The sequence below is a fragment of the Mycobacterium sp. NGS51 genome (assembly GCF_059812525.1).
In genome coordinates this window covers 1-113,570 of record NZ_JCALCV010000003.1, presented here as the reverse complement: position 1 = coordinate 113,570, position 113,570 = coordinate 1, and the positions used below count along the sequence as shown (strand labels likewise).

Annotated in this window: 103 protein-coding genes, 2 tRNA genes and 3 pseudogenes (1 of these 108 running past the window's edge); 62 read left to right on the top strand and 46 right to left on the bottom strand. The window is 64.7% G+C overall.

What is annotated here, in order from left to right; genetic code table 11:
• The 11 genes and pseudogenes from AC5Y5W_RS04915 to AC5Y5W_RS04865 all read left to right on the top strand — a co-directional run.
• Window positions 1-245: the final stretch of a hypothetical protein gene (locus tag AC5Y5W_RS04915; protein ID WP_500008954.1), read on the top strand. It extends 526 nt beyond the left edge of the window; only the last 245 of its 771 coding nucleotides appear in the window; the start codon falls outside the window, past its left edge; its stop codon occupies window positions 243-245.
• Entirely contained in the window at window positions 245-1,429 is a 1,185-nt protein-coding gene (locus AC5Y5W_RS04910; protein WP_500008953.1) for a polyprenyl synthetase family protein, read from the top strand. Before AC5Y5W_RS04915 ends, AC5Y5W_RS04910 begins: the two co-directional genes overlap by 1 nt.
• On the top strand, window positions 1,426-1,884 hold the full coding sequence (locus AC5Y5W_RS04905) for a hypothetical protein (RefSeq protein ID WP_500008952.1): 459 nt from the start codon (window positions 1,426-1,428) through the stop codon (window positions 1,882-1,884). The genes AC5Y5W_RS04910 and AC5Y5W_RS04905 overlap by 4 nt, the downstream gene beginning before the upstream one ends.
• Entirely contained in the window at window positions 1,881-2,150 is a 270-nt protein-coding gene (locus tag AC5Y5W_RS04900; protein WP_500008951.1) for a hypothetical protein, read from the top strand. Before AC5Y5W_RS04905 ends, AC5Y5W_RS04900 begins: the two co-directional genes overlap by 4 nt.
• Window positions 2,147-3,169, top strand: a complete 1,023-nt coding sequence (locus AC5Y5W_RS04895; protein WP_500008949.1) for a hypothetical protein — start codon at window positions 2,147-2,149, stop codon at window positions 3,167-3,169. Before AC5Y5W_RS04900 ends, AC5Y5W_RS04895 begins: the two co-directional genes overlap by 4 nt.
• Entirely contained in the window at window positions 3,162-3,566 is a 405-nt protein-coding gene (locus tag AC5Y5W_RS04890; RefSeq protein ID WP_500008948.1) for an SCP-2 sterol transfer family protein, read from the top strand. Before AC5Y5W_RS04895 ends, AC5Y5W_RS04890 begins: the two co-directional genes overlap by 8 nt.
• A pseudogene (locus tag AC5Y5W_RS04885) lies at window positions 3,563-6,567 on the top strand (FAD-dependent oxidoreductase). Before AC5Y5W_RS04890 ends, AC5Y5W_RS04885 begins: the two are co-directional and overlap by 4 nt.
• Before the next feature lie 26 nt (window positions 6,568-6,593).
• On the top strand, window positions 6,594-8,057 hold the full coding sequence (locus AC5Y5W_RS04880) for a biotin carboxylase (RefSeq protein WP_500008947.1): 1,464 nt from the start codon (window positions 6,594-6,596) through the stop codon (window positions 8,055-8,057).
• Between the two features lie 163 nt (window positions 8,058-8,220).
• Window positions 8,221-9,303, top strand: a complete 1,083-nt coding sequence (locus tag AC5Y5W_RS04875; protein WP_500008946.1) for a hypothetical protein — start codon at window positions 8,221-8,223, stop codon at window positions 9,301-9,303.
• A 39-nt stretch (window positions 9,304-9,342) separates the two neighbouring features.
• Window positions 9,343-9,999 (top strand): hypothetical protein, encoded by a 657-nt coding sequence (locus AC5Y5W_RS04870; protein WP_500008945.1) that lies wholly within the window; start codon window positions 9,343-9,345, stop codon window positions 9,997-9,999.
• Window positions 9,996-10,601, top strand: a complete 606-nt coding sequence (locus AC5Y5W_RS04865) for an RES family NAD+ phosphorylase (RefSeq protein ID WP_500008944.1) — start codon at window positions 9,996-9,998, stop codon at window positions 10,599-10,601. Before AC5Y5W_RS04870 ends, AC5Y5W_RS04865 begins: the two co-directional genes overlap by 4 nt.
• Before the next feature lie 29 nt (window positions 10,602-10,630).
• On the opposite strand, the gene AC5Y5W_RS04860 is transcribed toward AC5Y5W_RS04865, so the two are convergent.
• The 4 genes from AC5Y5W_RS04860 to AC5Y5W_RS04845 form a co-directional block, all read right to left on the bottom strand.
• Window positions 10,631-11,410: an RsiV family protein gene (locus AC5Y5W_RS04860; RefSeq protein WP_500008943.1), complete on the bottom strand. Its 780-nt coding sequence runs from the start codon at window positions 11,408-11,410 to the stop codon at window positions 10,631-10,633.
• Between the two features lie 210 nt (window positions 11,411-11,620).
• The gene (locus AC5Y5W_RS04855; RefSeq protein WP_500022155.1) at window positions 11,621-11,863 is read right to left on the bottom strand and encodes a DUF732 domain-containing protein; all 243 of its coding nucleotides are present in this window, start codon (window positions 11,861-11,863) and stop codon (window positions 11,621-11,623) included.
• A gap of 85 nt (window positions 11,864-11,948) precedes the next feature.
• Entirely contained in the window at window positions 11,949-12,560 is a 612-nt protein-coding gene (locus AC5Y5W_RS04850; RefSeq protein WP_500009096.1) for a nitroreductase family protein, read from the bottom strand.
• A 44-nt stretch (window positions 12,561-12,604) separates the two neighbouring features.
• On the bottom strand, window positions 12,605-13,690 hold the full coding sequence (locus tag AC5Y5W_RS04845) for an NAD(P)H-dependent amine dehydrogenase family protein (RefSeq protein ID WP_500009095.1): 1,086 nt from the start codon (window positions 13,688-13,690) through the stop codon (window positions 12,605-12,607).
• A 126-nt stretch (window positions 13,691-13,816) separates the two neighbouring features.
• Between AC5Y5W_RS04845 and AC5Y5W_RS04840 the strand changes: the two genes are divergently transcribed.
• Window positions 13,817-14,725: an enoyl-CoA hydratase gene (locus AC5Y5W_RS04840; protein WP_500008942.1), complete on the top strand. Its 909-nt coding sequence runs from the start codon at window positions 13,817-13,819 to the stop codon at window positions 14,723-14,725.
• Between the two features lie 7 nt (window positions 14,726-14,732).
• On the opposite strand, the gene AC5Y5W_RS04835 is transcribed toward AC5Y5W_RS04840, so the two are convergent.
• The gene (locus AC5Y5W_RS04835; RefSeq protein ID WP_500008941.1) at window positions 14,733-15,752 is read right to left on the bottom strand and encodes an acyl-CoA dehydrogenase family protein; all 1,020 of its coding nucleotides are present in this window, start codon (window positions 15,750-15,752) and stop codon (window positions 14,733-14,735) included.
• A gap of 103 nt (window positions 15,753-15,855) precedes the next feature.
• Between AC5Y5W_RS04835 and AC5Y5W_RS04830 the strand changes: the two genes are divergently transcribed.
• Window positions 15,856-17,016 (top strand): acyl-CoA dehydrogenase family protein, encoded by a 1,161-nt coding sequence (locus AC5Y5W_RS04830; protein WP_500008940.1) that lies wholly within the window; start codon window positions 15,856-15,858, stop codon window positions 17,014-17,016.
• Here the strand turns inward: AC5Y5W_RS04830 and AC5Y5W_RS04825 are convergent.
• Window positions 17,005-17,799: a TetR/AcrR family transcriptional regulator gene (locus AC5Y5W_RS04825; RefSeq protein WP_500009094.1), complete on the bottom strand. Its 795-nt coding sequence runs from the start codon at window positions 17,797-17,799 to the stop codon at window positions 17,005-17,007. The two genes, AC5Y5W_RS04830 and AC5Y5W_RS04825, sit on opposite strands and share 12 nt — an antisense overlap.
• Window positions 17,800-17,989: 190 nt before the next feature.
• On the opposite strand from AC5Y5W_RS04825, the gene AC5Y5W_RS04820 reads away from it, so the two are divergent.
• Window positions 17,990-19,177, top strand: a complete 1,188-nt coding sequence (locus tag AC5Y5W_RS04820; protein WP_500008939.1) for an amidohydrolase family protein — start codon at window positions 17,990-17,992, stop codon at window positions 19,175-19,177.
• Between the two features lie 18 nt (window positions 19,178-19,195).
• Here AC5Y5W_RS04820 and AC5Y5W_RS04815 read toward each other — a convergent pair whose 3' ends face one another.
• From AC5Y5W_RS04815 to AC5Y5W_RS04800, 4 genes are read right to left on the bottom strand one after another with little or no spacing between them, the layout of a single operon-like run.
• On the bottom strand, window positions 19,196-20,020 hold the full coding sequence (locus AC5Y5W_RS04815) for an enoyl-CoA hydratase/isomerase family protein (RefSeq protein ID WP_500008938.1): 825 nt from the start codon (window positions 20,018-20,020) through the stop codon (window positions 19,196-19,198).
• Complete coding sequence (locus tag AC5Y5W_RS04810) at window positions 20,017-21,108, bottom strand: hydroxyacid dehydrogenase (protein WP_500008937.1); 1,092 nt, start codon at window positions 21,106-21,108, stop codon at window positions 20,017-20,019. Before AC5Y5W_RS04810 ends, AC5Y5W_RS04815 begins: the two co-directional genes overlap by 4 nt.
• Window positions 21,105-22,220 carry a TauD/TfdA family dioxygenase gene (locus AC5Y5W_RS04805; protein ID WP_500008935.1) on the bottom strand — a complete coding sequence of 372 codons (1,116 nt, stop codon included), beginning with the start codon at window positions 22,218-22,220 and terminating at the stop codon, window positions 21,105-21,107. The genes AC5Y5W_RS04810 and AC5Y5W_RS04805 overlap by 4 nt, the downstream gene beginning before the upstream one ends.
• Before the next feature lie 41 nt (window positions 22,221-22,261).
• Entirely contained in the window at window positions 22,262-23,002 is a 741-nt protein-coding gene (locus tag AC5Y5W_RS04800; RefSeq protein ID WP_500009093.1) for an HpcH/HpaI aldolase family protein, read from the bottom strand.
• A 136-nt stretch (window positions 23,003-23,138) separates the two neighbouring features.
• Here AC5Y5W_RS04800 and AC5Y5W_RS04795 point away from each other — a divergent pair, with 136 nt between their 5' ends.
• The 3 genes from AC5Y5W_RS04795 to AC5Y5W_RS04785 are packed head-to-tail and all read left to right on the top strand — an operon-like array spanning window position 23,139 to window position 26,022.
• Window positions 23,139-24,284 carry an acetyl-CoA acetyltransferase gene (locus AC5Y5W_RS04795; RefSeq protein ID WP_500008934.1) on the top strand — a complete coding sequence of 382 codons (1,146 nt, stop codon included), beginning with the start codon at window positions 23,139-23,141 and terminating at the stop codon, window positions 24,282-24,284.
• Window positions 24,284-24,712 (top strand): Zn-ribbon domain-containing OB-fold protein, encoded by a 429-nt coding sequence (locus tag AC5Y5W_RS04790; protein WP_500008933.1) that lies wholly within the window; start codon window positions 24,284-24,286, stop codon window positions 24,710-24,712. Before AC5Y5W_RS04795 ends, AC5Y5W_RS04790 begins: the two co-directional genes overlap by 1 nt.
• A 2-nt stretch (window positions 24,713-24,714) precedes the next feature.
• Window positions 24,715-26,022: an amidohydrolase family protein gene (locus AC5Y5W_RS04785; RefSeq protein ID WP_500008932.1), complete on the top strand. Its 1,308-nt coding sequence runs from the start codon at window positions 24,715-24,717 to the stop codon at window positions 26,020-26,022.
• A 3-nt stretch (window positions 26,023-26,025) separates the two neighbouring features.
• Here the strand turns inward: AC5Y5W_RS04785 and AC5Y5W_RS04780 are convergent, their stop codons facing one another.
• On the bottom strand, window positions 26,026-27,594 hold the full coding sequence (locus AC5Y5W_RS04780) for a class I adenylate-forming enzyme family protein (RefSeq protein WP_500008931.1): 1,569 nt from the start codon (window positions 27,592-27,594) through the stop codon (window positions 26,026-26,028).
• A gap of 56 nt (window positions 27,595-27,650) precedes the next feature.
• Here AC5Y5W_RS04780 and AC5Y5W_RS04775 point away from each other — a divergent pair, with 56 nt between their 5' ends.
• Window positions 27,651-28,517 (top strand): SDR family NAD(P)-dependent oxidoreductase, encoded by an 867-nt coding sequence (locus tag AC5Y5W_RS04775; RefSeq protein ID WP_500008930.1) that lies wholly within the window; start codon window positions 27,651-27,653, stop codon window positions 28,515-28,517.
• A gap of 3 nt (window positions 28,518-28,520) precedes the next feature.
• On the opposite strand, the gene AC5Y5W_RS04770 is transcribed toward AC5Y5W_RS04775, so the two are convergent.
• On the bottom strand, window positions 28,521-29,345 hold the full coding sequence (locus AC5Y5W_RS04770) for an enoyl-CoA hydratase/isomerase family protein (protein ID WP_500008929.1): 825 nt from the start codon (window positions 29,343-29,345) through the stop codon (window positions 28,521-28,523).
• Between the two features lie 92 nt (window positions 29,346-29,437).
• Between AC5Y5W_RS04770 and AC5Y5W_RS04765 the strand changes: the two genes are divergently transcribed.
• From AC5Y5W_RS04765 to AC5Y5W_RS04735, 7 genes are all read left to right on the top strand, one after another.
• A complete protein-coding gene (locus AC5Y5W_RS04765; protein ID WP_500008928.1) occupies window positions 29,438-30,697 on the top strand; it encodes a hotdog family protein in 1,260 nt (419 codons plus the stop codon).
• Between the two features lie 8 nt (window positions 30,698-30,705).
• On the top strand, window positions 30,706-31,512 hold the full coding sequence (locus tag AC5Y5W_RS04760) for an enoyl-CoA hydratase/isomerase family protein (protein ID WP_500008927.1): 807 nt from the start codon (window positions 30,706-30,708) through the stop codon (window positions 31,510-31,512).
• Between the two features lie 6 nt (window positions 31,513-31,518).
• A complete protein-coding gene (locus AC5Y5W_RS04755; RefSeq protein ID WP_500008926.1) occupies window positions 31,519-32,766 on the top strand; it encodes an acyl-CoA dehydrogenase family protein in 1,248 nt (415 codons plus the stop codon).
• On the top strand, window positions 32,763-33,575 hold the full coding sequence (locus AC5Y5W_RS04750) for an enoyl-CoA hydratase/isomerase family protein (protein ID WP_500009092.1): 813 nt from the start codon (window positions 32,763-32,765) through the stop codon (window positions 33,573-33,575). The genes AC5Y5W_RS04755 and AC5Y5W_RS04750 overlap by 4 nt, the downstream gene beginning before the upstream one ends.
• The gene (locus AC5Y5W_RS04745) at window positions 33,572-34,372 is read left to right on the top strand and encodes an enoyl-CoA hydratase/isomerase family protein (RefSeq protein ID WP_500008925.1); all 801 of its coding nucleotides are present in this window, start codon (window positions 33,572-33,574) and stop codon (window positions 34,370-34,372) included. Before AC5Y5W_RS04750 ends, AC5Y5W_RS04745 begins: the two co-directional genes overlap by 4 nt.
• Window positions 34,369-35,820: a class I adenylate-forming enzyme family protein gene (locus AC5Y5W_RS04740; protein WP_500008924.1), complete on the top strand. Its 1,452-nt coding sequence runs from the start codon at window positions 34,369-34,371 to the stop codon at window positions 35,818-35,820. Before AC5Y5W_RS04745 ends, AC5Y5W_RS04740 begins: the two co-directional genes overlap by 4 nt.
• Window positions 35,821-35,924: 104 nt before the next feature.
• Complete coding sequence (locus AC5Y5W_RS04735; RefSeq protein WP_500009091.1) at window positions 35,925-37,058, top strand: amidohydrolase family protein; 1,134 nt, start codon at window positions 35,925-35,927, stop codon at window positions 37,056-37,058.
• A 40-nt stretch (window positions 37,059-37,098) separates the two neighbouring features.
• On the opposite strand, the gene AC5Y5W_RS04730 is transcribed toward AC5Y5W_RS04735, so the two are convergent.
• The 5 genes from AC5Y5W_RS04730 to AC5Y5W_RS04710 are packed head-to-tail and all read right to left on the bottom strand — an operon-like array spanning window position 37,099 to window position 40,487.
• Window positions 37,099-37,251, bottom strand: coding sequence for a hypothetical protein (locus AC5Y5W_RS04730; protein ID WP_500008923.1), 153 nt, complete (start codon window positions 37,249-37,251; stop codon window positions 37,099-37,101).
• Window positions 37,251-38,207, bottom strand: coding sequence for an LLM class flavin-dependent oxidoreductase (locus AC5Y5W_RS04725; RefSeq protein WP_500008922.1), 957 nt, complete (start codon window positions 38,205-38,207; stop codon window positions 37,251-37,253). Before AC5Y5W_RS04725 ends, AC5Y5W_RS04730 begins: the two co-directional genes overlap by 1 nt.
• Before the next feature lie 8 nt (window positions 38,208-38,215).
• The gene (locus AC5Y5W_RS04720) at window positions 38,216-39,049 is read right to left on the bottom strand and encodes an SDR family NAD(P)-dependent oxidoreductase (RefSeq protein ID WP_500008921.1); all 834 of its coding nucleotides are present in this window, start codon (window positions 39,047-39,049) and stop codon (window positions 38,216-38,218) included.
• The gene (locus AC5Y5W_RS04715) at window positions 39,046-39,447 is read right to left on the bottom strand and encodes a nuclear transport factor 2 family protein (RefSeq protein ID WP_500008920.1); all 402 of its coding nucleotides are present in this window, start codon (window positions 39,445-39,447) and stop codon (window positions 39,046-39,048) included. Before AC5Y5W_RS04715 ends, AC5Y5W_RS04720 begins: the two co-directional genes overlap by 4 nt.
• Window positions 39,444-40,487 carry a zinc-binding dehydrogenase gene (locus AC5Y5W_RS04710; RefSeq protein ID WP_500008919.1) on the bottom strand — a complete coding sequence of 348 codons (1,044 nt, stop codon included), beginning with the start codon at window positions 40,485-40,487 and terminating at the stop codon, window positions 39,444-39,446. The genes AC5Y5W_RS04715 and AC5Y5W_RS04710 overlap by 4 nt, the downstream gene beginning before the upstream one ends.
• A gap of 91 nt (window positions 40,488-40,578) precedes the next feature.
• Between AC5Y5W_RS04710 and AC5Y5W_RS04705 the strand changes: the two genes are divergently transcribed.
• On the top strand, window positions 40,579-41,445 hold the full coding sequence (locus AC5Y5W_RS04705) for a helix-turn-helix domain-containing protein (RefSeq protein WP_500008918.1): 867 nt from the start codon (window positions 40,579-40,581) through the stop codon (window positions 41,443-41,445).
• Here AC5Y5W_RS04705 and AC5Y5W_RS04700 read toward each other — a convergent pair.
• From AC5Y5W_RS04700 to AC5Y5W_RS04685, 4 genes are read right to left on the bottom strand one after another with little or no spacing between them, the layout of a single operon-like run.
• A complete protein-coding gene (locus AC5Y5W_RS04700; protein WP_500008917.1) occupies window positions 41,435-42,973 on the bottom strand; it encodes a class I adenylate-forming enzyme family protein in 1,539 nt (512 codons plus the stop codon). The two genes, AC5Y5W_RS04705 and AC5Y5W_RS04700, sit on opposite strands and share 11 nt — an antisense overlap.
• The gene (locus tag AC5Y5W_RS04695; RefSeq protein ID WP_500008916.1) at window positions 42,973-44,172 is read right to left on the bottom strand and encodes an acyl-CoA dehydrogenase family protein; all 1,200 of its coding nucleotides are present in this window, start codon (window positions 44,170-44,172) and stop codon (window positions 42,973-42,975) included. Before AC5Y5W_RS04695 ends, AC5Y5W_RS04700 begins: the two co-directional genes overlap by 1 nt.
• On the bottom strand, window positions 44,169-45,134 hold the full coding sequence (locus tag AC5Y5W_RS04690; RefSeq protein ID WP_500008915.1) for an acyl-CoA dehydrogenase family protein: 966 nt from the start codon (window positions 45,132-45,134) through the stop codon (window positions 44,169-44,171). The genes AC5Y5W_RS04695 and AC5Y5W_RS04690 overlap by 4 nt, the downstream gene beginning before the upstream one ends.
• 7 nt (window positions 45,135-45,141) lie before the next feature.
• The gene (locus AC5Y5W_RS04685) at window positions 45,142-46,338 is read right to left on the bottom strand and encodes an amidohydrolase family protein (protein WP_500008914.1); all 1,197 of its coding nucleotides are present in this window, start codon (window positions 46,336-46,338) and stop codon (window positions 45,142-45,144) included.
• A 116-nt stretch (window positions 46,339-46,454) separates the two neighbouring features.
• Here AC5Y5W_RS04685 and AC5Y5W_RS04680 point away from each other — a divergent pair, with 116 nt between their 5' ends.
• Entirely contained in the window at window positions 46,455-47,549 is a 1,095-nt protein-coding gene (locus AC5Y5W_RS04680; protein ID WP_500022154.1) for an acyl-CoA dehydrogenase family protein, read from the top strand.
• A 12-nt stretch (window positions 47,550-47,561) separates the two neighbouring features.
• Window positions 47,562-48,461: a TIGR03619 family F420-dependent LLM class oxidoreductase gene (locus tag AC5Y5W_RS04675; RefSeq protein WP_500008912.1), complete on the top strand. Its 900-nt coding sequence runs from the start codon at window positions 47,562-47,564 to the stop codon at window positions 48,459-48,461.
• Here AC5Y5W_RS04675 and AC5Y5W_RS04670 read toward each other — a convergent pair.
• On the bottom strand, window positions 48,451-48,888 hold the full coding sequence (locus tag AC5Y5W_RS04670) for a nuclear transport factor 2 family protein (RefSeq protein WP_500008911.1): 438 nt from the start codon (window positions 48,886-48,888) through the stop codon (window positions 48,451-48,453). The two genes, AC5Y5W_RS04675 and AC5Y5W_RS04670, sit on opposite strands and share 11 nt — an antisense overlap.
• A 62-nt stretch (window positions 48,889-48,950) precedes the next feature.
• On the opposite strand from AC5Y5W_RS04670, the gene AC5Y5W_RS04665 reads away from it, so the two are divergent.
• The 3 genes from AC5Y5W_RS04665 (at window position 48,951) to AC5Y5W_RS04655 (ending at window position 51,339) form a co-directional block, all read left to right on the top strand.
• Window positions 48,951-49,598: a cysteine hydrolase family protein gene (locus tag AC5Y5W_RS04665; RefSeq protein WP_500008910.1), complete on the top strand. Its 648-nt coding sequence runs from the start codon at window positions 48,951-48,953 to the stop codon at window positions 49,596-49,598.
• An 80-nt stretch (window positions 49,599-49,678) separates the two neighbouring features.
• Window positions 49,679-50,872: an amidohydrolase family protein gene (locus tag AC5Y5W_RS04660; RefSeq protein WP_500008909.1), complete on the top strand. Its 1,194-nt coding sequence runs from the start codon at window positions 49,679-49,681 to the stop codon at window positions 50,870-50,872.
• Window positions 50,869-51,339, top strand: a complete 471-nt coding sequence (locus AC5Y5W_RS04655) for a MaoC family dehydratase (protein WP_500008908.1) — start codon at window positions 50,869-50,871, stop codon at window positions 51,337-51,339. Before AC5Y5W_RS04660 ends, AC5Y5W_RS04655 begins: the two co-directional genes overlap by 4 nt.
• Before the next feature lie 2 nt (window positions 51,340-51,341).
• Here the strand turns inward: AC5Y5W_RS04655 and AC5Y5W_RS04650 are convergent, their stop codons facing one another.
• Both AC5Y5W_RS04650 and AC5Y5W_RS04645 read right to left on the bottom strand, forming a co-directional pair.
• Window positions 51,342-53,705, bottom strand: a complete 2,364-nt coding sequence (locus AC5Y5W_RS04650; protein WP_500008907.1) for a CaiB/BaiF CoA transferase family protein — start codon at window positions 53,703-53,705, stop codon at window positions 51,342-51,344.
• Entirely contained in the window at window positions 53,702-55,159 is a 1,458-nt protein-coding gene (locus AC5Y5W_RS04645; protein ID WP_500008905.1) for an aldehyde dehydrogenase family protein, read from the bottom strand. Before AC5Y5W_RS04645 ends, AC5Y5W_RS04650 begins: the two co-directional genes overlap by 4 nt.
• Window positions 55,160-55,439: 280 nt before the next feature.
• Between AC5Y5W_RS04645 and AC5Y5W_RS04640 the strand changes: the two genes are divergently transcribed.
• The 9 genes from AC5Y5W_RS04640 to AC5Y5W_RS04600 all read left to right on the top strand — a co-directional run bounded on the left by AC5Y5W_RS04640 (window position 55,440) and on the right by AC5Y5W_RS04600 (window position 62,763).
• On the top strand, window positions 55,440-56,612 hold the full coding sequence (locus tag AC5Y5W_RS04640; RefSeq protein ID WP_500009090.1) for a cytochrome P450: 1,173 nt from the start codon (window positions 55,440-55,442) through the stop codon (window positions 56,610-56,612).
• Window positions 56,612-57,793 (top strand): acyl-CoA dehydrogenase family protein, encoded by a 1,182-nt coding sequence (locus AC5Y5W_RS04635; protein ID WP_500008903.1) that lies wholly within the window; start codon window positions 56,612-56,614, stop codon window positions 57,791-57,793. Before AC5Y5W_RS04640 ends, AC5Y5W_RS04635 begins: the two co-directional genes overlap by 1 nt.
• 16 nt (window positions 57,794-57,809) lie before the next feature.
• Complete coding sequence (locus tag AC5Y5W_RS04630) at window positions 57,810-58,361, top strand: FAS1-like dehydratase domain-containing protein (RefSeq protein WP_500008902.1); 552 nt, start codon at window positions 57,810-57,812, stop codon at window positions 58,359-58,361.
• Window positions 58,361-58,774, top strand: a complete 414-nt coding sequence (locus AC5Y5W_RS04625; protein ID WP_500008901.1) for a Zn-ribbon domain-containing OB-fold protein — start codon at window positions 58,361-58,363, stop codon at window positions 58,772-58,774. Before AC5Y5W_RS04630 ends, AC5Y5W_RS04625 begins: the two co-directional genes overlap by 1 nt.
• Before the next feature lie 18 nt (window positions 58,775-58,792).
• A complete protein-coding gene (locus AC5Y5W_RS04620) occupies window positions 58,793-59,905 on the top strand; it encodes an acyl-CoA dehydrogenase family protein (RefSeq protein WP_500008900.1) in 1,113 nt (370 codons plus the stop codon).
• Complete coding sequence (locus AC5Y5W_RS04615) at window positions 59,902-60,354, top strand: MaoC family dehydratase (RefSeq protein WP_500008899.1); 453 nt, start codon at window positions 59,902-59,904, stop codon at window positions 60,352-60,354. Before AC5Y5W_RS04620 ends, AC5Y5W_RS04615 begins: the two co-directional genes overlap by 4 nt.
• Window positions 60,351-61,520, top strand: coding sequence for a lipid-transfer protein (locus AC5Y5W_RS04610; RefSeq protein WP_500008898.1), 1,170 nt, complete (start codon window positions 60,351-60,353; stop codon window positions 61,518-61,520). Before AC5Y5W_RS04615 ends, AC5Y5W_RS04610 begins: the two co-directional genes overlap by 4 nt.
• Before the next feature lie 46 nt (window positions 61,521-61,566).
• The gene (locus tag AC5Y5W_RS04605) at window positions 61,567-62,169 is read left to right on the top strand and encodes a TetR/AcrR family transcriptional regulator (RefSeq protein ID WP_065015909.1); all 603 of its coding nucleotides are present in this window, start codon (window positions 61,567-61,569) and stop codon (window positions 62,167-62,169) included.
• Window positions 62,170-62,289: 120 nt separating this feature from the next.
• Window positions 62,290-62,763, top strand: a complete 474-nt coding sequence (locus tag AC5Y5W_RS04600; protein WP_500008897.1) for a hypothetical protein — start codon at window positions 62,290-62,292, stop codon at window positions 62,761-62,763.
• Between the two features lie 19 nt (window positions 62,764-62,782).
• Here AC5Y5W_RS04600 and AC5Y5W_RS04595 read toward each other — a convergent pair whose 3' ends face one another.
• Window positions 62,783-63,787 (bottom strand): cytochrome P450, encoded by a 1,005-nt coding sequence (locus tag AC5Y5W_RS04595; protein WP_500008896.1) that lies wholly within the window; start codon window positions 63,785-63,787, stop codon window positions 62,783-62,785.
• Window positions 63,788-63,990: 203 nt separating this feature from the next.
• A complete protein-coding gene (locus tag AC5Y5W_RS04590; protein ID WP_500009089.1) occupies window positions 63,991-65,211 on the bottom strand; it encodes a CaiB/BaiF CoA transferase family protein in 1,221 nt (406 codons plus the stop codon).
• A gap of 291 nt (window positions 65,212-65,502) precedes the next feature.
• Between AC5Y5W_RS04590 and AC5Y5W_RS04585 the strand changes: the two genes are divergently transcribed.
• The 4 genes from AC5Y5W_RS04585 (at window position 65,503) to AC5Y5W_RS04570 (ending at window position 70,119) form a co-directional block, all read left to right on the top strand.
• Window positions 65,503-67,116 carry a class I adenylate-forming enzyme family protein gene (locus AC5Y5W_RS04585; RefSeq protein ID WP_500008895.1) on the top strand — a complete coding sequence of 538 codons (1,614 nt, stop codon included), beginning with the start codon at window positions 65,503-65,505 and terminating at the stop codon, window positions 67,114-67,116.
• Between the two features lie 107 nt (window positions 67,117-67,223).
• The gene (locus AC5Y5W_RS04580) at window positions 67,224-68,000 is read left to right on the top strand and encodes an SDR family oxidoreductase (RefSeq protein ID WP_500008894.1); all 777 of its coding nucleotides are present in this window, start codon (window positions 67,224-67,226) and stop codon (window positions 67,998-68,000) included.
• A gap of 225 nt (window positions 68,001-68,225) precedes the next feature.
• Window positions 68,226-69,014 carry an SDR family NAD(P)-dependent oxidoreductase gene (locus tag AC5Y5W_RS04575; RefSeq protein ID WP_500008893.1) on the top strand — a complete coding sequence of 263 codons (789 nt, stop codon included), beginning with the start codon at window positions 68,226-68,228 and terminating at the stop codon, window positions 69,012-69,014.
• Between the two features lie 25 nt (window positions 69,015-69,039).
• Window positions 69,040-70,119, top strand: a complete 1,080-nt coding sequence (locus AC5Y5W_RS04570; RefSeq protein WP_500008891.1) for an NAD(P)H-dependent amine dehydrogenase family protein — start codon at window positions 69,040-69,042, stop codon at window positions 70,117-70,119.
• Here AC5Y5W_RS04570 and AC5Y5W_RS04565 read toward each other — a convergent pair.
• Window positions 70,116-70,295 (bottom strand): SDR family oxidoreductase, encoded by a 180-nt coding sequence (locus tag AC5Y5W_RS04565; protein ID WP_500009088.1) that lies wholly within the window; start codon window positions 70,293-70,295, stop codon window positions 70,116-70,118. The genes AC5Y5W_RS04570 and AC5Y5W_RS04565 overlap by 4 nt on opposite strands.
• On the opposite strand from AC5Y5W_RS04565, the gene AC5Y5W_RS04560 reads away from it, so the two are divergent.
• The gene (locus AC5Y5W_RS04560; RefSeq protein WP_500008890.1) at window positions 70,272-70,451 is read left to right on the top strand and encodes an SDR family oxidoreductase; all 180 of its coding nucleotides are present in this window, start codon (window positions 70,272-70,274) and stop codon (window positions 70,449-70,451) included. The genes AC5Y5W_RS04565 and AC5Y5W_RS04560 overlap by 24 nt on opposite strands.
• Here the strand turns inward: AC5Y5W_RS04560 and AC5Y5W_RS04555 are convergent.
• The 3 genes from AC5Y5W_RS04555 to AC5Y5W_RS04545 all read right to left on the bottom strand — a co-directional run bounded on the left by AC5Y5W_RS04555 (window position 70,448) and on the right by AC5Y5W_RS04545 (window position 73,825).
• Window positions 70,448-71,365 carry a dihydrodipicolinate reductase gene (locus AC5Y5W_RS04555; RefSeq protein WP_500009086.1) on the bottom strand — a complete coding sequence of 306 codons (918 nt, stop codon included), beginning with the start codon at window positions 71,363-71,365 and terminating at the stop codon, window positions 70,448-70,450. The two genes, AC5Y5W_RS04560 and AC5Y5W_RS04555, sit on opposite strands and share 4 nt — an antisense overlap.
• A 187-nt stretch (window positions 71,366-71,552) precedes the next feature.
• Window positions 71,553-72,629 (bottom strand): hypothetical protein, encoded by a 1,077-nt coding sequence (locus AC5Y5W_RS04550; protein WP_500008889.1) that lies wholly within the window; start codon window positions 72,627-72,629, stop codon window positions 71,553-71,555.
• Window positions 72,626-73,825, bottom strand: a complete 1,200-nt coding sequence (locus AC5Y5W_RS04545; RefSeq protein ID WP_500008888.1) for a cytochrome P450 — start codon at window positions 73,823-73,825, stop codon at window positions 72,626-72,628. The genes AC5Y5W_RS04550 and AC5Y5W_RS04545 overlap by 4 nt, the downstream gene beginning before the upstream one ends.
• A gap of 171 nt (window positions 73,826-73,996) precedes the next feature.
• On the opposite strand from AC5Y5W_RS04545, the gene AC5Y5W_RS04540 reads away from it, so the two are divergent.
• Window positions 73,997-75,031: an NAD(P)H-dependent amine dehydrogenase family protein gene (locus AC5Y5W_RS04540; protein WP_500009085.1), complete on the top strand. Its 1,035-nt coding sequence runs from the start codon at window positions 73,997-73,999 to the stop codon at window positions 75,029-75,031.
• Here AC5Y5W_RS04540 and AC5Y5W_RS04535 read toward each other — a convergent pair.
• Window positions 75,028-76,071: an NAD(P)H-dependent amine dehydrogenase family protein gene (locus AC5Y5W_RS04535; RefSeq protein WP_500008887.1), complete on the bottom strand. Its 1,044-nt coding sequence runs from the start codon at window positions 76,069-76,071 to the stop codon at window positions 75,028-75,030. The two genes, AC5Y5W_RS04540 and AC5Y5W_RS04535, sit on opposite strands and share 4 nt — an antisense overlap.
• 12 nt (window positions 76,072-76,083) lie before the next feature.
• Window positions 76,084-77,322, bottom strand: coding sequence for a cytochrome P450 (locus AC5Y5W_RS04530; RefSeq protein WP_500008886.1), 1,239 nt, complete (start codon window positions 77,320-77,322; stop codon window positions 76,084-76,086).
• Window positions 77,323-77,460: 138 nt separating this feature from the next.
• Here AC5Y5W_RS04530 and AC5Y5W_RS04525 point away from each other — a divergent pair, with 138 nt between their 5' ends.
• Complete coding sequence (locus AC5Y5W_RS04525) at window positions 77,461-78,537, top strand: NAD(P)H-dependent amine dehydrogenase family protein (RefSeq protein ID WP_500009084.1); 1,077 nt, start codon at window positions 77,461-77,463, stop codon at window positions 78,535-78,537.
• On the opposite strand, the gene AC5Y5W_RS04520 is transcribed toward AC5Y5W_RS04525, so the two are convergent.
• A complete protein-coding gene (locus AC5Y5W_RS04520) occupies window positions 78,508-79,653 on the bottom strand; it encodes an ABC transporter substrate-binding protein (RefSeq protein ID WP_500008885.1) in 1,146 nt (381 codons plus the stop codon). The genes AC5Y5W_RS04525 and AC5Y5W_RS04520 overlap by 30 nt on opposite strands.
• A gap of 39 nt (window positions 79,654-79,692) precedes the next feature.
• Here AC5Y5W_RS04520 and AC5Y5W_RS04515 point away from each other — a divergent pair, with 39 nt between their 5' ends.
• From AC5Y5W_RS04515 to AC5Y5W_RS04505, 3 genes are all read left to right on the top strand, one after another.
• Window positions 79,693-80,325: a TetR/AcrR family transcriptional regulator gene (locus AC5Y5W_RS04515; protein WP_500008884.1), complete on the top strand. Its 633-nt coding sequence runs from the start codon at window positions 79,693-79,695 to the stop codon at window positions 80,323-80,325.
• 117 nt (window positions 80,326-80,442) lie between these two features.
• Window positions 80,443-81,231: an SDR family oxidoreductase gene (locus tag AC5Y5W_RS04510; protein WP_500008883.1), complete on the top strand. Its 789-nt coding sequence runs from the start codon at window positions 80,443-80,445 to the stop codon at window positions 81,229-81,231.
• Window positions 81,232-81,255: 24 nt separating this feature from the next.
• Complete coding sequence (locus tag AC5Y5W_RS04505) at window positions 81,256-82,419, top strand: NDMA-dependent alcohol dehydrogenase (protein ID WP_500022153.1); 1,164 nt, start codon at window positions 81,256-81,258, stop codon at window positions 82,417-82,419.
• On the opposite strand, the gene AC5Y5W_RS04500 is transcribed toward AC5Y5W_RS04505, so the two are convergent.
• Entirely contained in the window at window positions 82,403-82,885 is a 483-nt protein-coding gene (locus tag AC5Y5W_RS04500; protein ID WP_500008881.1) for a hypothetical protein, read from the bottom strand. The genes AC5Y5W_RS04505 and AC5Y5W_RS04500 overlap by 17 nt on opposite strands.
• A gap of 199 nt (window positions 82,886-83,084) precedes the next feature.
• Window positions 83,085-83,279, bottom strand: a pseudogene (locus tag AC5Y5W_RS04495) (hypothetical protein); the annotation flags it as partial.
• Between AC5Y5W_RS04495 and AC5Y5W_RS04490 the strand changes: the two are divergent.
• Window positions 83,256-83,525: pseudogene (locus AC5Y5W_RS04490) on the top strand (site-specific integrase); the annotation flags it as partial. The pseudogenes AC5Y5W_RS04495 and AC5Y5W_RS04490 sit on opposite strands and share 24 nt — an antisense overlap.
• Window positions 83,526-83,631: 106 nt before the next feature.
• On the opposite strand, the gene AC5Y5W_RS04485 reads toward AC5Y5W_RS04490, so the two are convergent.
• Window positions 83,632-83,705 (bottom strand) — tRNA-Ile (locus tag AC5Y5W_RS04485).
• 34 nt (window positions 83,706-83,739) lie between these two features.
• Window positions 83,740-84,576 (bottom strand): carboxymuconolactone decarboxylase family protein, encoded by an 837-nt coding sequence (locus AC5Y5W_RS04480; RefSeq protein ID WP_500008879.1) that lies wholly within the window; start codon window positions 84,574-84,576, stop codon window positions 83,740-83,742.
• A 69-nt stretch (window positions 84,577-84,645) separates the two neighbouring features.
• On the opposite strand from AC5Y5W_RS04480, the gene AC5Y5W_RS04475 reads away from it, so the two are divergent.
• Window positions 84,646-85,530 carry an alpha/beta fold hydrolase gene (locus AC5Y5W_RS04475; RefSeq protein WP_500008878.1) on the top strand — a complete coding sequence of 295 codons (885 nt, stop codon included), beginning with the start codon at window positions 84,646-84,648 and terminating at the stop codon, window positions 85,528-85,530.
• A gap of 2 nt (window positions 85,531-85,532) precedes the next feature.
• On the opposite strand, the gene htpG is transcribed toward AC5Y5W_RS04475, so the two are convergent.
• Entirely contained in the window at window positions 85,533-87,464 is a 1,932-nt protein-coding gene (htpG, locus tag AC5Y5W_RS04470; protein WP_500008877.1) for a molecular chaperone HtpG, read from the bottom strand.
• Between the two features lie 172 nt (window positions 87,465-87,636).
• Here htpG and AC5Y5W_RS04465 point away from each other — a divergent pair, with 172 nt between their 5' ends.
• Complete coding sequence (locus AC5Y5W_RS04465) at window positions 87,637-87,966, top strand: hypothetical protein (RefSeq protein WP_500008876.1); 330 nt, start codon at window positions 87,637-87,639, stop codon at window positions 87,964-87,966.
• An 8-nt stretch (window positions 87,967-87,974) separates the two neighbouring features.
• Here AC5Y5W_RS04465 and AC5Y5W_RS04460 read toward each other — a convergent pair whose 3' ends face one another.
• A complete protein-coding gene (locus AC5Y5W_RS04460) occupies window positions 87,975-89,336 on the bottom strand; it encodes a metallopeptidase TldD-related protein (RefSeq protein ID WP_500008874.1) in 1,362 nt (453 codons plus the stop codon).
• Window positions 89,333-90,850: a TldD/PmbA family protein gene (locus AC5Y5W_RS04455; RefSeq protein ID WP_500008873.1), complete on the bottom strand. Its 1,518-nt coding sequence runs from the start codon at window positions 90,848-90,850 to the stop codon at window positions 89,333-89,335. Before AC5Y5W_RS04455 ends, AC5Y5W_RS04460 begins: the two co-directional genes overlap by 4 nt.
• Before the next feature lie 33 nt (window positions 90,851-90,883).
• On the opposite strand from AC5Y5W_RS04455, the gene AC5Y5W_RS04450 reads away from it, so the two are divergent.
• From AC5Y5W_RS04450 to AC5Y5W_RS04440, 3 genes are all read left to right on the top strand, one after another.
• A complete protein-coding gene (locus AC5Y5W_RS04450) occupies window positions 90,884-91,768 on the top strand; it encodes a carbohydrate ABC transporter permease (RefSeq protein WP_500008872.1) in 885 nt (294 codons plus the stop codon).
• Window positions 91,755-92,570, top strand: coding sequence for a carbohydrate ABC transporter permease (locus tag AC5Y5W_RS04445; protein ID WP_500008871.1), 816 nt, complete (start codon window positions 91,755-91,757; stop codon window positions 92,568-92,570). Before AC5Y5W_RS04450 ends, AC5Y5W_RS04445 begins: the two co-directional genes overlap by 14 nt.
• A gap of 64 nt (window positions 92,571-92,634) precedes the next feature.
• Window positions 92,635-93,954, top strand: coding sequence for an ABC transporter substrate-binding protein (locus tag AC5Y5W_RS04440; RefSeq protein ID WP_500008870.1), 1,320 nt, complete (start codon window positions 92,635-92,637; stop codon window positions 93,952-93,954).
• A gap of 2 nt (window positions 93,955-93,956) precedes the next feature.
• Here AC5Y5W_RS04440 and AC5Y5W_RS04435 read toward each other — a convergent pair whose 3' ends face one another.
• Entirely contained in the window at window positions 93,957-94,799 is an 843-nt protein-coding gene (locus AC5Y5W_RS04435; protein ID WP_500008869.1) for a CbiQ family ECF transporter T component, read from the bottom strand.
• The gene (locus tag AC5Y5W_RS04430; protein WP_500008868.1) at window positions 94,796-96,832 is read right to left on the bottom strand and encodes a DUF2232 domain-containing protein; all 2,037 of its coding nucleotides are present in this window, start codon (window positions 96,830-96,832) and stop codon (window positions 94,796-94,798) included. The genes AC5Y5W_RS04435 and AC5Y5W_RS04430 overlap by 4 nt, the downstream gene beginning before the upstream one ends.
• Before the next feature lie 113 nt (window positions 96,833-96,945).
• Between AC5Y5W_RS04430 and AC5Y5W_RS04425 the strand changes: the two genes are divergently transcribed.
• The 4 genes from AC5Y5W_RS04425 to AC5Y5W_RS04410 all read left to right on the top strand — a co-directional run bounded on the left by AC5Y5W_RS04425 (window position 96,946) and on the right by AC5Y5W_RS04410 (window position 106,666).
• A complete protein-coding gene (locus AC5Y5W_RS04425; protein ID WP_500008867.1) occupies window positions 96,946-97,443 on the top strand; it encodes a MarR family winged helix-turn-helix transcriptional regulator in 498 nt (165 codons plus the stop codon).
• Window positions 97,444-97,550: 107 nt separating this feature from the next.
• A complete protein-coding gene (locus AC5Y5W_RS04420; RefSeq protein ID WP_500008865.1) occupies window positions 97,551-100,145 on the top strand; it encodes an ATP-binding cassette domain-containing protein in 2,595 nt (864 codons plus the stop codon).
• On the top strand, window positions 100,142-102,070 hold the full coding sequence (locus AC5Y5W_RS04415; RefSeq protein WP_500008864.1) for an acyl-CoA dehydrogenase family protein: 1,929 nt from the start codon (window positions 100,142-100,144) through the stop codon (window positions 102,068-102,070). Before AC5Y5W_RS04420 ends, AC5Y5W_RS04415 begins: the two co-directional genes overlap by 4 nt.
• A 381-nt stretch (window positions 102,071-102,451) precedes the next feature.
• Entirely contained in the window at window positions 102,452-106,666 is a 4,215-nt protein-coding gene (locus AC5Y5W_RS04410; protein WP_500008863.1) for a bifunctional nitrate reductase/sulfite reductase flavoprotein subunit alpha, read from the top strand.
• Between the two features lie 136 nt (window positions 106,667-106,802).
• On the opposite strand, the gene AC5Y5W_RS04405 is transcribed toward AC5Y5W_RS04410, so the two are convergent.
• A tRNA-Asn gene (locus AC5Y5W_RS04405) sits at window positions 106,803-106,878 on the bottom strand.
• A gap of 148 nt (window positions 106,879-107,026) precedes the next feature.
• Here AC5Y5W_RS04405 and AC5Y5W_RS04400 point away from each other — a divergent pair.
• The gene (locus AC5Y5W_RS04400) at window positions 107,027-107,275 is read left to right on the top strand and encodes a hypothetical protein (protein WP_500009083.1); all 249 of its coding nucleotides are present in this window, start codon (window positions 107,027-107,029) and stop codon (window positions 107,273-107,275) included.
• Between the two features lie 60 nt (window positions 107,276-107,335).
• Here the strand turns inward: AC5Y5W_RS04400 and dnaG are convergent, their stop codons facing one another.
• Both dnaG and AC5Y5W_RS04390 read right to left on the bottom strand, forming a co-directional pair.
• Window positions 107,336-109,228 (bottom strand): DNA primase, encoded by a 1,893-nt coding sequence (dnaG, locus tag AC5Y5W_RS04395; protein ID WP_500008862.1) that lies wholly within the window; start codon window positions 109,226-109,228, stop codon window positions 107,336-107,338.
• A gap of 26 nt (window positions 109,229-109,254) precedes the next feature.
• Complete coding sequence (locus AC5Y5W_RS04390) at window positions 109,255-110,502, bottom strand: deoxyguanosinetriphosphate triphosphohydrolase (RefSeq protein ID WP_500008861.1); 1,248 nt, start codon at window positions 110,500-110,502, stop codon at window positions 109,255-109,257.
• A gap of 49 nt (window positions 110,503-110,551) precedes the next feature.
• Between AC5Y5W_RS04390 and AC5Y5W_RS04385 the strand changes: the two genes are divergently transcribed.
• A complete protein-coding gene (locus AC5Y5W_RS04385) occupies window positions 110,552-112,534 on the top strand; it encodes a TPM domain-containing protein (RefSeq protein WP_500008860.1) in 1,983 nt (660 codons plus the stop codon).
• A gap of 68 nt (window positions 112,535-112,602) precedes the next feature.
• Here the strand turns inward: AC5Y5W_RS04385 and AC5Y5W_RS04380 are convergent, their stop codons facing one another.
• Window positions 112,603-113,490, bottom strand: coding sequence for a type IV toxin-antitoxin system AbiEi family antitoxin (locus AC5Y5W_RS04380; protein WP_500009082.1), 888 nt, complete (start codon window positions 113,488-113,490; stop codon window positions 112,603-112,605).
• Window positions 113,491-113,570: the final 80 nt, after the last annotated feature.

Here is a 113,570-nt window from a genome sequence, read left to right as displayed (position 1 = left end):
ACACGCTCGAGAACCCGAAGGCCAAGGCGGTGGGATACCTGCTCGGCCGGCGCCAGCGGATCGCGCCCGCAGGCGCGGCGGAGGCCTCCGCGGGTGAGGAAGCGCTGGACCTCGCCGTCAGCGTTCCGCCCAGCCTCGAGGTCGTCGGCGACACACCCAACAACATGGTCCAACTCAGAGTCCGCCTCAGCTATGTGTTACGGGTCAAGGATCCGAGCGGATACGCCGTCGTCCTCAATCCGTAATGACCTCGACCTTGCCTCAGGCGCGCTCACTCCCCGTGGCGCCGGGCGCTCTCGAGGAGTATCTCGCCATGTGCAAGGACGCCTGCGACGGCGAGATCGACCGGCTGTACGGTCCGGGCGAGTGGGAGTCGAAGGGGCTTTACGAGCTGATCCTCGACTACCCGATGCGCGGCGGGAAAGCGCTGCGGCCCGCACTGAGCATCGCGACGTGCCTCGGCCTCGGCGGCCACCTCGAAGCGATACTGCCGACCGCCGCGACGCTCGAGCTCTACCACAACGCGTTTCTCATCCATGACGACATCGAAGACGAATCATGGTGGCGGCGTGGCAAACCCACGCTGCATGTCGACCATGGCGTGCCGATCGCCGTCAATGTCGGCGATGCCATGCTGTCGCTGTCGCTGCAGCCGCTGCTCGACAACGTCGAGCGCGTGGGGCTTGGGCCCGCGTTGCGCATCCTGCGGGCCGTCGCCACGATGACCCGCCTGACCGTCGACGGCCAGGCGCTCGAGCTCGAGTGGGTGCGGTCCAACGCCTGGCGGCTCGACGACGCCGACTACTTGAAGATGGTGGAGCTCAAGACCAGCTGGTACTCGTTCATCACGCCGCTGCAGGCGGGCGCGATCGCGGCCGGCGCCGAGCCAGCGCGGTTGGCGCCGTTGGAATCCCTCGGGCGGCATCTCGGAGCGGCATTCCAAATCACCGACGACCTGCTGAACCTGCGCGCGGATCCCGAGGAGTACGGCAAGGAAATCGGCGGCGACCTGTGGGAGGGCAAGCGGACGCTGATGCTGTTGCACGCCTTGCGGTGTGCAGAGGGGGCCGAGCGTGATCGGGCCGTGCAGATTCTGTCCCGGCGCCGCCCGAGCGCCAACGGCGAGTTGGGCCTGACCGAATTGCTGGATCGACTGACCGCGCGCGGCGAGTTGTCGCAGTCCGGGCGGGCCGAGATCGAGGCTCGACTGCAGGGCCACCACCCCTCGGAGCCCAAGAGCCTCAACGACATTCGCTGGCTCTACGAACTGATGCACCGCGTCGGCTCGCTCCAGCACGCCCGCGACGTCGCCTCCTGGCATGCCCGGGAGGCGGCCAAAGTGCTGGCAAGTCTGGACTGGTTCCCGCGCAGCCGGCACCGCGACGTGCTTTGCGATCTGGTGGACTACGTGCACGGGCGAACCCGATGAACCCCGAAGCCCTGCTCGCCATGCTGGCCGAGTTCGAGCGGATCCGCGAGCTCACTCTCAACCTGATCGAGCGGCAAACGCCGGGATTGCACCCGGTCCCGCCCGACGAGGCCGGCGACGCGGAGCGCAGCGTGTTCGACCTTTTGCTTGGCACGCGCCGTGCGGTCCTGGGCAACCCCGCGGCCGCCCGGAGGCTGCACGACCTGCTCGTCGCCGAGGGCCGTCGTTACGCGAACACCCCCCGTGGGGCGCGGCTGCGCGACGGACTGGTCGCCTCGGAAGCGGTGGAGAACCTCCGACGCGTGTGGGAGATGGTGAGCCTCAACGTTCTCGACGGTCCCGCCGCACCCAACGCCGGCCCCGACGCCTGGGCCGAACTGTTGGCCGACGTCGTCGTCGGCGGTGGCTTCGATGACGCCGTCCTGGATCGTCTCCGGCCCGAGGGTTTCGTATGACACTGACCGATCCCCGCGAAGCGCTCGCCGACCAGGCCGATTTCATCGGCTATCTGCTTGGCCTCGCCGGGCTGGCCCGGGTGGTTCACACCCTGGCCGCCGACGGGGACCGCCGCGCCGCCAGTCCCCGCGACCCGGACGACTTCGTGCACGCCCTCCTCGGGCTTGCCAGCATCGGCGCGGCGATCGAGCGACTCGCCAATACCGCTGCGGCACAGCTTAGCCCGCCGCCCTTGGTCACGACGACGCTGCGGTGGCTGCGATGAGCGCCGTGCTCGCACGCAGCGACTTCCTCCGCGCCCCGGTGCTGGCCACCGCCCGGCCCACGGCTTTCAAGGAATGGCACCACTTCGTGGTCCACGGGCGGGGCATGCGACTCCTGATCAACTTCAACCTGACCAGCGAGGCGTGCGGCACCGGCCCGGCCCGGCTGGTGCCGCGGGTCATCGTGATCGCGCACGACGGCAAATGGACCGGCGCCGTCGAGCGGTTCGACGACCGCGCCCTCAACGTCTCGGCCGATCTGGGCGAGCTGACCATCGGCAACAGCCGGATGACCGTCTTGCCCGACGGCTACCGCGTGGCAGTAGACCTGCCCGACAAGGGCATTCGGGGCAAGTTGCACTTCACCTCGGCGAGCCGGCCGTTTGTGGTTCGCAACGAACCGGCGGGCGATGGCCGGATCAGCTGGCTCTTCGTACCGAGGCTGCGGGCCGACGGATGGCTATGCCTCGGCGGCCGCCAGCACCGCATGGAAAACGACCTCGCCTATCACGACCACAACTGGGGCCGGTTCTGGTGGGGCGAGGATTTCGGCTGGACGTGGGGCACTATTTTGCCCAGCGGACAGCGGGACCCGTGGTCGATGGTTTTCGTGCAGATAACCGACCGGAGCCGGCTGCGCTGTCTATCCCAGTCGCTCTACGTGTGGCGCCACGACGAACCTGCGGCCATCTTCCGGCACGCTGCGGTCACGACACATTCAGCTGGCCCGCTCGGCCGCGCGGCGGACTGCACGTTGCCGCCCCCGATGCGCCTGCTGCTGGACGGCGAGGTGCCGGGGGTGCCACAGCGGATCGAGATCACCGCGACGCGGGCGGGCGACCGGGTGCAGGCCGAGTTCCGTTCGCAGTCCTATGCCCGGCTGGCGCAGCCGAGTGAGGTGAGTCTCGACCGATCGACGGTGCTCTGTGAAACCAATGGGACCGCCCGGGCGAGCGGGACGATCAACGGCGAGAATCTCGACTTCGTCGGCACAGGCATATTCGAGTTCCTCTATGGCTGAACGGGTTTCGTCGCTGCTGCGGCGCTCGGTCGAGCATCTCGAGAACGAGGTGCCCGACAGTTACCGCTTGCTGGTTGCCGAGCTCGGCCCGATGGTGGTCGAGCTGAACGTCGACGGCGAGGTCTTTTCGCTGCGCGGCGGGGACCGGCTTCAGGTATCGGACGGCGCGGCAGGCATGGCCGGCGTCCGGATCGTCACCTCGCGGGGCACCATCCTCGACCTGCTCGATGCGGGAGTGGGTCTTGGCGAGGCGGTGGAGGCGGGCATGGTGAGCGTGCTGGGTGCGCTCGACGACGTCCAGCGTGCGCACGACTCGTTGCTGGCGTATGTCCACGCCGCGGTCCGGGCGCCCTCACAGCCCGGCTTGTTGTCCGAGCTGCGGGCGGGGCCGCCATGAGCGAATGCGTATGCACACCGGCGTCCTGCGTACGGCGTCCCACGGTGGCGGTCCTCGGCGCCGGGATCGCCGGCCTCACCGCCGCCCACGAACTCGCGGAGCGCGGCTTCGTCGTCACGGTCTACGAGCCGCGACGCGATGAGCGCAACGGCCTGGGATCCAAGCCGACCGAGACGACGTACCCTCCCGTCAAGCTCGGGGGCCTTGCCGCGTCGCAATATTCGACAGTGGGCACGCAGGACGGAAGCCAAGCCGAGCTGCGTCCGTTCCCGGGCCGGCGGGGCCAGCCACGTCCCCCGGGGCGGGCGGTCGCCGGCGAACACGGCTTCCGCTTCTTTCCCGCGTACTACCTACACATCTGGGACATGTTCCAGCGCATCCCGGTCTACGAGCTCACTCACGCGGACGGCTGGACGCCGACCTCGCGCACCATCTATGACAACGTCCGGCGGGTGATCACCCAGGGCGTCACGGTCGACGGCAAGCCGTCCCTTGTCTTTCCCCGCGAACTTCCGCGCAGCGGCGCCGAATTTGTCGGAATCCTCGGCCAACTCGCGACGGTGGGCATGACCGCCGGCGACGTCACAACCTTCCAGAGCCGGATGCTGCGCTACCTCGTCACCAGTCCGCTGCGCCGGGCGCGGGAACTGCAAAACGTGTCCGCCTACGACTTCTTCGTCGGACACGACAGCAAGACCGGAACCAACCAATTCTCGTACACGCCAACGTGCGACGCGCTGCTGCGCCAAATGCCAAGGGTGCTGGCCGCATTCGACTCGCGCTGGGGCGATGCGCGCACCAACCTCAGCACTTATCTGCAGCTGTACCTGAACATGGACCGCACCGACAACAAGGCCGACGGAGTGCTCAACGGTCCCACCACCGAGGCGTGGTTCGACCACTGGTACCGCCACCTCGTCGCGCTCGGCGTCAGCTTCGTCCACAACGCCGCGACCCGTCTCGACCCGCCCGCCTTCGACGCCACTCAGCCACCCCACCTCAGGCCGCGGGTGCAGATCACGTTCGCCGACGGTACGCGGACAACACCGGACTACACGATCGTCGCCGTCGACGCCCCGGCCGCCGAATACATCACCACCGCGCTGCGCGCGGGCGGAACCGGCGGCACCGTGGTCGGGCTGGACGGTTTCACCACCTTCGCTCCCCCGCCCGACGGACCGCTGCAGCCCGCGTCGACGCGGCCGCGACAACGCCGAAATCCCTACGCCATGGACGCATTGGGCCGGGTACCCTGGGATCGGTTCCAAACGCTGTGCGGCATCCAGTACTACTTCGACACGGAATTCCAACTGCTGCGCGGGCACATGCTCTACGCCGACACCGACTGGGCGCTGTCGTCGATCAACCAGCAGGGCTTGTGGGAAAAGCAACCGATTCTGGACCGCGACGGCCACGTCTCGGTGCTGTCGGTCGACATCGGGAATTTCAATGCCCCGTCCCGGCACCTGGGCAAGACGGCCCGCGACTGCACGCCCGACGAGATCGCCGCGGAGGTGTGGCGCCAAATCGTTGCCGCGCTGACGGGAAACGTCGAGGCCCTTGGCGAGGAGGTGATGCCGTGGCCCGCGTGGTACGCGCTCGACCGCGGCCTGGTGATGGCCGTCGGTCCGGGTCAGGGCCAGGGCCCCGCCGTTCAGAATGAGACGCCGTATCTCGTTCCGATCGTCGGGGACTGGACCAACCGGCCCAGCAGCGACCCGTGGAACCCGCACGGAACGTCGTGGAGCAGCGCGCCGCCCGAGGACTGGTGGCTCGAAGACCTCCAGCAGCGCAACGTCTGGCAGGCCCGCCATGGCGGCTATCAGGTGCACAACAATTCGGTTGTGTTCGCAGGCACCTGGAACAAAACGTTCACCCGGCTGACTTCGATGGAGGCGGCGTGCGAGTCGGGACGGCATGCCGTCAACGCCATCCTCGACCACTACGTCTGGGTCGAGTCGGGCGGTGTCGATCGCCGGGAGAAGACCACGCTGCGCTGGGAATTTCCCTTCGGCTTCCTCGATCAGGGTCTGTCGAGCCCGATTCGGCTGCCGACACCGGCCGGTGACTATTGCTACATCTTCGACATCGAAAACCGCGAGCCCGCCGACACCCGGGCCCTGCGCACGCTGGACTCGAAATTTTGCCAAGAGTCACTGCCCCATCCGCTGGACATCCTGGCCGGATGGAGTGCCCCCCTGTTCCCTGTCCCCCCGCTCGCTGGAGGTTAAAAATGTTCACGCCGACAAGCGATTACACCCAGCAGCTGTTCGCCTATCTGCAGGCGTGGCGGCAACTGCTGGAGCAATGGACCCCGGGCATGACGGCCGCGCCGTCATTCCCCACCGCGCCGCTCATGATGCCGGTGGTGCCGTTCATGCCACCACCAACCGCCGCCCCCGTCGTGCCGGTGCCTCCTGCACCGGCCGACTACGCGCAGCAACTGTTCAGCTATCTTGCGGCGTGGCGGCAGTACCTCGAACAGATGACGGGGGCGACACCGGTATCGCCGCAGGCGCCGGAAGCGCAGCCGACCGCCGAGTCCGCCGACGGCGGTGGCACGGCCCAGAACGTGCGCCCGCCGAACGTGCCGATTCCACCCGCGGACGACACCGGCAGCAAGAGCGCCCCAACCGCCACCGCCCGCAAGGAAACGAACCCGACATGGCCGCCGCCGCTGTTGGATCTAGGCCCCGGCAGCGAAATTGGGAGTCAAATCGTCAGCATCGACGTGCCGGGGGCCGCCTCCGGCCCCTTCGACCGCGGACCGGAGGCGCCCCAGGTGCTGAGCCCGCCGGAATACGACTTCGGGTATCAATTCGAGGGCCCGCGCCGGAGGACTGGCGCCGGCCCGGCCGCCGCATCGGTCGTGCCCGTGCACGTGACGCCGGAGCCGGCCACCCACCTCAATATCACGGGCACGCCATTTCGCAGCGTAATCGAGCGTGCACAGTCGGCTTCAGCAAGAACTGGCGAAGTCCGTGAAACACCCTCGCCCTGAACGATGAGCAGGGGCACACTTGCGGAATGGAGGTACATGAGCCGCGGCGCCAGCTGCACGGCATCTCGGACGTCCGCGCGTTCTTTCACACCAACACCGTCCCCCTGTATTTCATCTCGCCAACCCCGTTCAACCTCCTCGGCATCGACCGCTGGATACGAAAATTCTTCTACCTCACGTACTTTGACTCGTTCGAGGGCGAACATCCCCGCGTGTTCGTACCCCGGCGGCGCAACCGCATGGATTTCGATTCCATGGAGGACGTCTGCAACTACCTGTTGCGTGATCCCGAGACACTCGACTTCATCGCGCACAGAGGAGCCGGCGGCAAAGCCTGCTTTGTGATGCTTGACGAGGGCACCCACGCCCTCGCACACGAGGTGGGACTCGAGGTCATGCAGCCGTCGGCGGAGTTGCGTCATCGGCTGGGCTCCAAGATCGTCATGACACGGCTGGCCCAGAAGGCGGGTGTGGCCAGCGTGCCTCACGTCATCGGGCGGGCTGGCACCTACGACGAACTGCTGGCGCTCGCGCAGGGTGCGGGGTTGGGCGACAACCTCGTCGTCCAAGCCGCGTATGGCGACGCCGGCACCACCACGTTCTTTCTGCGCGGTCAGCGCGACTGGGACCGTCACGCCGCCGTCCTGGTCGGGCAGGAACTCAAAGTGATGAAGCGCATCCGCAATGTCGAGGTGTGCCTCGAGGGCGCCGTGACTCGCCACGGCACCGTGGTCGGCCCCGCGATGACGAGCCTCGTCGGTTACTCGGAGCTGACCCCGTACAAGGGCGGCTGGTGCGGCAACGACGTCTGGCGCGGGGCGCTGACGCCGGAACAGACGCACACCGCGCGAGACATGGTGCGAAAGTTGGGCAACCGCCTGCATCGCGAGGGGTACCGCGGCTACTTCGAGGTGGACCTGTTGCGCGACCTCGACTCCAACGAGCTCTACCTCGGCGAGGTAAACCCGCGCCTGAGCGGAGTCAGCCCGATGACGAACTTGACCACCGAGGCCTACGCCGACATGCCGCTGTTCCTCTTCCACCTGCTTGAGTACATGGACGTCGACTACGAAGTCGACGTCGACGAGATCAACGCGCGCTGGGAACGGGGCTACGGCGGGGACGACGTCTGGGGTCAGCTGATGATCTGGGAGACCTCGCCGCATGTCGAGCTGTTGACCGCGACCCCACGCACCGGTGTGTGGCGCCTCCACGACGACGGACGCGTCTCCTTCGCGCGCAGCGCCAATGACTGGGCTTCGCTGACCGACGAGTCCGAGGCCTTCTATATGCGGATCGCGGCACCGGGCGACGTGCGCTGCAAGGGCGCCGAACTCGGCGTGCTGGTCACCCGAGGACACCTGCAGACCAAGGACTACAAGCTCACCGAGCGCTGCCGGCGCTGGGTCGAGGGCATCAAAGCGCAGTTCCAGTCGACACGCCTGACACCGGGTGAGCCGATCGTCTCGCGGCTCGTCGCGCGGGCGTGAGCAGTGGCTGATCGAGGGTCAACCGGCGCCTGACAGCCCAGAGCCAGGCACCCGACGATTGTGCCCCGCGACTTTGTGCTGAAAAACACACGTTTTGGTTGACCGTCGTGACGTCGGTCACAGTACGCTTTGTATGCCAACGTCTCCGCGAAGGAAGGCGATCGTGCGGTCTTCGAGAATGGTCATTGGCCAGGCTGATCGGTATCAGTGGGCCGGGGTGGTGTTCGGGGTACCGCTGGCGATGGTCGGCCTGGGCGGGGTGGCCACACACCCGTCCCTGTTCGTGCCGCTGCTGTTGCTGGCCGGCGTGGCGTTAGTCGTGGTTTATTACTTCGTGGACCAGCAGAGAGTGGCTGCGCAAACGGCGCCGCTCGCGGCCGGTACCCAGAAGCGCAACCGCCAATGGAGCGCTGACCGAGCGAAGGTGCAGGTCCAGCCGATGCCGCCACGGCCCGAGTTAAAGCCGCCGCGTCCGGATTTGGACGCTGAGACCCGCGCGCTGGCAGAGGCCGCCACCGCCCAAGCACAAGCCGCCCAAGCCGAAGCGGTGGCCGCCGAGGCACAAGCGCGGGCAGAAACCGCCAAAGCCCAAGCCCTGGCCGCTGCGGCCGAAGCGCTGGCAGCCGAAGCCGAAGCCCTGGCCGCCCAGGCGCGGGCGCAAGCCGAAGCCGCCGAGGCCCAAGCCCTGGCGGCCGAACCCGAAGCGCTGGCCGCCGAGGCCCGGGCACAAGCCGAAGCCGCCGAGGCCCAAGCCCTGGCCGAGGAGGCACGGGCACGAGCGCAGGCGCGAGCAGAAGCCGCCGAAGCCGAAGCCCAAGCCGCCCAGGCGCGAGCGCAAGCAGAAACCGCCGAAGCCCAAGCCTTGGCGGCCCAGGCGCGGGCACAGGCAGAAGCTGCGGAAGCACAATCTCTCGCTGCCCACGCACGAAAGCAGGCAGAAGCCGCCGAAGCTCAAGCGCTGGCCGCCGAGGCCCGGGCACGAGCAGAAGCTGCCGAAGCGCAAGCCCTTGTCGCCGAGGCCCGGGCGCGAGCGCAGGCACGAGCAGAAGCCGCCGAAGCCGAGGCCTTAGCCGCCCAGGCGCGAGCGCAGGCAGAAGCCGCGGAAGCCGAAGCTCGGGCTGCCGAGGTGTGGGCAGAGGCAGAAGCGTCCGAAGCACAAGCTCTGGCCGACGAGGCGAGGGTGCGGGCAATCCAGCTACGGCTTGAGGCGGAAGCCAAGACCAACCGGCGCCCCGAGGTCAACTAACTGCGGACTAGTGGCGTAGATTTGTCGTAGAATGACGACATGAGTACGACAAGCGCTGTTGACTTGTCCGACCTGCTGCGCGAGGTAAATGAAGCGACTGCGCTGTTCCAGCGGTCCGCCACGGTGCCCGACCGGGTGGGCGCGGTGCTCGACGACTTCGCCGCAGCGCTGGGCGCCGCGGCCTTCTCGCGGTCCGGGGCAGATCCGCACCAGGTGGAAGCCTTGTCGCAGGCGGCGCTGCATGCGCAAAAGGGACTGTGTCACGACAACGACAACGAGAGGCGTCGCGACGTCCGGGTGGCGTTCGAACAATTCCGGCAGACGCTGCGCGACATCGTCGAAAACCAGCCCTACGGCGAGGAGTCGCCAGTCCGCGACATCCTCGCGCGCACCGTCGAGACACTGGCTACCCCGCAACAGACGGTGGCCGAGCTGCTCGGGGTGTCGGTCCGTCAACTCCAACGCTGGCTGGCCGATCAGGGAGCCGACCCGGCAGGAAAGGAGGCCGCACGGGTCCGGGTGGTCGGGCAGCTTGTCAACCAACTGCGCCACGCGTTCACTGGCCCCGGCGTGATCGCCTGGTTCACTCGGGCGCATCCGGCCCTTGACCGGCCTCCGATCGAACTGCTCGATGATCCGCTGGCCTACCCGCAGCTGATCAGCGTCGCCGCCGCGGCCCGTGCCCAAACGGCATGAGGTTCACGGTTTTTCGGCACGCCGCATACGACATGCCCTGGCGGGCACTGCCCAGTCCCGGGCAAGGACGCTTTCATCGACCGGGGCGAGACATCGTGCAGTATTTGAGCCTTCACCCCCTTGGCCCGGCGGCCGAAATGCTGCGCCACAATCTGGGACCCGCTGGGGATCCCGATGACGTCTTGTTGAACCTGTGGACCGCGACAGTCGACGTCGATGACGACGACGTGACCCGGATCGACTTCGATGACTGCGCGGCATATGGCATCACCGCTGACGAGCTCGTCGGTGATGACTACCGAGCGACCCAGGCCCTCGCCGTGGCGGTGCAGGCAACCGGCGCAACCGCCATGGTCGCGCCGTCGGCGGCGCTGCCGGGCACGCACAACCTGGTGTTGTTCGGGGTTCGTTTCCTGCATCCTTATTTGTGGGCGCCGCTGACGGATGACGACATTCCCACTGGCGACCTCACCGACGGGGCGCGCCCGCCCGCCGAGGTGGCTACCCATGTCCGGTGGCGAGGGACCGCGCACAAGGCGGCCGAGCAGTGGAAGGCTACCGGTGCCTATGACCTGTTCGACGATCCCATCGCCACTCGTTGACTCGCAGGAGGAGCGGTGAACGTCCCGCCCTATGCGATCATCGGGTCGATCGCCGATCGCGGCACAAGCACCTGCAACGGCCCGGCTGAGTCGGGCAACAGCACGCCCTGGTCGAAGAAGAAGTACACCCCGTCGTTGACTACCGCGAAATTCTGGTAGTTGGCCGGGTCGTACAGCGCGGCCGGTGCGATCGGCAACGGCGGTGGTGGCGGCGGCTCGGCCGCTGCCGGCTGTCCCGGTTGCGCCGGCGGCGCGACAGGCGGTGGTGGTGCCAGCTGCTTCTGCAGTTCAGTCTGGACGATCGGCGCGACGGTCTTCAGCGGATCGTCTACCCGCCACAACGGCGTATTTTGTTTGTCGTCCGGCGCGGCCGTCCAGGTGATCTCCTTGCGGTAGCCCCGATCCCAGTTGAACGCCTTGTATTTCGTCTGCGGCTGCGCGCCGCCGACGTTTTGGTACACCTTGAACACGACGGTCTGCGTGCCGCGCGGGGGGAGCGCCGAGCTGTATTCCGTCGGCTTGATGGTCAGTTCGGACGGTGTATCGCGGGGCGCGCCCGACTTGGCCGCGGTGAGGAATCCGTCGCGCGTCTTCGAGATGTAGTCGGCGATCGGCTGCTGGTCGGGGTAGTCCAGCGGGATGCTGATGTTGACGCTGTACCCGGGATCGGAGAGCTGGATCTCACACGTGCTGCCCGTATTGCCGCCCTTGAGGTCCGCGCAGTAGTCCTTCGGGGCAGCCGCGGCAGTGCTGGAAGATCCGAAGATGGTGATTGCCGTGACGAGCACGGGCACGCTGAAGAAGCGCATGTGTTGAATCCCTCCAAGCAGATGCGGCACCCCGCTCCGGACGTGATTAGCGTCCAGTATTCCTGTGAAGCGGGGCGGGCGGGGCTCGAACCCGCGACCAACGGATTATCGGTTCCAATCCGGATTAACCATCGATAAGACCGGTCGTTTGCTGGTTACGTCAAATCGTACGGCGGCTCACACCACGACGCGTCCACCGTCTTGGCCGGCTCAATCGATAGGCGGCTGGTAACGCGCGGCTGAGTTCCGCAACTGCCAGATTTGGGCAGGACACAGTAGATTAACTGCATACGAAATCAAGTAATTAGTCGCAAACTCGTCGTTTGGCGCGACATCACCTTTGACATCGCCCATCACCTGGGCGTAATTGTTGCCCCCGCTAACCTTGTCGCAGATGCCGTAGCCATAGCTGAGGGCGTCGATACCATTCGGAAAGTTGTAGTGCCGACGCATTGCAAACCACCGGAATCCGCCGCGAAAACACTCTGAACTGCATTTTCCATGAGCACTGCGGCCGTATCCCGGCTACCAGGCTCGATCACGCCGTCGTCGTCTTCCAGGATCGATCCCAACGATCGGTCGCCGCCACCTCATTAAGCGGCTTGCGCCGCACCGAATGGTGCCCGCCGCTAGGCCAGCCCACCGTCAGCAGAGTCGCGATCTTCCAGTCGTCAGGAATTCCGACCATGGATCGCACTTGGTCCTCGCAGGACCCGTGCCACAGGGTGATCGCCGCGCCGAGCCCCTGTGCCCGCGCGGCAAGCAGAAAGTTCTGCACCGCGGGAAAAATCGAACCCCCCTGCTGTAGTTCGGTGGTTCCTCGCTGCGGCTGGACACAGAACAGCACCAGGACAGGCGCCTCACCGCCGACGCTCATGTGCTCGGCCATCGCCCGGAGCACGCGCGATTTGGGGTCGTCAGCTTCGCTGTCGGGCATCGAAATCGAATAAAACTCAGTCATCACGTCCCATGTCTTGTGGGCCGCAGCTGTGATCACGTCGCGCAAGCTCTGCGATCTGAGCACGAGGAACTTCCATGGCTGCTGATTGCCTCCGGACGGAGCCCAGCTGGCCGCACGCAGACAGGTATCGATGGCCTCGTCGGAGACGGGTTCGTCGCGATAGCGGCGCACGGCCGACGCAGTCCGCATGACCTCCCACAAATCTGACGAGGTCGACAGCGGGGCTCGGCTGCTCATACCGGCATCGTGCGCGCGAGCACGCCTTGCCACGTACCGCCGCGGACTGGGCCGGTGACAAGCGGCAGATCCAAAGTCGACAACAGGCCCGGCGGTGCTGCGATGACCGCCGGAATGGCATTGAGTTCCCGCATCACCGTCGCATACGTCAGACCCCGCATATTGCTTCCCCGCCCGTGCATTTCGACGTCGACCGTGTACGTGGGCAGACCGTCGACAACGACGCGGTAGCCACCGTGCGGCGACGGATGTCGCGGCCAATCCGGCGCTGACCCTTCGCCCATGCGGGTGATGTGCTCCAGCACCACCCGCTCCTCACCGTCGACGATTCCTGCCAGCTTGAACCGCATCCCGCCCATGGTCCCTGGTTCGACCCACCCCGACGCCACCTCGTAACGCTCTGTCGCCAACCACTTTTCGATACTTGTATCGACGCGGTCGAGGGGCAAACCAAGGCCGTCGGCTACCAAATGCACCGTCGGCGCCCACAACGCGGCCAGGCGCGCAGTATCGAACAACGGCGCCGGATGGTCTGGCGGGTGTCCGAAGCCCATGAAGTCGAACATGATGTCGGGTTGGTTGATCGGGCCATAATCGAGTATCTCGAGCATGGTGATGGTGTCGACACGGCTGCTGAATCCGGTCATGGTCAACGCGATGACATCATTGGCCCATCCGGGATCCACTCCACTGTTGAAGAAGCTGGTGCCGCCCTCCTGGCATGCCGCGGAAATGAGATCGACGGTCTGCTTGTCCGCGGCGGGCGGATAGCACATCGGGACCAGCGAGGTGCAGACGACGTTTTTCCCTGCGCGAAGGCAGCGGGCGATGTCCTGGGCCGCTTCGTGATACCGGTAGTCGCCCGAGGCGAAGTAGGCGACCACGTCGGCGTCGAGAGACAGTGCGGCATCAACGTGGCGGGTCGCGACGACACCCGTCGCGGGCATCCCGCACAGCTCGCCCGCATCCTTGCCATCCTTGGCCTCGGCATGCACGACGACACCCACGAGGTCCAACCCGGGATGCGCGATCAGCGCGCGTAATGCGCCGACCCCGACTTGCCCCGGACCCCAGAGAATCACCCGCGGCTTACGCTGACAGTCCGTCATGTGCGCCCCTTCCCGGTTGACCCCGTCCGACCTGTGAGAACATACCTTCTCGGTTATTGATAACACCATTGCCGCATCGGAAGAACCCTGGAGGAGACAATGAGCGATTACCAGTTCTTGAAGTGGGAGACGTTCGACGACGGCCAGATCGTCCGAATCTCATTGAACCGTCCGGAGCAACGCAACGCGCAAAACCGCGGCATGTTGGTCGAACTCGACGAGGCCTTCGCCCGCGCCGAGGCCGACGACAACGTCCGCGTCGTCATCCTCGCCGGTAAGGGGCCGATGTTCTCTTCTGGCCATGACATCGGCTCCAAGCAGGCCCGCGCTGAGTTCACCCCTGGACCGGGTCAGCACCCGACAGCTGCCATTAACGGCGGGACCCGGCAGGGTGCGGAGAAGATCATGCTGCAGGAGTGGCACTACTTCTTCCAGAACAACCTGCGCTGGCGAAACCTGCGCAAGATCACGATCGCGCAGGTCCACGGAGACGTGTTCTCCGCGGGCCTCATGCTGATCTGGGCATGCGACTTGATCGTGGGAAGTGAAGAGGTGCGCTTCGCCGACGTCGTCGGTACCCGGCTCGGTATGTGCGGCATGGAGTACTTCGGCCACCCGTGGGAGTTCGGCCCCCGTCGCACCAAGGAACTGATGCTGACCGGCGACGCGATCGGCATCGAGGAGGCATACCGACTCGGCATGGTCAGCAAGATCTTCAAAAGAGAGGAGCTATCCGATCGCACACTCGAGATGGCCCGGCGCATCGCCACGGTGCCGACGATGGCGGCGATACTCATCAAGGAGTCGGTCAACCAATCCGTGGACAACATGGGCTTCTATAACGCCCTGCAGTCTTGCTTCACCCTGCACCAACTGAACCACTCACACTGGGTCGGCGTACGCGACGACAAGCGTGCCACTGCCGGCGAGGAGCAAGGAGTTCCGGATTGGCGAACCGCCCCCCCGATAGCGCTGTCGGTCAAAGACCAAGTGCGAGCCGACGCGTGACAGCCGCTCAGTTCGCCACGACGCCGTAACGGGCATCCGCGACCCGGTCGAGGGCCACAGCCGACTGCCCGTACACCATGGCCCAGCCGCGGACCCGGCGATAGTACAGCTGGATGTCACCTTCCATGCCGAACCCGTAGCCGCCATGGATGTGCAGACTGCGCTGTGTCGCGTCGCGCGCGGTCTCGTATGCGAACGCGAATGCCATAGCCGCCAATTCGGTGACGCGCTCCGGCTCGTCGGCGAACGCGCACGCCGCCTCGAACGCCAGCAACAGCGCGCCGTCGGCCGCAGTGGCACTGTCCACCAACGGATGTGACACCGCCTGAAAAGATCCGATCGGGGCCCCAAAGGCTTGCCGCTGCTTGGCGTACGCGACACCCAACTCGACGGCTCTCTTCGCCGCGCCCGAGAGCGCCGCAGAGGTCAGGGCGAGCCACAGATCCAATGCATCGGAGAACATCCGCCGTGCGTCGTCCCCCTGAGCAAGAACCACCGCGTCGTCCTCGACAGCGACATCGGCCAGCGGAAGTGATCCGTGATTCCGCACGAGTCGACGGTTGCCGCCGAGCGGCACCGCGATGAGGCGCTCGTCGACAAGAGCCACCACCGCGTCCGCGACGGCCCCGCCCGGTACGAGCCCGAGCACGCGTCCGCATGCGACGCGCGGCGCGAAGCTGACCAGCTTGTCACCCGACATGGCCTCAGTCAGCAGTCCCGCCCCGGTATCACCAGATTGGGCAAGCAGCCTGGCTGCAACTTGGGCCTCGATCACGGGGGCCGATGCGACCGCGCGGCCGTACTGTTCGGCGATCAAGGCCAGTTCGAGCTCAGAGGCACCCCAGCCGCCTGCGGCCTCACCGACGGCCATCTCCACCGCACCGGTCTCCAGCAGTGCCTTCCACAACCTGGGGTCGAAACCCAGTGGTTCCGCTGCCCGGACACGCTGCGACGTCGACTCGCGCGCATACATCGCGGCGAACGAGTCGACGAGCTGGCGCTGTTCGGCGGTAAGACTCAAGTCCACACTCGGGCCCCATCACATGCGGATATGGCTACTCTCACAAATGAGAGTAACATTATCGCGCGTACCGCCCCGGCCCCGTTGTGAGACAGATTGGTTCTGATCCATGCACTTTCAGCTCGACGCCAACACCGAGGCCTACCGCGACGGAGTGCGCAGCTACCTCGGGAAGGTGATGACGCCCGAGTCCGAGGAGCGGATCTACCGCAGCGGCGTTTCCCACGACGACGATTTCGCCAAGGGGCTGGTCGACGAAGGCTATTTCGCCCCAAGCTGGCCGACCGAATTCGGCGGCCAGAACCGCGATGCATGGGACGAGCAGGTCCTGCGAGAGGAACTCATGCGGGCGGAAGCACCCATGTACCTGTCGGAGACCACTCGAATGGTGGCGTCGATCATCCGCGCCGTTGGCACGCCGGAGATGAAGGACCGCATTCTCGGTGGCGCGATGAAGGGCGATATCACGATTGCACTGGGGTTCACCGAACCCGAATGCGGCTCGGACGTCGCCGCGGCGACCACGAAGGCCGTGCGCGAGGGCGACGGATGGGTCATCAACGGCTCCAAGATGTTTACCACAAATGGTCACATCGCCGACTACGTGTTCCTGCTGGCACGCACGAATCCTGACAAGCCCAAGCACAAGGGACTCACGATGTTCCTCGTCCCACTCGACTCTGAGGGCTTCGAAGCCCAGGCGGTATGGACGCTCTCGGGCGAACGCACGAACATCACGTTCTATAGCGACGTCCGCGTGTCAGACGAGTGGCGCCTCGGCGATGTCGACGCCGGCTGGCAGGTGATGGGGCTGTCGCTGCAGGACGAGCACGCATCCGGGTGGGGGCCGCATATTTCTCGGCTGCTGCAGCACGTCGAGCAGTGGGCGGCGAACACTCAAGCCGACGACGGGTCGCCGCAGCTCTGCAAGACCGACGTGCGGCGGCGAATCGCCAGGGTGGCAATGGAAGACGAGGTTTCGAGGCTTCTCCTTCGTCGTTGCGTCTGGATGACCGAGACCGGCCAGAACCCGATAGCCGAAGGACCGATGTCCAAGGTGTTCAGCACCGAGGCACTCGTGCGCGCCAGCCAGGACGTCATGGAACTGGTAGGGCCAGACGCGGCGCGGAGCTACTTCGAGCCGACGGCCCCAGAGCAAGGCCGCTTCGAATACCTCATGCGGTTCGCGTTGGGCACCACAATCTATGCGGGCACAAGCGAAGTTCAGCGCTCCATCATCGCGCAGCGCGGGTTGGGGCTACCCCGTTAGCTTTCGAGGCTTGCGAGCCGTTGTTCGCTTCGCCGCAGACTTGGCGGTCATGGCTTTCGGCTTGGCCGAACCTGCCGGGGGTGTCAGGGCTTGTTTGCACCAGGCCCATAACTGATCCTCGGCAAGTTCTGCGCCCTTGACCCCCAGGTGGAACACTCCGATTTGGGCAAGTGCGATGAGTGTCGAGTTCAGCAGGGTGGTCAACTGCGCTGGCGTCAAGTCTTTTCGGATCAACCCTGCACGCGAGCACGCGGTGAGGATCTTCGTCAGCAGCTTCTGGTGCGGCTCCCAGATCTTTGCGAAGTCGGCGGGCCGCTCAATCTCCAAGCTCAAGTTGTAGATCGTCATCACCCGGCCGCCAATCGCCTCGGATGACTCGGCTCGCGAGAGAAATCCGCGACAGAACGCCTCGAGTTGTTCCATTGGACCATCCGCCATTGCCACCTCATGGCGGATCGCTTCGATGAACTGACTCGTCGCGTTCTCGTAAAGCGCAAGCAGGAGCTCTTCCTTGCCCGCGAAGTGCTGATAGAACGCGCGCAGGCTCAGGTTCGACCGATCGATCAGAGTCTGGATGGTGAAGTCGGCGCGCCCCGACTCTTCCACCAACTCCAGGGCGGCGGCAAGGAATCTCGAGCTGCGTGCCAGCGCACGGGCTCGGGCGGCCGAAAGGCGCCGCTCGATCGTTCGCTCCTGCCAGCTCGTCGGCATCTCGTCGAGGTCGGTGTCGACGACCTCCAGGCTGGCTTCGGTGTCCTGCGCGGGGCGCTTCTTAGCAGTCATGATTGCTTGAGAATACGCGTTGCCAGGCGAATCCGCCCAGCTCCCTACACAGGTATGTTGATCCACTTGCCTGACGCCGCCCGACGCAAAGCGGCGGTGCGCCCATGCGGTACTCTGGAAACGGTTATTCTCGTCTAGGGGAAATTCGCGTTTCGTAGGTGAAGCGAGAAGCCCTCGAAGGAGTGCAGCGTTGAGCACAGACATCCGAATTGTCTCGCCGGACGACCATTTGGTAGAGCCTGCCGATCTGTGGACCAGCCGGCTGCCTGAGCGTTATCTCGACATCGGACCACGGATCGTTCGTACCCGCGGGCGGATGGATCCGTCTGTGACTTCCGATGTCGCGTTCGTCGAAGACGACGAGGGTCGCGACGCCGACATCTGGCATTACGAAGATGCAGTCATCCCGATCCCGCTGATCAGTGCGGCGGCCGGCTATGAACTCGACGAGCTCACCACCGACCCGATCACCTACGACGAGATGCGTCCGGGTTGCTTTCGCCCGGCAGACCGGCTCGCCGATATGGACATCGCCGGCATCGAGGCTTCGGCATGTTTTCCCAACACACTCGTCCGCTTCTGCGGCCAACGCTTCCTGTACGCCAAGGACAAGGAGCTTGCCAAGCTCTGCGTTGAGGCCTACAACGACTTCCAAATAGATGAGTGGGGCGGCAGCTCGTACGGCCGGCTGATCCCGCTTGGCATCATCCCGCTCTGGGACGTCGAGCTCGCCGCGAAGGAGGTCGACAGGGTGGCCGCGCGTGGCATGCATGCGGTGTGCTTCTCCGAACTACCCGCACGTCTCGATCTGCCGTCCATTCACACCGACTACTGGGATCCGTTCTTCGCCGCGTGCGAGCGAAACCAGGTCGGCATCATGCTGCACATCGGGTCGAGCTCGTCGCTCACCAAATCCTCTCCCGACTCTCCGCATGTCGTCACCAGTGCGCTGATGGCGGTCAACTGCACCATCGCGATGGTGGACTGGCTGTTCTCCGGCAAGCTCAAGCAATTCCCGAACCTCAAGCTCGCGTTCGCCGAGGCGCAAGCGGGCTGGATCCCCTACTACCTGCAACGCGTCGACGAGGTTTGGGAAGACCGGCGGGCATGGGGCGGGATCCACCCGCTGCTGACAGAGCCACCGAGTACTCAAGTGCCTGGCCGCGTGTGGTTCTCCACGTTCGGCGATCCTGTCGCTTTCCGCATCCTCGACCTAGTCGGTGAGGACCAGCTCATGTTCGAGACCGACTACCCACACAACGACACCAACTGGCCGCACAGCATCGAGGTGGCCAATAAGGCGACGGAGGGTCTGAACGAGGAAACTAAACGAAAAGTTCTGTCCACCAACGCCAAGACGTTCTTTGGCATGGCCTAGCGCTCCGGAGGTGCTGCGCTACAGTGCCTTCCAGTTCGGCTGACGCTTCTCAAGGAAAGCACGTGGTCCCTCGATAGCGTCCTTCGTCAGGGCCACTTTCATGCGGTAGTTCTCGGCGAGCAGTTCGGCTTCGTAGATGGGCAGCGTCAGCCCTTTGCGCACCGCCATGCGCGAACCCCTTACCGCCAGCGGCGCATTCGAGTTCACGATCTCAGCGATCTCCCACGCCCGATCCATGAGCGCGTCATGGGCTACCACTTCGGTGAAGACTCCCAAGTCGTATGCACGCTGCGCGTCGAGTTGCTCGTGCTTGCCCATCAAGATCAGCCGCATCGCCACGGGTAGCGGCAGGATCCGTGCGAGCCTGACCCCTTCGCGCCCGGAGCTTACGCCGATGCTGACATGAGGATCCATCAATGTCGCGCGCTCGGACGCGATGGTGATGTCGGCGGTGGTAACCAAGTCCATCCCGGCACCACAGGCGATGCCGTTCACCGCACAGATGATCGGCTTGGTCATCTGAAGCCAGGGCGGCGTCGCCTCCTGCGGCGCGTCCCACTGCCGCATCGAGCTGAGGATGGGCTCCCCCTGGTTGTCGATCCCCGCCGCGTTCTCCATGTCGTGGTCCGCAGCCTTGTTGACGTCGGCCCCGACACAGAGCGCGCGCCCAGTGCCGGTGATGATGACCGTCCAGATATCTTGGCAACGCTCAATTTCGGCATACACCCCGGCGAGCTCTGCGATCATCTCGTCGTTGATGGCGTTGAGGACCTCAGGTCGGTTCAGCGTCACGCACGCGGTGTGACCCCGCACCTCGAATTCGATGGTGTCGTAATCCGTCACCTGCTGGGGCTCTCTTTCTCCAAAGCCGTTGCGGCGCTGGGTCGAAATCCGAAGATCTCGTTGAATTTCGCACAGTAGCGCGGCCACGCATCGGGATTCAGCAGCCTGGGCGGCAAGCGGCCTTCGAAGATCGCCTGCCATTGGGTCGCGGTGGCGATGGCAATGTCGCGGGCGGCTTCCACGGTGATGCCTGCGACGTGGGGAGTGGCGACGACGTTGTCGAGGCATAGCAACGGATTGTCGTGCCGCGGCGGCTCTTCGTGGAAGACATCGAGGCCCGCCCCTGCAATGCCGCCGGTGACCACGGCGTCGTACAGCGCGGCTTCATCGTGAACGGCGCCGCGGGCGGTGGTGATGAAGAACGCCGACGGCTTCATTGCGGCGAACTGCGCGGAATCGAACAAGCCATGTGTCTCGGTCGTGAGTGGGCACGTAACCTGAACGAAATCGGAACGCTCGACCAGCTCGTCGAGTTGGACCAAGGTCACTCCGCGCTGGGCAGCGCTCGCTTCGTCGACATACGGATCGTGAGCCAAGATCTCCATCCCGAACGGCGCGCACAACTCCACCAGGCGCCTGCCGATGGCGCCGAGACCGACCACGCCGAGCGTCTTTCCGAGCAGCTGACTTCCCCGCAAGCCCAGGCGGTCGCCGAGCGGCCCGCTGCGTAGGGCACGGTCGGCGACGGTGATCCTTTTGGCAAGATCGAGCATAAAGCCCAGCGCGTGTTCGGCGACGGCCTCTGCGCCCGGACCGGAGTTGTTGCACACCGCGATCCCGGCCCGTGTGCACGCCTCGACATCGATAACGTCATACCCGGCGCCGGCCGAACAGACAGCCAGCAGCTGCTCGCAGCGTTGGACCAGGGCAGGCCCCACCAACCACTGTTCGCCGTCGGGGAAGGACGCCACATCGGTGCGCGTGGCGACCTGGTATCCATGGGCGGATTCCATCAGCGCCCAACCATCTTCAGCCGGAGCCGTCAGGTCGAGTTTGATGACGTCGATATCGGCCGCCTCAAGAATCTGCCCGGCGACGGGGTCGGTCCATCGCTCGTAGACGAGCTTGGGAGTTGGGCCCTCGCTCATTGCTTGAGCTTGGGCTTCGCCTGCGCCGCCTTGAACATGTCGGCGAGTTCGGCATCGACATTCTTGTAGTCGTTGCGCGCAATTGAGCCGTCTCGGCCCGGGACTACGTCATAGCCCAGGCGCAGGTCCTTGTTCTCCATGTGGAAGTACTCGCGGCCGATCGGCAGTCGTCGGTCTTCGCGCGGCACCTCCATCCATGCGCGCAAGAAGCAACGGGCCTTCTTCGGATCGCTGCTGCTGACGAAGTCGGAACGTGAATGACACATGGCGAAGTTGTTTGCGACCGCCGCCTCCCCCGACTCGAGGCGGAACTCAACTTGCTGCTCGACCAGAATGTTGCGCAGCAATTCGATCGCCTCGGTTTGTTCGGGCGTGAACTCGCGGCCGAGTGCATGCATCGCCGGCAGGATGCTGCTGTAGGTGAAGTTGATGCAGATTCTGCCATCGATCTGGGAGAACGCTGGGACGTCGTACGGTGTCACGTCCGGCTGGTCGTCGGGCTGCTCGCTGCGCCGGTGATGCGGAAACCCTTGATACAGCACTGGGAGCAGGTCGGGCCGCTCGGCGAGAATCCGGTTGTGCGCCGCCGGCCCGCTCGCGAACTGGCTTTCACCTCCGCTGGCCGCCGGGTAGACGCACAGCAGCGACAGGATGTCAGCGGCGTCGTTGTGCATGGCCAGTTCGGCACGCGACTTAGTCCCACGCGCCGGCTGTACGCCGTTCGGCAGCACCTCCTCTTGAACGCGCACCATCCGGTGTCCGAACGAGTTGTTCGACACCAGGTATCCGAGATGGGTGCAGAACGCCCAGTAGATGCGCTCGAGGTCATCGATCGAGTGTTGTTCGACCGGAAATCCACGCACGCACGCCACGCCCTTACCGAACATCAGGTCGCGATACAGCCGCGCCAGATCGTCATCAAGGTCCGGGTGGCGGGCATCGTCGGGGGTGATCTCGTCGCGATCCTTCTTTGACGTCTTGGCCAAGATCGATTCCAAGGCAGCCACGTTGCGCGCAGACAGGTCGAACGCGAAATCTTCTTTGCTTGAGAAGTCCTTGCCGGTCCAGCACATCGAGTCGGTGACTTGTTCGTTATAGATCGCGGTGGGCATCCGTCCTCCTATTGGGCTGGCGAGACTTTCGACTATCGGCGTTATGCATCGGTGCTGCTTGCGTTGCGGCCATCGAGCTCGCGCAACGCGTGTGCGCGGGCGGTCGCCGCCTCGGTCATCATCCCGATGTCCGTACCGGCCGAAATGAAACGCAGACCCAGATCTGCGAAGCGTTTCAGCAGGTCAACGGACTTGAGCCCGGCTATTCCCAGCGCCACGCCGTGTGCACGACAAGCCGCCGCGACCGATTCTACGGCATGGTGGAAATGATCATTCTCATAATCGCCGTGGATGCCCATTTCGGCCGTCAGATCGCTCGGGCCAAGAAGTAGCATGTCGATGCCATCGACAGCCGCTATCGCGTCTATGTCGTCGACCGCTTGCGGCGTTTCGATCATCACCGCGACCACCGTGCGGCGCTCGAGGACGCCGGCGAGTTCGGTCGCCGATCTGGGGTCGTACCCGCTCACCGCATTGGGCCCGGAGATGGAGCGATGCCCGATCGGAGGAAACCGCGCCGCATCGACGACCGCTGCCGCCTCGTCTCTCGAATTGACGTGCGGCACAATGACTCCAATTGCACCGTTGTCGATCACACGAGCGATGACACTCGGATCGTGGGACGGCACGCGAACCAACGCCGAGATGCCCGCTCCCAAAGCGCTTACGCACAGCATCGCGGCTGTCTCCAGCGACGTGGAGGTGTGTTCGAGGTCGACGTAGACCGCGTCGTATCCGCATGCGGCTGCGATCGCGGGGACATCGGGAGTGCGAGCGCTCATCAGTGCCAGACACAGCACCAACTCGTCGCCGCGCAATGCCTCCCGTAGTGGTTTCCGCACATGCTCACGGTAGTCGACTGAGAACGTTCATTCCATCAAGTCGTGAACGGCATTATCAATGTGGTAACCATGACGTATGCCAGCGAACCGGGTCGCCATCGTGGGCGCCGGCCTGTCGGATTGTGGACGGGTGCCTGACAAGACCGCGCTGGCGCTGATGGCTCAATCCGCACGCCGCGCCATTGCCGACGCCGGTCTGACGAAGGACGACATCGGAGGCTTTGGCGGCCACGGCACCCTGCTGCCGCCCGTTGAGGTGAGCGAGTACCTCGGCCTGCGACCGTCCTGGGTTGACGCGACCAACGTCGGCGGGTCGTCCTGGGAGGTGATGGCAGGCCACGCCGCCGACGCCGTTGCCGCCGGCGCGATCGACGTTGCGTTGCTGACGTACGGATCAACGGCGCGCTCCGACGTCAAGCGTCGCACACGCGCATCAGCGGCGGCGATGAGCACCGGCGGCGCCATGCAGTACGAGGCGCCATACGGCGCGACTCTGATCGCAAAGTATGCGATGGCCGCCAGGCGCCACATGATCGAATACGGCACCACCGCAGAACAATTGGCCGAAATCGCGGTTGCGGCCCACGAGTGGGCGGCGATGAACGACGACGCATTCGAGCGCGACCGGATAACCACCGCCGACGTTGCCGCAGCACCGATGCTGGCCGATCCGTTCACCGCCAAACACGTGTGCCTGCGCACCGACGGTGGCGGCGCCGTCGTACTGGCAAGCGAGCGGGTGGCGAAGGACTGCGCCAAGGAGCCCATCTGGATTCTCGGCGCCGCCGACTCGACATCCCATGTCAGCATGAGCGAGTGGGCCGACTTCACCACGTCGGCCGCCGCGCTGTCCGGCCCACGCGCATTCGCACAAGCCGGTGTCGCGCCGGCCGACATCGATGTGTGTCAGCTCTATGACTCATTCACCTCCACCGTGCTGCTCACGGTGGAGGATCTGGGTTTCTGCGCCAAGGGCGAGGGCGGGCCGTTCATCGCATCAGGTGCGCTGCGTCCGGGCGGGGCGTTACCGACCAACACCGACGGCGGCGGGCTGGCCTCTTGCCATCCGGGCATGCGGGGAATGTTCCTGATGGTCGAAGCGACCAGGCAGCTGCGCGGCGAGTGCGGGCCCAGACAGGTTGCCGACGCGCGTCTGGCGTGCGTCCATGCGATGGGGGGCTTTTTCACCCACAGCGCCACGATGGTCCTCGGGAGGCAGTGATGGACGTGCCGGTGGCCGCAAACCGGCCAACGATCGACTCCGACAGCGAATCGTGGTGGCAGGCCATCCAGGATCGTCGACTGATGATCAACACGTGCGCCGGGTGCGGCCAGAACTCGCTCTACGTGCGTCCGTTCTGCCCGCACTGCTGGAGCGAGGACGTCGCGCAGGCACCGGCGTCCGGGCGGGCGCGGCTCTATACGTGGACCGTGGTGCACCGGAATGCGGCGCCCTTCGATACGCGCACACCATATGTGGTCGCCATGGTGGATCTCGCCGAGGGTCCCCGGCTGCTGACGGTTCTGGACGGCTGCTTGGCGGAAACCCTCTGTGCAGACATGGAACTCACCGTCGCATTTCGCGATGACGATGACGGCTTTATTATCCCGGTCTTCCGGCCGGTGGCAGCAGGTGTGGGAAAGGAATAGGGATGAACAAAGAAGACATGATCCTGATCAGCGTCGACGATCACATCGTCGAGCCACCCGACATGTTCAAAAATCATCTGTCCCAAAAGTATCTGGACGAGGCGCCGCGGTTGGTGCACAACCCCGATGGCTCAGACACCTGGCAATTCCGCGACATAGTGATCCCCAACGTGGCGCTCAATGCCGTGGCTGGCAGGCCGAAAGAGGAATACGGAATCGAACCGCAGGGTCTCGATGAGATTCGGCCTGGCTGCTGGCAAGTCGACGAGCGCATCAAAGATATGAATGCCGGCGGCATCCTCGGCTCGATCTGTTTCCCGTCGTTCCCCGGATTCGCCGGCCGACTGTTCGTCACCGAGGATCCCGACTTCAGCCTGGCCCTCCTTCAGGCGTATAACGACTGGCACGTCGAGGAGTGGTGCGCGGCCTACCCGGCTCGGTTCATTCCTATGACGCTACCGGTGATTTGGGACGCCGAACTGTGCGCTAAAGAGATCCGCCGCAACGCCGAACGGGGCGTGCACGCACTGACATTCACCGAAAACCCAGCGGCCATGGGATATCCGAGCTTCCATGACGACTACTGGACACCGATGTGGGAAGCCTTGGTCGACACCGACACCGTGATGAACGTCCACATCGGGTCATCCGGCAAGTTGGCGATCACCGCCCCGGATGCGCCGATGGATGTGATGATCACGTTGCAGCCGATGAACATCGTGCAGGCCGCGGCGGATCTATTGTGGTCCAAGCCGATCAAGAAGTACAAGGACCTCAAGATCGCGCTGTCGGAGGGCGGGACGGGCTGGATTCCCTACTTCCTGGAGCGCGCCGACCGCACCTACGAGATGCACTCCACGTGGACCGGTCAGGACTTCGGCAAGCAAAAGCCGTCCGAGGCCTTCCGCGATCACTTCCTGACCTGTTTCATCTCCGACCACACCGGAGTGGCGCTGCGCAACGAGATTGGCATCGACAACATCTGCTGGGAAGCCGATTACCCGCACAGCGACAGCATGTGGCCGGGCGCTCCCGAGCAACTGCACGAGGTGCTCCAGCAGTACAACGTGCCCGATGGCGAGGTCAATAAGATGACCTACCAGAACGCGATGCACTGGTATCACTGGGATCCGTTCAGCTCTCACATCGCGAAGGAGCAGGCAACCGTCGGCGCCCTGCGTAAGGCCGCCGAAGGGCACGACGTCTCTATCCGCGCGCTGTCCAAGCACGACCACGGCGGCGAGGGTTCTGGCTGGCAAGATCAGCTAAGCAAGCTGACTATGAACACGGCTGGTAACTCCAAAGACTGACGCTCAGCCCGTTGCGGCGAGGCGGTCGGCAAGCACCCGCGGCCGCCCGGCTGAGCGCGCCGCGAGTTTGTTGCGCTCGACCTTGCCGTTGGCATTGACGGGCAGCGGCTCGTTCCAGAACACCAGTTCCTCGGGCAGCTTGTACTTGGGCATTCCCGCCGAGATGAGCGCGTCGGCGACCTTCGCGAGGGACATGTCGACGTCGGCGTCGAGAACCATTGCCACGGCGAGTCGTTCGCCGGTCGTGACGTCGGCCACCGAGTATGCCGCGCATTCGTGGACCCCAGCGATCTTGCCGACGGCCTCCTCCACCTCGACAGCCGCGATCTTCAGACCGTTGCGGATGATGATGTCCTTCAAACGCCCGACGATGCGCACCCGGCAATCGGAGATTTCGGCCACGTCGCCGGTACGGAACCAGTCGCCGTCGAACGCCCGCGCGTCGTCATAGGCGTCGGTGTACCCGAGGAACGTGTGCGGCCCCCGAATGCAGCACTCGGCGGGATCCGTCGCGGACCCAATCCTTAACTCGACGTCGTCCAGCGCGACACCATCGTCGGCGTGACGCACTTCCGCGGACTCCGACCGCAGGCCCGATGTGCTCACCGGAACTTCTGAGGAGCCGTAGGCGCGCATCACTACGATCCCGAAATCGTCTTCGATGCGCGTGACGATGCGTCGATCCAGCATGGTCCCGCCCAAATAGACAGCCTGCAGGGGCACATCGAGGCCGCGAATTACCGCCTCGTTGAGCAGCCTGTCCAGCAAGCGATCGGGCCCGCCGTACCAGGTCGCGCCCGACGAGACCAGCAGATTGCAGGTTTCGGCAGCATCCCAGTGGTCCTCAAGGATGACGGGCGCGCCGAGCATCGGCCCGATGAACAGGGCCTGCAGCACTCCGGTCACCGACGCCAGCGGACTGATGAGAAAAATCCGGTCCGCCGGCCCCAGGCCGGCCGCCGCGACGTAGTTTGACGACGCCTTCATCAGCGTGCTCTGCGAGTGGATGACTCCCTTGGGGGCCGAGGTGGTGCCCGACGTGTAGAGCACGAGGCATGGCTGGTCGGCCGCACGCTCGGATCGGTACGCCGTCTGCGGTGTGCCGCCGGTGTCAAAGGCGACCCATGTCACTTGCTCAGAGACCCCTCTCCGCAGTGCCGCAGGCCAACACGGCGCGACACCGAACTCGGCCCCCGTGCGCGCAATGATGTCGGCCACCTGTGCGACGCCCGCGCTGCGGGGCACCAGCAGGACCACGGCATCGAGGCGCAACGCCGCATGGACGGCAACCACTGAATCCACGTCGTTGCCCACGACGGCAACGATCGGTGTCGACGCCCCAACCCCCGAAGCCGCCAACGCGCCACAGGCCGCATCGATGCGCGCGTCGAGTTCGGCATAGCTGAGCTCGGTCCCCCGGGTGCACAGAGCCACCTTCTCCGGATGTCGTGTCGCGGCGGCACGAACGACGTCGACGGGCTCACCCGACCAGAACCCCGCCTCGCGGTATCGGTCCCATAATGCCGCGGCGCGCCGCTGCGCACACTGCAACAGCGCCGGCGCGCCGCTCATAGATGTCCTCCGATGCAAATGATGGTTCTCACTGAGAGTAAATGTAACCTCTCAGCATGCCGTCAATGAATTTCGACAATCAGGTAGCCATCATCACCGGTGCAGGCGGTGGCCTCGGCCGCTGTCACGCCCTCGAACTCGCCCGCCGGGGCGCGCGCGTCGTGGTCAACGACCTGGGCAGCGCGGTGGACGGCACCGGTGCGTCGATATCGGCAGCGCAGACCGTCGTTGACGAGATCACCTCGGCCGGCGGTACGGCGATCGCCAACGGCGACTCGGTCGCTACCGAGGAGGGCGGCGCAGCCATCGTGGCAGCGGCCATGGACGCATTCGGACAGGTCGACATTCTCATCAACAATGCGGGAATCCTGCGTGACGCGGCATTCAAGAACATGACCGCCGAACAAGTGGACGCGGTCATTTCCGTCCACCTGTCCGGTGCCTTCAACGTCACCCGCGCGGTATGGCCGGTCATGCGCGAACGCAACTATGGGCGAATCGTCCAAACAACCTCGGGTACCGGCTTGTTCGGAAACTTCGGGCAGGCCAATTACGGCGCGGCCAAAATGGGACTGGTCGGCATGATGCACATACTCGCCATCGAGGGAGCACGAAACGGCATCGCGATCAACGCGGTCGCCCCCATCGCACGGACGCGCATGACGGAAACCATCATGGGTGAAGCCGGCAAGGCGATGGACCCTGAGTTGGTGACTCCGGTCGTGGTTTACCTGTCGCACCGTAACTGCGACCGCACCGCTCACATTTATTCGGTGGGAGCGGGCAAGGTGTCACGGGTATTCATCGGCGTGACCAAAGGGATCGAAAACGCCTTCCTTACTGCGGAATCCGTCGCCGAGGCGATCGACGAGATCGATGACCCCGCAACGTTCACGATCCGTGGTGGGCCTGCCAAGGAGTGAGGGTCAGCGGCCCAAGAATCGCGGTTCGCGGCGCTCGGCGAACGAATGCAGGCCCTCCCGAAGATCGGTGGTCCGCGACACCGCCTCTTGAGCCCACGCTTCCTGCTCGAAGGCTCGATCGCGGCCCGACTCCGAAGACACCAAAAGCAGTCGCTTGGTGTGTGCGAGCATGACCGTCGGGCCAGCCGCAAGCCGACCGACCAGCTCGTCGGCGACCGCGTCGATAACATCCGGGCCAACCACGCGGTTGACCAGCCCGAGCCGCTCACAGGTGGCGGCGTCGACGGGTTCGCCGAGCATCAACAGTTCGGTGGCCTTGCGCAGCCCCACGATCCTCGTCAGTAAATGAATGGCACCAGAATCGGGAAGCACACCACGATGCACGAACGCCGCGGCAAGCTTTGCCTCCGTGGACATGACGACAAGATCGCAGGCAAGAACCAGGCTGAGTCCTGCCCCGGCCGCGGTGCCCTTCACCGCGGCGATCACCGGCTTGTCGCAGTCGAGGATTGATGAGACCAACCGTTGCCAGCCGTTCTGCAGCATCCGCGCGACGTCCCCTGACCGCTTGTCGGCCACCGGCGGCAGGGGCGCTGATCCGGCGGGCAGCCCGGCCCCCGCGCAGAAGTGTCGCTGCCCAGTCGCGCCCAGCAACACCGCACGCACGGCCGGGTCGTCGCCGGCGCGCTGGAAAGCCTCGGTCAACGCATCACGAGCCAACGGGGACAACGAGTTTCCCACATTGGGCCGATCAATGGTGATGCGGCAAACACCGTCGGCACCAACATCTGCCAGGATTCCCGGCTGCTCGTCGCTCAACTCACTCACCCCTGCCGTTAACGGCGTTTCCGCTTTTCGGGTATCTTAATTTCCACACTTGTCGGGGCCCACAATATTCGCCAGAACTGAGGAGGCGCGCCATGACCCGCTCCTCGCAATCGGGCCACATCACCGACGAGGGGCTGGCCAGGTTGCGTGCCACCATCGGCATCGCCGTCCCGCACACTCAGCCACCCCACTACGTCCGCCCCAACGAGGACACGTTCCGCCACGTCGCTGAAGCCTACGGGGACGCGAATCCCATGTGGGCCGATCCGGACTACGCGGCAAAGTCGGTGTGGGGTGAATCGATCGCACCGCCTGCGCTGGTCGGAGGTGACACGTTGATCGGCGAAGACGAGGTCACTGAACTCTCCGAGGAAGATCGCGCCCTCACCAAGGGCGACCCGTTGCGCGGGGTGCACGCGTTCTACGCGTCGTCCGCCCGAGAATGGTGGGCTCCGCTGCGGGCCAACCACCGAGTGTTTCGACGCAACGCGCTGGTCGCCGCGCTCGACAAAAGCAGTGAGTTCGCCGGTCGGGCGATTCACGAGTGGTCGGCCCAAGTCTTCCGGGATGACGAAGGCACCATTCTCGGCGGCCAGTACCGCAACATGATCCGCACCGAGCGCAGCAAAGCCCGCGGCCGCAAGAAATACGAGTCGATCGAACTCAAGACCTGGACAGCTGAGGAGATCGCCGAGATCGACGAACGTTACGCGCGGGAATCCCCGCGTGGTGCCGAACCGCGGTGGTGGGAAGACGTCAGCGAGGGCGATGAGCTCGGCTCGTTGACCAAGGGACCTCTCACCGTCACCGACATGGTCTGCTGGCATGTCGGCATGGGCACCGGTATGTACGGGGTGCGTCCCCTGCGGCTGGCGTGGCGCAACCGGCAACGCATTCCCCGCTTCTACACGCCGGACGATCACGGCGTACCCGATGTGCAGCAGCGAGTGCACTGGGAGCCGGACGCGGCCCGAAACGCCGGCAATCCCAACACTTTCGATTACGGCCGGATGCGTGAGACGTGGTTGATCCACCTGTGCACGGACTGGATGGGCGACGACGCCTGGCTGTGGAAGCTGGACTGTGAGTTCCGGTTGTTCAACTACGTGGGCGATCTGCACACCATCACCGGCACCGTGACTCGAAAGTACCTTGCCGCAGGCGAGCGCACCGCGGTCGATGTCGAACTCGCGGCGACCAACCACCGCAATGAGATCACCGCGCCGGGACATGCGACCATCCTGTTGCCCAGCCGCGACCGCGGCCCAGTCCGATTGCCCGATCCGCCCGGGCGGGCGACGAACCTGACCGATCTGCTCACCGCCGTATCGGCTGAATTCGCAGAACGGTGACAGCTGCCGTGCCATATGCGAGCGTTCCCGGACTTCGGACCGAGCACCAAGGCCCGGTCCTGTGCCTGACTCTGGACCGCGCTGAGCGGCGCAACGCCGTCAATGACACCATGCTGGACGCATTGATCGAACATCTCGCCGCCGCCGGCATCGACGAGGCGGTGCGCGTCATCCGCATCGACGCTGATGGTCCGGACTTCTGCGCGGGTTCCGATCTCATCGCGAACAACGCCAAATCAGAGCGTAAACCGCGAGTGGGCAGCACGCAGCGCCGGCTACCGAACAAGGCCAACCGGCTCATCCCGTTGATGCTGGAGACGCAGGTGCCGATCGTCGCGGTGGTTCGCGGCTGGGCGGCGGGCCTGGGGTTTCACATCGCGTTGGCGTCCGACTTCTGCGTGGCCGCCGAGGACGCTCGGTTCTGGGAACCGTTCATGGCCCGCGGCTTCACACCGGACAGCGGCGCCGCATGGTTGCTGCCACGGTTGATCGGGATGGTGCGCACCCGGCAGTTGCTGATGCTCGGCGAGGAGATCTCCGGCGCCACCGCGGCCGAGTGGGGCGTCATTCATGGCGCTTGCCCATCCGACCAGTTGGTCTCGGTCGCAAACGAACTCGTCACCAAACTCGGCGAGGCGCCCACCGTTGCCCTCGGGCTCACCAAGTGGCTGCTACAGAGCGGCAACGGACTCGACCTCGACCGTCATCTCCAGAACGAGGCTTTGGCGCTGGAATTATCCAGCCGCAGTGACGATTTCAAAGAGGGCTTGGCAGCCTTCCGTGACAAGCGCGACGCGAAGTTCCAGGGTCGTTGACGGATTATGACACGCTTGCCGATCACCCCCGACACCTCCACCGCCGACGCCGTCGATGCGGTTCGGCACTGGATCGCCGCGGAGGTGCCTGCGGCGTGGCGCTCGGCCGCCGCGGAAGGGCCAGCGGCCTTGCGGGCCGTCCGCTCCGCGGCCGACTACCGGGGTTGGTATCCGACATTCGCCGAGTCGGGATTGGTTGCACCGACGTGGCTTCCGGAGCACGGTGGCCTCGGCGTCGGCAACGACATCGCACGCGCGATCGAGACGGTTCTCGCTCCGCTCCGGCTTACGAGGCTGAATCCGTTGGGGCTCAACAACGCCGCCGCTGCATTGTTCAGTCACGGCACCGAGCAACAGCGACTGCGCTTCCTGCCGCCCATCGTGCGCAACGAGGAGAAATGGTGTCAGCTCTTCAGCGAACCCGGCGCGGGCTCCGATCTCGCGTCGTTGGCAACCCGGGCCGTACGCGACGGCGATCACTGGGTGATCTCGGGACAGAAGGTGTGGACCACGTGGGCCGACGAAGCGGACTTTGCGATCCTGCTGGCGCGCACCGATCCGGACCAGCCCAAGCACAAGGGCATTACGTACTTCCTGCTCGACATGCACCAACCGGGCGTCGACGTGCGACCGCTGCGCCAGATCACCGGCGAAGCGGAGTTCAACGAGGTTTTTCTCGATGGGGCAATAGTGCCCGACGAGCATCGAGTCGGTGAGATCAACGACGGCTGGCGGGTCAGCGCATCGACCCTGTCCAGTGAGCGACAGATGGTTTCCGGAACGGGATCCGGCGGCATGGGCCGCCTCGGAGGTTCCAGCACCGAGCGCTTGATCTCCCTGGCACGAGAGACAGGGCGTTGGGACGACCCGGTGGTCCGAAGCAAGATCATGCGACTGTGGGCCCAGGAGCAAATTCGTGGCTGGACCAATGTGCGTGTGCGCAAAGCACTTTCGGCTGGCCAGTCGCCCGGTGCGGCGTCCTCGATCGGCAAGGTCCATCAGGCCACGCTCAATCAGCAGATCCAAAATTTGATGGTCGACCTGCTGGGCACCGCTGCGGTGGCGTGGCCGGCGACCGGCGATCCTGACGCGTTGCCCCGGGAGGTGCAGGGCATGCTGCGCAGCCTGGCCAACGCCACCGAGGGCGGCACCACCGACGTCAACAAGAACATCCTCGGCGAGCGGGTGCTCGGCCTGCCCAAGGAGCCTGATCCGTGGAAGGGAAAGCCCTGGAAGGAAATCCCGCGCTCGTGAGCCATTACGAGCGGCTGATCGTCGAGAATTCGGACGGTGTCGGTTGGCTGATCCTGGACCGGCCGGATGCCGGCAACGCGTTCGATGCGCTGATGCTCGACGAACTCGAGGCTGCCTGGGCCGAATTGGATGCCGACCCCGACGTGCATGTGATCGTCAATACCGCCAACGGCAAGGCGTTCTGCACCGGAATGGACGTGGTGCAGGTGGCTCTCGGCAAGGCGGCCATGCGACGGCACTCACGCCGGACAAGGGACGCCGAGCTGAAGATTTCGTCGTGGCACTGCGCAGTGTGGAAGCCGGTGATCGCGGCGGTCAACGGAGTGTGTGCGGGCGGGGGTCTGCATCTGGTTGCCGACGCCGACATCGTGATCGCCGCTGAAGAGGCTTCGTTCGTCGACCCGCACGTCTCGGTAGGACAGGCAGTCGCCTACGAGGCGATCACGCTGCTGCGTAAGTCGCCGATGGAGGCGATCACCCGAATGACGTTGAGTGGTAGGGGCGAGCGGATTTCCGCCCAGCGGGCCTACGAGTTGGGCATCGTCTCGGAAGTCGTTCCTGCCGACCAGCTTCGGGTGGCTGCCGGTCGGCTGGCCGCCGCTGTCGCGGCCAACTCCCCCACCGCGATGCGCGCCACCAAGAAAGCGCTCTGGCATTCCCTCGAAGTCGGCCTATCTGCAGCCAAACGTGCGGCCAGTGAGGAGATCTGGCGCTTGCGTAATCATCCAGACCATGCCGAGGGCGTACGCGCGTGGCGCGACAAGCGACCCGCGAGCTGGCAGCCGCTTGAGCCCACGGAGGTTTCTTGAGCTATCAAAGGCTGATCGTCGAGCGGCACGGCCCGGTCGGCTGGATCATCAACAACCGGCCCGATCGACTCAACGCATACGACGCTACGATGCGTGGGGAATTCCCCAGGGCATGGGCGGAATTGGACGCGGACCCCGGCGTGCGGGTCATTGTGCACACCGGCAACGGCAGGGCCTTTCAGGTTGGCGCCGACGTCGAGGACCTAGACGGCGAGGCGGTGCTGCAGTTCCAGGAATCGATGCGCACACTGGACCTGAAGTTGACGGGCTGGCATTGCAATGTGGGAAAGCCCATCATCACGGCCGTCAACGGGGTGTGCGCGGGCGGCGGACTGCATTGGGTTGCCGACGCCGACATCGTCATCGCGTCGTCGGATGCGACGTTCGTCGACCCGCACGTCTCCATCGGTCAAGTCAGCGCTCTGGAGACGATCGCGCTGATGCGAAAGATGCCGGCCGAGGCGGTGTTGAGGATGGCGCTCGTCGGCAGCCACGAACGTCTGACTGCCCAACGCGCGTACGAGCTCGGGATGATCAGCCAGATCGTCGACCCACCGGACAAGCTCCGCGACGTCGCGCAAGAGTTGGCCGAGAATATCGCCAAGAATTCGCCCGCCGCGATGCGGGCGACCAAGCGCGCGTTGTGGGGCGCACTCGAATACGGCTTGACGGATGCGTGCCGTGAGGGCGCCAAACACTTGACATCGATGTGGGGCCATCCCGACCAAAACGAGGGTCCCCAGGCATTCGCCGACAAACGCACTCCCAACTGGCAACCGCTGGAGCCTGACTCGTGAGTCTCGCCGAACTGCTCGCCGATCTGCCCGACACGGCGGTGCATACCCTGGCCGTCGATGTCTCGCGCGACGACCTCATCGCGAGCGCGGAACGCCTGGCCGCGTTGCTCGCCGAAGCCGGTCTGGCGACCGGACGAGTCGTCGCGGCGATGCTGCCCAATGACGCCACCATCGTGGCCGCGCTGTTCGGGACATGGCGGGCCGGTGGGGTCTACACGCCACTTAACCCGAGGGCCGCCGACGCAGAGTTGGCGTCCCAGCTCGCAACATTGCGGCCAGTCCTGGTGATCACGACACCCGAACTAGCCCACCGGTTCTCGAAATCCACCTTGCCTATCGTGGCCGGATCGAACTTGATGTGGTCGCTTTCGCCGTCGTCCGAACCGCCGCCCGATCCGCGACAGTACGACGCGGACGTGGCGCTGCTGCAGTTCACGTCGGGAACCACCGGCCCGCCCAAGCCGGTGCCACTGCGCCATGCAACGGTGCTCGATCTGATCGACCGGCTGCTGGCCAAGCTCCGCGGCGCAAAACCGGCGGTGGCCAATGCGAACCGGACGCCGATGCCGAATCTCGTTCCGCTCTCACTGTCGTTATGGGCGGGCATCTACCAGGTGCTGTTCGCCTTCCGCGCCGGCTCAGGTGTCGTGCTGATGGACAAGTTCTCGCCTACCGATTTCGCAGTACTGGTCAAGCGGCATCAGTTGCGGTCCACGGTCTTGCCCCCCGCGGCCTTGACGATGGTCCTGCACGACGAATCGGTCATGGATTTGTCGCCGCTGACGATCGTGCGATCGATCACCGCTCCGCTTTCTCCCGTGCAAGCCGGCCAGTTCCGGGACAAGTTCGGCGTGACCGTGCTCAACTCCTACGGCCAAACCGAGCTCGGTGGCGAAGTCGTCGGATGGTCGGCCGCCGACGCGCGGGAATGGGGCGAGACCAAGCTCGGCTCGGTGGGACGTCCGCTGCCCGGCATTGATGTCACGATCGCCGACGACGAGGTGATGGTCCGCACGCCGACAACGGCAGCTCGCAAGATCGACCCAGCGTTCCTCGACAGGCTCACCGATGATGGCTGGTTTCACACCGGCGACCTCGGGTGGTTCGACGACGACGGATTCCTGTGGCTGGACGGCCGGGTCTCGGACATGATCAACCGCGGTGGGCTGAAGGTCTTCCCGGGCACGGTGGAGGATGTACTCCTCGCCGCCGAGGGGGTGCGCGAAGCAGCTGTAGTCGGGATTTCCGATGAGCGCCTCGGCGAGGTGCCCTGGGCGTTTGTCGTCTGTGACCACCGTGAGCTGTCCGAAGACGACTTAATCGCCTGGTGCCGTGAGCGTCTCACGCCGTACCGCGTACCGGTGCGAGTGATATTCGTCGATCAGTTGCCGCGCAATGACGTCGGCAAGGTCGTCAAACGTGAACTCGCCGCCATGGCCGACGCATGACCGGATACCGCCGTTTGCTATATTGAGAATTAATATTCTCAGAAGCGTTGGAGGCGCACGTGGACGACACCAAAGCGTTCGAGGTCTGGGATGCTGACAACCACATGTACGAGACCATCGACGCGTACACACGGTATCTCCCGGAGAAGTACTCCGAAGCCCTCAAGTTCGTCGACATCAATGGGCGAAAGAAGCTGCAGATCCTGGGCACTATCACCGAGTGCATCCCTAACCCGACATATGAGGTGATCCCCACACCGGGTGCGTGGTCCGATTACTTCCGTGGCATAAACCCGGAAGGCAAGACGCTGCGCGAATTGGCGGAGCCGATCCGTTGCCCCGATGAGTTCCGGCGGCCTGACCTGCGCCTTGCATTGATGGACCGCCAAGGCGTCGACGGTGCGGTGATGTTCCCGACGACGGCGGGCATGCTCGAGGAGCGGACCAAATCCGACACCGAGCTCACCCACGCCGTCACGCATGCGTTCAATCGCTGGCTGCTCGACGACTGGACATTCAACTATCAGAACCGGATCTTTCCCGTGCCTGCTATCTCGCTCAACGATCCGGCGTTAGGCGTTCAGGAGCTCGAATGGTGTCTGGAGAACGGGGCCAAGACGGTCCTGATCCGGCCGGCGCCGGTACCGCGCGAGGACGGCACCTCGCGTTCGGCAGCGCTGCCCGAATTCGACGATTTCTGGCGGCTGGTCCAGTCGTCGGGTATTTCGGTGCAGATGCACAACTCGGATTCCGGCTATGAGCGCTACGTCGACGACTGGGAGGACGCAGCGGAGTTCAATGGATTCGCGCTGAGCAAGCTGCGGGGATTCATCTACGAGGAGAGCCGCAACATCTTCGACACGCTCGCAGCGTTCATCGCGCACGGGGTGTTCGAGCGTTTTCCCGGCGTGCGCATCGGTGTGGTCGAGAACGGCGGCTCATGGGCGCACCGTCTGCTGGACGTGTTCGACCGCGTGTACCGCAAAAGGCCGTATGACTTCAGTGAGCATCCGAGCGATGTGTTCCGCAGACACGTGTGGATCAATCCGTTCCACGAGGAGGACATGTCTGCGCTCGTCGAACTTCTCGGTGCGGATCGCGTGATGTTCGGTTCCGATTACCCACATCCCGAGGGACTGGCCGACCCGGTCGACTTCGTGCAGGGACTCGCCAACCTGCCCGCCGACACCACTGCCCGTGTGATGGGCGGCAACCTTAAAGAGCTCATCGGCCTCTAACCGCGTTCGGCAGAACAACACACCCCCGCCGACTTGAGGGTCAGCCGCCTACGCCGCCTTCCTTGAGGAAGTTGATGGTGTATTCCTGGCTCGTCAGGCCACGAGGATCGAGCCCGATGAGTGCCAGCAACTGTTCCCACTTATCAGGGTCGACGAACCAGTCCCAACGCGTGACCTGGCCGTTCCTCTCCACTAACCCAGCTCGGCGAATGTCGTCAAGTACTGCCACGCGATCGCCGGGGGTATTCCTCCGCACAGCGGATTGATGTTGAACACCTCGCCTGCGGCGAGGCGCTTTCGTGCTTCGTCGACTGACAGGATTACGTGCGTCGTTGATTCGTGCCGCAACTCATCGACAGTCTTGGCTGTGGTGATATTCGCCGAGACGGTGTTGTCCGGATTCCATTCCGAGTAGGCCATCGCGTCGTGCAGCAGATACTGGCCGATCTCGTCCCATGCCGCGTCAACATCATCGGCGACAAAGCAATTGGTAGCCGCGTCCTTCTCGGGTATCAGCATGAAACCCGGTTCGAAACCATTCTCCCGGCAAGCACTTTCGTAGGCCTCCTGCATTCCGGGAACACCCCCATTGGCCAGCAGGCCAAGACCGTTGCGGCCTGCGCGACGTGCGGCGGCGATGCTGGCACCGCCCCAACTCATCATCGGACCCTCCGGGGTTCGGGGCTGCGGGGTCACCCTCATCCGGCGGCCGCCATGGACGACCTCCTCACCCGCCAGCAGGCGCCGCAGCAGCCCCAGCTTCTCATCGGCCAGGCGGCCGCGATCCGAGAGCGACAAGCCGAAGTGCGCGTATTCCTCAGCGCGGTAACCGATCCCGAAGACGTAGGTCGCCCTCCCCGCGCTGATGTGGTCCAACACGGCGATGTCTTCTGCTAGGCGAGCGGGATCATAGAAGGGCAGCAGAATGACCAGGTTCAGCATCAGCTGTTTGGTACGCGCGGCGATCGCGGCACCCAGTAGCAGCGGCGACGGGAGATAACCGTCGTCGGCGCAATGGTGTTCACACAACACTGCCGCGACGCAACCCCGCGTCTCAGCCCACGCGGCCATGTCGCTCGCGGCCGCGTACAACTCGGTCGGCGGTGCACCGATCGACGGTGCGCGCATGTCGAAGCGCAGGGTGAACATCGCGATGCCTAGCCTCCCTTGCGTTCGTCGGTACCCATGACTTCGGTGGACATCTGCATGATCAGTCGGACAACCTCGTTGCGTGACATGGACTTGAAGAGCTCAAAGGCCATCCGGACGTCATCGCCGGTGGCGATCGTCGGTCCGTTACCGAGGTTGGCGAACGCCTCGTCGACCACGCTCGCGGCAGTGACCGCGCCCTCGGGAACCTCATCGACAGACGCCAGGCGCCCGCGCTCGAACTCCAACTTTCGCAACGCCGGTGTGTCTGTCATGCCAAGGACCAGGCCAAGCACATCCACACCTTTGTCGTGCAACTCAACCCACAAGCCCTCGGTGAAGACCATGTCGAAGGCCTTGGTCCCACCGTAAGCCACCATGTTTCGGCCACCGGCCAGCGCGGCCCCCGATGTGAAGTTCACGATGCCACCTCTCTTCCGCTCGACCATTTGGCCGGCGAAATGGTGACACAATCGCATCAACACCAAGCAGTTGCGTTGCAACAGGTCTTCCGCTACCGACACCGGATTGGCAAGAAAGGGTTGATAATTCGGATCGCCGCCGGCGCAGTACACCAGCATGCCGACCTCGAGGTCATCAGTCGCCTCGATGATTCGTTGTGAAGCGTCGAGGTCGGTGAGGTCGATGGCAAATGTCCGCGTCTCGGCACCGGTGTGCTCGCGGATTCCCTTGGCCACCCCGTCGAGCACGTGTTGTCGACGGGCCACTAGCGCGACGTTCACACCTTCGTCAGCAAGACGCTCAGCGAACAGCGCCCCTACTCCGTCGGACGCACCGACCACCAGGGCCCACGGCCCATACTTCTCAGCGATGTCTGTCATGGTGCCGGCACCGCGACGAGGCGAACCGAGGTGTAGGAGCGACGTACAATTCGCCAGCCGTCCGTCGTTCGCACCGCGTGGTCGTCGTAGTAACCGACGGGATTCGCGCCCGATCCGTCCTCGAGCAGGATCAGCGCATCGACGTAGGTACGCATCGTGGCTTTGTCACCGTCGATATCTACAGCCTGATTGGACATGCGATGCATCGTGTGGGCCGCCACGACGTGGGCCGCCTTCATGAACTCGGCGACCTCGGCGCCGCCGGTCCACTGGCCAACCTCGCCGTAGTCCAACTGCGCGTCGTCGGTGAAGACCCTTGTCAGCAGCGAGTACTCCTCCGTGTCGATCGCGGTCGCGTAGCGAATCGTCAGCTCGACGAGGTCGTCTCGGTCACTCATTCAATGTCTCCGTTCGGGTGCACCACAATGCGGGGGGGTCCATCCGATCTGCGAGCCTCGTCGAGCGCATCAGGCACCTCATCGAGACCGATGATCCTGCCGACGCTCGGCATCGGGTCGAGGCGTCCTTCCACCACCGCGTCGAGCACGCCGTACCAGTCCTCCGGCAGCGGGCCGCCGCCGAACCGTAGGGTCAATCCTTGGCGGGTCGCCTCGGTGATGTCCAGCGTGTCCCCCGTGTACCAGCCACCAGCGCAGTAGATGCGGGTGTAGAAATCCGCCTCTTTGACGATCGAGTTGATGAGGCCCGGCGCTCCGACACATTCAAACACCACCGCCGTTCCGGACAATTTGTGTTCTAGGCGCGTTTTGCGGAAGACATCGAACACAGATCCTTCGGCGGGATCATGCAATACGTGTGCGCCGAAGCCCGAGCGCGCGAGTTCGCGGCGCTCCGCCTTGAAGTCGGACACGATGATCGGCTCGATACCGCGGGCAGACAACGCCGCCACAGCGGACAAGCCGATAGCACCCGCCCCAACGACGATCGGTATCTCACCGGGTTGGAGTTCGGCGACGCGGACGTAATACTCGCCGACCGCGAAGGCGTCGACCACGGCGATCGCATCGCTGGACACCGAACCCTCGACCACCTTCGCGGTCGCCTCGGGCACGACAAGTAGTTCGCCGAAGCTGCCTTGGGCTTCGGGATGCTGACCGATGATGCGCAGCCCGCCGGCGCCCCCATCGACCAGCCGAATCGGCATCGACGTCACCCGTGCGCCAATAGGGAACGCATCGTTGCATCCCGGGCCGTGACCGATCACCTCGCCCACGAACTCATGACCCATGACGATGTCTTTGTCGGCGTCGTAGAGCGAGCGACCCGTCGGATCGTCGATCGCGAGTTCCGGGTGGTCCATGTAATGGACATCCGACGCGCAGATCGCGGTACTGAGTGTCTTCAGCAGCAGTTCGCCTTGACCCGGCACAGGGTCGGCCGTCTCCCGCACCGTCAGTTCGCCGCCCCTCAACACCACTGCGCGCAAGGTTACTCATTTCTCTAATATTCGAGATATAGTTCTCGAAATCCTGAATTGACGGTAGAAGGCGTACTACTAGGAGTCAAGGTTGCGCGGAGCGGGCTCGGCACCGACTGAACGCGTTCTCGACGTCGTCGAGTTGCTCAGCCTGCCCGACAACCGGCAGATGCGGTTCTCCGACGTCGTTCGCGAACTCGAGCTCTCACAAGCGACCGCACACGCGATCCTCAAAACGCTCACCGACCGCGGATGGGTGAACCGCGATCCCGTCACGAAGACGTTCAGCCTCGGTCCGGCGCTCTCGGTCATCGCGGCCCGTCTCGACATTGCCCGTCCTTTGGCTCACCGCGCACGCGATGCGGCCCGACGCCTCGCGACCGTCGTCGATGTGCCTGCCTCGGTCATCGAGCGCGCCGGCGACGATCTCGTCATCACGGCGTTCGAACAGCCGAAGGGCCGCGTGATCTCGGCGTGGCGGAACGAACGCATTCCCTACACAGCACCGTTCGGCGTTGCCTTCGCGGCCTGGGATACCCCGAACGCACAGCGGGCCTGGATACAACGGGCGGCAGCCGACGGCTCGGCACTCACCCGTCAGCTGTCCGACGTGCTTGCCCAAACACGCAAGCGGGGCTACGACGTCGACTGGATGACCCCGGCGCTCGCACAGGCAGCGCAGGCCATTGGTTTGCTGTCCGACCATGCGCTGCCGGTCAGCATGCGGTCGATCATCGAACAGTTGCGCCTCGAATTCGCTTCGGCCGCATTGGCGGCGGACAGAGGCACCCGCGCCCCGCGTCCCGTCGCGACGATCTCGGCCCCGGTGCTCGACAGTGCCGGCCATATCCAACTGGTCTTGGCCATCCATCCCGTACGGCCGATGACCATGTCCGAGATCCGCTCTGCTGCGCAACCCCTGCTAAAAGAGGTGCAGCAACTCGCCATCACCCAGTGAACCGCGCGCGAAGTTCGTTTTTCAGCACCTTGCCAGTGAGATTGCGTGGCAGCGCTTGCACCACTTCGAGTCGCTCCGGGTATTTATGCCGGCTCAAGCCTTGCGCCTCGCAGTGTCCCGCCAACGCGTCGAGTGTGACATCACATCCGGCCTGAGCCACCACGACAGCGCAAACCCGTTCACCCGTGCGAAGATCCGGCACACCGATGACCGCGACGTCCGCGACCGCGGGATGCGTGGCCAATACGTCCTCGATTTCCAGCGCCGAGATGTTCTCGGCGTTGCGAATGATCGCGTCCTTGATCCGACCGGTGATGACGACGTTTCCTTCGGCATCGATACGACCGCGGTCACCGCTGCGAAACCAGCCGTCGGCGTCGAATGCATCGGCGTTCAGCGTCTCGTCAACGTAGCCCAGGAAGCACTGAGGGCCCTTGAGCCGGAGCTCGCCATCCTCGCCAGCACGCACCTCGCGTTCGGACTCATCGACCACCCGGACCAACACCCCGGGCACAGGGCGGCCCACGGTGTGGTCGAGCACGTCGGGCTCCCCGTCCGGCGGTGGTGAGGTCACGACTGGAAACTCGGTCAGACCCCACGCATTGGCCACTCCAGCGACCGAAAACGTCTCGCGCACTTGGCGCCCAAGCTCCGCGGTGATCGGCGCTCCACCTCCGACGCAGCCACGTAGATCGGGGAAAAGCGGATCCGTGCCGTGCGCACGCTGTGCTGCCATGTAAGCGACGAAGAAGGGGGTTGCCGACCCAAGCATCGTGGGGCGGTGCGCTGCAACCGCCTTCGGGGTCAGAACGGGATCGAAGGTGTCGAACAACACCAACCGCATGCCGGTGAGCAGGCTTGCCGCGAGCATCGCCGCACCGCCTATGTGAGATACCGGGAACGTGACCGGATTGATATCCGTGTTCGATGCGCCGAACATCCCCACTACTCCGGCCGACCCGCCGATAACCGAGCGATCGCTGTGCCGCACGCCCTTTGGTGCCGCGGTGGTACCCGAGGAGTAGTAAACCCAACGTGGGTCTTCTCCGGACGTTGGTGGCGCAGGGAGGGCGGCCGGATCGCCGAGTGGTAGGCGAAGCCGCTCAGTGATCGGTGCGTCGTGATCGATGACCAGCACTGACATCGGCCGCCGCTCCGCCAGCTTCAGCGCAAGTGTGGTGTGGTCGAAGCCCCGCCACCGCCCTGGGACGATAAGCAGCTCCGTCGCGAGTTGATCGGTAACGAAACGGAGTTCGCTCTCCCGCCAAATAGGCAGGATGGGATTCTGCACAGCGCCGAGTCGAGTCAGCGCCGCCATGACGACCATCGTCTCCAAAGTGCTGGGCAGCTGCCAGGAGACAGGAGAACCTTCGCTAACCCCGTGTTCGGCCAATGCCGCTGCGGTGCTCTCCGCCGAATCGCGCAGCTGCGAATTCGTCAGGCTGCGCCCGATGTCGTCGACGAGGACGATGCGGTCGGGGTGTGTCTCGGCGGCCGCTTCAACCAGGCTCCAGTAGGTTTCGGACATCACCGGCTCGGCAGCAAAAGCCGACGTTTGGCGAGGATGTTACGCATCATCTCGGAGCTTCCGCCGGAGATCGTATAGGCACGTGACCACAGCCAGCATTCTCGCAAACGTTGCTTAGCCTGTGCGACACTCGGATCGGCAGCCACGGTGCATACCGTCGCCGCCAGTTCGGCACCGTATGCCGAAACCCGGTGGTAAGTCTCGGCGAAACTCAGCTTGGCAATTGACCCGTCACCCGGTTGCTCGGCACCGGCAATAAGGCGCTCCACATGGTCGTCGATGAAGGACTTCGCCACTTCGACTTCAACGGCCAACTCGGCGACTGTCTGGCGGATGTCATCGTGTTCGAGGACCGGGGTGCCGTCGAGGTTCGCGTTGCGCGTCACCATCACCAGATCGTCGATCAGCAGCTCGAGCAGGATGACGTTGCCGCCGATTCCGAAGCGTTCGAAGTCCAAGCCCGCCATGATGATTGACCAGCCTTGGCCGGCTTCGCCGATCAGGCTGTTGGTCGGCACGGTCACACCGTCGAGAAAAACTTCGTTCACCTCGATCGCCTCGTTGATCGTGCGGATCGGACGAACCTCGACGCCGGGCGTTGACATTGGCACCGCGAACACCGAAAGGCCTTGGTGCCGCGATGAAGTCGGGTCGGTGCGGATGAGCGCCAACCCCATATCGGACCAGTGCCCGTCGGTGATCCAGGTCTTCTGTCCGTCGATCACCCACGTTCCGTCCGGCCGCTCGACAGCCCTGCTGCGGACAGCGGCGATATCGCTGCCGGCGTCAGGCTCGCTGAGCAATTGACACCAGATATGCTCGCTGCGGCGAATCGGTGGCAGCCATGCGGCTTTCTGGTCGACCGACCCGAAATGCAGCAGCACGTGGGCCGCAAGGTTCACCTGGTCGACGGGCCGGGGAGCACGGGCACGCAGGATTTCCTCGCTGAGGATGCGGTCGTGCAGCGGGTGGTGATCGGCGCGTCCGCCGTGCTCGACGGGCCAGTCGGCGCCGACGAAGCCGGCGTCGAACAACGTGGCGAACCATTTGCGCAATTGCGTTTCCTGTTCGGCGTTTTCCGGCGCCCGGCGTCCTTCCCGCGCGGCGAATGGAGGTGCGTGTTCGGCGATATGCGCGCGTACCCGATGCCTGAACTCGGTCAGCTGCGCGTCGCTTGGTCGGGCGACTGCGGCGCTCACCAGCCCGACCTTTCCGCAAAGAGCGCACGGCTGGCGCGAGCCGTGCCGAGCAGATAGCCGTTGGTGAAGACCCGGCGCAGCTCGTGATGCAAGGGGCACTCCCAGGTGAATCCGATGCCCCCCGATAATTGCATGCACTCGTCGACCGCAGCCGCGGCTTTCGCGGCGACAAACGCGTGCGCCGCTGCAGACAAGGCGATCACGTCGTCCGAGATATCACCGGCCGCCAGGGCGCGCGCAGCCTTCATGATGACGGCGCGTGCCTTCGCCTCGAAGACCAGCAGATCCACCAGCCGGTGTTGCACCGCTTGGAAACTCGCAATCGGCACACCGAATGCGATGCGCTCCTTCAAGTAGGCAACCAGCCGCTCGAATGTTCTCGACAGCGCTCCCAGCGAATCCGCGCTTAGCAGGACCCTGGCCACCGCGAGCAGCTGCGCCGCTCGTTGCGGACCGCCGATCAAAACACCCTGTGTTCCAGCGACATTGATACGCCATGCGGGCCGGTCGACATCCAGCAGCTCGCCATCCTGATTTCCCGGCATCGTTTCGGGTACTTCGAACAGATGGATTCCGTTGTGCCCCAGCGCGACCAAGATGTCGATCGCATCGCCGCACGCCACCCGAACGGTATCGCCGGACACCGCGCAGCCCGCCGCCGCTGTTCCATCGAGCATCGCGGGCAACCATCTATCACGGACCTCGCCCGATGCCGAAGTCAACGCGGCAGCAGATAGCACACAGCCGAACCAGGTCGACGAGTTTCGCGCGCGCCCGAGTTCCTCGGCGATGACAGTCGCCTCCACAGGACGCCACCCGCTGCCGCCGAGTTTCTCCTCGACGAGCAGCCCCGTCCAATCCATGGCCGCGAGTTCTTTGACCGAGTCATGCGCGCCGCGCCCGGTCAGGAAATCGCGAGCCGCTGCCCGCAGCAGATCGAGGTCGACGTCGTCGTCTGCCATAGAGCGTCTAGCTCCGGCTGAGCAACTGGACAGCGTTTTCGCGCATGATCCGTTTCTTGGTGGCATCGTCGAGCGGGTCGAGCAACTTGACGAAGTCAGCGGGCTCGGCCAGCCCTTCGGCATGCGGGTAGTCCGAACCCATCACGAGGCAGTCGTCGTAGCCCAGGCTGTTGACGATCGCGGGCGTATCGTCCTCGGGATACGGCACCACTCGAACGTGCTGCCGAAAGATGGCAGACGGCTTCTCCGTCAGCTTCCCGCCGATCCACGGACCATTTCGGCCCATGCCACGGCTCTTGTCCATGTGTTTGGTGAAGAACGGCACCCACTCCGCACCGTGTTCAGCGACAAGCACATTCAATCCGGGAAAGCGCCCGAATAAGTTGTCGAAGATCAGCGCCGAGAGGGTCTCCTCGATCGGGCGCTGGCCGTAGACGTTCATCCATTGCCAGGCCGACATATGCCACGACGCGGGGTCTGCGCTGTGCCCCCACGCGGGCGAGATCGCATCGAAGTACCAGAAAGGCATGATGTGGAACACCACGACGCAGCCAGCTTCCTGAAGCCTGGCGTAAATCGGGTCAAAGTAGGGGTCGCCTGGAGATCTACCGTATGCCGGCCCGGTCGGCAGCAGGACAAACTTTGCACCCTGCGCGATCAATGCGTCGGTTTCGGCGACGGCCGAGTCGAGGTCGCGAAGAGAAAGCAGCCCGGTCGCGTATATGCGGCCCTGGTAGTTGAAGCCCCATTCCTCGTCGAACCATCGGTTGAACGACCGAAGATTCGCGTACAGCGCCGGGGTGTCATCGACGTAGTGCTCGGCAGACAGGGCCATTCCGCTCGGATAGATCACCATCCGCTCGACGTTCTGCTTCTCCATCACCGCGAGCCGTGCTGACCGCTCGATGTACTCGGGCTGCATGGGCTGCGGCTCGTAGGACTCCTCGGGATTGCCGGATCCCATCTGCCTGAGCATCTCTTTCAGCGATCCAGGGCGGTATGCGACGTCCAGACCGAGGCCCCCTTCACTGTTGAAGGTTGCGACACGACGGCCGGCGAGAATCACCTCGACCCCGTCCGCTCCGCGCACCGTGGTGATTGCCCGATCCTGGAACTCCTTGGGCAGGTGGCGCGTAAATGCATCACGCGTCTCGTAGCAGTGCGTGTCGCAATCGAAGACCCCGTAGTCGAGTTTCGTCGTCACTGCGTGGCTCCTTCGTGCGAGAATGAAGATTCTCCTATTTCAGAAAACATACTATCCTTTCCCGGCAATGCCTATCCCGGGTCGAGCCGGGCAGACCCACACCAAAGGAACCCGCGATGAGTGAAGCCGACGAACTCCGGCAGGCGGTGCGGGAGTTCTTGGCGGTCACTTCGCCGTCCGACCGGGTACGCGACCTCATGTCCACCACGGCGGGATATGACGAATCGGTGTGGCATCAGATGGCCCGCGAACTGGGGCTGAACGGCATCGCCGTTCCCGAAAAGTTCGGTGGGGCCGGTGCCACCATGTCCGAGCTCGCGGTGGTGTTCGAGGAGATGGGCGCAGCCTTGCTGTGTGCGCCGTTCTTCTCCACCGTCGGACTCGCGACGCAAGCGATCCTCTGCAGCAGCGACACCGCTGCGATGGCCGACTACCTGCCGAATTTCGTCGACGGATCCACCACCGCGACGGTGATCCTCAACGGCAGCCTCGATGCGTGGGATCCGCAAGCGGTCACACTGACCGCGCGCGCCCACGGCACCGGTCATCGCCTTCATGGCGATGCCGATCTCGTTCTCGACGGCCATACCGCCGACGTTGTTCTGGCCGCGGCGAATACGAGCGCGGGCATATCACTGTTCGCCGTCTCAGGGGACGCCGACGGGCTTGCTCGTGAACCGCTCACGACGCTGGACCGCACGCGAAAAGTCGCGCGTCTGCAGTTTCAGGACGTCCCCGCCCGGTTGATCGGACCTGATGGGGATGCTGCCGCGTGCCTGGCCCGCACGTGCGACCTCGCGATCGCCGCGCTGGCCGCCGAGCAGGTCGGCGCCGCCCAACGCTGCCTCGACATGGCCGTAGGTTACGCCAAGGAGCGAGTTCAGTTCGGGCGCGCCATCGGCAGCTTCCAGGCCGTCAAGCACCGGTGCGCGGACATGCTTGTGCTTGTCGAGGGCGCCCGCTCTGCCGCAGTACACGCTGCGGAGTCCGCTGACCGCGGCGACCTGCCGATTGCTGCGTCAGTGGCAAAGATGGCTTGCTCGGAAGCCTTTCTGCACGTCGCGTTGGACAACATGCGAATCCACGGCGGCATTGGGTTTACCTGGGAACACGACGCCCACCTCTACGTTCGGCGCGCCAAGGCCACCGAGCTGATCTTCGGCAGCCCCGATCACCATGCACAACGGTTGGCCACCCTGGCCACACCATGAAAGGACCCCAACATGACCATCTCGTACTCCCTGGAATTGCCAACCCAGCGGGTGGATGCCGTGAAAGAATTCGTCACCGCCGAAGCAATCTCCGAGATCGCGCACGTCGGCGAGGCGAGCGGCTTCAGCGCCGTGCACGTCACCGACCACCCCGCCCCCGACGCGAAATGGCTCGACCACGGCGGGCACCACGCCCTGGACCCGTTCGTCGCGCTGTCCTTTGCGGCAGCCGCCACGACGGACATCAAGCTGCTCACCAATGTCTACATCGCCGCCTACCGCAACCCATTCCTGGGCGCGAAGTCGATCCAAAGTTTGGACGTCCTGTCCGGTGGCCGGCTGATACTCGGCACCGCAGCGGGCTACCTGAAGCCCGAATTCAAGGCGCTAGGAATAGATTTCGACAACCGCGGAGCGCTGCTGGACGAAGCGCTAAACGTACTGGCACAGGTGCTCACCGGTGCGGATGTCGCCTATGAGGGCACCTCGTTCGCCGCCCGCGGTGTGCGACTGTACCCGGTGCCGGCGACGCCGCCACCGATCTGGGTCGGCGGCAACAGCAAGCCCGCCGTCCGCCGTGCGGTTGCCCGCGCACAGGGATGGGCACCGTTCAACACGTTCGGCTACGCGACCGCGTCACGGACCGCGGAGATCTCCACGCTTGAGGAGTTAGCGTCGGCCATCGCGTGGGCCAAGAAATACGCGGCCGAGATCGGCCGTACCGAACCACTGGACATCTGTTTCTCGGCAGGCAACCTGCTCGAGGACACCAAGTCGACCGACGAACGGCACGCCACGATCGCACAGCTGGAAGCGATGGGCGTGACCTGGCTGACGATCGCACCTCAGGGGGCCACCCGGGCCGAATACGTCGACCACGCACACGATTTCGCCACCCAGTTCATCGCATAAGGCTGTCCGCTGCAAAGGCATCCACGGTGATGCGCCGGTGCGCGAATAACCACCGCCCGTTCAGCGGCACCAGGACGTCGCGATAGCGTCCCCAGTGGTCGAGGCCGATGTCGGTGTGGACGGCGAAATAGCTACTGACCTCGACCCGGTCCCTGGCGACAGACCCGAACCGGATGCTCGAAACGTGATGGCGCACATGCGTTGGCACTCGTCTATCCGGGTCGGGGTCTCTGGACACGGCTGCGTCGAGCCCCGTCTCGATCGCCTCAGGGCCGACGAGCGGTTGCGCTCCGCCGGTGAACTCGAGGACGCCGTCAGATGCGAAGCAGGCGGCGAGACCGCGCAGATCGAACCGGTCGGTGGCGGCCGTGTAGTCCGCGAGCGTCTGGCGTACCGATTCACGAATGTGGAGCTCCCACACCTCCATCTGCTCTCCCTTGAGAATTCTGACTGGAAATTGCGTTCGCGCACACGATAACGTCTATTCTCATGCCGCAACCGAGCCTGCTTGATCTGTTGACCCCAGCCACCACCGCCCTGGTCACCCAGGAATGCCAGGGAGGCGTGATCGGTCCCCAGGCCGGTCTGCCCATGTTGGCTGAGGAAGCTCGCCGGGAAGCGATCCCCAACATCGGCACGCTTCTGCACTCGGCTCGAGCGGCCCGCGTTTCGGTCGTGCACTGCCTCATGCAAAAGCGCCCAGACGGCCGCGGGTCCAATACCAACGCCAGGCTGTTCATGGCGGGAAAATCGTTCTCTGCCGAATTGACTCCGGGCAGCCCCGGCGGTTCGGTGCTGCCTGAGTTCGGCCCGGATCCAAGCGATCTGGTCCTCACCCGCACGCACGGTGTCGGACCGATGACCGGTACCGACCTCGACTCTGTGCTGCGCAACCTCGGTGTCCAGACCATTGTGGGCGTGGGAGTTTCGGTCAATATCGCGATTCAGAACTTTGTGATGGACGCGGTCAATCGCAGCTATCAGTTCGTGCTTCCGCGCGATGCCGTATGTGGTTACCCACGCGAATACGCGGAATCGATCATCGACAACACGTTGGCCCTGCTGAGCACGGTGACCACCACCGAAGCAGTCGTGAAAGCCTGGCACGAGCTCGCAGGAGGTGACAACCCCGCATAGGCGTTGCGGATGGATTAGTGATAACGTCATTTCCATATACCGTAAATGGTCATATTCGCCGCTCTGGAGGGATCAGTCACATGTCTACCCGGTCCTTGCCCTATCCGGTCTTCGACATCGACAACCACATGTACGAGACGACGGACGCGCTCACCAAGTACCTGCCCAAGGAACACCGGGGCAAGGTCGGCTACGTCGAGGTCAACGGGCGCCCCAAGCTCGTCGTCAAGGACCACATCAGCCACATGATTCCCAACCCGACATTCGAGCGCGTCGCCAGACCGGGTAGCGCCGAGGACTACTTCTTGGGCAACAATCCAGAGGGACTCAATTTCCGCGAGTTCATCGGCGAAGCAATGGATGTCATTCCCGCCTATCAGTATCCCGGCCCCAGGCTGGAGCTGATGGATGAGCTCGGCATCGACCAATGCGTCATGTACCCCACCCTCGCCAGCCTCATCGAGGAACGCACCACCGATGACGTGATCTTGACCCACGCGATCATCCACGCCCTCAACGAGTGGATGCACGAACACTGGACGTTCAACTACCACGACCGCATTTTCGCGACACCCGTCGTCTGCCTGCCGCTGGTCGACGAGGCAATCAAGGAGCTGCACTGGTGCCTCGAACGGGGAATGAAAACGTTCTTGGTTCGCCCCGCTCCGGTGCCTAGTCGCTTCGGCGGCTCGCGGTCCATGGGCCTGCCCGAATTCGACCCGTTCTGGGAAGAAGTCGTCAAGGCCGGCATTCCAGTGACCATGCACGCGTCGGACAGCGGATACCAGAAGCACCTCATGGAATGGGAGGGCGGCGACGAGTACCTCTCGTTCAAACCGAGCGCGCTGCGCGAGGTGGTCATGGGGCACCGGGCCATCGAGGACACCCTGGCCGCGATGATCTGCCACGGTGCGCTGTCGCGCTTCCCCGACCTGAAAATCTTTTGCGTCGAGAACGGCAGCGGTTGGGTGCGCAATCTTCTCGAACAGCTCAATACCGCGTACAACGTCATGCCCAAGGAATTCGACGAGCATCCCGTCGAGGTGTTCAAACGCAACATCTACATCCACCCGTTCCTCGAGGACGACGTCAAAGGAATTGTTGACAACATGGGTGAGGATCACGTGATGTTCGGCTCCGACTTTCCGCACCCCGAAGGCATCGGTGACCCGTTAAGCTTCGTTGACCGCCTCGACGGCATCTCCGAGGAGGCCAAGGCGAAGATCATGGGCGGCAACGCCATTGAACAGTTAGGGCTCACGGTCTCGGCATGACGCAGCCTTCCCCCAAGGTCTACGAGGGAATCTCGGGGTTCGAAGCGCACGTCGGCGAACACCTGGGCTACAGCGGGTGGCACGAGGTCACACAGAAGGAAATCGACCTGTTCGCCGAGGCGACCGGTGACCACCAGTGGATTCACGTCGACGCGGAGCGGGCGGCCAAAGGCCCGTACGGTAAGACGATCGCGCACGGATATCTCACGCTGTCGCTGGTTCCCATTCTCGTGCAACAGATTTACCGGGTGACAGGACTGTCGATGCAAGTCAACTACGGTTCTGACAAGCTTCGCTTCCCCGCCCCGGTGCCGGTCGACTCGCGCATCCGCGCAGGCGCCGAACTCATCAAACTGGAACGCAACGACACGGGCGGCCGAGCCACCGTGCGAGTCACCGTCGAGGTTGAGGGATCCAACCGGCCGGCATGCGTTGTCGACACCATCGCGGCCATGGTCGATGCCTGAACCTACGCGTTCAGCAGCCGTTCGCCGATAACCTGATCGTCACGCAGCTTCGTCAGCTCGTCGGCCGATAGCCCGAGGGTGCCTAGCACCTCGTCATTGTGTTGACCGAGCGTCGGAGATGGCGCGCGGTGATGCCGCAGGGGTCCCGGCGTGATCCGAAAGGGCCAGCCCGGGAACCGATGTCGACCAGAGAGCGGATGCTCGAGCTCCTCGTAGAAGCCGCGCGCGTGGAGCTGGTCGACGTCGTACATCCGATCCGCGGTAAGGATCCGCTCCGCGGGTACTCCCCCCTGTCGCAGATGATCGGCGGCTTCGTCGGATGGTCGGACCGCAATCCACGAGGCGACCACCTCATCGAAAGCGTCGTGGTTGCGCAGACGTCCCTCCGGTGAGGCGAACCGCGGGTCGTCCCGCAGCTCAGGGCGCCCGAGCACGTCGACGACGGCGGCCCAATCAGAATCATCCCGGACCGAGACGGCCACCCACTCATCATCCCCACTGGCCGGGTAGACACCTTGTGCGTAGCGCCGGTCTCGATTGCCCTCTCGTTCGCGCAACTGGCGGGTCAGCGAGTATCCGATGACGGGTTCGGCCGTGACCGCCGCACCGACCTCGATCTGCGCGACCTCGATCAGTTGGCCTTCACCGGTTGTCCGCTTGTGCTCCAGCGCGGCCAGCAGTGCGACAGTGGCGTGTACACCCACGATCGGATCAGCAGGCCCTTGCAGGTTGCATGGTGGACCGTCGGGATAACCGGTGGCCGCCGACATCCCTGACAACTGCTCAAAGTTCAGTGCCCACCCGACGTAATCGCGCCACGGACCTTCGAGCCCGAGGCCGGGCATGCGGACCATGATGACGTCCGGATTCACCTTGACCAGCGATGCATAATCCAGACCGAACTGCTCCACCACCCGCGGCGAGAAGTTCTCGACCACCACGTCGGCCTCGGCGGCCAGCTTCAGGGCCAACTCGCGGCCCTCTTGGGTGCCGAGATTCAAGGTGACGTCGCGCTTGTTGAGGTTGGTGCCCTGCCACATCGGTCCTATCTCGTACCAGTCATCGCTGCTGCGCAGCAGCGAGCCCGAATACCGATGGGCGTCCGGACGTTGAATCGACTCGACCTTGACGATATCGGCGCCGAACGCACCGAGATAGCAGGTGAGGTATGCGCCAGACCAAAATGTGCTCAGATCGAAGACTTTGAGATCTGCGAATGGCATTGTCACATCGGCAACTTCGGATGCGGTCCGCGTCGTCCGGCGATCGTGCGATGAAGCTGCCGCTCTGTCGCCGAGCCGCGGCGCTGGTTTCGGCGGCCCAACCGGCGTGCGGGCCAACCGGAACGGCCCGCCCGGTCGCAGGAAGCGATGGCCGCCTGCTTCGCTTTCGATGAAGAATCCCCGCTCGTGGTACTGGGGACAGTCGAGAATGGATGCTCCGTCATTGACCGGCGCCGCGGGGATGCGCATTGCCTGGCTCAACTCGACCAGATCGGCCACGGTCATCGAATCGAGCCAAGGCTGCGCCTTCGCGAAGAACTCCTCGCGTTCGGGACCGCCCAGCATGATGGCTATCTGGTGATCTCCGAATTCCGGCAGTCCCACCATCGCGCAGATGTCAAGCCAGTGCTGCCCGGTCAAGCAGTTGATCCCGATCCAGCCGTCGGCGGCGCGCACTATGCCGAGCATCGGACCCGCCTTTGAATTCGGCGGAAGACCAAGGCTTTTCAAGCGTTCAGCCATCAGCATCGGATACGCCAAGGTCGACAAGAGCGACTCGAACGCCGAGACGTCAACCTCGATCACCCGGTCAAGACCGGCATCCGCGACCCGCAGGGCCGTCAGGGCCCCGAGCGCGGCGTAGCTGCCCGCGATGTACTCGGGGATACGGACGCCGGCCTGCACCGGCGTCCGGCCGAGTTCGCGAGCGCTGACCCACCCTGCGGCGGCCTGCAGAGTCAGTGACGTCGACTGGCGGTCCCTGCGCGGGCCCTCCTGGCCATAGTCGGAGATCCGGACGACGACGAGATTCGGGTTGAGGCGTTGCAGCGCGTCGAGATCGAGCCCCCAACCCAACCTGTGGGCTGAACCGGCTGGCAGATCCTCGACCAACACGTCTGCTTGAGCGATGAAGTCAGCGAGCCCGGCCGGATGTGCTTCCAGATCGATTGTCACTCCGTGCTTTCCGGCGTTCAAGTACTCAAACAGCCCGCTCGACGGGCCCCAACTTCGTAGCGGATCCCCTGCCGGGGGCTCAACCTTGTACACGTCGGCGCCCAGATCGACGAGCAGTTTCGCGCAATACGGCGCCGCAATCTCCGTTCCGACTTCGACGACACGCAATCCGGCGAGCGCTCCCGTCACGCGGGCACTCCGATCGCCTTCGGTTCCATGTAGGCCCGGAGCCCCATCACGCCGCCCTCGCGCCCGATTCCGCTCTGCTTGAACCCGCCGAACGGCGCGTCGCCCGGTATCGTGCCATTGATCGAGACCTGACCGGTCCTGATCCGACGCGCAAGTCCGACCGCCCGCTCGACGTCGCTACCCCAGATCGCGCCACCGAGCCCGTAGGCCGAATCGTTCGCGATGCGCACCGCCTCGTCATCGTTGCGGTAACGCAGCACCGTCAACACCGGCCCGAACACCTCCTCCTGCGCGATAAACGATTCGGCGGAGGCATCGGTCAAAACCGTTGGCTCGAAATAGAAACCGCGGTCGAGACCGGTCGGCCGCCCACCGCCGGCGACAATCTTCGCGCCGTCGCTTTCGGCCCGGCGGACGAAACCCTCGACCCGCTCCAGATGTTGGCGACTGATCAACGGCCCCATGCCGGTCGCCTCGTTGGTCGGGTCGCCCACCGTGACGTGGCGAGCCAGCTCGGCGACTCGATCGACGACATCGTCGTGCAGCTTGTCCGGAACCACCAGACGACTGTTGAGGATGCACGCCTGACCCGCATGCATCGTGCACCCTTCGAACAGCAGGCGCTCGAACAATGCGTCGGTCAGGTCGACATCATCAAGCAGGATGCTCGCCGATTTCCCACCGCACTCGAGCAGGATCCGTTTCATTGAGGTTGCTGCGCCGGCCATCACCTCGCGACCGACGGCCGAACTTCCGGTGAAGGTCACCATGTCGACCCGGGGATCGATGGTCAAGATCTTGCTGGCCTCGACACTGCTCGGGGTGACGACGTTGACCACGCCTGGTGGAACGTCGGTCTCCTCGTCGATCAGCCGTGCCAGCGCGAGACCGGCCAGCGGTGTCAACGGCGAGGGCTTGAGGACGAGCGTGTTGCCCGCGGCCAGCGCCGCACCCAGCTTCATCACGTTCAGCGTGTGCGGAAAATTCCACGGTGTCATCGCTGCGACCACACCGAGTGGCTCATAGCGCAGCAAGGTGGTGCCCGCCGCGCCCCACGCATCCATCGGCGCCTCAGCGGGCTCGAGCGCGAGTTCCGTGGCATGGCCGACCATGAACGCGGGCCCCTCCACATGGATCAGCCGCTCGTTTGCTGTGCATCCCCATTCGGCCTGCGCCAGCGCGTAGATTTCCTCGCTGCGGGCGAGCAGCGCGTCGCTGAGCTGTTGAAGACAGCGCGACCTTTCGGCCGGATCGGCCAGGGGCCACGGCCCGGAATCGAAGGCGGCACGCGCCGCACCGATGGCCTGCTCGACCTGCGCGACACCGGCGTCCGGCGCCGAGGCGATCACCTGTTCGGTCGCCGGGTCGACGACGTCATATCGCCCGGTGTCCGGTTCGACCCATTCGCCGTCGATGTAGACGCCATAGCTGTCGACCAGGCTCGACTCGGCCATTACATCACTGGACCTTCCGGGTTGGTCGCCGAAGTGTTCGGTGTCGCCCGACGCCGACGCAAAGAAGCCGGACAATTCATTAAGTTATGTACACCTGCAAAGCCTGCGGCGTCAATGCTATTGGTATTTAACTGGGAAAAGAATGATTGACACGGTCGATGCTGGTGCTGTAGACACAGCATCACTGGACAGATAGAGATTTGGTGTCCGATCAGCCCTGTCTCGAGGAAGGCCCGCAGTGTCCGCTAACTCCACCTCCAGACCAACGTCCGTGCTGCCGCTGCACTCGCCGGACTACTACGCCGGCGATCCGTATCCGGGTTATCGAGAACTCCGCAACAGCACGCCGGTCGTCTGGAACGACGTGACGAGTTTCTGGGCGCTGACGAAGTACGAGGACATCCGCCACGTCTCCGGCCATCCGCAGACATTCTCGTCGACGAAGGGCATCACGATCCCGGACCCGTCCATGCCCAGCCCGGTGCAGGAGGGGAACCTGATCTTCACCGACCCGCCGCGGCACCGGCAGCTGCGCAAGCTGATCAACTCGGGCTTCACCCGACGGCAGGTCACGTTGCTGGAACCCAAGGTGCGCGAGATCGTCAAAGGCATTCTTGACGGCGTCGACCCATCGCGGGAGTACGAGTTCGCCGAGGAGATTGCCGCGCCGCTGCCGACCCGGATGATCGCGGAGATGCTCGGCGCGCCGCCCGAGGACTGGGAGCAGTTCCGCACCTGGTCGGACGCGGCCGTGGGCACCGCCGACCCCGACATCGAGCTGGACAACATGGTGGCACTCGGCGAACTGTACGAGTACTTCACCAAACTGATCGATGCGCGGCGCTCCGGCAAGGTCACCGGTCAAGACGATCTGCTCTCCATCCTGGCGGCCGCCGAGGTAGACGGCGAGCGCCTCACCGACGCGGACCTGCTCAACTTCTCCTTTCTATTGCTGGTCGCGGGCAACGAGACGACACGAAACCTGATCTGTCTAGGCACGCTGGCGCTGCTGGACCATCCCGATCAGTTCACCCTGCTTCGCTCGAAGCCCGAGCTTCTGCCACTGGCGGTCGAAGAGATGTTGCGGTTCACCAGCCCGGTGACCCACATGGCACGCGAGGCTACCCAGGATGTCGAGATCCGCGGCCAGCAGATCAGGGCGGGCGAAACGGTGGTCATGCTCTACGGTGCGGCCAACCGCGACGAGGAGATCTTCGGCCCCACCAGCGAGGAGTTCGATATCACCCGAAACCCTAACCCCCACATAGCGTTCGGGGCGGGTGAACATGCGTGTCTGGGCGCCCAACTGGCACGGCTGGAGGCAAGGGTAATGTTCGAGGTGCTGCTGGGCACCTATCCGAGCATCGAACTGACCGGCGATGTGACAAGGCTGCGCGCCACGATGGTGCCGGGCGTCAAGCGCATGCCGGTACGGATGCGAGCGGGCGTCTGATGGATTTCGACTACACCCCCGAGCAGGAACAGCTCCGACAGAACTATCGCGAACGCCTCGAGGCTGTCATGACCCCCGAACGGCGCAAGGCGGTCGCGGGGATGATGGAGGGCGGCGTGGCGGTAGCCGAGTGTCGGCGTGCGCTCGGCGAGGCCGGATTGCTCGGTGTCGCATGGCCGGTCGAATACGGCGGCAGCGGCTTGACAGCACTCGAGCAGTACATTTTCGGCGAGGAAGCGCGCCGAGTCCATGCGCCACTGCCAATGATCACGCTGAACACAGTTGGCCCCACACTCGTCCAGTACGGGACCGAGGAGCAGAAGCAGAAATTCCTCCCGGCAATCCTCAAGGGCACCGTCGAGTTCGCGATCGGCTACTCCGAAGCCGGTGCGGGAAGCGACCTGGCCTCGTTGCGAACCAGTGCGGTACGTGATGGCGACGAGTTCGTAATCAACGGCTCCAAGATGTTCACCAGCGGCGCGGAATTCGCCGACTATATCTGGCTGGCCGCTCGCACCGACCCGGAAGCCAAGAAACACAAGGGCATAACGGTATTCATCGTGCCCACCGACTCCCCCGGCTTCTCCTGGAAACCCCTGCATACGATGCCTGGTGTCTCCACGTACTACACCTTCTACGACGATGTGCGGGTCCACGAGAGCGCCATCGTGCTTGGTGAGAACCAGGGCTGGAAGCTGGTCACCAATCAGCTGAACCTCGAGCGTGCTGCCCTGGGCAACCTCGGTGCGCTGGAGCCATTGTTCGACAAGACGCTGGAATGGGCCAAGACCACCAAACTCGACGACGGGTTCGTCATCGACCAGCCGTGGGTGCAACAGGCTCTGGCGCGGGTAGAGGCGCAGGTCGCAGCCTACCGACTGCTCAATTTGCGGGTGAACACCAACATGAGCTCCGGTGCGCTGGGTATGGGTAAGGCTTCGGCCGCAAAGGTTTTCGGCACCGAGCTCACCCAGCAGGTGGCCCGCGAGCTGCTCGACGTGGTCGGCCAAGCAGGCCTGCGCAAGGACGCGTCGGCCCCACTCAAGGGCGAACTCGAGAGCGCCTACCGACTCGCCGTGATCAACACCTTCGGCGGCGGCGCCAACGAACTGCAACGCGACATCATCGCGATGGCCGGTCTTGGAATGCCGCGCGCACCCCGCGACATGCGAGCCTCCTGAAAGGATTGCCCAACCCGTGACCGAATTGACCACAGATGAACTGCGCCAGCGCCTCGACGCGCTGATCGGCACACCCACCGACGGCGTCGGCAAACCCGCACGCGCGCCGGACCCAGTAAATGCCGCGATGATCCGCCACTGGGCCCACGCGTTGGACGACATGAACCCCGCCTACCTCGATGAGGAATTCGCCCGAAGCTCTCGCTACGGCGGCTTGGTCTCCCCGCCGGTGATGCTGCAGAGTTGGACGATGCCGGCACCGAAGCTGGTCGGTATTCGCGAGCGCGGCGGTGTGCCGATCGAAATCAAGAGCAACCCGCTGCAGTTCCTGTCCGACGCCGGCTATACCGGCATCATCGCGACGAACTCCGAGTTCGAGATCGAACGCTATCCCCGGGTAGGAGACCAGATCACCGCCGAGACCGTGTTCGACTCGATCTCCGACGAAAAGAAGACGGCGATGGGCGACGGCTTCTTCGTCACCTGGGTGACCACCTACCGCGATCAGAATGACGAGGTCATCGGCCGCCAATGGTTCCGCACGCTGCGATTCAGGACGGGAACCTGATGGCCAGCAGACTCGCCCCCTCCATCAGTCCCGACACCGAGTTCTTCTGGTCGGGCCTGAAAGACCACGAACTTCGCATCCAGCGCTGCGGGGACTGCCAAACGTTGCGCGTGCCGCCACGGCCGATGTGCGGCAAGTGCCAGTCACTGAAGTGGGACCACGTCGTGGCTTCCGGTCGCGGCACGGTGTACAGCTTCGTGATGCCCCAATACCCGCCGCTGCCATTCCTTCAGTATCCGTACGTCGTCGCGCTCATCGAGCTCGACGAGGGGGTACGTATCGTCTCGAACCTCTGCGACATCGAACCCGCCGCCATCGAGGTCGGTCTGCCCGTCGAGGTCTTCTTCGAGACCTTCGAAGCCCTTCCGAGTGGCGACGCGTTAGTGCTGCACCAATTCCGGCCAGCCGGCTGACCAAAGGCGATCGGGACAATGGATTTCACCTTCACCGAAGAACAAGAGACGGTCGGTAAAGTCGCGCGTCAGCTGTTTGAGCACCGCGCCACGCCCGAGCACTTAACCGAGCTGGAGTCCGGCGACGTGCGCTACGACGCCGGACTATGGAACGAACTCGCGTCGGCCGATCTGCTCGGCATCGCACTACCCGAATCCGTGGGCGGCAGCGGCGGCGGCTTCCTCGAATTGGGTGTTTTGCTCAGCGAGGTTGGATTCAGTGTCGCGCCGGTACCCGTCTACGCCACGCTCGTTATCGGCGCGGATACGATTGCGCGACACGGTGATTCCTCTTTGCAACAACGGTATCTGCCGGGCGTGGTCGACGGCAGCACGATCCTTTCCGCGGCGCTCATCGAACCGGGCAACTCTTCTCCGACCGCACCGCGCACCACCGCACACTCCGAGGGCGACACGTGGCGGCTCGACGGCAGCAAGGAGCTCGTCCCCGCGGCGCAACTCGCATCGGCCGTCGTGGTGTCGGCGCAGACCGACGACGGCCCCGGGCTGTTCATCGTCGACACCGCAACCAATGGGGTGGCCATTACACCGGTGTCCACCACCAACGGTGAACCGCACGCCGAGCTCGGTTTGACCGGCGCGATCGGCCGCCGGCTCACCGAGCACGACGACGGGAACATCGTCGGCTCGCTCTACAACCGGGCACTCCTCGGCCTGTGCGCAATCCAAATCGGCGTCGTGGATAGGGCTTTGAAACTGGCTGCCTCGTACACCAGCGAACGTGAACAGTTCGGCCGCCCCATTGGGTCATTTCAGGCCGTCCAGCAGCGACTCGCCGACGCGTTCATTGACGTCGAAGCTATCCGGTGGACCACATGGCACGCGACATGGTTGATCGCCCGAGGACGACCGGCCGATCGCGAGGCCGCCATCGCCAAGTTCTGGGCCGCCGAGGCAGGCGCCCGCGTCACGGCCTCGGCCCAGCAGGTGCACGGCGGCATGGGAATCGACGTCACCTACCCGCTGTCGCGTTATTTTCTGTGGGCCAAGCAGAACGAACTCGCGCTCGGGTCCGCCTCACAGCAGTTGGTCCGGCTCGGCAATACATATGCGGAAGGAAACGGCACATGACCTCCACCGTCAAACGCGCAACGACCCTGGCTTGGAACGCCATCAATGTGGGTGACGAGGTCACACCCATGGACGTGCCGGTGACCACCACGCTGATCGTTGCGGGCGCCATCGCCTCGCGTGATTACATGCCGGTGCACCACGACCGCGACTTCGCCAATTCCCAAGGTTCCAAGGACATCTTCCTCAACATCCTGACCACCAACGGGCTGTGTGTGAAGTTTCTGCACGACTGGGCTGGACCTGAGGCGATGATCAAGAAGCTTTCCGTTCGCCTAGGTGTGCCCGCCTACCCCGACGATCCCTTGCGCTTCGAAGGCAGCGTCACCGACAAGTCGTCGGCCGGCCGCGAGGGCTTGGTCGAGATCACCTTCAAGGGCACCAACAGTCTCGGCGACCATGTCTCCGGCACCGCGGTGCTCAGCCTGCTCGCGGGAATCGATGCATGAGCGCGAGCATCGGCGGGAAAGCAGCCCTCGCCGGTATCGGTCAGACCGAATTCTCCAAGGAGTCTGGGCGAACCGAGATGCAGCTGGCCTGCGAGGCGGTTAAGGCGGCCATCGACGATGCAGGCCTGCGGCCCAGCGATATTGACGGCATGGTGACGTTCACCGTGGACGAGAACGAGGAAATCGAAGTCGCGCGCAACGTCGGCATCGAGAACCTGTCGTTCTTCACCAGGGTGCCACATGGGGGCGGCGCCGCTGCGGGCACCGTGATGCAGGCCGCGATGGCTGTCGCGACTGGCGCCGCCGATGCGGTGGTGTGCTATCGGGCGTTCAACGAGCGCTCCGGCTTCCGGTTCGGTGGTGCTGGACGCCAACCCGGTGTGACGCCGTTGTGGATGGCCCCGTATGCCCCGTTCGGTTTCATGACGCCCGCCGCGTGGGTCGCCCTGCACGCTCAGCGGTACATGTCGACGTACGGGATCACCAACGCCGACTTCGGCAAGATCTCGGTCATCGACCGCAAACATGCCGCCAACAATCCGGATGCTTGGTTTTACGGCAAGCCGATATCCCTTGAGCAGCACCAAGAGTCACGCTGGATCATCGAACCGGTGTTGCGTCTGCTGGATTGCTGCCAGGAAAGTGACGGCGGCGTCGCGATGGTGGTGACCAGCGTCGAACGGGCGCGGGATCTGCCCAAGCCGCCTGCCGTCATCACCGCGGCCGCTCAGGGCGCGGCCTACGACGGCGAGGTGATGACGAGTTACTACCGCGAAGAGATCACCGGGCTACCTGAAATGGGTGTGGTCGGCAACAAGCTGTGGCGCGACTCCGGGCTGAAACCGGATGACATTTCGACGGCGTTCCTCTATGACCACTTCACTCCGTTCGTGTTCACCCAACTCGAGGAACTCGGGTTCTGCGGACGGGGCGAGGCGAAGGATTTTGTGTCGATCGACGAGCTGTCGTTGGGCGGGCGGATGCCGATCAACACCAACGGCGGGCTACTCGGCGAGGCCTACATCCATGGGATGAACGGGATCACGGAGGGAGTTCGACAGGTCCGCGGAACGTCCTGCAACCAGGTCGACGGCGTCGAGCACGTCCTGGTCACGTCGGGGACCGGGGTCCCGACCAGCGGACTGATCCTGGCGCCCGACCGGTGAGCGGCAGCACCGCTACTCTCGTCGGGAGCCCAGAAAGGGGACCCCAATGACGCAGGCAACCGCGACCGATACTCGCAGTGTCATCATCTCGGCGGCCTTCGCCTGTTTTCGGACCCAAAGCCTGGCTAAGACGACCATCGTCGACATCGCCCGGGCCGCCGATGTATCTCGCAGCACCTTCTACGAATACTTCCGGGACAAGGAGACAATCGTCGAGGCCTGCGCCGAGGCGGCGTCACAGCGGTTCTACCGCAACATGGCCAAGGCGATCGACCGTCGCGGCGGTAGCACCCTGGAGGGCCGGCTCGTGGAAGCCGCTGTCTTCGTCAGCCAGGCACGGCGCGTCGTCGAGCCGGAGGCGTACTTCGACGAGGCGGAAGTCAGCCTGATGATGACGAAAAACGCGGCGATGCTCCTCAAGGAATGCACCGAGTTCCTGGCACCCTACGTATCGGCAGCCAGGCTGACCGGTGAGGTCCGGAGTGATCTCGACATCCCCACGGCGACGGAATGGTTCGCTCGAATCCTGTTCTCGCTCTTCACCACTCCATCCCCTTCGATCGACATGCGCGACGACGACGCGGTCGCCGAATTCGTGCGCGCCTATGTCGTGAATGGATTCGTCGACGGCCGCGCGCGACGGCGATAAACGGCAGCCGACGAAGGCGGAGGTGGACTGACTGTGGCATCTGCGATACACGACCCCCCGACACGACCCGCTCGCGGACGTCAGGCCAGCCTCGGCAGAGCAACCCCGCACAGACTTCTGGTGCTCGGCATGGATGCGGGCGACATGATTTCCGGTGCGGGCGGACTCATCTGTGATTCAGTTCGCACCGGGTTATATGTGGACGTCTATTTGGAGACCGTTGCCGATGAAGAGGCGCTTCAGATCCTCGGTGTCTGCGCACAGACCTTGCCGGCTGAGTTTGACTTCGGGGCAGACTGGCCGGATGCGATCGTCTTCACGGCCGCGTTGCGAGCGCAACACCAAGGTGTGCGCAATCTCGTTATGGATGCGGCTCGAGCTCGACGTTCCGAATTGGCGCTGTGGGGCGGAACGTGGCCAACGAACTTCGATGCCAGTATCGAGATCGAACATCGACTCAGTACTGCCGCGCAAGCGTTCAAGCGTCACGCGATGAAAGCCGTTGGAGCGGCTTCGGAAATGAGATCCACGGAATCGTTTCACGCCGGCAAGAACCGGATAGCCGGTCCTGTGCCGCCTCTGCTTGCCAGATAGCCGGCCTTCTCGTCAGTCCTCAACCGATCCTGCGCACGGGAACATTAGACCAGCCACAGACATTCGCCATCGCCACCCGCTGTAGCCCGTCGCGGTCGACTTCGTACTCGGGAAGCAGGTCCACCAATGCGTCGAGCGCGATGCGACTCTCCATGCGCGCCAGCGCCGCACCGAGGCAACTATGGATGCCGTAGCCAAACGCGAGGTTGAACCCCATCTTGCGGTCCCGATCGATGTCCAACCGGTCGGGATCATCGAACATTCTTTCATCCCGTGTCGCGGAACCCGTGACGAGTAGGACCGCGCCGCCCGCCGGAATCGTTGTCCCGTAGTACGTCACGTCGCGCGTTGCGGTCCGGACCTGATACTGCGAGGGCGCCTCGTAGCGCAGCAACTCCTCCACCGCGGCCGGGATTTTGCTTCGGTTGGCGCGAAGCTTGCGCCACTGGTCGGGAAAGTCGGCAAAGGCGACCATCGCGTTGCCCACCAACTTGGTGACCGTTTCGGCGCCCGCCCCGCCGAGCATGGTTGCGAAACCCGTGATGTCGACGTCGGTGAGCTTTTCCACCACGCCGTCACGTTCGATCTCCGTCTCGATCAGACGGCTGATCATGTCGTCTTTCGGATGGGCGCGCCGCTGCTGCACCAAGTCGTAGTAATAGAGGCCGGTATTGACCGACGCCTGGTATCCCCGCTTGGTGGTGGCAATCTCGCCGGGATGGCGCTCCAGTAACAAATCCAGCCAGACGCGGATCTGGTCGCGGTCCTGCTTCGGCACGCCGAGCATCGTCGTGATGACTTCGTTGGGGAACAGGGCCGAGAAGTCGGCGACGACATCGAAGGATTCGGGATTCAGTGCTTCGATGCGCTCATATACCTCGTCGCGCACCATATCTTCCAACCCGGCGATGGCGCGCGGGGTAAACACGTTACTGACGAGCCTGCGCATCTTCTGATGCTCGGGCGGGTCCATCGAGATGATCACCTTAGGCACCGGGATGGCATCGTCGTGCGCCTTGACCATGTCCAGCGTCGCGCCCTTGGCCGACGAAAAGGTTTCGTGATCTTTGGTTGCGGCTGCAACATCCCCGTACCGGGTGAGGGCCCAAAAGTCCCACTTCGCGTTGTAAAAGATGGGTGCCTCGTCGCGCAGCCGTCGGTAGGTGTCGTAGGCCCCGTTGAAGAATTCCGTTGAGAACGGGTCGAATTCGATGGAGATGGCTGAGCTCACAAGATCGCCCCGGATTCCTTGTACTTCGTGATCGTGTCCCAGTCGATGCCCGCGTCCATCAGGACTTCCTCAGTGTGTTGGCCGTGCTCGGGCGCTCCGGGCGGGATGACCGCCTGTTCGTCGAACTGAACGGGGTTGGTAGGCAGTGCAAATGGCGTCCCGCTGACGGTTTGGGTGTGCGCGATGTAGCCGTTCGCGACGACGGCGGGGTCCTGACAGAGCTCGCCCGGTGTCTGCACGATTCCCCACGCCCCAGAGAGCACCGCCAGCGTCTCGCGCCATTCAGCCACCGTGCGCTTGGCGAACGCCTCGTCCAGTAGTGCGACTAGACTGACTCGATTCTCGAACCGCGATGCGGGATTGGCGAATCGCGGATCGTCCACCAGCTCAGGAAGACCGATCACCCGCATCGCCTCGGCGTAGAACTTGTCGAGTTGCAGCATCATCAGCTGCACGTAGCGGTCGTCCTTCGTGCGGTAGGTGGCCACCAGCGGGTTGGGCGAGTCGGCGTGCCCGTATTTGGGAATGGCGCTGCCACCGTGGATTTGGCTTACCGCGACGTCGGGGCTGAGGTTCCATGCGGCCAATCCGAGGAGGGACACGTCGACGACCGAGCCCTTCCCGGTCGTTGCCTTTTTGTAGAGTGCGGCGGCGATCCCTCCCGCGATCGTCATCCCGCCGAGCAGGTCGCCGAACGCTGGGCGCGAACGCACCAGTTCGTCGGCGTCCTCGGTAAGAACTGTGGCGATTCCGCCACGCGCCCAGTAGGACACGCCGTCGTAGCCAGGCTTGTCGGCATCGGGCCCCTTCGGCCCGTGTCCTGATCCACGGACGTAAACGATGCTCGGGTTGGCCGCTCTGATGTCGTCGACGTCGATACCGAGTTTCTTGCGGCGCTCCGGCAGGTAACTAGTCAAGAAGACATCGCAGGTCTTTGCCAATTCGCGCACCACTTCTTGACCGCCGGGTGTGCTCAAGTCCACCCCGATGGATTTCTTTCCCCGGTTGGGAAGTTCGATCATGTAGTTGACCGAGCCGCCGCCCGCGTCAACGATTCCCATGGTGACCAGGCCGCGCTGGGGATCACCGCCGTCGCGCGGCTCGACCTTGATGACTTCTGCGCCCCACTCCGCGAGTACCGCCCCGGCCGAGGGCACGAACGTCCACGCGGCGACCTCCAGCACACGAACTCCGCTGAGCACCTTGTCGTCGGAAATGACGCCCTCCCAAGCTTGCGATAACTGGCATTTACGTGACTGAGAATGTCACTTTCGCTCGGTATTGTAAACGGACTACGGCCGCCGAGAGAGCCGCCCGGGTTGCTCGGGATCTCCGTTCTCCCAAAAAGCTTGCCAACTCGACATCCGCTGCGGCATGGCCGCGCGAAGCGGTACGTCCGTTGGCCACCGGATGAACTCCAGAGAACCGGTGTTCTCGTTTGCTGGAAAGCCAACTATCCTGTTGAAGCCCAATGAACGTCCGCCGCGAGGATGCCAGGGAGGACCCGCATGCCCTTCCCGACCATAATCCCGACGATCCCCGCACTGGTGAGATCGTCTGCGGCGCGGTTTGGTGACAAACCGTTCCTCATCGCAGACGGGCACGTTCTCACGTACGCCGATCTCAACCTGCGTTCCTCGCAATTGGCGATGGCACTGCTCGCCGAAGGCATCGGAAAGGGTGACCACGTCGGGATTCTGATGCCCAACAGCGTGGAATCGGCGCTCGCCTGGTTCGCCGCGACACGCATCGGCGCCGTCGCCGTCCCGCTCAACACGTTCTACAAAGCGTCCGAGCTGGCCTGGACCGTCCGCCACGCTGACCTGAAAGCGATCCTGGCGTGGTCGGCCTTCCGCAACCACGATTTCGTCGAGCGACTCGAGGAGGCGTTGCCCGGCCTTGCCGAACAGCGCGAACCGGGTCGCATCGTCCTGCCCAAGACGCCGTATCTGCGCACGATCGGGGTGTGGGGACCCTGTGATCGAACCTGGGCGGCCGCATTCGAGGACGAGGAAGTCCCGACCAGCATCGATGCGGGTTTCTTGGTCGATGTTGAGTCGTGCGTGACGCCGGCAGACGAAGCGACCATCATTTACACCTCGGGCAGCACTGGAGATCCGAAGGCGCCCGTGCACACCCAGGGCACCCTAGTTCGCCACACCTACAACCTCACCTTCCAGTACGGCGTCATGCCCGACACTGTCTTGTTTACCGCAATGCCGTTCTTTTGGGTGGGAGGGTTGATCACCGCGTTGCACGCCGTCATTCACCACGGCGCCACGCTCGTCACCCAGCCGGCGTTCGATGCGGCGAACGCCTTGGAATTGATGGAGCGCTATCGCGCGACCATTGCGCTCGGTTGGCCGCAGCAGGGCAAGTCTTTGTCGGAGCACCCCGATTTCGCCGGGCGCGACCTGAGTTCGGTGCAGCGCACCAGCATGCCTGCGATCGTGCCGCCGGACCAGCGACCCAAAGGTCCGAACGCGTTGGGCATGACCGAACTGTGCGGCAACCACATCGGAGTCGATCCGTATTTGCCCCAGCCGCCGGATCGCGCGGAGACCGGCGGATTCTCCGTCGAGGGCCTGAGCCACATCCTCGTCGATCCCGAGACAGGCATACCGGTCCCGGTAGGGACGGAAGGCGAGATCTGGGTTCGCGGGTACTCGTTGATGCAGCGCCTCTACAAGCGCGAGCGTGAAGAGGTGTTCACCGCAAACGGTTACTACCGCACCGGTGATTGCGGTGTCGAGTACGACGACGGCTGGATCAGGTTCACCGGCCGGTTGGGCGATCTAATCAAGACGAGCGGGGGCACCAACGTCACACCCACTGAAGTTGAGCTGGCGCTGACAGAATGTGAAGGCGTGCTCGAAGCCTACGTGGTCGGCGCCGAGAATGGCGCCAACGGAACGGTGGTCGCAGCGGCGGTGGTGCCGCGCGGGGAATCAACGCTCGACGCCGAGTCATTGCGAGCGCAGCTGCGCGGCAGACTCGCCGCATACAAGGTGCCGAACTTCATCTGGGTCACCTCAAAGCAGGAGCTTCCGTTCACTTCGACAGGAAAGGTCAAGAAGGCGGAGCTGGCGCAGCAGCTCAGCGGACTGCTGTTGCGCCGCTAGGGTTCATCACGCCGCTTCCAGGTTCCCGGGTGGTCTCGCTACCCTCGCAGAGAATCTTCATTCTCCCATGCGAGAATTATTTCAACTACGGCGCAAGGGAGCGATTCATGAGCGACCGGCACTCCAGCATTGCAGGGACGCGGATGCTGATCATCGGGGCGTCGTCGGGCATCGGACGGGCATTGGCCGTTGGTGCCCAATCCCGGGGCGCCAACGTGGCCCTGGCCGCACGACGAGTGGACCTGCTCTCGGAACTGGCCGATCAACTCCACGGATCGGCGCACGAGCTCGACGTGTCTGACCCGCGCGCCATCGAATCCGTCGTCGGAGACGTCGTGGCCAAGTTCGGCAAGCTCGATGCAGTGGTGTTCACCAGTGCCGTGGTGCCGTTCGCGCTGATCGAAGATACCGAAGTGGAGACTTGGCTGCATGCGTACGCCGTCAATGCGGTCGGCGCCTCGCACGTATTGCGCGCCGCCCTGCCCCATTTGGCCGACGACGCCGTGGTCATCGTCGCGTCGAGCCACGATGTTGGCCGGCCTCGTGCAGGTGTGGCCGCCTACCATGCGAGCAAGGCGGCACTCGACGAGATCCTGCGGTCCTGGCGAGCCGAGCATCCCGATCTCGCTGTGATTCGAGTCAGCGTTGGCCCGACCTGTGACACCGAGATCCTGCGCGGAGCCGATCGCGACCTACTGGCGGATCTATATCGGGCCTGGGCGCACGGAGGCCAGATCCCAGATGAGATGTCCACGGTCGAAGACGTGGCGAATGCCATGCTTTCGCTCATCGCCATTTCGCGCGCCTATCCCACGGTGGTCAGTGAGATCGTGCACCTCGCGCCCCGAATTATTCAGGCCCAACCGGCTTTCACCGGCAGCTGATCGGGGAAGGACCACGAATGGACCCAGGCTCGCGTGCCATGATGGCTACCGAAGCGCCTTCCATCCCGAGAGTAGCCGGCAGCCTTATCGAGACGTTCGAGCCCGATCGCGAACACCACGTGGTGCATCGCAGTGGGCCGAGTCATGTCGGTACTCTAGGCGGATTCCGAAAGTCAAATTCTCATATTCTGGAAATTGCAATTCTCGCTCCGGTAAGTTCGGGTTGTGGCGCTGGAACAGTTCGAATTAGACGGACAGGTGGCCATCGTGACCGGCGCCGGGCGCGGCGTGGGTGAAGGGATCGCGAAAGTGCTCGCTGAGGCGGGCGCGACAGTGGTCGGGACGGCACGCACGTCGTCCGAAATCGAGTCGACGATCGAGGACATCACGGCCGCCGGCGGCAACGGTCTCGCGCTGACGGCAGACGCGCTAGTCCGCGAGGACAGCGAGCGCGTGGTGCAGACCACGATAGACGAGTTCGGCCGCATCGACATCCTGGTGAACAACGTCGGTTTCGCGACCTATGGCCCGTTCCTCAACCTCACCGATGACGACCTGCGCAACACCTTCGACTACTGCGTCACGTCGGCCTTCATCACGAGCCAACTCGCCGCCCCGCACATGCTCGCGGTGGGCAAGGGCTCCATCGTGAACATCTCCTCAGGGGCGGGGCGGTTCGGCATTCGCGGACTGTTGCCGTACTGCGTGGCCAAAGGTGGCCTGGAGGCACTCACTAGAGCGATGGCACAGGAACTCGCGCCCAAGGTCCGGGTGAACGCCATCGCCCTGGGTGCGTTCATGACGACGGGTGTGCAGTCGAGTTTTGATCTGCTTCCGGGGTCCGAGGAGAAGTTGAAGCATCGCACTCCCCTGCACCGTATCGGCGATGTAGCCGACCTCGGCCGGCTGACGCTGTATTTGTCGACACGCGACTGCTACGCCACCAACTCGGTGTTCGTCGTCGACGGGGGCCTGCAGGGACCGAATTCGGAACTGCCCATTCCCGACCTGTGATCGAATACGAGTAGGAGCAAGGCCCATGACCACCAAGCCCTTACGCGTTGCCGTCATCTCCACCGGTTGGATCAGCAGCCTGGCGATACGCGCGATCGTGCGGCGTCCGCATCTGGAGCTGGTCGGGGTGTGGGTGCACAGCGCGGAGAAGACCGGTCGTGACGCCGGCGAGATCGTCGGGATAGGCCAGATCGGCATCACCACCACCAACGATCTCGACGACATCATCGCGCTGACGCCCGATTGCGTCGTCTATGGTGCGGCCAGCGCTGAGATGGACGCCGCCGCGGTGCGCGACTATCTGCGTCTGCTCGGCGGCGGGCTCAACGTGGTCACGACCAATACGCCCGGAATGATGTTCCCCGACAGATGGATTCCCGAACTCGCTGACCAGGTACGCGCAGCCGCCCTGGCCGCCGGGGTGACCATTTATACCTCGGGTATCGAGCCCGGCTTCGCCGGCGACCAGTTCGCGGTATTGCTGACCACGTTGTCGAACACCATCCGGTCGATTCGCGCGCAGGAGATCTTCGACTACTCGGCCTACCCAAACCAGGACCTGATGGTCACCGCGATGGGATTCGGCAAGCCGCTCGACTTCACTCCGCTGCTCGAACTCGAAGGCGCCCAGCAATTCGCCTGGGGCCCGCCCATCGGCCTGGTCGCCAAGGCGCTCGGCGTCGAACTCGACGAGGTCACCGAGAAGTACGAACGCGTGATCACCCCGCGTGATCTCCATGTAGCGTGCGGAACCATTCCCGCCGGGACGGTTGGCGCCGTTCGCGCCGAAACCACCGGCGTGGTCAACGGCCAGCCGGTGGTTACCATTGAACACATCAACCGGATGGCTCCCGACCTGGCGCCGGAGTGGGCGACGGCACCCAACGGCACATACCGCCTCATCATCGAGGGCCAACCTCATATCCAATGCGACCTAAGGCTCGGCACCGAGGACACGCCGGAGTCGGCCAACGCCAACGCAATGGAGGCGACCGCCATGCGCGTCGTCAACGCCATCCCGTACATCGTCGATGCAGCACCGGGAATCGCGACGTCGCTGGACCTGCCGATCACCGCACCACTCAACGCAATAGATATCGGCTAGACGGTGAACATCGGACCGCGAGGTGCTCCCCGGACCTCGTTGCCGCCGTCGATGGCAAAGCTCTGCCCTGTCATCCAGCTGGACTCGGGACCGGCCAGGTAGCGCACCCCAGGGGCGATGTCGTCCGATACCCCTAACCGGCCCAACGGGCGATGGCCGACGCATCGAGCTCGAATCCCACTCTGCAGAACGGTTTTTCCAAGCAGCTCCTTCCTAACGCGGTGACAATGCCCGAAGACGTCGCCAGTGCGGTGGCCTGGCTGGCTTCCGACGAATCGAGGTACGTGACGGCTGCCGCCATTCCCGTCGACGTCGGCGTGACCGGGACCTAGACGTGCGACTGGCGGCTGACGATCGAAGGTCCCGACAGCGGATTGGCGATCACGCCCGGCGCGGCGTCGACGACGTCGGGAATCGCGTTGACCGCGGCCATCGCCGTGACCGCGATACCTGGGTTCACCGGGTCGGTTGCCGACTGCTCAAAATGCAACTCCAAGCTCATACTGGGACTGCCCTCGACACGAAAAACCATTCCGCCCTCACCTTCACGGGCAGGCTTCGGCCAGCGATCCGGCCACGGCGTGCTGCTCACTGTCGCGAAGTATTGCACTGCGACAGCCGACCTCATGGCGACCACTCCGGCGAGTTGCCAGCGATGGGCGCAAATCGTCCCCTTGGGAATGACCCCTAGCGCGGTCTCCAGATCTGACGGTGCAAGCAGCGTCTCCCACTCCAGTTCTACGCGGTCGAGCTCGAAGCCGAGGATGTCAGCGATGTAGCGAACCACGGTGTCCCAGTCCTTGTTCACCTTTCCTGAGGCGATGCGAGCCGGCACATGACCGTCTGGCTTCCCGAAGCCCATCGACTCGTGCAAGACATCCCAGATCGGATAGGCCTTGTCCAGATCAACCGCGTACTCGTCCATCCGATACGAGTCGACCCGACCTGCGCCTGCGAGAAGAGCGGTGGGAATGTTGAGGCTGATGAAACCCGGCTCACTGCCAGTGGCGTAGAACGTCGAGTTACCCTTAGCTGCAGCGCTTTCCAGAACTGCACGCCATTCGACTGGAGCTGCCGGCGGATAGACCATCGGAATCGTCGAGAATGTCACCACGTTGATGCCCGCCTCAAGATAGGCGGCGATGTCTGCAATGGCTTCCTCTTCGCGGCGGACCGCTGTCGCGCAGTAGGCGACACAGTTCGGAGCCAAGGCCAAGACTTCTGATAGGTCGCCGGTCGCCGCTATGCCGACAGCCGTCCTCCCGCAGAGTTGGCCCGCATCCACGCCGCGCTTCTCCGGCGTCGACACTTTGACCGCAACGAGGTCCAGCACAGGATCGTCGATGATTGCCCGCAGCGCCTCACGGCCGGTCAGTCCGGTACCGACGTGGGCCACGCGGTAGCGTCGCTTACGCTCAATCGCCAATGCTTCACTATCCCTTGTTAGTTCGGTAGAATGGCCCCGGCTTGCCGGCGTTCTGCAGATGACCGTACGGGTCGTAGACTTTCACGCTCGGATAGGGGTTCTGGAGGTAGGCGGGTTTGGATAACCCCGCCGCCCGCAAGCCCGCGAGCATCGCCAGCGGTACTGCGAATGAGACCAGGCCCACCGTCACCGAGATCAGTAGCTGTCGGGTCAGTGTCACCTTCGGGCGACCGGCCCGCGCGGGCAGCCAGCGAGCAATCCTGTTGATCAGTACCAGTTCGCCGTCCGCGTCGCGGACGCACATCACCGCGACCATCGCGAAGATGAACGCGTCGTACACCGCCATGATCAGCGGAAAATAGACATGCCCAATGCGCAGCACGGGCCCCACCGCCTCGGTGTAGAAAAAGATGCCCGCACGCATCCAGGCGAACTGGATGAGCCCGTTGATCGGGATGGCGATGATGGTGGCCCCGAGCAAGACCCTGACCAGCCGGCGACCGATCAACCAACGTGTGCGGCGCATCAGTGGATCGAGGAAACGGTCGTGCAGCTTCAAGAAGCACAGGCCATTCAGCAGATAGTAAGCCGCATAACCACCCAGGAATGCCAACGCCGGTTCAAGATTCGGCGAGATGTTGACGTACGGCCAGGTCAGCGGGAAGTGCAGCATGCGCGGATCGAAGATCGCGAACGTCGCCCAGTTGGCGAGAGGATCGAGCGCGCCGGTGATCAACCCGGAGAAGGCGATCACCACCGCCCAGTGCACCTTGCGTTGTCTGTAGGACAGCCACACCAGCGTGGCGATCAAGCCGATTGCCATCGGAATCGAGCTGATGGACACAGCGAGCGGCCAATTGTCGAAGCCGAGGAACGGCGGATAGGGCGCAGGGCCAGGGTGCGGATTGGTCCTCGTCGGGTCACCGTGCAGACCCGATTGGATCGTGGCGATGGTGATGATCGCGAAGGCCAGATAGGTGATGATGAACAGCCCCCACCCCGCCCGTGCGGGCCACGACGACAACCGGCGCTGGGTCACGGCGGCGGCGCCGGAATCCGCGGCACAATCAACGGTATTCGTCATGTCACCCGTGCCGGCAGGGTCGCCCAGCCCCTGACACTTGTGGTGTGAGCTCGCTTCGCGTTGTCGTAGTCGACTTCCCAGTTGGGCCATCTGGTGAGCACTTCCTCGAGTGCGATGCGTGCCTGAAGCCGCGCGAGCGCCGCACCGAGGCAGAAGTGGATGCCGTGCCCGAACGACAGATGAGTGGCCTGCCGGTGGATGTCGAATTGGTCGGCGTCGGTGAACTGGCGCTCATCGCGGTTGGCGGATCCGTTGAGCAGCAACATCACCGACCCCTCGGGAACGGTCTGCCCATAATGTTCGACGTCACGGGCGACATAGCGCGCCTGCACGGGTGACGGAGCCTCGTAGCGCAGCACCTCCTCGACCGCCGCAGGGATAAGGCTGAAATCCGCTGCGAGCTCGCGGCGCTGGTCCGGATGATCGGACAACAGCTGCCCGGCGAAGCCGATCAGCCGCGTCGTCGTCTCGTTGCCGGCACCCACGACGGTGCCCGCGTAGGTCAGCACTTCCGCTCGGGTCAACCGCCTGCGGCTACCGTCGGTTTCCTCAACCTCCGCGTTGACCAGATCGGTCATCAGATCATCGGAGGGGTGGTCGTAGCGCCAGTCGATGAATTCTTCCAGCATCGAGCCTTGCCGCGTCAGCATGTCATCGGCGACCTCGACGAGCCCCCCGTCTTTCAGTTCGAGCATCCGGTCCGTGTTCTGCCGGATCGCGACCTGTCTGTCCTCCGGTATGCCCAGCAGGTATCCGATGGTACGCATCGGCATCCAGGCGCCGAGGTCGGTGATGAAGTCGAACGTGTCGGAGTCCGCATGCGGTTCCAGCGCGCGCCTGCAGAACTCCCTGGCCAGCGGTTCGATGGCCGCCATCCGGCGCGGCGTGAACACCCCCGACAACAACCGCCGGTGCAGGTCGTGAATCGGCGGGTCCTCGAACAGGATGATCCCGGGTGGAACGTCGACCCCGTTGAGGATGATGTCGATGGTCGTGCCTTTACCGGACCGATAGTCCGTCCAGTTCACCAGCTCGCGGGCGACATCTGAGTGCCTGCTCAGCGCGTAAAAGCCGTACTTGTCGTTGTGATACAGGGGCGCGATATCGCGCAACTGCGTCCACACGGGATACGGGTCGTCATCGATCTCGAAGTCGAAAGGGTCGTAGTACGGGTCAACCTTCACCCTGTATGTCACACGATGAGAATAGGCGTTATCGTCTGCCGTAGCCGCTTTTTGCCGGACTAAGGTCATCACTGCCGATGCATCGAAGGTCGGCGACGTGATCGTGAAGGGAGTCGATGCGTGACCGCCAGCACCCGTCCGCTACGAGTCATCCAGTGGGCCACCGGCGCCGTGGGTACCGAGATGGTCAGGACAATCCTCGATCACCGGCCGGACATCCAATTGGTGGGGGCGCGGGTCTATTCCGACGCCAAGAACGGCGTGGACATCGGAACGCTGGTGGGGAGAGAGCCTATCGGCGTCGCCGCGACCACCGACGTCGCGCAGATACTCGCGCTCGACGCCGACCTGGTGTTGTACGCGCCGTCGTTCACCAGTTTCGATGATGTTTGTGCACTGCTGGACAGTGGAAAGAACGTGGCAACGCCGTCGTTCCTGTTCCACCCGCGACGCATCCCCGAAGCCGACCGCGTGCGCCTGCAGGCCGCATGCGACACGGGCAACAGCACCATCCACGGCAGCGGCCTGAATCCCGGCAACCTGTCCGGCGTGCTGCCGTTGGCGCTGTCGGGGATGAGCCGCACCATCGATCGGGTCACGCTGCAGGAGCGGGCCGACTGGACGTTGTGGGAGAGCACCGCGATTACGTTCGACGGCATGTGGTTCGGTCGGCCGACCGAGGAGGTCACGCCGACGGCCAACGAGTACCTCAGCTTCTTGACCAGACTATTCGTCGAGCAGACCTGGTTCATCTCCGACGCCCTCAACGCGGGCATCGACGATGTCGCGGTCACGCTCGAAACCGTCCCCGCGACAAAGGACTTGCAGATCTTCGGCCACATCGTCGCAGCCGGTACCACCGCCGGGCAGCGGTGGAACTTCGTCGGCCATCGCAACGGTCAGACACTGGTCGAGTTCGAGACGCTGTGGACGGTCGGAGGCGAGTATCCCGAGCACTGGCCAAAACCTCTTGACGGCTGGACGCTCACAATCGAGGGCGATCCATCCATGCGCACGCACTTCTTTCCCCTGGCCAGCTTTTCCCGCGAAGCCTCGATCGAGGAGCACGTGAGAGCTGGACTGATCACCGTCGCCATGCAGGTCGTCAACGCGATTCCGGCCGTGTGCGCCGCGCCGGCGGGCTTCGCGACAATGGCCGATCTCCCACTGATCCGGAGCTACGCGGGTTTCGGCAATCGAACCCCGGAAGCGCCCTAGCTACACCAGTGCGCGACGAAAGGTGCGATCGTGGAAAGGTCGTAAAGGCCCGGATCGGCCGCGATTACCGTCGGTATCGCGTTGATCGCATGCATGGCAGTGGCCAAGCAGGCCTGTTCGGAGTGATCCTCGTCGTGCGAGCCGATCACGAGGTGGATCCTCAAGTTGGGCTCACCGTCGAAGGTCACCTCGTATCCGATCTCCGTAGGCCAGTCCGGTGCGAGATCATCGGCCATACGGGTGAGGTGCTCGACCGCTAATATGGTTGCACCGCAATCGACCTCGACACCGAACCGCATCGCGCCGACCGTGCCCTCGGGGATCTCGCCGGCGGCAACTGTCAGCGCCCGCGGCGTGGTCGCGACTTCGCGGAACCCCTGCACCGATCTGATCTCGAGTCCCAACGACTGCGCGAGCACGGTGGCAGTGCCGATCCAGGCGCTCGCCGCGTAATCGGTGTTACTCAGTAGCGGCGTCGTGTCGTCGGGCGGATGGCCAAAACCCATGGCATTGAAAACCAGATCATGGCTGGCGTAGGTCGAGTAGTTCAGCACCTCACGGATGCCGATTCGCCCGGCGCGCGCCGTGAGTCGCGACAGGATGGGCGCCAGTGATTCGCCGACGAATCCCGGATATAAACCAAGCCCGAGAAATGAGGATTGTCCCGTGCGACAGGCCTTCTCGATGCCATCTGCCAACGATGCATGGAGCGAACGGGGATGGATGAACCGGCTTCCGGTGGCCACGACGTTCTTGCCCGACGCGAGCAGCTCGCAGACGTCGGCAAAGCAGCCCGGCGTATCGGTCTCGACCTTGCCCATGTAGAGCACCACATCCGCGTCGGTACTGACGATTTCGTCGCGATCAGCAGTGGTACGAAGTCCGACTTCGCGGGCACCGCACAGCGTCCCTGCGTCCATCCCCGCCTTGGCGGGGTCGTACACGCGCACCCCCGCCAGTTCCAGATCCGCCCGGCCGATGACGTGACGAAGCGACATCATCCCGGTGACGCCGGTCGCCCACTGGATCACACGTGTCATCACATACCTCTCTTAGTCCCACACCACGTCGAGGCGGGGCGGGGAACGGAACATCGTGCCGGTGATGTACGGGGGCGCTGCGTCCGGGTCGAGCCGCAGACCAGGGAGTTCGTCGAACAGCGCGTTGAATATTTTGGTGGTCTCGAGCCTGGCCAAGTGCATACCGAGGCACACATGTGCTCCGTGGGCGAAGCCGATGTGCGGCTTGCGATCCCGGAAGATGTCGAACTGCTCTGGTTCGTCCCACCGCGTCTCGTCGTGATTCGCGCTGCCCAGACTGAGCATCATGGTCGCGCCCTTGGGGATGTGCATGCCACCGATCTCGGTATCGCAGGTGACCTCGCGCATGAAGTTGAGCAGCGGGGTTTCCCAGCGGATCCCTTCCTCGATGGCCTGAGGCAGCAAGCTGCGATCGTCGCGGACGGCGTCGAGTTGGTCAGGGTGCGTCAACAGCGCCAGGGCGAGGCTGGCCGTCGACCGTGACGTCGTCTCTGCGCCGGCCGGCAGCAGGTTGCGCATGAAACCGTAGATCTGCTCGTCGGACATCTTCACACCGTTGACTTCGGCACCGGCCAGGATCGAAACCATGTCGTCCTTAGGGGCTTTGCGCTTGTCGGCAAGTACCCCGACGAAGTACTCCTTCATCTCGGCCGATGCGCGCAACGCACATTCCATATCCCCGCGGAAGCCCAGCAGGTCGATCGCGAGTCGGTGGAACTGGAGCACATCGGCTTCCGGAAGGCCCAGCAGTGCCGCGATGACACGCACCGGGATCGGCACGAAGACCGCGTCGACGAGGTCGGCGCGGTTGGCGTCCTTGAATTTCGCGATGGTTTTGTCCACCAAGGGACCGACGAGTTCGGTGTCCCAGCGCTTCATCGAAGAGCGGGCGAAGGCGAACTCATGAAGTTTGCGGTAGACCGCGTGTTCAGGTTCCTGCATCTCCAGGATTGTCGGACCCTGCAGCGGCCGAACGATATCTTCGTAGCAGCGCGTGCTGAAGGTGATGTTGTCGGTGAAGATTGCCTTGACCGTGTCGAACGTGTAAGCGGTGTAGGTCGGCGGGCCGTCACCGGAATTGCCGACGATCCCCATCTCCGGCCAGCCGGCGTGCACCGGGCTCTGCGCACGAAGTTCCTTGAGCATCGGGTACGGCGACGCGTCGCCGTCGGCGCCCATGCCTTCGTTGAACCTGTCCTGAGCATCCCGAATGCTTTGTTCAAGCTCTTCGACAGTCGCTGGCTCGGCCATGTGACGACTCCTCACTGTGCACGGCTCACGCAACATACATATTGCCGGTTGATAACCTACATGATGTAGGTTGAGCGTGGCCAGTAACCTCAGATACGCGAAAGAGCAACCAGGAGCGTTCGATTGGCAACTCGAGTGGTGCAGTGGGCTACCGGCGCCGTTGGTCGCGCGGCCTTGCAGGAGCTGATTGAGAATCCCGATTACCAGTTGGTCGGTGTGCTGGTGTACGACCCCGACAAGGCCGGGAAGGACGCTGGAACATTGTGCGGGCTGCCACCCACGGGAGTGCTCGCCACCTCGGACAAGGAGGAGATCTTCGCGCTGGGCGCCGACGTCGTCATCCACGCCGCCAGTAAGGCCCATGCCGTCGAAACCAACGCCGAAGATATCTGCCTACTGCTCGCGTCGGGAACCAGTGTCATCACGACCACCTCATACAACCATCTGCCCACCTACGGGAAGGAGACCGAGCGCGCCTTTGTCGAAGCCTGTCGCGCAGGTGGGTCTCGCTTCCACGCGGCAGGTGAGAATCCGGGCTTCATGTTTGAACGCCTGGTCGCCACGGTGACGGCGCTGTCCAAGACCATCGACCGGATCGATCTCTACGAGGCCACCGATGTGTCGGCAGTCGACAGCAAGCCGATGCTCGTTGACCTGATGGGCATGGGTCGACCACCAGAAGACGTCAGCGTGAATTCGCCAATCATCAAGAAGCTCGACCTGGCCTATCGCCAGGCGCTCAATGCCACCGCCGACGTACTTGGGGTCACGCTGTCCCATGTCGACGTGTCGGTCGACGCCACGACGCTCCCTCACGACCTCGAGGTCCGCGCCGGCACTATCGAGGCGGGAACCGTCGTCGGACAGCGATTCTCGTGGGTCGGCCACTGGTCTGACCGGCCGCTGCTCGCCATCCACGAGGAGTGGGTCCTTACCCGCGACCTCCCACAGTGGGGCCTGAAGCCCCTCGCTCCCGGCGAAAAGGCGCCGTTGATCCGGGCCGTCATCCAGGGCAAACCCAGTTTCGACCTACAGCTGGACGTCGGATGGGACGACAAGCAGCCCACCGGAACGCACGCCGAGCCGGGGCATCTCATGATCGCCATGGGGGCGGTGCGCGCGATTCCCGACGTGCTGGCTGCGCCACCGGGCGTCGTAACCGCCCCGGTGTTCGGCGCGATCCGATTAGCGCGGGCCGACACCGACTGCTCGTGAGATGTGGTCGCTGGGCGCAGCGTGGAACACGTGCGCCGAGCCGTCGGGCAGCACCCGTCGCGCGATCAAATAGTCCGTACCCATCCAGCCCTGCCGGACGTAGCGGCCGAAGCGCAAGAAAGTTCCCGGCGCCCCACTGGCCGACGGGACGAGTTTGACCTGCTCGATACCGTGCTTGACGCCGTCGCCGGTCAACGGGCGCGCCGCCGCGAGCCCGCGCGCGATCACCGTCGCCACGTCGTGCGAGAGGCCGGGCATCGAGTGTTTCGGCCTGCGGCCGTAGCGAGCCTCGAAACGATCCAGGAACGCCTGCCCCACGAGATTGCGCTCGTCATAGCTGTCCAACCCGATCCAGCCCGACAGCTGCCGCATCCACTCGGCGTTGATGTGGGCCATCTCGAATGCGGTGGTGGTGTACCGCGGCGGATCCCACCCCGCAGCCAGCAGCGCATCGGTGAAGCCCCACAGCCCGTGACCGAACCCGACGTGCACCAGCGCGTCTGGCTCAGCGTCGCGCAGCTCGTTGACCACCTTCGTTTTGTCGGATTCCACCTGAGGTATCGCCACTGTGGTGACGACCTTCAATCCGGCGGCCGAGTAAGCCTTTTCGGCGAATGCCAAGTACTCCTTGCCGATCAGAGATGCTTCGTAGGCGATGGCTAACCGAGTCCGGCCGTCACCGAGCATCACCGCGGCAAGCATCACTGGCTCTTCAGGCATCGATCCGTTGTTGAGCGCGAACGTCCATTCGCCGAGTACTCCCTCGGAGCCCGACAAAACTATGTTGGGAACCTTGGCTACTCGATCGGCGTGTGCGGCTAATGGCACCGCGTTGTCGGAAACATACGGACCGTAGATGACCAGGCAGCCCTGGGCGACCAGTTCGTCGTAAGCGGTTTCCACGGCGTGGTAGGTGCCGTTCGGCAGGCCGATCACACGGCGCTCCACCAGTTCTATCGGCCGGTCGACGAGACCGGCGGCGACCGCCTCATCGAAGACCATCCGCAGGGTGTCGAGCGTGTCGTTCTCGGTCCCCGTCATCGTCGGATAGTCATTGAGCAAGCCGACTTTCAACGGGGCCACCAAGCCGTACGCGCGAACCTGTTCGTCTGCCATTAGGGCAACATACAATACGAAGGTTGCTACGATGCTGGCATGGCCAAGCGCGGTGGCACCGATGTCGAGCGGCGGGCTCGTGGGGATCAGACTCGGCGCGACCTCGTCGACGCCGGCCGGGCGTTGTTTGTCGAGAAGGGATATTTCGGAACCAGCATTTCGGACCTGGTGGCAAGGTCCGGTGTGGGCACCCGCGGTGCGTTTTACCACCACTTCAAGGACAAGGCGGAATTGTTTCGCGCGGTGTTCGAAGAGGTCGAGCGTGATCTGACGCTGCGCTCGCTGGCCTCACCCCCGCAGGGCGCCGACGCGTGGGAGGTGCTGTCCGCCGGGATGCGCGGATTCCTCGAGTCGGCACTCGAGCCCGAAGTGCAGCGCGTCATGCTCATCGACGGACCGGTGGTGCTGGGTTGGCAGACGCTGCGGTCCATCCAAGAGAGCAACAGCATCGCCCTGATCAACGAGATGGTGGACGAGGCCATCGCCGAGGGCATCATCGACGACCACCCGGTCGGCGAGCTGACCCATCTACTGGTGGCGGCCGTCGAAGAGGCGGCCCTGCTGGTGGCGCACGCCGCCCGCCCCGCCAAGGCGCGGGAGAGGGCGGCCAGGGTCCTCGACCGGCTCCTGCTGAGCTTTGCGCTCGAGCCACGAAAAGTCCTGCGACGATAGTCTTCTGACCCGAAATCGACACACTTGTGCCCGTATGAAAATAACCGTTTTCGATAACTGAATATCGTGCTTCTACAGAGCTGATAATGTTCCTCTCGACTTCTTCCAGGAGAGCCGATGCCTGACACGCCACCGCTGAGAGTTGCCGTAATTGGAGCGTCTGCGGGTCTGGGCCGGTGCATCGGCATGGGCCTGGCCGATAGGGGTGCGCGGGTCGCCTTCCTCGCCCGGCGTCGTGACCGTCTGGAGCGCGCCGCCAAAGAGGCGGGCAACGGAGCAGTCGCGGTCGCCTGCGATGTCACCGACGGTGCGTCATGCGGGCAGGCGATCGCCGAGGTCGGTGATACCTTCGGCGGACTCGACGCGCTCGTGTACACCACGGGCGTCGGTGTGCTCGCACCGCTCACCGACGTCAGCGCCGAGCAGTGGGGGAAGCTGTTCGCCACGAACGTGACCGGTGCATCACTGATCACCGCTGCCGCCGCGCCCCACCTCGCCGCGAGCGCGGGATCTGCGGTGTACCTCTCGTCGCTGAGCGCCTCGTATTCTGCGCCGTGGCCGCTACTCGGCGCCTACGCGGTGTCGAAAGCGGCGCTGGACAAACTCGTCGAGGCGTGGCGCATCGAGCATCCGAACATCGGTTTCACTCGGCTCGCAGTGGGCGATTGCTTCGGTGGCGAGGGCGACTCGCAGACCGAGTTCAACAGGACGTGGGACCCCCGCGCGCTGGAGGACGCCATCCACTACTGGATGGAGCACGGCTACATGCAGGGCGGTCTCGTCGAGGCCGACCATCTCGTCGACGTCGTCCATTCCGTACTTCGCTGCGGTAACAGCAGCTTTATTCCGAATTTGACCCTGGCTCCGCGGCCGTCCGGCGCCGTAGCCGAGCTTCGACAATGGTGAAGGGCCCCCAATGAAAGAGGCGCGATGAAGTCTAAGGCAGCGGTGTTGCACGGTGTCGGTGTGGACTGGGAGGTCACCGAAGTAGAGCTCGACCCGCCCCACGCCGGCGAAGTTCTGGTCAAAATGGCCTACGCCGGCATTTGTCACTCCGATGAGCACTTCTACACCGGCGACAGTGTCCCGACTTCGGAGATGGAAGAGATGATGCGGGCCTCCGGCGTTCCGGTGCCCGAATGGTTCCCCATGCTCGGCGGCCATGAAGGCTCCGGCGTCGTCGAAGCAGTGGGCCCCGAGGTGACGACGCTCAAACCCGGTGACCACGTTGCCGTCTCGTTTCTGCCCGCCTGCGGAAACTGCCGTTGGTGCGCCACCGGCTACACCTACCTGTGCGACGTGGGCGCCGACATCTACAACAAGGCAATGACCACCGACGGCACTCCACGCCGCCATCTCGGAGATGAAGACCTCATGGCGATGATGCAGGTCGGTACCTTCTCCGAGTACGTGGTGGCATCCGAGCGCTCGCTGGTCAAAGTGCATGACTGGATTCCGTTGGAGGCAGCCTCCCTGGTTTCCTGCGGCGTGACAACAGGATTCGGGTCGGGCTCGATCGCAGCAGGTACCCAGGTAGGCGACACCGTCGTCGTAGTCGGTGTGGGCGGAATCGGCATGAACGCCGTTCAGGGAGCGAAGCTGGCCGGCGCCAAGCACATTGTCGCCGTCGATCCCAACGAGTTCAAACGTGATATCGCGCCGACGTTCGGCGCCACCCACACCGCTCCCGACATCGGTGCCGCGCTGGAACTTGCCAAGGAGATCACCTGGGGCGTAATGGCCGACCGGGTTGTGCTCACACCCGGGGTCGTGCCCGCGGACATGATATTGACCGCAATGATGTTGTTGCGCAAGGGCGGAACCTGTGTGCTGACCGGGGTGCCGAAGATCACCGACCTGATGGTGCCAATCGTCCTCACTGACATGATCAGTTCATGCAAGACGCTCAAGGGCGTGCTCTACGGCGAGATGAACCCGCGCGAGGCCATGCCGAAACTACTGTCGATGTACGAGGCGGGCCTGATCAAGCTCGACGAGCTGGTCACGCAGAAGTACAAGCTCGACGACATCAACGAGGCGATGAAAGACCTTCGCGCAGGCACGAACATCCGCGGTGTCATCGCCTTCGAGTGAGTGAATCAACGACTCGAAACAAGTGTGATGCGGTGGTGATGAGCTTGCCGCCGGCACCGTCGTCATGCCCGAGCGTGCGAACGGCAATGGTCCGGCCAGATCCTTTGATCACCTCACCCGTAAACGGGAAAGGGCCGTATTTGCCGCGCGCGAGAGACATCACATGTGATGACACGCCTTGGATTCTGTTGGTTCCGGTGCTGCGCGCTGCATGATCGATGGCTGCCGCCTCAAGGATGACGAACTGGGGATCAACGTTCAGGGCGGCATCGGGCGAGGCGAACTCGGCAGACAACGCAGGTAGCGTCCACGCGCCGCCGTCGCTGTGCCGTTGGCCACAGAATACCTGCCAGAGTGGCGGCAAATCCGGGCCGTCGATGACTTCGATTGGGTCAACTTCCATCCGCTGCAGCCCCGGTGGCGGTGTGCCGATGGTGACCCCTTGGCCTTCGGTGAGTGCCAGCACCCGATCGCGCCGGTCCGCGTCGACGATTCGTGATCGGCTATAGGCCATCTGTCGCTCCCGCCTTAAGTCCTCGGTCATCACTTCGAAGCGCTTGACGTCGTGCCCGGGATCAAGTATCTGGCAGGAATGGATGACGGGGTTCGGTTCACAATTCGAGCCCGTAGCCGTCGTCGCTGCGGCTGCGGTCGTGGCGATGTTCGGCGGTGCGGGCAGCGATATAGGCCTGATGTGCGTCGGCGGCCATTGCGATTGGGTCACCGGTCTGCAGTCGGCCATGAGCCCGGTACCAGCCGACGGCTCGTCGCAGCCGGTTGCCGTGCTAGGACCGCAGCGCCAGCGAGGCGTCGCGCTCGTCGGGGTTGCGCATCCGCCGCACCCCGCGGGCACGCTGCGCGATTCGAACAACTTGGGCGAGCAGTGGCGCAAAGTCCGCGACGAGCTCGGCGTGCCAGGCGTGACAACCCACTCGTTACGCGAGACGGTGGCGACGCTGATCGACGAGGAAGGCCTGTGGGCACGGATCTGCGCCGATCACCTCGGGCACGTCAAGGTGCCAATGACGCAGGACCGCTACATGTCCCGTGGACGGGTCCATAACGAGGTTGCCGCGCTGTTGGACCGCGCCATAAAGGACGAATAAAGATCGGATCCCATGGATAGAACATCTAATTACCGGGTCTGACGTGGGGCTGACGTGGGGCTGACGGTGGGCTCTGAAGTGAGGCTTTGCGGTGGGCTGTTCAGAGTGGGGCGGGCGGGGCTCGAACCCGCGACCAACGGATTATGAGTCCGCGGCTCTAACCAACTGAGCTACCGCCCCGATGTCGGCACCATGTTGCCATGGGCAGGCTTCGTCAGTTGAACACTGTCTGACCGTCGACACCGATCAGATACTGCTCAATGCCCTGCTCGACTCGTGGCGCGTCGGCCCCTAAGGATACGGCCACCTTATTGCTGGCATTGCGCATCACATCGAAGGTCATCTCGACGGCCTCGGCGTCGGAGAAGTGCTGGCGAACCGCGGTGGCGACGCTGCGGTCGATGCGTCCCGGCGACCAGATCAGCGCATCGACGTATCGCAGCGCTGCCTTCTGGCGGTCAGTGAGCAACCCGGAACCCTCGAAGTGCTCGATGTCGTCGTACAGCGATTCGGATCCGCCGGCGTCGAGCGCCGTCGTTTCGCGCAGCGACTTGCACAGCCGGCAGTTGTGTTGCGCGGCCCCGCGGAGCCGGACCACCTCCGACGTCAGCGCATCCAGCCCACGCAGCCGGGCCACTGCGGGCAGAAATCCGTCGAACACCGCATGGGACGGATCGGTGGCGTGATCCCACGAAATCGGCTCCGAAACCCAGTCCAGATACTCCTGGCCGACGCCAAGCGCTTCCAAGCCGGCCCGCACCCGGGGCGCGAAGTCGGCGATGTACATCTGCACCACGACGCTGAACGTCTTGTCCCCCAACGCAGACCACAGCTGTGACCGCTGCTCGGCGTCAATCATCGAGACGTCGATGCTGAATTGCTCGGCGAACTCCGCGACCACGGTCTCGGCCTCCGACTCCGGACCGTCCACCACAACCTCGACCGGCAGCGCCGGCAGGCCAAGCGTCTCAGCACACACCACCCTGACCAGAGCGCCGATCCGATCGCCGGAAATCGCCACCAACCGCACTAGCTCGTCACGAACGTCCACCGGAGAATTATTGCGCGTAGCGCCGGGTAGCCGATACGGCTTGACCTGAAAGCGCCCTACGATCCGAGGATGACCCCGGATGCCGTGGCACCTGAAACCTTCGTGACCCACGGACCCGGTGGGGTTCGCATTGTTGCCGATCGCCAAGGCGATCCCCGGGCGCGCGCCGTGGTGTTCCTGCACGGCGGCGGGCAGACCCGCCGCTCCTGGGGCCGCGCTGCTGCGGCGGTCGCTGAACGAGGGTGGCAGGCGGTCACTGTCGACCTTCGCGGCCACGGCGAATCGGACTGGTCGGACGACGGTGACTACCGCGTCGTCAGCTTCGCCGGCGACGTCCAAGAAGTGCTGCGCCAGCTGCCGCCGCGACCGGTGCTGGTGGGCGCTTCCCTGGGCGGGCTGACCACAATGCTTCTCGCCGGCGAACTCTCACCCGGCATTGCCAGCGCGATCGTTCTGGTCGACATCGTGCCGCACATGGACCCATCCGGAGCCACGCGCATACACAACTTCATGGCCGACCGGATGGAGTCGGGCTTCGACTCATTAGACGAGGTCGCCGACGCGATCGCCGAATACAACCCCCATCGGCCCCGCCCATCTGACCTGGAAGGCCTGACCACCAACCTGCGCCGCCGCGGCGATCGCTGGTATTGGCACTGGGACCCGCAGTTCATCAGCGGCACCGCGTCGCGTCCCCCGATTGAAGTCACCGACGTCGATCGCCTGCACACGGCGGTCGCCGCGATCTTGGCCGACGGCGTGCCGATGCTTTTGGTGCGCGGCCAGATGAGTGACCTCGTCAGTCAGGAGCGTGCTGACAAATTCCTGTCGCGCTTCCCGCAAGTCGAGTTCGTCGACGTCCGCGGAGCCGGCCACATGGTCGCCGGTGACCGCAACGACGTGTTCGCCGACGCGGTGCTGGGCTTCCTCGCCCGGCATGCCGACACCGGCTGACGTCACACCGTGCGGGCCAGCCGATGCGCAAGCAGTTCGGCGAATCGTGCGGGGTCTTCCAGTGCACCGCCTTCAGCGAGAAGTGCGGTGCCGTAGAGCAATTCCGCGGTCTCGGCAACCGAGGGATCGTCGGCCCGATCCTTGTGGGCCTGCTGCAGGCCAGTGACGAGCGGATGCTCCGGGTTCAGTTCGAGAATTCGCTTCCCGACCGGAACCGCCTGTCCGGAAGCCTGATAGATCCGCGCGAGCGCCGGTGTCATTCCGAAGGCGTCGGTGATCAGGCAGGCCGGCGAGTCGGTCAGCCGACTGGAGAGCCGCACCTCCTTGACATGATCGGCCAGAGTCTCCTGCAACCACGTCAGCAGGTCGGCGAAATCCTTTTCCTGCTCCTCGCGCTCGGCCTTGTGGGCCTCCTTGTCCTCCTCGGAGTCAAGGTCCACCTCGCCCTTGGCCACCGACTGCAGCGGTTTGCCGTCGAACTCGGTCACCGAGCCCACCCACACCTCGTCAACCGGGTCGGTGAGCAACAGCACCTCGTAACCCTTGGCCTTGAATGCCTCGAGATGCGGTGACTTGAGCAGCTGCTCACGACTCTCACCGGTGGCGTAAAAGATCTGCTCCTGGCCATCTTTCATGCGCTCGATGTACTCGACCAGCGTGGTGGGTTCCTCGTCGCTGTGCGTCGACGCGAACGAGCAGATGCGCAGCAGCGCGTCCTGGTTGTCGAAGTCCGACATCAGGCCCTCTTTGAGGACTCTGCCGAACTGCGTCCAGAAGGTGCGGTAGTCCGCCGGCCGCTCAGCCTGTAGTTCTTTGATGGTCGAGAGAACCTTTTTGGTCAGGCGACGCCGGATGGCGTTGATTTGGCGGTCCTGTTGCAGGATCTCGCGGGAAACGTTGAGCGACATGTCCTGTGCGTCGACGACACCCTTGACGAATCGCAGGTACATCGGCATGAGCTGATCGCAATCGCCCATGATGAACACCCGCTTGACGTACAGCTGTATGCCGACACTGGCGTCGCGGTTGAAAAGGTCGAACGGCGCGTGCGACGGGATGAACAGCAAGGCTTGGTATTCGAAGGTGCCCTCGGCCCGCATCGCGATGACTTCGAGCGGGTCATCCCAGGCGTGCGCGATGTGCTTGTAAAACTCTTTGTACTCCTCTTCGGAGACCTCGTCTTTCGGCCGGGCCCACAGCGCCTTCATCGAGTTGAGGGTCTGCGTTTCGATGGTGACGGTCTCTGCGCCACCTTCCTCGGTGGCCGGGGTAGTCCGCTCGACCTGCATCCGGATGGGCCAGGCGATGAAGTCGGAGTACTTCTTGACCAGGCTTCTGATCGTGTATTCCGCGGTGTAGTCGTGCAGCTCATCCTCGGCGTCTTCCGGCTTGAGGTGCATTGTCACCGACGTTCCCTGCGGGGCATCGTCGACCGATTCGATGGTGTAGGTGCCCTCGCCACTGGACTCCCACTTGGTGGCCTCGCTCTCGCCGGCCTTGCGCGTCAGCAACTCGACCTTGTCGGCGACCATGAACACCGAATAGAACCCGATGCCGAACTGGCCGATCAGCTCCTCGGAGGCATCTGCGTTCTTGGCCTCGCGTAACTGCTGACGCAGCTCCGCGGTCCCCGATTTGGCCAGCGTGCCGATCAGATCCACGACCTCCGGCCGCGTCATCCCGATGCCGTTGTCGCGGACAGTCAGGGTGCGGGCGTGTTTGTTCGCGTCGACCTCGATGTGCAGATCGGAGGTATCGACGTCCAGGTCCTTGTTGCGGAACGCTTCCAGTCGCAGCTTGTCCAGCGCGTCGGAGGCGTTCGAGATCAACTCCCGCAGGAACGCATCCTTGTTGGAGTAGACGGAGTGGACCATCAAATCCAGCAGTTGCCGTGCCTCGGCCTGAAACTCCAACTGCTCGACGTTTGTGCTCATCACATTCTCCTCCACGACATCGGACACAAATTTACCGAGACCCCGAATCGCTTACACCCTGGCCCTAGGTTGCCTCGTCTCGGCAGCGAAACATCGAGGTCACAGTTTGAGGAAATTACATGCTGGGTATTTGACAGGTCAGAGCCACATTGTCGAGTGAGCAGGAGAAGCCATGGCGACGATTGCTAACCCGTCGCAAACCCGGGATCCACGCATTACCGCACTTCACCTCGGCGCAGTCGCCAGCGCTATCGTCTCTGGCGCATATGCGCTGGCAGAGCTGGCCGTCGGGACACCGTTTGAGTTCGGTCTTGCGTTGGCGATGTGCGGCGCGTGGTGGATCGCCGCCGACTATCTCGGACGGATGATCGGGCGCGTTCGTGGCGCCCAGCGAGATGCAGCTCCGAGCAAACCGCGCCGAGTTTGCCACGTCGTGTTTGTCGGCAACAGCGAACATTCGTCACCGTCCGCGCCCCACGGTGGCTTCGGATTGGCCGCCTGAGCTGAGGATTATTGCGCCTGGCTCACCGAGGACATATGGAAGTCGGGTATCCGCAGCGACGGCATTGCCGCCCGGGTGGCCCAATCACCCCATTCCCGGGGCAAGGTGACCTCGCTGGCACCGACCTGGGTGGCCCGGCGCAACAGGTCCAGCGGGCTCTCGTTGAACCGGAAGTTGTTGACCGCCGCTGTGACCTCCCCGTCGGCGACGAGGTAGACCCCGTCGCGGGTGAGCCCGGTCAGCAGCAGGGTGGTCGGGTCGACCTCGCGGATGTACCACAGCGTGGTCAGCAGCAGGCCGCTCTCAGTCTCGGCAATCATGTCGGCCAGCGGCGCCTGACCACCCGTCATCAGCAGGTTGTCCGCGGCGACGGCGTACGGCGCGTTGAACTCGGTGGCCGCCGCCCGCGGGTAGGCCAGCGCGTTGATCAGGCCGTCGCGCACCCAGTCCACCCGCTCGATGTCCATCCCGTTGTCGAAGACCGACACCGTTTCCGATGAACTGGTGGCCGCGACGAACGGCGAACAGCCCAGGCCCGCGGCAGCCGGATTGGAGTACAACGTCAGCGGCAAATCGGTGAGCCGCTCCCCCACCCGGGTTCCCCCGCCGGGAACCGACAGCGCCGTGCGGCCCTCCTGTGCGCCGCGACCGGACATCGTCCAGCCCAGGTAGATCATCATGTCGGCGACCGTCGACGGCGACATGATCGTCTCGTACCGCCCCGCGGGCAACTCGATGGTCTGGCCGGCCCAATCCAATCGCGTGGACAATTGTTCCAACAGCAGATCCGTTGGCACACCGGCGAAATCCGGTGTGCCGAGGCCAGCCCAGGCGCTGGCGCCGCCCCGCTTGGCGTTGATCTCCACCGAACCGGTGGGCTGGGTGTAGCGCCGCCGCAGCCCCGTCGACGTCGCCAGCAACGTCGTCTGTAACTCGTGGCGCGCAAAGCCGTACAACAGATCTACGCCGCGAAAACCCTGATTCAACGAGCCTGCGACATCGCCGAATACCTCCGCGCCCGTTCCCGGTACCGGCGCGTCCCAGTTCTCCGGCACGTCCGTGCCGGGCAGCAACGGCGCGACGTCGCGGGCCTCCGGCGCGGACCGGGCCGCCTCCGCCGACGCTTCGACCAGAGCCGGGATCAGCGACGGATCCACCTCCGCGGAGCGCAGCGAACCGACGCGGGCGCTACCACCTTGCCGCACAATCGAAATCACTGTGGTACTGCGGCTTGTTGACACGCCGTTGGTGGTCATCGAGTTGTTGGCCCAGCGCAGCGACGCCTCGCTGCGGTCAGTGACGATCACGATGGTCTCGTCGGCACGCGCCGCCGCCAGCGCGACGTCGACCACCTGCTGCGGGCTGATCATCGGCCGGCCTCCGCCCGGGTGTTGAGCACATTGATGCCGCGAAATAAGGCCGAGGGGCATCCGTGGCTGACGGCGGCCACCTGCCCGGGCTGAGCCTTGCCACAGTTGAACGCCCCGCCCAGTCGCCACGTCGACGGCCCGCCGACGGCCTCCATCGCATTCCAGAAGTCGGTGGTGGTTGCCTGATAGGCGACGTCGCGCAGCTGGCCGTCCAGCCGGCCGTCGCGGATCCGGAAGAACCGCTGCCCGGTGAACTGAAAGTTGTAGCGCTGCATGTCAATCGACCAGGATTTGTCGCCGATGACGTAGATGCCGTCGTCGACCCGTGCGATCAGGTCGGCGGTGGACAGCTCGTCGCGGCCCGGTTGCAGTGACACGTTGGCCATTCGCTGAATCGGCACGTGATGCGGCGAATCGGCATACGAGCAGCCGTTGGAGCGGGGCTGCCCCAGTCGCGGCGCGAACACGCGGTCGAGTTGGTAGCCGACGAAGATCCCGTCGCGCACCAGATCCCAGCTTTGCGCGGCCACTCCTTCGTCGTCGTAACCGATGCTGGCCAAACCGAATTCGGCGGTGCGATCGGCAGTCACGTTCATCACCGGTGAGCCGTAACGCAAGCTGTGCAGCTTGTCGGGTGTGGCGAATGACGTCCCGGCGTAGGCGGCTTCGTAGCCGATCGCGCGGTCGTATTCGGTGGCGTGCCCGATGGATTCGTGGATGGTCAGCCACAGGTTGGTCGGGTCGATCACCAGGTCGGTCGGCCCGGCCGTCACGCTGGGTGCCTTGACCTTCTCGGCCAGCAGCGACGGCAGCTCAGCCAGCTCCTCGCTCCAATGCCAGATCTCGTCGCCAGCGACCGCTTCCCAGCCGCGGGCGGTCGGCGGCGCCAGCGTGCGCATGGTGTCGAAACCACCTGCGGCGGCATCGACGTTGACCGCCTCCAGGCCGGCCATCAGCCGGACTCGCTGCTGGGTGATCGTCGAGCCGAAGGTGTCGGCATAAAAGGTCTGCTCCTTGACCGCCGTCATTCCGGCCGACACGTGGTCCACCCCGTCGGCGGCCAGCAGCCTGCCGGAGTAGTCCGCCAGCGCGGCGACCTTGTCGGCGGTCGGCACGGTGAAGGGGTCGATGCGATAGTTCGACACCCACTTGGCGTCGGTGTAGACCGGCTCGGGTGCCAGTTCGATGCGTTCGTCGTTCAGCGCGGCCAATGCGGTGGCCACCGACACGGCCCGCTGCGCGGTGTCGACGGCGACCGGGACGGAGAGCTCGGCGTGCGATGCGAACCCCCAGGTGCCGTCGACGATCACCCGGACGGCTAATCCGAGTTCGCGGTTGACGACCGTCGTCTCCAACTCGCCGTCGCGCAGCCGAATGACCTCGGTGGTGATGCGGTGAATCCGCAGGTCAGCGTTGCTGGCGCCGGCGGCGGTCGCCGCGGACAGCGCGGCTTCGGCCAGTTGGTGGCGGGGCAGGTGAAGAAAGTCAGCATCGATCCCCCGGTTCGGCGTCACCGCTACACCGTAACGACCGGCTTTAATACAGCCATGGCCGATCCTGGGCTGGCGAAAGGACGCCGCTCCACAGCGCTGGGCTATGCGCTGCTGGCGCCCAGCCTGTTCGGGGTGGTCGCCTTCCTGCTGCTGCCGATGCTGGTGGTGGTGTGGCTGAGCCTGCACCGCTGGGATCTGCTTGGTCCGATCGAGTATGTCGGGCTGGCCAATTGGCACTCGGTTTTGACTGATTCGACGTTTGGCAATTCCCTGGCAGTGACGCTGGTGTTCGTCGCGATCGTGGTGCCGGCGCAGACGGTGCTGGGGCTGGCCGCGGCGGCGTTGCTCGCGCGAGAGCTCCCCGGTAGTGGCGTGTTTCGCACCGTCTATGTGCTGCCGTGGATTTGCGCTCCGCTGGCGATCGCGGTGTTGTGGCGCTGGATTCTGGCCCCTACCGATGGTGCGGTGAGCACCGTGTTGGGGCACCGCATCGAATGGCTCACCGATCCAGGCCTGGCGTTGCCGGTGGTCTCGGCGGTGATCGTGTGGACAAACGTCGGTTATGTGGCGCTGTTCTTCGTTGCGGGCATTCTGGCGATTCCCGCCGAGATCCACGCCGCGGCCCTGACCGACGGGGCGAGCGCCTGGCAGCGGTTTTGGCGCATCACTCTACCGATGCTGCGTCCCACCATGTTCTTCGTGCTGGTCACCGGAATTGTCAGCGCCGCGCAGGTTTTCGATACGGTGTATGCGCTGACCGGCGGCGGGCCGGCCGGCCGCACCGATCTGGTGGCACACCGCATCTACGTCGAGGCCTTCGGGTCGGCGGCAATCGGGCGCGCCGCGGTGATGGCCCTGGTGTTATTCGTCATCTTGGTCGGCGTCACCATCGCTCAGCACCTGTACTTTCGGCGGCGGATCAGCTATGACCTCACCTAGGGCGTCCGCAATTTACGCCGGCCTGGCGGTCGGTGCGATCGTCATCCTGACGCCGTTTGCGCTTGGCTTGTTGACGTCGTTCACCTCGGCTCGGCAGTTCGCGACCGGCACGCCGCTGGCCTGGCCGCAGCCGTTCACGCTGGCCAACTACACGGATCTGGGCGGTGCGGGTTTTGGCCGCGCGCTTGTGGTCACCGCGTTGATGACTGCCGTGATTCTGCTTGGGCAGCTGAGCTTTTCGGTGCTCGCAGCGTATGCCTTCGCACGGTTGCAGTTTCCCGGGCGTGACGTGCTGTTCTGGGTCTACATCGCGACGTTGATGGTGCCGGCGACGGTGACCGTGGTGCCGCTGTATCTGATGATGGCGCAGCTCGGACTGCGCAACACGTTCTGGGCGTTGGTGTTGCCATTCGTGTTCGGCTCGCCGTATGCGATCTTCTTGCTGCGGGAGTACTTCCGGGCCATCCCCGATGACCTGGTCAATGCTGCCCGCCTCGACGGCGCCAACACGCTGGATGTGATCGTGCACGTGGTGGTGCCCTCGAGCCGGCCCGTTCTGGTCACCTTGATGCTGATCACCGTTGTCTCGCAATGGAACAACTTCATGTGGCCGCTGGTGATCACCAGTGGCGCCAAATGGCGGGTGCTGACGGTGGCCACGGCCGCGTTGCAGTCCCGCTACAACGCCCAGTGGACGCTGGTGATGGCGGCCACCACGGTGGCGATCGTTCCGCTGGTCATGCTGTTCGTGGTATTCCAGCGGCACATTGTGCGCTCGATCGTGATCTCGGGGCTGAAATGAACTGCATTGAGATTGCGCGCAGGGCTGTGATTTTCGTTGACTCACGACCCTGGACGCAATCTCAATGAGGCGGCCCCGCGTTTCGACGCTGGTCGCTGCGGCGGTGGTGGCAGTGGCGGCGCTGCTGGCAATGACGGCCGTGCTGCTGGACCTCACGGCCACACCACGCGGCGGCAAGACCGTGGTGACCGTGCGGTTGTGGGATGAACAGGTCGCGACGGCCTACCGGGAGTCCTTCGCGGCGTTCACGCGCGCGCATCCGGATATCGAGGTGCGCACCAATGTGGTGGCCTATTCGACTTACTTCGACACGTTGCGCACCGACGTGGCCGGTGGCAGCGCCGACGACATCTTCTGGCTGTCCAACGCCTATCTCGCTGCCTATGCCGACAGCGGACGGCTGATGCATATCGACAACGCCGGGGACTGGGAGCCTGCGGTGGTCGAGCAGTTCACCCGCGATGGCGTGTTGTGGGGCGTGCCGCAGCTGACCGACGCGGGAATCGCGGTGTATTACAACGCGGATCTGCTGGCGGCGGCGGGGATTGATCCCGCCCGGTTGGCGACGCTGCGCTGGAGCCCCGACCGCGACGACACGCTGCGTGCGCTGCTGGCACAGCTCACGGTCGACGCCGACGGGCATACCGCCGCCACACCGGGTTTCGACCCGCGGCGGGTCAGGCAGTGGGGCTACAACGCCGCCAACGATCCGCAGGGTATCTACTTGAACTACATCGGCTCGGCGGGCGGAGTGTTCCAGGCCGGCGATCGGTTCGCGTTCGACAACCCGGATGCGGCCACCGCTTTCAGCTATCTGGTCACGTTGATCAACGACGAGCACGTGGCTCCCCCGGCGTCGGACACCAACGACAACACCGACTTCTCCCGCAATCAGTTCCTGGCCGGCAGGATGGCACTCTTCCAGTCCGGCACCTACAACTTGGCCGGCGTGGCCGAGCACGCCAGATTTCGCTGGGGTGTGGCGATGCTGCCGTCCGGACCGAAGGGTCGCGTCAGCGTCACGAACGGCATTGCCGCCGCGGGCAGTTCAGCGACACCCCACCCAGCTGCGGTGCAACAGGTCCTGGGCTGGATGGGCAGCAAGCAAGGCAATGACTATCTGGGCCGCCGCGGTTCGGCCATTCCGGCAGTGGTGCCGTCGCAGCAGGTGTATTTCGATTACTGGGCCGACAAGGGCGTGGACGTCACACCGTTTTTCGCCGTGCTGCGCGGTCCGCGCATCCCTGCCCCCGGCGGGACGGGCTTCGCTGCCGGATTCCAGGCACTCAAACCGTACTTCGACGAAATGTTCCTGGGCAGAAGCGACGTGGCGACGACTCTGCGCCGGGCGCAGGACGCGGCCAACACGGCTGCCCGTCGGTAGGGCTAGGCGCCCAGCACCAACTCCGCGGCCAGCGCAGCGCCGCAGACCACCAGGGCGATCGACAGCGCCACCCAGTCAGAAAGCTTGGGTCGCGTGGGTGCGGCCGAGATCTGACCGGTTCCGCCGCGGGCGGTGATCGCGTCGCCCATCTCGTCGGCCCGGCGCAACGTCACCGTGATCGCCGTCGCGAGCAGATCGATCAACTCCAATGCGCGGCGCCTGCGCCGGGCTCGACGGCTGTGCGGTATCTGTCTGGGCCGCAACCGACGCGCGGCATAGAGCACCCGGAACTCCTCGATCAACATCGGGAAGGCGCGCAACGCGAGCGCCAACGCCACCGCCCATTCGTCGACCGGAATCCGCAGCCACCGCAACGGCCGGCCCAAAGTCGCTACGGCAGGCGCGATCTCGGCGACATTGGTGGTCCACGAGACCATGCCCCCCAGGCCCAGCAGAACGATCGACAACGCGGTGATGCGCAGAAAGTTCAGCAACCCGCCCAGCCCTAGGGACGTCGTGCCCACCTGAATCACCGGATGGCCGCCGGCCAAAGCCGCGGTGAGACCACCGATTGCGACCATGATCCATAGCCAGCGCGGCACCGAGGGCAGCGCACCACGAGGTATGTGCGCTATCCGCGCCGCCACCAATATCAGCGCGGCCACCAGCCCGATCGCCACCCAACCCGGGTAGAAGGTCAGCAACACCGAAATAGCGAAAACCACCACCAGTTTGGTGCCGGCCCACAGGTCGTGGACAACTGACCCTCGCGGTATCGGACGCAGCAGCACGACTGGCCGAGGCGGTCGCCGGGTCGAGCGACGCGGGGGTGCAGGCGTACTCACGCGACGCCTCCCGCCGCTGTCGACGCCGGCTCGAGCACGCCGCCGCGCAGATGCAGTATGCGCGGGCACAATTCCTCGAGGCCGGTGAAGTCGTGCGAAATCACCACCACGGTCAGACCTTGCTCACGGCGCAGATCCTCCAGCAACCGCAATAATCCCTGCTGACTGACGGCGTCCAAGCCGGCCAGCGGCTCGTCGAGGATCAACGCCCGCGGCGCGCGGGCCAACAACCCGGCAAGGACCACGCGGCGCATCTGTCCACCGCTGAGTTGGTCGATTCGCCGTTCAGCCAGTGCGCTGTCCAGTCCCACGACGGCCAGCGCCGTCGCCACTCGGTCTTTGTCATGGGGCGAAAACCCGGCCGCCGACGCGACTTCCAGGTTCACCCGGCTGCGCATCAACTGCAATCGCGCGGCTTGAAACGACAACGCCACCGCGCCGACCTGCTCATGGGTCGGCCGGCCGTCGAGCAGGCAGCTGCCGGTGGTCGGCACCGTCAGCCCGGCCATGATCCAGGCCAAGGTGGACTTGCCTGAGCCGTTGCCGCCGTGGATCAACACTCCGTCGCCCGGATAGACCGCGAAGCTGACGTCGCGCAGCGCGGTCTTCTGCCACGGCGTGCCGCTGCCGTATTCGTGGCCCACACCCGCGAGCTCGAGCACCGGCGTGTCCTCGTGTTGGTGGACCGCGACGGTAGCCATCGGCGCCGCCGTCGTCTCGACCATCGCGGTGTTGTCCGGCGAATCACTGAGATTGATTGTGCGGTCGGCGGACTGGGCCTCATCGTTGTAGTGCGTGATGTGAACCAGAGCGGTGCGATGCCGTTCGGACAGGCCGGACATGATGCGCAACAGCGCCTCGCGGCCCTCCTGGTCGACCATGCTGGTGACCTCGTCGGCGATCAGCAGCGCCGGCTTGCGCGCCAGCGCGGCCGCCATCGCCAACCGTTGCAGCTCACCGCCGGACAAGTTTCCGGTGTCGCGTTCGGCGAACCCGTCGAGCCCGACTTCGCTGAGTAATCGATCGACGTCGGTGCTGGTGCCGGGCGGAAGCCCCCACACCACGTCGTCGCCGACCCGCGTGCCCAACACCTGGCTTTCCGGGTGCTGCAGGATAACCGCGGTGCCGCCGGGCCGCCCCAGCCCAACCGCGCCGGGCCGCACGACACTGCCCGAGGTCGGTTCCCGGCCGGCCAGGACCAACATCAAGGTGGATTTTCCCGAGCCGTTGGCACCGGTGACCGCCACGTGTTCGCCGACGTGGACATCCAAGCTGACCGGACGCAATGCGTCCTGGTTAGTGCGCGGGTAGCGGTAGCGCACCTGATCCAGCCGCACCGGAACCGGTTCGATCGGCCCGCTTTCGGCCAGCGCGTCGAGCTTGTGGACATCGGGGATACCGCGCATCCGTTCCAATACTCGCGCCAGCGCCCACCACCCGATCAACGACACGACCGTGACGGAGATAACGCTGGTACCGAGGATCAGCCAGGGCCAGTACTGCAGCGCCACGGCGATGAACCGCCTGAGGTCGTCGGCGGATTGCTGCAACCCTCCCCGCGCCAGCACCGTCGCGATGCCCTCGACGTTGGCTTTGAGTGTGTCGAAGATCAAATGCCGCAGCCGGGCGAGCACGGTCAGAGCGGCCGCCATCCCCGCACCGAAGACCGCGCCGGCCACCAACGATGCGGCGATCACCGTGGGCGTTCCGCGGCGCCTGCGCTTGACGATCCCGGTCAGCCCGCCGATGTAGGCACTATTGACGACGGTCATAAAGCCGCCCATCCCGGCGATCAGGAAGGCGATGATCCCGGCAGCGACGGTCGCGGCGATCAGCACCCGTAACCGGTAGCGGTAGGCCAGCAGTCCCATCGGAACGGTCCCGACCAGCGCCAACGCGCCGGCGAACGGAACCACGATCGAGATGATGGCGATCGCAGCGCACAGCGCGGCCATCACCGATGCCTGCGCAAGTTCGCCGGGCCGCAGCGAATGCGCCCGCCCGGGCGGAGTCGCTGAGCCGGTCGCGGTCATTTCATTGATTCTGCCAGCCGTTGACGCGTATCCCACTTCCGCACGCCGTGCGGTGAGACCGCAAAGATGCCCAACAAGTGGTGTGTATAGCCAAGCTATGGAATTATTAGGGGATGACGACCTCGGCCACTTCCCCGCCTGCTGCTGCCCGCGGCGGCGACAGATTCGGACCCGGCCTCGGGGCGGATCTACTGGCGGTGGTCGCCCGGCTCAATCGGTATGCCACCCAGCGCATCCAGATGGCGTTGCCGGCGGCGCAAGCTCGGCTGCTGTCGACCATCGAGGCGCAAGGCGAAGCGCGGATCTGCGATCTGGCCGCGGTAGACCACTGCTCGCAGCCGACGATGACCACCCAGGTGCGGCGGCTGGAAGACGCGGGCCTGGTGACCCGGACCGCCGATCCAGGCGATGCCCGCGCGGTCCGCATCCGCATCACAGCGGACGGCGTGCGCGCGCTCGACCGCGTCCGAGCCGACCGAGCCGCTGCTATCGAGCCGCAACTCGACCGGTTGGGGGTCGCGGATCGCCGAACCCTGGCTGAGGCCGTCACGGTTCTGCGCCGGTTGCTCGAGGACTCCCCACCCGTTCCACGACCCGGCACGCAGCGGTAACGGCCCAGGTGACGGCTCGTGCGCGGTGGCCGTCAGGTTGTCGGCGCATCATGGCGGGTAGACAAGCGGTGATCGAACCCGGCTGATGCGCGCGGAAGGTGGTGACCATGCGGACGGAGGCGCTGGGTGCCCCGTTGACCGTCTGGGTCGGATCGAGAAGGTACACATTTCCCGCCGGCCGCGACGTCACCGTGGGCCGCGACACCCGCTCGGATATCCGCCTCGACGGCGCCGACACATCGACGTCGCCCACCCACGTGATACTGCACCACGACGGTAAGCAGTGGGTAGCCCTCGACCGCAGCCAACACGGGATCTATGTCGACGGCGTGCGCATGTCCACTGTGTTCATCCGAGACGGCCGGGCCCTTACCATCGGAGACCCGCGGCATGGACCGCGGCTGGTGTTTCAGCTCAGCGCTGCCCCCGCGGGCCCGCCCCGGCCGCCGCCACCCCGCGGGCCACGCCCCCCGCCAGCGGCGGCGGGTCGCGAACCCGGCCGGCGCGGCCGCCCGGCGCCGCCTCCCAGTCAACTGCCACCACGGCCGGGCCCACCCAAACGTCCGCCCCCGCCGCAGAGACCGCCGGAACCGCCGGCGTTTGCGCCGCCGGGACCGCCGGGGCCGCCGGGGCGCCGACCGAATCCGCCCGCGCCGCCTTCTCAATTGCCTACTCAGCGATTCCGGCCGCCGGCACCCGAGCCGCAGCCTGCGCCGCCGCCCGCTGAGTCCGCGCCATCAGCTGACCAGCGACCGGTCGGACCAACGCCGCCGTCGGAGGCGTCGACCCGACGATTTCGCTCGCCTCAGCCGACGCCGGAACCGCCACCGTTCGAAGCCCCACCGGAACCGCCACCGACGACCCAGAGCGAGGCGCCCGATCTGGTCGAGCGGATAACCGGAGCGATGCAACGGCTGATCCCACACCGGCCCGAACCTCGGCCACACGAGATGGCGCCGACCAGCCCATTGCCCCACGCCGACGTCGCTCACAGTGCGGCTCCGCCGCAAAAGCCTGCGGCGCTGGGCACATTGGAGACCGAACAGTTGGGCCTCAACGTCGATGGGCAACCGGTACTTGTCGACGTTTCCTTCACCGCCCAGCCGGGCACGCTGACCGCGGTCATCGGACCGTCGAAGGCGGGCCGCTCGGCTCTGGTCCACCTACTCGCCGGTGAGATGCGGCCCAGTCTGGGCGAAGTCACCATCGGCGGTCACGACGTGCACGACGAATACGCGTCGCTGCGAGCCCGCATCGGCGTGGTGGGTCCGTACGACGTGGTGCATCCGCAACTCACCATCGAACAGGCGTTGGGTTACCTCGCTGAATTGCGGCTACCGCCAAGCACTTCCGTCGACGAACGTCGCCAGGCAGTCAACCGGGTCATCACCGAGCTGCAGTTGAACTCGCTGCGTACCATCCAGGTCGGCAAGCTTTCTGACGAGCAGCGTCAACGCGCCGCGTTGGCATCCGAACTGATCACCGCACCGTCGCTGCTGGTCATCGATGAACCTGTGGCGGGCTCCGACCCGCAGACGATGGGGCTGCTGCGCCGGCTCGCCGACGCCGGACGCGTCGTCGTGGTGTCGACAGCCTCGCCGGACCACGTCGACATGTGCGACCAGGTGTTGCTACTTGCTCCGCAAGGAACTCCGGCGTTCGTGGGGCCGCCCGCCGAAATCGACGACGCGTTGCGCAGCGCCAACTGGGATGAGACTCTCGAACGGGCTGGTGCAGTCCAGCACCGCCTTTCACCGCGCAGCCCCCATGTTTCACAGATCGGCGTCGAATCACTGGCCCCACCCGAACACCTCGGGCTGTGGCGCCAAATCGGGGTCGCGGTCCGTCGGCAGGCCTGGCTATTGGTCGGCGATCAGCGCTACTTCATCTTCTTGACGATCCTGCCGGTGTTGTTCGGTGCCCTGACGCTGGTGGTGCCCGGGCAGGCCGGCCTGGGACAGGCCGACCCCTACGGAAACGGTCCCGACGAGGCTCTCGAAATTTTGGTTGTGCTGAATCTGGGCGCCGTCTTCATGGGTACCGCGTTGGCGATCCGCGACCTGTTAAGTGAACGCCGCATCTTCCGGCGTGAGCAATCCGGCGGGTTGTCGACGCCTGCCTATCTCGCGGCCAAACTCGTGGTCTACAGCCTGGTCGCCCTCGTCCAGACCGGCATCATCACCACCGTCGCCGTCGCCGGTAAAGGCGCGCCGGCCCGGGGCGCGGTTCTGCTGGGCAGCCCGGTGTTTGAGCTCTATCTCACGCTGGCGGTCACCGCCGTCGTCTCGGCGATCGTCGCAATGGCGCTGTCGTCGCTGGCGAAGTACCGAGAGCAACTGTTGCTGATGGCCGTCTTGGTGATCCTGCTGTCGTTTCTGTTTTCCGGCGCAGCGTTTCCGCTGGCCGGGCGGTTCGGTTTGGAACAGATCTCCTGGCTGCTGCCGTCCCGGTGGGGTTATGCAGCGTCAGCGTCCACCGTCGACCTGGCTGCGGTCAATGTGCTGGCGACCAGCGATGAGTTGTGGACACACTCGGTGGGTTGGTGGCTGTTCGACGTGGCGATGCTGATCGGCCTCGGCGCGGTGTGCGCCGCGTTCCTGTATTGGCGGTTGCGGCGTCGTGCTGAACCCGGCACGGCCGTCAGCGAAACGGCGGCCACCGGGCTGCCGGATGCGGGCACGGCGCGTTACGGTCAGGTATGACCACGACTGCCGAACACCTGCGCAACACCCTGGACGGGCGCTGGCGCGATGTGAAGAACCAGATGCGGGACAGGTTGACCGACGAGGTCTTCCGCCCACACCACACACCCAACACCGTGATCGCCCGCACCAAGGTGGTCGAACAGATGACGATCATGGCCGCTGCGGGTGCGGCAGACGATGGTTTCCGCAAGGAACACGGCGGCACCGGCAACGTCGGGGCGGCGATCACGATGATCGAGATGCTCGCGATGTCGGACCTGTCGCTGATGGTGAAGGCCGGCGTGCAGTGGGGTCTGTTCGGTGGTGCCGTGGAGAATCTGGGCACCGAACGCCACCACGAGGCCTACGTCAAGAAGATCATCAACCTCGAGCTGCGGGGTTGCTTCGCGATGACCGAGACCGGACATGGCAGCGATGTGCAGTCGCTGGAGACGACCGCGACCTACGACGCGGATACCGAAGAGTTCGTCATCGACTCCGCCACCCCGACGGCCCGCAAGGACTACATCGGCGGGGCCGCTGAAACCGCCACTATCGCAGCAGTATTCGCACAGTTGATCACCACTGAGGACGGCAAGCCGGTCAATCACGGCGTGCACTGTTTTCTGGTGCCGATCCGCGACGCCGACGGCAACGACCTGCCCGGTGTGACGACGTCGGACAACCACTACAAAGGCGGGCTGCCCGGTGTGGACAACGGGCGCATTGTGTTCGATCAGGTCCGTGTTCCGCGGAACAACCTGCTGAACAAGTTCGGCGACGTCGCGGCGGACGGCACCTACACCTCGCCGATCGAAAACCCGGGCCGCCGATTCTTCACGATGATCGGCACGCTGATCCGCGGACGCGTTTGCGTGGGCGGCAGCGCGGGCAACGCGGCGCGGCTGGCACTGGACATCGCCACCCGGTATGCGTTGCAGCGCAGACAATTCAGCGCACCCGATGACGACGCCGAGGTGGTGATCATGGATTACCTGGTGCATCAGCGCCGGCTGTTCCCGCTGATCGCCAAGTCGTACGCACTGCAGTTCGCGCAGAACGAGCTGGTGTCCAAATGCCACGATCTACAGACCGCGGACGAGCCGGACGCCGAGGAGCAGCGTGAGCTGGAATCGCGGGCGGCCGGACTCAAGGCGGCCAATACCTGGCATGCCAGCCGGACCATCCAGGAGGCCCGCGAGGCGTGCGGCGGAGCGGGTTACATGGCTGAGAACCGGCTGATCGCGCTGCGGGCCGACACCGACGTCTTCACCACCTTCGAGGGTGACAACCATGTGCTGACCCAGTTGGTGGCCAAGGAGTTGCTGACCGCTTACGCCGACGACATCCGCAGCATGAACCCGGTCGAATGGGTTCGCTTCGCGGCCAACGCCGTCGGAGAGCGGGTGATGAAACGCACTGCGGCAGAGACGATTATGCAAAGGATCGTCGATGCCCGCCAGGACAGCGAGGAAGAGGGCAGCCTGTTCAACCGCGGCACCCAGGTCACCATGTTCGAAGACCGCGAGGAGTACCTGCTCTCCTCGGTGGCGCGCCGGCTGCAGTCCAAGTCCAACGAGATGTCGGAGTTCGACGCGTTCAACGCCGTGCAGGATCATGTGCTGCACGCGGCGACCGCGCACATCGACCGGGTGGTGCTGGAGGCGTTCGTCGCGGGCATCGACTCGTGTGAGGACGAGCAGGCTCGCGAGATCCTCGAGTTGGTGTGCGACCTCTACGCGCTCTCGGTCATCGAGGACGACAAAGCCTGGTACATCGAGCACCGGTATCTGTCCACCGAACGGGCCAAGGCGGTCACCCGCGGGATCAACGAGCGGTGCCGACAGTTGCGACCACACGCCGAGACATTGGTCGGCGGGTTCGGGATTCCGGAAGAATTGCGGTACGCCGAGATGCTGCACCCGGAGAACCTGCCCGTATGACGCCGGGACCTTCGCCGAGATTGCGTGCATGGCTGTGGTTTCAGCACCGAGCGCAACCTTCACCGCAATCTCGCCGACGTCGCCCCACCCAGATGTGACCAGGCTCACGTTCCCACGCTTGGCGAAAGCTGGGAATCTGCCCCCGATTTGGTGAAACCGCTGGATTAATTCCAGCGTTGGAGGCACGACGACGCTAGCCTGACAAGGGATTTCTTGATCAATGGTGATCGTGTACGGCCGGAGTTAACCCGCTGTTTCACGCACCTCACCGCGGTAGGCCGCGGCGATGAAGCGGTAAAACGCCCGCAACCTTGCCTTACTGACCTGGAAACAACGCCATCGCATGCTTGTGCTCAATGTCGCCTGCGGACCGAGGAGGAAATGCGCGTGGCTGCCGATCCGGACACCGACAGCATCAACACGCTGTGCGCCTACTGCGGTGTGGGATGCGGCATGCTCCTCGAGGTTGACACGGATCCGCAGACCAGTCATCGACGGGTGACGAAATCGACTGGGCAGCGGACTCATCCGACCAACTTCGGCCGGTTGTGCACCAAAGGTGCAACCACCGCGGAAATGCTTACCGCACCGGGCCGCATGGAGTCGGCATACTTGCGGCCCGAGCGCGGTGAACCCGTCGAGGCCACTGACATGGACACCGTGATCACGCACTGCGCCCAGCGGCTACGCGCCATCATCGACGAGCATGGGCCGGACGCCGTCGCGTTGTATGTTTCTGGCCAGATGTCGCTCGAGGCTCAGTATCTGGCGAACAAACTGACCAGAGGGTTCATCGGCACCAACCAGATCGAGTCGAACTCTCGGCTGTGTATGGCCAGCGCCGGTTCCGGTTACAAACAATCCCTGGGCGCAGATGGCCCGCCCGGCTCTTACCAGGACTTCGAGGCAGCCGACGTCTTCTTCGTCATCGGCGCCAATATGGCTGACTGTCATCCCATTTTGTTCCTGCGGATGATGGACCGGGTCAAGGGCGCCGGCGCCAAACTGGTCGTCGTCGACCCGCGCCGTACCGCAACCGCCGAAAATGCTGATCTGTTTTTGCAAATCAACCCGGGCACCGACCTGGCGCTGCTGAACGGCCTGCTGCATTTGATCGTCGAAAACGGCCACGCTGATTCCGAATTCATCGCCGAGTTCACCGAGGGCTGGGAAGTTATGCCGAGCTTTCTGCAGCAGTTTCCGCCCGGTACCGTCAGCGAGATCACCGGCATCGCCGAAGCAGATATCCGCACCGCCGCCCAGTGGATCGGCGAGGCTGTGAACTGGATGAGCTGCTGGACAATGGGACTCAACCAGAGTACCCACGGCACCTGGAACACCAACGCGGTTTGCAACCTGCACCTGGCCACCGGCGCGATCTGCAAACCCGGAAGCGGACCTTTTTCGCTGACCGGTCAGCCCAATGCGATGGGCGGCCGTGAAATGGGTTACATGGGGCCGGGTTTGCCCGGCCAGCGTTCGGTGACCTCTGAGGAGGACCGCGACTTCGTCGAGGACGCCTGGGGCATCCCGCGTGGCGCGCTGCGCACCGACGTCGGCGGCGGAACCATCGACATGTTCAGCCGGATGGCTGACGGCCAGATTAAGGCATGCTGGATCATCTGCACCAACCCCGTTGCCACAGTGGCCAATCGTAAGACGGTGCTGGCCGGTCTGGAGCGGGCCGAAATGGTGATCGCTCAAGATGCCTTTCTCGACACGGAGACCAACGAGTACGCCGACGTGTTGCTGCCGGCGGCGTTGTGGACCGAGTTTGACGGCGTGATGGTCAATTCCGAGCGCAATCTCACCCTGTTCCAGCAGGCGGTCGACTCACCCGGTCAAGCATTGCCGGATTGGCAGATCATCGCCCGGGTCGCTGCCGAGATGGGATACGCCAACGCATTCGACTACCGCAGTGCCGAGGACGTCTTCGAGGAGATCAAGCAGTTCGCCAACCCCGATACCGGTTACGACTTACGCGGAATCAGCTATGAATGGCTGCGCGAGACCCCGGTTCAGTGGCCGTGCCCACCCGGTAGCACGCGCGACCGCAACCCGATCCGCTACCTCAACGACGGGGTGAGCCAGAACCCATTGGTTAGTGAGGACGGCAGCATCCCGCGGCTGGCGTTCGCGACTGCCAGCCGTCGCGCGGTGTTCTTCGCTCGGCCTCACCTGTTGCCGGATGAGATGCCCGACGACGACTACCCGTTCCTGCTCAACACCGGTCGTCTGCCGCACCAGTGGCACACGATGACCAAGACCGGCAAGGTGGCCAAGCTCAACAAGCTCAACCCGGGGCCGTTCGTGGAGATCCACCCCGACGACGCGACGCCGTTGCAGATCGTCGACGACGATCCTGTCGAGATCGCCTCGCGTCGCGGGCGCGCCGTACTACCCGCCGTGGTCACCGACCGGGTGCGGCCGGGCGACTGCTTTGCTCCGTTTCATTGGAACGACGCATTCGGCGAATACCTGTCCATCAACGCCGTCACCAACGACGCCGTCGACCCCACCTCGCAGCAGCCGGAATACAAGGCCTGCGCGGTCACCCTGACCAAGGTCGCCGTCACCGAACCCGCCGCTCCCGAGACCTCCGCACCGGCCGCCGAAGCTGCGGTGATCGGCTCGGCCCAAGTCGATGCGTTGGCCCAATTGCTCGGTGTCGCAGACCAACCCGTGCCAGATTTCGATCCGCTGGGCCGCAGCTACCTTTCCGGGCTGGTGAGCGCGTTGCGCTCGGAAGCCGGTCACCGCGCGGCCGGGGTGCCGATCCTGCCTGTCAACGCCCCGTTCGAGCCGGAGACCAGGATGTGGGTCGACGGTGTGCTCGCCGGGCTATTCTCGCGCGGACCAGTGCCTGACGCGCTGCGCAAGGCCGTGCCGGATGACCCTGTCCCGGACGTTGTACCAGCCGGACCAACGCTTGCCCCGATCACGGTGTTGTGGGCGTCGCAGACCGGCAACGCCGAGGAGTTCGCCACCGAGTGCGCTGCGCAGCTCGGTGCGGCAGGATTGCCGGTGGAATTGCATGCGATGGATGAGTTCCCAGCGGCCGAGTTGACGGCGGCACGAGAACTGTTGATCATCACCAGCACCACGGGCGACGGCGAGCCGCCAGACAACGGCGCCGCACTGTGGGAGGAACTCTCCGCGAGGGACGCTCCCCGACTCGTCCACACCCGTTACGCGGTCCTGGCGTTCGGCGATTCCAGCTACGCCGACTTCTGCGGCCACGGCCGCAAGCTTGACGACCGGCTGTCGGATCTGGGCGCCACCCGCATCCTGGACCGCGTTGACTGCGAGCCTGACTACGAGGATGCTGCCGCCGGATGGCTGGAGGCGGTACGCGACGCGCTGACCAAGACGCCGGTGCTCGTCGGCGGTGGTGCTGCTGGCGCTCCCGCCGCCGGCCCGGTCCCAGCCGGTCTTGCGGGCGCACCCAAAGCTGCGCCGACCAAGCCGGAATCGCAGCTATACAGCCGCAAGCGGCCGCTCATCACCTGTCTGGTACGGAACAGGCTTCTCAGCGGTCCGGGTTCGACCAAGGAGGTGCGGCAATTCGCATTCGGTCTGCCCGAGGGCACACTGAGCTTCCATTCGGGTGACGCCCTGGGTGTGTGGCCACGCAACAGCCCCGCGCTGGTAGACGAATGGCTGGACATCACCGGACTCGACGGTGAGACCACCGTTGACGTCCCCGACCACGGGCCGACACGATTGCGTACCGCCCTGACCGAAAGGTTCGAGATTGCTCGTATCACCGGCGATCTGCTGCGCTTCGTCGCCGAACGCACCCGTGACCGCGAGTTGTCCGCGTTGGTCAAACCGGATAACAAAGCGGCGCTGACTGAGTGGATGTGGGGCCGCCAGACGGTGGATGTGCTTGCGAAATCACCTGTCACGGCCTCCATTGACGAATGGCTATCAGTACTCAAACCAATTGCGCCGCGGCTGTATTCGATCTCGTCGGCATCGATCGACAACCCCCATGAGGTGCACCTGACGGTCAGTACGGTGCGCTACGACTTCGATGGGACCCACCGAGGCGGGGTTTGCTCGACGTATCTGGCCGACCATGCCGACGGCGACGACATCGGCATTTTCGTTCAGAAGGCCAACCACTTCCGCCCACCGGCCGATCCGAACACGCCGATGATCATGATCGGTCCCGGCACCGGGGTCGCACCGTTCCGCAGTTTTTTGCATCGACGCCGTGTCCTCGGGCACCGCGGTCCTAACTGGTTGTTCTTTGGCGAACGCAACTCCGCGACCGATTTCTATTACCGCGACGAGATCGAGACGATGCGCGCCGACGGGTTTCTCAGTGCGCTTGACCTGGCGTTCTCCCGGGATCAGCCCGAAAAAATCTACGTGCAAGACCTCATGCGACAGCGCGGCGCCGAAATGTGGCAATGGCTACAAGACGGCGCACACTTCTACGTCTGCGGCGATGCTCATCTGATGGCCAAGGAGGTTGACCGCGCATTGCACGAGATCGCCCAACAACACGGTGGCCTCGACCGCGAAGCGGCGAAATCCTACGTGCGGGACCTTTCCCTGGCCAAGCGGTACCAGCGCGACGTCTACTGACCGGCACGCTCCCGCGCCCGACCACCGAACAACGGAGTACCTAGATGGCGTGGTTCCTCGCGTGAGAGAGCCCGCAACGGTGAGCACAGCTGCGGGGACATGGCAGCGGTGCAAGGCCTGGCGCCGTCGCAACTAATGGCTCCCCCGGAAGGACTCGAACCTTCAACCGTTCGGTTAACAGCCGAATGCTCTGCCAGTTGAGCTACAGGGGACTGCCCGGTCCACGCGGACATAACCGCGCGACGAGGGATGACTCTAGCTTACGGGCCCGCGGCGGCGCCAAGTCACCGCTGCCGCCCGCCGCCGCCTGCCGATGTGAGGCAGGATGTAACCACGCACCGTTGTTTGGAGGGGACCGCATTGATCCGGTATGTCGTCGTGCTGGGACTGGGTTACATCTTGGGCGCGAAGGCGGGCCGCCGCCGCTATGAACAGATCGTCGGCACCTATCGCGCGCTGACCGGCAGTCCTGCCACCAAATCGCTGATCGAAGCGGGGCGACGCAAGGTCGCCAATCGGGTCTCGCCCGACGCGCGGATGGTGACGTTGACCGAGATCGAGGATGGGACCAGCGTCGTCGAGCCGCAAAATCGGAACGTCGCGAGGTAACCGCTGAGGCTGTTGGCGGCGACCCGCTGCACTCGGCTTCGCCGAGTTTGCGATCGCCGCTCAGGCTGTCAGATCGTCGCCGCTGGCCTGCTCGAGCAGGCTGCGTCGATACGCCTCCATCGCGACCAGGTCACCGAACAGCGCATGATACTCGTCGCCTTGCTCAACCGGTGACATGCGCTGCAGCTTGGACTTGACCTCGGCGATCTGCCGGCCCACCCAGACTTCCTGCAGCCGGGCCAGCACCCCGGCGATGTAGCGCGGCAACTTCTCGTCGTCGTCGACCCGGATTCCCTCGACGCCCAATTCGCTGATCAGTCCTGCCGCGGCCGGCGACGGAGCCTGTTGGCGCACCGCGTCGAGCCACTGGCCGCCGCTGATGCCGGCGTTGGTGCCGCCGGCCGCCTCGATCGCGGCGCGTACGGCGGCATAACCGGGATGGGTGAAGCTGTCCACCGTCAGCGCGTCGAACACCGGTCCCGACAATGCCGGATATTGCAGCGCCGACTTGAGCGCCTCGCGTTGCGGCCACAGCGTCGGATCCCGCGGATCGGGACGCAACGCGGCGGGCCCGGACATCTTCTCAGCGGGCGCCACGGCGCTGCGCTGCGGCCGGCCCCGGCCTTTGGCTTGATCACGCACCCGGCCGACGACCTGGGCGACGTCCGACCAACCAACCCAGCCGGCAAGTTGGCGCGCGTACTCGTCGCGCAGCGTGGGGTCCTTGATCTGGGCGACCATCGGCACGCAGCGGCGCAGTGCGGCCACCCGACCCTCGGCGCTGTCCAGGTCGGTCTCGGCCAGCGCGCTGCGAATCGCGAACTCGAACAACGGCGTTCGCCGCGCCACCAGGTCGCGCAGCGCACCGTCACCGGACGCCAGCCGCAGATCGCAAGGATCCATGCCATCGGCGGCCACTGCGACAAACGACTGCCCGGCCAAATGCTGTTCGCCGCCGAACGCCTTGAGGGCAGCGTTTCGGCCCGCTTCGTCGCCGTCGAACACGTAGATCAGCTCACCGCGAAAGAAGTTGTCGTCCATCATCAATCGCCGCAGCATCGCCAGGTGCTCGTCGCCGAAGGCGGTGCCGCAGGAGGCGACTGCCGTGGTCACTCCGGCCTGATGCATCGCCATCACATCGGTGTAGCCCTCGACGACGACGGCCTGATGGCCCTTGGCGATGTCCCGCTTGGCCAGGTCGATACCGAACAACACCGAAGACTTCTTGTACAGCAGCGTCTCGGGAGTGTTGACGTACTTGGCTTCCATCGGGTCGTCGTCGAACAGCCGCCGGGCGCCGAATCCGATCACCTCACCGGCCGACGAGCGGATCGGCCACAGCAGGCGCCGGTGGAACCGGTCGATCGGACCGCGCCTGCCCTCTCTGGACAGACCGGCGGCCTCCAGCTCCTTGAATTCGAAGCCCTTGCGCAGCAAGTGTTTTGTCAGCGAATCCCATCCCGACGGGGCGAACCCGCAACCGAAATGACGGGCCGTTTCGGCGTCGAAACTGCGCTCGGTCAGATACTGGCGAGCCGGCGCGGCCTCGGCGGATTCCAGTGCTTCTGCGTAGAACTGCTGGGCAGCGGCAGTGGCGGCAACCAGCCTGCTGCGACTGCCGCGGTCACGCTGCACGCTGGTGGCCGCGCCGCTGTAGGTGATCGTGTAGCCAATCCGGTCGGCGAGCACTTCGACGGCCTCGACGAAGTTGACGTGCTCGATCTTCTGGACGAACGCGTACACGTCGCCGCCCTCGCCGCAGCCGAAGCAGTGGAAGTGGCCGTGGTTGGGCCGCACGTGGAACGACGGCGACTTCTCGTCGTGGAAGGGGCACAGGCCCTTCATCGAATCGGCGCCGGCGCGGCGGAGTTGGACGTAGTCGCCGACGACCTCGTCGATGCGGACTCGTTCGCGGATGGCGGCGATATCGCGATCGGAGATACGGCCGGCCATCGGCACAGTGTAGAGCCAGCGGACGACTAACTTGCCTCGATGCGTTCCAATCGGCCCTCGGTGTAGGACGCGATCTGGTCGACGATGACGCGCAGCCGGGCGCCGTCGTCGGCGGCGGTGTTGAACGCCGGGACGAAGATCGGGTCGAGGGTCCGCGGGGCGCCGGCCAGCAGCCACTGCGCGACCCGGTGAATGCGTTCGCGCTGCCGGGCTTGGATTTCCCGGTGCCGCGGGTCGGACATGATGAACTGCAGCGCCAGGATCTTCAGGACCGCAACCTCGCCGCGGACCAACTCGGGCACCTGCAGGTTGACGGCGTATCGCACCAGCGGCCCGGACCCGGCGGCCGCGCGGGTGGCCGCGATCGCCGCCGAGGCGAACCGGCCCACCAGCTCGCTGGTGAGGCGCTTGAGCGCCACCGACGCCGCGAGCGTGGCGTCGTACTTGCCGACCGCGGCGACCACCGGCAGCCCGGAGAGGCGCTTGGCGGCGCCAACCAGGTCGTCGGCGCCCACATAGGTGAACTCGGTTTCCCCCAGTTTGGCCAGCGCGGCGGCCTCGTCGTCGTCGGCCAGCACCCGTAGGTCAATGCGCCCGGAGACGACACCGTCCTCGACGTCGTGCACCGAATACGCGACGTCGTCGGCCCAGTCCATCACTTGCGCTTCCAGACAGGCCCGGTCCGGTGGCGCCCCCTGACGCACCCAGGCGGCAGCGTCGGCGTCGGCGTGATAAAAGCCGAATTTGCGCCTGTTCGCCGTGCGCGTCCAAGGATATTTGGTGACCGCGTCCAGCGCCGCCCGGGTCAGATTCAGCCCAGCGCTAAGTCCTTGTGGGTCAAGGGCTTTGGGCTCCAGACTGGTGAGAATACGGAAATTCTGCGCGTTGCCCTCGAAGCCGCCATAGGCTGCGGCGACCTCATCGAGGGCCTGCTCCCCGTTATGGCCGTACGGCGGATGCCCGATGTCGTGGGCCAATCCGGCCATGTCGACTAGGTCGGGATCACAGCCCAACCCGATCGCCATGCCCCGCCCGATCTGGGCGACCTCCAACGAGTGCGTCAGCCGGGTGCGCGGAGTGTCGCTTTCGCGGGGCCCGACGACCTGGGTCTTGTCGGCCAGGCGGCGCAGCGCGGCGCTGTGCAGCACTCGGGCGCGGTCGCGGGCGAAATCGGTGCGGTGCTGGCCCTCGCTGCCCGGCAAGCCCGCCGTCTTGGGCGCTTCGGGCACCAACCGCTCACGGTCGTGCTCGTCGTAGGGATCGTGCTGGGTCATCGCCGCTCAGTCTGCCAGTACGTTCCGTCGGCGGATTACATTGTCGACCATGCGCACCGTTCGCCTGCTCGGCCTGGTTTTGGCGGCCTTGGGCGCCGCACTGCTGCTGGCGCCGAGCGCGGGCGCGCAACCACCCTTCCGACTGCCCAACTACGTTGTCGACAACGCCGGCGCATTGAGCGGGTCGGGCCAGGGCGCGGTCGAGTCGGCGGTCGACAAGCTCTACACCGACCGCAAAATCCGGCTGTGGGTGGTCTACGTCGACAGCTTCTCCGGACAGGGCGCCATGGACTGGGCGCAAAGCACCTGGCGGGCCAGCGACTTGGGCTCCGAGGACGCGTTGCTCGCGGTGGCCACCGTCGACCGTTCCTATGCGTTCCTGGTGCCCTCGACGGTGAAGAGCATCAATTCGCAGCAGGTCGATGACCTGCGGCACAACCAGATCGAACCCGCGCTGCGTCGCGGCGGGTGGAGCGGTGCGGCCATCGCGGCCGCCAACGGGCTCAACCGAGCGCCCGGGTCAACAAATTGGGCGCCGCTGGCGATCGCGCTGGGCGTGATCGCGGCCGCGGTGCTGGCCTTGTGGCTGATCATGCGTTACCGGCAGCGGCGCCGGCGGGCGACCGAGGTGGCCGCGGCGCGACGCATCGACCCCACCGATTCGGAGGCGTTGGCCGCGGTGCCACTGCACGCCCTCGACGACCTGTCGCGGTCCAAGGTGGTCGACGTCGACAACGCATTGCGCACCAGCACCAATGAGCTGGCGCTGGCGATCGACGAGTTCGGCCCGCAACGCACCGAACCGTTCCGCCGTGCGGTGGAAAACGCCAAACAGACTCTCGCTCAGGCATTTAACGTACGTCAGCAGCTCGATGACGCCATCCCTGAGACCCCGGCGCAGCGGCGCGAGCTGCTCACCAGTGTAGTGGTGTCGGCAGCGCGGGCCGACCGTGAGCTCGAAGCGCAGCGGGAGGCCTTCGAGCAGCTGCGGGACTTGGTGATCAATGCGCCGTCTCGGGTGGACGGACTGACCCAGCAGTTCGTCGAGCTCACCGCGCGGGTGGAACCGTGCGAACAGCGGCTGGCAGCGCTGCGCGACGAATTCGATGCCGCGGCCCTGACTTCGGTGTCCGGCAACTGTGAAACGGCCAAGGAGCGGCTGGCTTTCGCAGAACAGAACATCGGCCATGCCCGTGAACTGGCGGCGCGGCCGGTCAGCGGGCAGCTCAGTGGCCTGGTGGATGCCGTACGCGCCGCCGAGTCGGCCCTGGGCCAAGTCCGCGCGCTGCTCGACGCCGTGGACAGTGCGGCCAGCGACATCCGCCACGCCGCCGCCACCCTGCCGGAGCTGATCGCCGACATCCGTTCGGGGATCGAGCACGCCAACGTCTTGCTGGGCAAGGGGCCAGGCCAGCACACCCGCCAACTGGCCACCACGCGTGATGCGGCTGCCAAGGCGGTCGACGTCGCGCAAGCGGGCGGCGCGGCCGATCCGCTCGGGGCGTTCACCCGATTGACCAAGGCCGACGCGGATCTGGACCGGCTGCTGGCTGTTCTCGCCGAGGAGCAGGCCACCGCCGAGCGCCTCAACCGCACGCTGGAACAGGCATTGTTCACCGCGCAGTCGCGGGTGCGGGCGGTGTCCGACTACATCGACACCCGTCGCGGCAGCATCGGCCCGGAGGCGCGGACCCGACTTGCCGAGGCGAGGCGGCAACTGCAAGCCGCCCTCGACCAGCGCGCGACCAACGTCGACGAGGCGATCTCGTACGCCAACGGCGCGGCGACGCTGGCCGCGCAGGCGCAGGCGCTGGCCAACGCAGATCTCGAGTCCGCGCAGCGCGCCTACGCCGGGCGTTACGGCGGCGGCAACCAGATGGGCGCGATGCTCGGCGGGATCATCATCGGCGACATGCTCGGCGGCGGAATGCGTGGCGGCTTCGGCGGAGGTTGGGGCGGCGGCGGTGGCTGGGGTCCAACCTCGTTCGGCGGCTCCGACGGCGGCTTCTTCGGCGGCGGCGGCAGGTTTTAAGTTCCGTTTGCCGCGAGCGTGCGTGTCCCCGGTCGACACGCCGGGGTGATTTCCGGGTTTACGCACGCTCACGCAGCACGTGAGGCGGTCAACTCGATGTCGATGCGGCGCACCATGTCCCAGGAGCGACGCCGCACGTCATCGGCCACAATCGAGAGCACCGTCCAGCCAATCTCGCGCAGTGCAGCACGTTTTTGCCGGTCACGGCGCAGGTCGTCGGGACCGCTGTGCCAGTCGAACCCGTCGTACTCGACGGCAACCAGGCGGTCGGGCCAGGCGAAGTCGACGCGCCACGTCTGCCAGTTGCGGTCGACGATCTCGTACTGAAGTGCGGGCGCCGGCAGTCCGCCATCCAGCATCGCCAGCCGCGCCTCGCTTTCCATCGGCGATTCCGCTTCGGCTGCGGCCAGTGGAATCAACTCCCGCACATGGACGATTCCACGCCGACCGGCCTGACGGGCAGCTGCCGCGCGTAGCTGGCGTCGACTGCACGTCGCGCTGCGCAGCGCGGCGTCCAGCGTTGCCAACGCCCGGGGCCGACGCAGGCTGCGTGCGACTTCGACTGCCGTCCAAGCCGGTTCGGTGGCCGGTCTGCCATCGACGATGCCCAGCGGCGCGCCCTCGCGACGGTGCACGACCAGTCCGTCGGAGTTGCGCAACTGATGCCCGCATGGGTTCAGCACGTGCAGGTCGTCGCCGTTCTCTGTGTCGAAGCCATAAGCGGCGGCAGCGGTTCCCAGACAGATGGCAACGGGCTCACCGGCGCGCAAGTCCAGCCCGCGCAGTCGCAGCAGCATGTCGGGTTCTGTCCGAGCGTAGACGCCCGTCCACACCGAGACGAGTTCCCCACGGGCGACGCCGGTTTCGAATCCGGCGCGGCCGAGTCGCTCGATCAGCTCAGCGGTGGTCGCGACGCCGCCGTGCTCGGCCAGGAGGCTATCCAGATCGTTGACCATCGGCGGATTGTGCAGCCCATGCGGCGGCGACGGTAGCCACGCCTGTGGATAGCGAGCGTGCGTGGACCCAGCGACACGCA

Bases quoted from the DNA above. Each gene is read 5' to 3' on its own strand.
- AC5Y5W_RS04910 (WP_500008953.1), top strand. From the start codon at position 245: ATGACCTCGACCTTGCCTCAGGCGCGCTCACTCCCCGTGGCGCCGGGC.
- AC5Y5W_RS04905 (WP_500008952.1), top strand. From the start codon at position 1,426: ATGAACCCCGAAGCCCTGCTCGCCATGCTGGCCGAGTTCGAGCGGATC.
- AC5Y5W_RS04900 (WP_500008951.1), top strand. From the start codon at position 1,881: ATGACACTGACCGATCCCCGCGAAGCGCTCGCCGACCAGGCCGATTTC.
- AC5Y5W_RS04895 (WP_500008949.1), top strand. From the start codon at position 2,147: ATGAGCGCCGTGCTCGCACGCAGCGACTTCCTCCGCGCCCCGGTGCTG.
- AC5Y5W_RS04890 (WP_500008948.1), top strand. From the start codon at position 3,162: ATGGCTGAACGGGTTTCGTCGCTGCTGCGGCGCTCGGTCGAGCATCTC.
- AC5Y5W_RS04880 (WP_500008947.1), top strand. From the start codon at position 6,594: ATGGAGGTACATGAGCCGCGGCGCCAGCTGCACGGCATCTCGGACGTC.
- AC5Y5W_RS04870 (WP_500008945.1), top strand. From the start codon at position 9,343: ATGAGTACGACAAGCGCTGTTGACTTGTCCGACCTGCTGCGCGAGGTA.
- AC5Y5W_RS04865 (WP_500008944.1), top strand. From the start codon at position 9,996: ATGAGGTTCACGGTTTTTCGGCACGCCGCATACGACATGCCCTGGCGG.
- AC5Y5W_RS04860 (WP_500008943.1), bottom strand. From the start codon at position 11,410: ATGCGCTTCTTCAGCGTGCCCGTGCTCGTCACGGCAATCACCATCTTC.
- AC5Y5W_RS04855 (WP_500022155.1), bottom strand. From the start codon at position 11,863: ATGCGTCGGCACTACAACTTTCCGAATGGTATCGACGCCCTCAGCTAT.
- AC5Y5W_RS04850 (WP_500009096.1), bottom strand. From the start codon at position 12,560: ATGCGGACTGCGTCGGCCGTGCGCCGCTATCGCGACGAACCCGTCTCC.
- AC5Y5W_RS04840 (WP_500008942.1), top strand. From the start codon at position 13,817: ATGAGCGATTACCAGTTCTTGAAGTGGGAGACGTTCGACGACGGCCAG.
- AC5Y5W_RS04830 (WP_500008940.1), top strand. From the start codon at position 15,856: ATGCACTTTCAGCTCGACGCCAACACCGAGGCCTACCGCGACGGAGTG.
- AC5Y5W_RS04825 (WP_500009094.1), bottom strand. From the start codon at position 17,799: ATGACTGCTAAGAAGCGCCCCGCGCAGGACACCGAAGCCAGCCTGGAG.
- AC5Y5W_RS04810 (WP_500008937.1), bottom strand. From the start codon at position 21,108: ATGAGCGAGGGCCCAACTCCCAAGCTCGTCTACGAGCGATGGACCGAC.
- AC5Y5W_RS04805 (WP_500008935.1), bottom strand. From the start codon at position 22,220: ATGCCCACCGCGATCTATAACGAACAAGTCACCGACTCGATGTGCTGG.
- AC5Y5W_RS04800 (WP_500009093.1), bottom strand. From the start codon at position 23,002: ATGAGCGCTCGCACTCCCGATGTCCCCGCGATCGCAGCCGCATGCGGA.
- AC5Y5W_RS04795 (WP_500008934.1), top strand. From the start codon at position 23,139: ATGCCAGCGAACCGGGTCGCCATCGTGGGCGCCGGCCTGTCGGATTGT.
- AC5Y5W_RS04790 (WP_500008933.1), top strand. From the start codon at position 24,284: ATGGACGTGCCGGTGGCCGCAAACCGGCCAACGATCGACTCCGACAGC.
- AC5Y5W_RS04785 (WP_500008932.1), top strand. From the start codon at position 24,715: ATGAACAAAGAAGACATGATCCTGATCAGCGTCGACGATCACATCGTC.
- AC5Y5W_RS04780 (WP_500008931.1), bottom strand. From the start codon at position 27,594: ATGAGCGGCGCGCCGGCGCTGTTGCAGTGTGCGCAGCGGCGCGCCGCG.
- AC5Y5W_RS04775 (WP_500008930.1), top strand. From the start codon at position 27,651: ATGCCGTCAATGAATTTCGACAATCAGGTAGCCATCATCACCGGTGCA.
- AC5Y5W_RS04765 (WP_500008928.1), top strand. From the start codon at position 29,438: ATGACCCGCTCCTCGCAATCGGGCCACATCACCGACGAGGGGCTGGCC.
- AC5Y5W_RS04755 (WP_500008926.1), top strand. From the start codon at position 31,519: ATGACACGCTTGCCGATCACCCCCGACACCTCCACCGCCGACGCCGTC.
- AC5Y5W_RS04735 (WP_500009091.1), top strand. From the start codon at position 35,925: ATGTACGAGACCATCGACGCGTACACACGGTATCTCCCGGAGAAGTAC.
- AC5Y5W_RS04725 (WP_500008922.1), bottom strand. From the start codon at position 38,207: ATGTTCACCCTGCGCTTCGACATGCGCGCACCGTCGATCGGTGCACCG.
- AC5Y5W_RS04720 (WP_500008921.1), bottom strand. From the start codon at position 39,049: ATGACAGACATCGCTGAGAAGTATGGGCCGTGGGCCCTGGTGGTCGGT.
- AC5Y5W_RS04715 (WP_500008920.1), bottom strand. From the start codon at position 39,447: ATGAGTGACCGAGACGACCTCGTCGAGCTGACGATTCGCTACGCGACC.
- AC5Y5W_RS04700 (WP_500008917.1), bottom strand. From the start codon at position 42,973: ATGTCCGAAACCTACTGGAGCCTGGTTGAAGCGGCCGCCGAGACACAC.
- AC5Y5W_RS04690 (WP_500008915.1), bottom strand. From the start codon at position 45,134: ATGGCAGACGACGACGTCGACCTCGATCTGCTGCGGGCAGCGGCTCGC.
- AC5Y5W_RS04680 (WP_500022154.1), top strand. From the start codon at position 46,455: ATGAGTGAAGCCGACGAACTCCGGCAGGCGGTGCGGGAGTTCTTGGCG.
- AC5Y5W_RS04675 (WP_500008912.1), top strand. From the start codon at position 47,562: ATGACCATCTCGTACTCCCTGGAATTGCCAACCCAGCGGGTGGATGCC.
- AC5Y5W_RS04670 (WP_500008911.1), bottom strand. From the start codon at position 48,888: ATGGAGGTGTGGGAGCTCCACATTCGTGAATCGGTACGCCAGACGCTC.
- AC5Y5W_RS04665 (WP_500008910.1), top strand. From the start codon at position 48,951: ATGCCGCAACCGAGCCTGCTTGATCTGTTGACCCCAGCCACCACCGCC.
- AC5Y5W_RS04660 (WP_500008909.1), top strand. From the start codon at position 49,679: ATGTCTACCCGGTCCTTGCCCTATCCGGTCTTCGACATCGACAACCAC.
- AC5Y5W_RS04655 (WP_500008908.1), top strand. From the start codon at position 50,869: ATGACGCAGCCTTCCCCCAAGGTCTACGAGGGAATCTCGGGGTTCGAA.
- AC5Y5W_RS04645 (WP_500008905.1), bottom strand. From the start codon at position 55,159: ATGGCCGAGTCGAGCCTGGTCGACAGCTATGGCGTCTACATCGACGGC.
- AC5Y5W_RS04635 (WP_500008903.1), top strand. From the start codon at position 56,612: ATGGATTTCGACTACACCCCCGAGCAGGAACAGCTCCGACAGAACTAT.
- AC5Y5W_RS04625 (WP_500008901.1), top strand. From the start codon at position 58,361: ATGGCCAGCAGACTCGCCCCCTCCATCAGTCCCGACACCGAGTTCTTC.
- AC5Y5W_RS04620 (WP_500008900.1), top strand. From the start codon at position 58,793: ATGGATTTCACCTTCACCGAAGAACAAGAGACGGTCGGTAAAGTCGCG.
- AC5Y5W_RS04615 (WP_500008899.1), top strand. From the start codon at position 59,902: ATGACCTCCACCGTCAAACGCGCAACGACCCTGGCTTGGAACGCCATC.
- AC5Y5W_RS04610 (WP_500008898.1), top strand. From the start codon at position 60,351: ATGAGCGCGAGCATCGGCGGGAAAGCAGCCCTCGCCGGTATCGGTCAG.
- AC5Y5W_RS04605 (WP_065015909.1), top strand. From the start codon at position 61,567: ATGACGCAGGCAACCGCGACCGATACTCGCAGTGTCATCATCTCGGCG.
- AC5Y5W_RS04595 (WP_500008896.1), bottom strand. From the start codon at position 63,787: ATGGTCAAGGCGCACGACGATGCCATCCCGGTGCCTAAGGTGATCATC.
- AC5Y5W_RS04585 (WP_500008895.1), top strand. From the start codon at position 65,503: ATGCCCTTCCCGACCATAATCCCGACGATCCCCGCACTGGTGAGATCG.
- AC5Y5W_RS04580 (WP_500008894.1), top strand. From the start codon at position 67,224: ATGAGCGACCGGCACTCCAGCATTGCAGGGACGCGGATGCTGATCATC.
- AC5Y5W_RS04570 (WP_500008891.1), top strand. From the start codon at position 69,040: ATGACCACCAAGCCCTTACGCGTTGCCGTCATCTCCACCGGTTGGATC.
- AC5Y5W_RS04560 (WP_500008890.1), top strand. From the start codon at position 70,272: ATGGCCGACGCATCGAGCTCGAATCCCACTCTGCAGAACGGTTTTTCC.
- AC5Y5W_RS04550 (WP_500008889.1), bottom strand. From the start codon at position 72,629: ATGACGAATACCGTTGATTGTGCCGCGGATTCCGGCGCCGCCGCCGTG.
- AC5Y5W_RS04540 (WP_500009085.1), top strand. From the start codon at position 73,997: ATGGTCAGGACAATCCTCGATCACCGGCCGGACATCCAATTGGTGGGG.
- AC5Y5W_RS04535 (WP_500008887.1), bottom strand. From the start codon at position 76,071: ATGACACGTGTGATCCAGTGGGCGACCGGCGTCACCGGGATGATGTCG.
- AC5Y5W_RS04530 (WP_500008886.1), bottom strand. From the start codon at position 77,322: ATGGCCGAGCCAGCGACTGTCGAAGAGCTTGAACAAAGCATTCGGGAT.
- AC5Y5W_RS04520 (WP_500008885.1), bottom strand. From the start codon at position 79,653: ATGGCAGACGAACAGGTTCGCGCGTACGGCTTGGTGGCCCCGTTGAAA.
- AC5Y5W_RS04515 (WP_500008884.1), top strand. From the start codon at position 79,693: ATGGCCAAGCGCGGTGGCACCGATGTCGAGCGGCGGGCTCGTGGGGAT.
- AC5Y5W_RS04510 (WP_500008883.1), top strand. From the start codon at position 80,443: ATGCCTGACACGCCACCGCTGAGAGTTGCCGTAATTGGAGCGTCTGCG.
- AC5Y5W_RS04505 (WP_500022153.1), top strand. From the start codon at position 81,256: ATGAAGTCTAAGGCAGCGGTGTTGCACGGTGTCGGTGTGGACTGGGAG.
- AC5Y5W_RS04475 (WP_500008878.1), top strand. From the start codon at position 84,646: ATGACCCCGGATGCCGTGGCACCTGAAACCTTCGTGACCCACGGACCC.
- htpG (WP_500008877.1), bottom strand. From the start codon at position 87,464: ATGAGCACAAACGTCGAGCAGTTGGAGTTTCAGGCCGAGGCACGGCAA.
- AC5Y5W_RS04465 (WP_500008876.1), top strand. From the start codon at position 87,637: ATGGCGACGATTGCTAACCCGTCGCAAACCCGGGATCCACGCATTACC.
- AC5Y5W_RS04460 (WP_500008874.1), bottom strand. From the start codon at position 89,336: ATGATCAGCCCGCAGCAGGTGGTCGACGTCGCGCTGGCGGCGGCGCGT.
- AC5Y5W_RS04450 (WP_500008872.1), top strand. From the start codon at position 90,884: ATGGCCGATCCTGGGCTGGCGAAAGGACGCCGCTCCACAGCGCTGGGC.
- AC5Y5W_RS04445 (WP_500008871.1), top strand. From the start codon at position 91,755: ATGACCTCACCTAGGGCGTCCGCAATTTACGCCGGCCTGGCGGTCGGT.
- AC5Y5W_RS04440 (WP_500008870.1), top strand. From the start codon at position 92,635: ATGAGGCGGCCCCGCGTTTCGACGCTGGTCGCTGCGGCGGTGGTGGCA.
- AC5Y5W_RS04430 (WP_500008868.1), bottom strand. From the start codon at position 96,832: ATGACCGCGACCGGCTCAGCGACTCCGCCCGGGCGGGCGCATTCGCTG.
- AC5Y5W_RS04425 (WP_500008867.1), top strand. From the start codon at position 96,946: ATGACGACCTCGGCCACTTCCCCGCCTGCTGCTGCCCGCGGCGGCGAC.
- AC5Y5W_RS04420 (WP_500008865.1), top strand. From the start codon at position 97,551: ATGCGGACGGAGGCGCTGGGTGCCCCGTTGACCGTCTGGGTCGGATCG.
- AC5Y5W_RS04415 (WP_500008864.1), top strand. From the start codon at position 100,142: ATGACCACGACTGCCGAACACCTGCGCAACACCCTGGACGGGCGCTGG.
- AC5Y5W_RS04410 (WP_500008863.1), top strand. From the start codon at position 102,452: ATGCGCGTGGCTGCCGATCCGGACACCGACAGCATCAACACGCTGTGC.
- dnaG (WP_500008862.1), bottom strand. From the start codon at position 109,228: ATGGCCGGCCGTATCTCCGATCGCGATATCGCCGCCATCCGCGAACGA.
- AC5Y5W_RS04390 (WP_500008861.1), bottom strand. From the start codon at position 110,502: ATGACCCAGCACGATCCCTACGACGAGCACGACCGTGAGCGGTTGGTG.
- AC5Y5W_RS04385 (WP_500008860.1), top strand. From the start codon at position 110,552: ATGCGCACCGTTCGCCTGCTCGGCCTGGTTTTGGCGGCCTTGGGCGCC.
- AC5Y5W_RS04380 (WP_500009082.1), bottom strand. From the start codon at position 113,490: ATGGTCAACGATCTGGATAGCCTCCTGGCCGAGCACGGCGGCGTCGCG.